The organism is Sodalis sp. RH22 (genome assembly GCF_047324165.1).
Lineage (GTDB): Bacteria > Pseudomonadota > Gammaproteobacteria > Enterobacterales > Enterobacteriaceae > Acerihabitans.
In genome coordinates this window covers 57672-173014 of sequence record NZ_CP178731.1, presented here as the reverse complement: position 1 = coordinate 173014, position 115343 = coordinate 57672, and the positions used below count along the sequence as shown (strand labels likewise).

General features: G+C 60.7%; 98 protein-coding genes and 1 pseudogene (1 of these 99 only partly in view). 51 read left to right on the top strand and 48 right to left on the bottom strand.

Features of this window, described 5'->3' with window-relative positions; all coding sequences use genetic code 11:
* From ACL2XN_RS00735 to hutH, 7 genes are all read left to right on the top strand, one after another.
* Positions 1 to 498 carry the 3' end of an ABC transporter substrate-binding protein gene (locus ACL2XN_RS00735; RefSeq protein ID WP_413729865.1) on the top strand. 1047 nt of this gene lie to the left of the window's left edge, so the window shows 498 of its 1545 coding nt (coding positions 1048–1545); the start codon falls outside the window, past its left edge; the stop codon is at positions 496 to 498.
* Positions 499 to 512: 14 nt separating this feature from the next.
* Entirely contained in the window at positions 513 to 1433 is a 921-nt protein-coding gene (locus tag ACL2XN_RS00730) for an ABC transporter permease (protein ID WP_413723174.1), read from the top strand.
* Positions 1430 to 2305 carry an ABC transporter permease gene (locus ACL2XN_RS00725; protein WP_410014491.1) on the top strand — a complete coding sequence of 292 codons (876 nt, stop codon included), beginning with the start codon at positions 1430 to 1432 and terminating at the stop codon, positions 2303 to 2305. Before ACL2XN_RS00730 ends, ACL2XN_RS00725 begins: the two co-directional genes overlap by 4 nt.
* Before the next feature lie 4 nt (positions 2306 to 2309).
* Positions 2310 to 3332, top strand: coding sequence for an ABC transporter ATP-binding protein (locus tag ACL2XN_RS00720; RefSeq protein ID WP_410014490.1), 1023 nt, complete (start codon positions 2310 to 2312; stop codon positions 3330 to 3332).
* The gene (locus tag ACL2XN_RS00715; RefSeq protein WP_413728079.1) at positions 3329 to 4261 is read left to right on the top strand and encodes an ABC transporter ATP-binding protein; all 933 of its coding nucleotides are present in this window, start codon (positions 3329 to 3331) and stop codon (positions 4259 to 4261) included. The genes ACL2XN_RS00720 and ACL2XN_RS00715 overlap by 4 nt, the downstream gene beginning before the upstream one ends.
* 132 nt (positions 4262 to 4393) lie before the next feature.
* Positions 4394 to 5347, top strand: coding sequence for a hypothetical protein (locus ACL2XN_RS00710; RefSeq protein WP_413728078.1), 954 nt, complete (start codon positions 4394 to 4396; stop codon positions 5345 to 5347).
* Between the two features lie 101 nt (positions 5348 to 5448).
* Positions 5449 to 6981, top strand: a complete 1533-nt coding sequence (gene hutH / locus ACL2XN_RS00705) for a histidine ammonia-lyase (protein ID WP_413728077.1) — start codon at positions 5449 to 5451, stop codon at positions 6979 to 6981.
* Positions 6982 to 7073: 92 nt separating this feature from the next.
* On the opposite strand, the gene ACL2XN_RS00700 is transcribed toward hutH, so the two are convergent.
* Genes ACL2XN_RS00700 through ACL2XN_RS00680 form a run of 5 tightly spaced genes read right to left on the bottom strand, consistent with a single transcriptional unit; the run spans position 7074 to position 12325 of the window.
* Positions 7074 to 7904 (bottom strand): ABC transporter ATP-binding protein, encoded by an 831-nt coding sequence (locus ACL2XN_RS00700; protein ID WP_413728076.1) that lies wholly within the window; start codon positions 7902 to 7904, stop codon positions 7074 to 7076.
* Between the two features lie 6 nt (positions 7905 to 7910).
* Positions 7911 to 8942, bottom strand: a complete 1032-nt coding sequence (locus ACL2XN_RS00695; RefSeq protein WP_413728075.1) for an ABC transporter ATP-binding protein — start codon at positions 8940 to 8942, stop codon at positions 7911 to 7913.
* On the bottom strand, positions 8939 to 9826 hold the full coding sequence (locus tag ACL2XN_RS00690; RefSeq protein WP_413728074.1) for an ABC transporter permease: 888 nt from the start codon (positions 9824 to 9826) through the stop codon (positions 8939 to 8941). The genes ACL2XN_RS00695 and ACL2XN_RS00690 overlap by 4 nt, the downstream gene beginning before the upstream one ends.
* Entirely contained in the window at positions 9826 to 10782 is a 957-nt protein-coding gene (locus tag ACL2XN_RS00685) for an ABC transporter permease (RefSeq protein WP_410014483.1), read from the bottom strand. Before ACL2XN_RS00685 ends, ACL2XN_RS00690 begins: the two co-directional genes overlap by 1 nt.
* A gap of 22 nt (positions 10783 to 10804) precedes the next feature.
* A complete protein-coding gene (locus tag ACL2XN_RS00680; protein ID WP_413723182.1) occupies positions 10805 to 12325 on the bottom strand; it encodes an ABC transporter substrate-binding protein in 1521 nt (506 codons plus the stop codon).
* 153 nt (positions 12326 to 12478) lie between these two features.
* Here ACL2XN_RS00680 and ACL2XN_RS00675 point away from each other — a divergent pair, with 153 nt between their 5' ends.
* Together ACL2XN_RS00675 and ACL2XN_RS00670 are read left to right on the top strand one after the other, a co-directional pair.
* Positions 12479 to 13198, top strand: coding sequence for a GntR family transcriptional regulator (locus ACL2XN_RS00675; protein ID WP_413723183.1), 720 nt, complete (start codon positions 12479 to 12481; stop codon positions 13196 to 13198).
* A complete protein-coding gene (locus ACL2XN_RS00670) occupies positions 13191 to 14285 on the top strand; it encodes an enolase C-terminal domain-like protein (protein ID WP_413729864.1) in 1095 nt (364 codons plus the stop codon). Before ACL2XN_RS00675 ends, ACL2XN_RS00670 begins: the two co-directional genes overlap by 8 nt.
* A 40-nt stretch (positions 14286 to 14325) precedes the next feature.
* Here the strand turns inward: ACL2XN_RS00670 and rhaT are convergent, their stop codons facing one another.
* Positions 14326 to 15360, bottom strand: coding sequence for an L-rhamnose/proton symporter RhaT (gene rhaT / locus ACL2XN_RS00665; protein WP_413729862.1), 1035 nt, complete (start codon positions 15358 to 15360; stop codon positions 14326 to 14328).
* A gap of 638 nt (positions 15361 to 15998) precedes the next feature.
* Between rhaT and fucO the strand changes: the two genes are divergently transcribed.
* From fucO to ACL2XN_RS00615, 10 genes are all read left to right on the top strand, one after another.
* A complete protein-coding gene (fucO, locus tag ACL2XN_RS00660) occupies positions 15999 to 17150 on the top strand; it encodes a lactaldehyde reductase (RefSeq protein ID WP_413723185.1) in 1152 nt (383 codons plus the stop codon).
* A 267-nt stretch (positions 17151 to 17417) separates the two neighbouring features.
* Positions 17418 to 18398, top strand: coding sequence for a sugar phosphate isomerase/epimerase family protein (locus tag ACL2XN_RS00655; protein ID WP_410014478.1), 981 nt, complete (start codon positions 17418 to 17420; stop codon positions 18396 to 18398).
* Positions 18399 to 18421: 23 nt separating this feature from the next.
* Entirely contained in the window at positions 18422 to 19465 is a 1044-nt protein-coding gene (locus tag ACL2XN_RS00650; RefSeq protein WP_413729860.1) for a substrate-binding domain-containing protein, read from the top strand.
* A 30-nt stretch (positions 19466 to 19495) separates the two neighbouring features.
* Positions 19496 to 20992: a sugar ABC transporter ATP-binding protein gene (locus ACL2XN_RS00645; protein ID WP_413729859.1), complete on the top strand. Its 1497-nt coding sequence runs from the start codon at positions 19496 to 19498 to the stop codon at positions 20990 to 20992.
* Between the two features lie 44 nt (positions 20993 to 21036).
* Positions 21037 to 22008, top strand: a complete 972-nt coding sequence (locus ACL2XN_RS00640) for an ABC transporter permease (RefSeq protein ID WP_410014475.1) — start codon at positions 21037 to 21039, stop codon at positions 22006 to 22008.
* A gap of 2 nt (positions 22009 to 22010) precedes the next feature.
* Entirely contained in the window at positions 22011 to 22868 is an 858-nt protein-coding gene (locus ACL2XN_RS00635; protein ID WP_410014474.1) for a MurR/RpiR family transcriptional regulator, read from the top strand.
* A complete protein-coding gene (locus ACL2XN_RS00630) occupies positions 22868 to 23761 on the top strand; it encodes a PfkB family carbohydrate kinase (protein WP_413729858.1) in 894 nt (297 codons plus the stop codon). The genes ACL2XN_RS00635 and ACL2XN_RS00630 overlap by 1 nt, the downstream gene beginning before the upstream one ends.
* A gap of 172 nt (positions 23762 to 23933) precedes the next feature.
* Entirely contained in the window at positions 23934 to 24956 is a 1023-nt protein-coding gene (locus ACL2XN_RS00625) for a LacI family DNA-binding transcriptional regulator (RefSeq protein ID WP_413729857.1), read from the top strand.
* Positions 24957 to 25003: 47 nt separating this feature from the next.
* The gene (locus tag ACL2XN_RS00620; RefSeq protein ID WP_413729856.1) at positions 25004 to 26122 is read left to right on the top strand and encodes a mandelate racemase/muconate lactonizing enzyme family protein; all 1119 of its coding nucleotides are present in this window, start codon (positions 25004 to 25006) and stop codon (positions 26120 to 26122) included.
* Between the two features lie 74 nt (positions 26123 to 26196).
* Entirely contained in the window at positions 26197 to 27411 is a 1215-nt protein-coding gene (locus ACL2XN_RS00615) for an MFS transporter (RefSeq protein ID WP_410014470.1), read from the top strand.
* A 29-nt stretch (positions 27412 to 27440) separates the two neighbouring features.
* Here ACL2XN_RS00615 and ACL2XN_RS00610 read toward each other — a convergent pair whose 3' ends face one another.
* From ACL2XN_RS00610 to ACL2XN_RS00600, 3 genes are read right to left on the bottom strand one after another with little or no spacing between them, the layout of a single operon-like run.
* Positions 27441 to 28982 carry a DHA2 family efflux MFS transporter permease subunit gene (locus tag ACL2XN_RS00610; protein WP_413731033.1) on the bottom strand — a complete coding sequence of 514 codons (1542 nt, stop codon included), beginning with the start codon at positions 28980 to 28982 and terminating at the stop codon, positions 27441 to 27443.
* Between the two features lie 53 nt (positions 28983 to 29035).
* Complete coding sequence (locus ACL2XN_RS00605) at positions 29036 to 30118, bottom strand: HlyD family secretion protein (RefSeq protein ID WP_410014469.1); 1083 nt, start codon at positions 30116 to 30118, stop codon at positions 29036 to 29038.
* Between the two features lie 12 nt (positions 30119 to 30130).
* A complete protein-coding gene (locus ACL2XN_RS00600) occupies positions 30131 to 30673 on the bottom strand; it encodes a winged helix-turn-helix transcriptional regulator (protein WP_413729854.1) in 543 nt (180 codons plus the stop codon).
* Between the two features lie 188 nt (positions 30674 to 30861).
* Here ACL2XN_RS00600 and ACL2XN_RS00595 point away from each other — a divergent pair, with 188 nt between their 5' ends.
* Entirely contained in the window at positions 30862 to 31788 is a 927-nt protein-coding gene (locus ACL2XN_RS00595; protein WP_413729852.1) for an MBL fold metallo-hydrolase, read from the top strand.
* Between the two features lie 110 nt (positions 31789 to 31898).
* Here the strand turns inward: ACL2XN_RS00595 and ACL2XN_RS00590 are convergent, their stop codons facing one another.
* Complete coding sequence (locus ACL2XN_RS00590; protein WP_413723191.1) at positions 31899 to 32714, bottom strand: aldo/keto reductase; 816 nt, start codon at positions 32712 to 32714, stop codon at positions 31899 to 31901.
* 431 nt (positions 32715 to 33145) lie between these two features.
* Here ACL2XN_RS00590 and ACL2XN_RS00585 point away from each other — a divergent pair, with 431 nt between their 5' ends.
* Positions 33146 to 33832 (top strand): GntR family transcriptional regulator, encoded by a 687-nt coding sequence (locus tag ACL2XN_RS00585; RefSeq protein ID WP_410014465.1) that lies wholly within the window; start codon positions 33146 to 33148, stop codon positions 33830 to 33832.
* A gap of 116 nt (positions 33833 to 33948) precedes the next feature.
* Here the strand turns inward: ACL2XN_RS00585 and ACL2XN_RS00580 are convergent, their stop codons facing one another.
* On the bottom strand, positions 33949 to 35484 hold the full coding sequence (locus ACL2XN_RS00580) for an MFS transporter (protein ID WP_413729851.1): 1536 nt from the start codon (positions 35482 to 35484) through the stop codon (positions 33949 to 33951).
* Positions 35485 to 35620: 136 nt separating this feature from the next.
* Positions 35621 to 37024, bottom strand: a complete 1404-nt coding sequence (uxaC, locus tag ACL2XN_RS00575; protein ID WP_413729850.1) for a glucuronate isomerase — start codon at positions 37022 to 37024, stop codon at positions 35621 to 35623.
* A gap of 333 nt (positions 37025 to 37357) precedes the next feature.
* Between uxaC and ACL2XN_RS00570 the strand changes: the two genes are divergently transcribed.
* Positions 37358 to 37927 (top strand): DJ-1/PfpI family protein, encoded by a 570-nt coding sequence (locus ACL2XN_RS00570; RefSeq protein WP_413729848.1) that lies wholly within the window; start codon positions 37358 to 37360, stop codon positions 37925 to 37927.
* Positions 37928 to 37969: 42 nt separating this feature from the next.
* Here the strand turns inward: ACL2XN_RS00570 and ACL2XN_RS00565 are convergent, their stop codons facing one another.
* The 6 genes from ACL2XN_RS00565 to ACL2XN_RS00540 form a co-directional block, all read right to left on the bottom strand.
* Positions 37970 to 39100 carry a M20 family metallopeptidase gene (locus ACL2XN_RS00565; RefSeq protein ID WP_413729847.1) on the bottom strand — a complete coding sequence of 377 codons (1131 nt, stop codon included), beginning with the start codon at positions 39098 to 39100 and terminating at the stop codon, positions 37970 to 37972.
* A gap of 192 nt (positions 39101 to 39292) precedes the next feature.
* Positions 39293 to 40603, bottom strand: a complete 1311-nt coding sequence (locus ACL2XN_RS00560) for an MFS transporter (RefSeq protein ID WP_410014460.1) — start codon at positions 40601 to 40603, stop codon at positions 39293 to 39295.
* Positions 40604 to 40629: 26 nt separating this feature from the next.
* Complete coding sequence (locus ACL2XN_RS00555) at positions 40630 to 41382, bottom strand: SDR family NAD(P)-dependent oxidoreductase (protein ID WP_410014459.1); 753 nt, start codon at positions 41380 to 41382, stop codon at positions 40630 to 40632.
* Positions 41383 to 41396: 14 nt separating this feature from the next.
* Positions 41397 to 42161, bottom strand: a complete 765-nt coding sequence (locus tag ACL2XN_RS00550) for an acetoacetate decarboxylase family protein (protein WP_410014458.1) — start codon at positions 42159 to 42161, stop codon at positions 41397 to 41399.
* 33 nt (positions 42162 to 42194) lie between these two features.
* A complete protein-coding gene (locus ACL2XN_RS00545) occupies positions 42195 to 43406 on the bottom strand; it encodes an alpha-hydroxy acid oxidase (protein ID WP_413729846.1) in 1212 nt (403 codons plus the stop codon).
* Positions 43403 to 44257 (bottom strand): fumarylacetoacetate hydrolase family protein, encoded by an 855-nt coding sequence (locus tag ACL2XN_RS00540; RefSeq protein ID WP_413729844.1) that lies wholly within the window; start codon positions 44255 to 44257, stop codon positions 43403 to 43405. Before ACL2XN_RS00540 ends, ACL2XN_RS00545 begins: the two co-directional genes overlap by 4 nt.
* A 280-nt stretch (positions 44258 to 44537) precedes the next feature.
* Between ACL2XN_RS00540 and ACL2XN_RS00535 the strand changes: the two genes are divergently transcribed.
* Positions 44538 to 45509: a GntR family transcriptional regulator gene (locus tag ACL2XN_RS00535; protein WP_410014455.1), complete on the top strand. Its 972-nt coding sequence runs from the start codon at positions 44538 to 44540 to the stop codon at positions 45507 to 45509.
* A gap of 75 nt (positions 45510 to 45584) precedes the next feature.
* On the opposite strand, the gene ACL2XN_RS00530 is transcribed toward ACL2XN_RS00535, so the two are convergent.
* The 11 genes from ACL2XN_RS00530 to ACL2XN_RS00480 form a co-directional block, all read right to left on the bottom strand.
* A complete protein-coding gene (locus ACL2XN_RS00530; protein WP_410014454.1) occupies positions 45585 to 46634 on the bottom strand; it encodes a cyclase family protein in 1050 nt (349 codons plus the stop codon).
* Between the two features lie 10 nt (positions 46635 to 46644).
* A complete protein-coding gene (locus ACL2XN_RS00525; RefSeq protein WP_410014453.1) occupies positions 46645 to 47961 on the bottom strand; it encodes an MFS transporter in 1317 nt (438 codons plus the stop codon).
* 86 nt (positions 47962 to 48047) lie between these two features.
* The gene (locus ACL2XN_RS00520) at positions 48048 to 49370 is read right to left on the bottom strand and encodes an MFS transporter (RefSeq protein ID WP_413729843.1); all 1323 of its coding nucleotides are present in this window, start codon (positions 49368 to 49370) and stop codon (positions 48048 to 48050) included.
* Between the two features lie 98 nt (positions 49371 to 49468).
* Positions 49469 to 50419: a phosphoglycerate dehydrogenase gene (locus tag ACL2XN_RS00515; protein ID WP_413729842.1), complete on the bottom strand. Its 951-nt coding sequence runs from the start codon at positions 50417 to 50419 to the stop codon at positions 49469 to 49471.
* Positions 50420 to 50468: 49 nt separating this feature from the next.
* A complete protein-coding gene (locus ACL2XN_RS00510) occupies positions 50469 to 51353 on the bottom strand; it encodes a dihydrodipicolinate synthase family protein (protein ID WP_413723199.1) in 885 nt (294 codons plus the stop codon).
* Positions 51354 to 51370: 17 nt separating this feature from the next.
* On the bottom strand, positions 51371 to 52519 hold the full coding sequence (locus ACL2XN_RS00505; protein WP_410014449.1) for an iron-containing alcohol dehydrogenase: 1149 nt from the start codon (positions 52517 to 52519) through the stop codon (positions 51371 to 51373).
* Between the two features lie 318 nt (positions 52520 to 52837).
* Entirely contained in the window at positions 52838 to 53914 is a 1077-nt protein-coding gene (locus ACL2XN_RS00500; protein WP_410014448.1) for an ABC transporter ATP-binding protein, read from the bottom strand.
* Positions 53907 to 55676: an ABC transporter permease gene (locus ACL2XN_RS00495; RefSeq protein WP_410014447.1), complete on the bottom strand. Its 1770-nt coding sequence runs from the start codon at positions 55674 to 55676 to the stop codon at positions 53907 to 53909. Before ACL2XN_RS00495 ends, ACL2XN_RS00500 begins: the two co-directional genes overlap by 8 nt.
* Before the next feature lie 19 nt (positions 55677 to 55695).
* Positions 55696 to 56763 (bottom strand): ABC transporter substrate-binding protein, encoded by a 1068-nt coding sequence (locus ACL2XN_RS00490; protein ID WP_410016781.1) that lies wholly within the window; start codon positions 56761 to 56763, stop codon positions 55696 to 55698.
* A 248-nt stretch (positions 56764 to 57011) separates the two neighbouring features.
* Positions 57012 to 57797, bottom strand: coding sequence for an SDR family oxidoreductase (locus ACL2XN_RS00485; RefSeq protein ID WP_410014446.1), 786 nt, complete (start codon positions 57795 to 57797; stop codon positions 57012 to 57014).
* A gap of 603 nt (positions 57798 to 58400) precedes the next feature.
* On the bottom strand, positions 58401 to 59309 hold the full coding sequence (locus tag ACL2XN_RS00480; protein WP_410014445.1) for a GntR family transcriptional regulator: 909 nt from the start codon (positions 59307 to 59309) through the stop codon (positions 58401 to 58403).
* Between the two features lie 191 nt (positions 59310 to 59500).
* On the opposite strand from ACL2XN_RS00480, the gene ACL2XN_RS00475 reads away from it, so the two are divergent.
* From ACL2XN_RS00475 to ACL2XN_RS00445, 7 genes are all read left to right on the top strand, one after another.
* Positions 59501 to 60316: an ABC transporter substrate-binding protein gene (locus ACL2XN_RS00475; protein WP_413729841.1), complete on the top strand. Its 816-nt coding sequence runs from the start codon at positions 59501 to 59503 to the stop codon at positions 60314 to 60316.
* Between the two features lie 45 nt (positions 60317 to 60361).
* Positions 60362 to 61081: an amino acid ABC transporter permease gene (locus ACL2XN_RS00470; protein WP_410014443.1), complete on the top strand. Its 720-nt coding sequence runs from the start codon at positions 60362 to 60364 to the stop codon at positions 61079 to 61081.
* A 10-nt stretch (positions 61082 to 61091) separates the two neighbouring features.
* Positions 61092 to 61835, top strand: coding sequence for an amino acid ABC transporter ATP-binding protein (locus ACL2XN_RS00465; RefSeq protein ID WP_410016780.1), 744 nt, complete (start codon positions 61092 to 61094; stop codon positions 61833 to 61835).
* A 55-nt stretch (positions 61836 to 61890) separates the two neighbouring features.
* On the top strand, positions 61891 to 63054 hold the full coding sequence (locus ACL2XN_RS00460; protein ID WP_410014442.1) for a M20 family metallopeptidase: 1164 nt from the start codon (positions 61891 to 61893) through the stop codon (positions 63052 to 63054).
* 9 nt (positions 63055 to 63063) lie between these two features.
* Complete coding sequence (locus ACL2XN_RS00455; RefSeq protein ID WP_413729840.1) at positions 63064 to 64260, top strand: mandelate racemase/muconate lactonizing enzyme family protein; 1197 nt, start codon at positions 63064 to 63066, stop codon at positions 64258 to 64260.
* Entirely contained in the window at positions 64257 to 65459 is a 1203-nt protein-coding gene (locus ACL2XN_RS00450) for a M24 family metallopeptidase (RefSeq protein WP_410014440.1), read from the top strand. The genes ACL2XN_RS00455 and ACL2XN_RS00450 overlap by 4 nt, the downstream gene beginning before the upstream one ends.
* Positions 65460 to 65619: 160 nt before the next feature.
* Positions 65620 to 66543 carry a dihydrodipicolinate synthase family protein gene (locus ACL2XN_RS00445; protein ID WP_410014439.1) on the top strand — a complete coding sequence of 308 codons (924 nt, stop codon included), beginning with the start codon at positions 65620 to 65622 and terminating at the stop codon, positions 66541 to 66543.
* Here ACL2XN_RS00445 and ACL2XN_RS00440 read toward each other — a convergent pair.
* Positions 66538 to 67851, bottom strand: a complete 1314-nt coding sequence (locus tag ACL2XN_RS00440; RefSeq protein WP_413729839.1) for a glutamine amidotransferase-related protein — start codon at positions 67849 to 67851, stop codon at positions 66538 to 66540. The genes ACL2XN_RS00445 and ACL2XN_RS00440 overlap by 6 nt on opposite strands.
* A gap of 129 nt (positions 67852 to 67980) precedes the next feature.
* Here ACL2XN_RS00440 and ACL2XN_RS00435 point away from each other — a divergent pair, with 129 nt between their 5' ends.
* Entirely contained in the window at positions 67981 to 69189 is a 1209-nt protein-coding gene (locus ACL2XN_RS00435) for an aminotransferase class I/II-fold pyridoxal phosphate-dependent enzyme (protein ID WP_413731032.1), read from the top strand.
* 86 nt (positions 69190 to 69275) lie between these two features.
* Here ACL2XN_RS00435 and ACL2XN_RS00430 read toward each other — a convergent pair whose 3' ends face one another.
* On the bottom strand, positions 69276 to 70208 hold the full coding sequence (locus ACL2XN_RS00430) for a sugar-binding transcriptional regulator (protein WP_413729838.1): 933 nt from the start codon (positions 70206 to 70208) through the stop codon (positions 69276 to 69278).
* Positions 70209 to 70442: 234 nt separating this feature from the next.
* Here ACL2XN_RS00430 and ACL2XN_RS00425 point away from each other — a divergent pair, with 234 nt between their 5' ends.
* The 10 genes and pseudogenes from ACL2XN_RS00425 (at position 70443) to frdD (ending at position 78524) form a co-directional block, all read left to right on the top strand.
* Positions 70443 to 71387, top strand: coding sequence for a tagatose-bisphosphate aldolase (locus ACL2XN_RS00425; protein WP_413723204.1), 945 nt, complete (start codon positions 70443 to 70445; stop codon positions 71385 to 71387).
* Between the two features lie 100 nt (positions 71388 to 71487).
* The gene (locus ACL2XN_RS00420; protein WP_413723467.1) at positions 71488 to 72018 is read left to right on the top strand and encodes an AAA family ATPase; all 531 of its coding nucleotides are present in this window, start codon (positions 71488 to 71490) and stop codon (positions 72016 to 72018) included.
* A 233-nt stretch (positions 72019 to 72251) separates the two neighbouring features.
* On the top strand, positions 72252 to 72695 hold the full coding sequence (locus tag ACL2XN_RS00415; RefSeq protein ID WP_410014435.1) for a PTS sugar transporter subunit IIA: 444 nt from the start codon (positions 72252 to 72254) through the stop codon (positions 72693 to 72695).
* A gap of 202 nt (positions 72696 to 72897) precedes the next feature.
* A complete protein-coding gene (locus ACL2XN_RS00410) occupies positions 72898 to 73197 on the top strand; it encodes a PTS sugar transporter subunit IIB (RefSeq protein WP_410014434.1) in 300 nt (99 codons plus the stop codon).
* A 47-nt stretch (positions 73198 to 73244) separates the two neighbouring features.
* Positions 73245 to 74492: pseudogene (locus ACL2XN_RS00405) on the top strand (PTS sugar transporter subunit IIC); the annotation flags it as partial.
* 38 nt (positions 74493 to 74530) lie between these two features.
* Positions 74531 to 74836 (top strand): hypothetical protein, encoded by a 306-nt coding sequence (locus ACL2XN_RS00400; RefSeq protein ID WP_413729837.1) that lies wholly within the window; start codon positions 74531 to 74533, stop codon positions 74834 to 74836.
* 379 nt (positions 74837 to 75215) lie between these two features.
* Entirely contained in the window at positions 75216 to 77021 is a 1806-nt protein-coding gene (gene frdA, locus ACL2XN_RS00395; protein WP_410014431.1) for a fumarate reductase (quinol) flavoprotein subunit, read from the top strand.
* Positions 77014 to 77748: a succinate dehydrogenase/fumarate reductase iron-sulfur subunit gene (locus ACL2XN_RS00390; RefSeq protein ID WP_410014430.1), complete on the top strand. Its 735-nt coding sequence runs from the start codon at positions 77014 to 77016 to the stop codon at positions 77746 to 77748. The genes frdA and ACL2XN_RS00390 overlap by 8 nt, the downstream gene beginning before the upstream one ends.
* A 16-nt stretch (positions 77749 to 77764) precedes the next feature.
* Positions 77765 to 78160 carry a fumarate reductase subunit FrdC gene (gene frdC, locus ACL2XN_RS00385; RefSeq protein ID WP_410016777.1) on the top strand — a complete coding sequence of 132 codons (396 nt, stop codon included), beginning with the start codon at positions 77765 to 77767 and terminating at the stop codon, positions 78158 to 78160.
* Between the two features lie 13 nt (positions 78161 to 78173).
* Complete coding sequence (gene frdD / locus ACL2XN_RS00380) at positions 78174 to 78524, top strand: fumarate reductase subunit FrdD (RefSeq protein ID WP_410014429.1); 351 nt, start codon at positions 78174 to 78176, stop codon at positions 78522 to 78524.
* A gap of 99 nt (positions 78525 to 78623) precedes the next feature.
* On the opposite strand, the gene hybG is transcribed toward frdD, so the two are convergent.
* Genes hybG through hybO form a run of 8 tightly spaced genes read right to left on the bottom strand, consistent with a single transcriptional unit; the run spans position 78624 to position 85456 of the window.
* Positions 78624 to 78911: a hydrogenase maturation factor HybG gene (gene hybG / locus ACL2XN_RS00375; RefSeq protein ID WP_410014428.1), complete on the bottom strand. Its 288-nt coding sequence runs from the start codon at positions 78909 to 78911 to the stop codon at positions 78624 to 78626.
* Between the two features lie 17 nt (positions 78912 to 78928).
* Entirely contained in the window at positions 78929 to 79270 is a 342-nt protein-coding gene (gene hypA, locus ACL2XN_RS00370; protein WP_413728050.1) for a hydrogenase maturation nickel metallochaperone HypA, read from the bottom strand.
* Positions 79263 to 79793, bottom strand: coding sequence for a hydrogenase-2 assembly chaperone (gene hybE / locus ACL2XN_RS00365; RefSeq protein ID WP_413728049.1), 531 nt, complete (start codon positions 79791 to 79793; stop codon positions 79263 to 79265). Before hybE ends, hypA begins: the two co-directional genes overlap by 8 nt.
* Entirely contained in the window at positions 79780 to 80352 is a 573-nt protein-coding gene (locus ACL2XN_RS00360; protein ID WP_413728048.1) for a HyaD/HybD family hydrogenase maturation endopeptidase, read from the bottom strand. The genes hybE and ACL2XN_RS00360 overlap by 14 nt, the downstream gene beginning before the upstream one ends.
* Positions 80352 to 82055 carry a hydrogenase 2 large subunit gene (hybC, locus tag ACL2XN_RS00355; RefSeq protein WP_410014424.1) on the bottom strand — a complete coding sequence of 568 codons (1704 nt, stop codon included), beginning with the start codon at positions 82053 to 82055 and terminating at the stop codon, positions 80352 to 80354. Before hybC ends, ACL2XN_RS00360 begins: the two co-directional genes overlap by 1 nt.
* Positions 82033 to 83232 carry a Ni/Fe-hydrogenase cytochrome b subunit gene (gene hybB, locus ACL2XN_RS00350; RefSeq protein ID WP_413723207.1) on the bottom strand — a complete coding sequence of 400 codons (1200 nt, stop codon included), beginning with the start codon at positions 83230 to 83232 and terminating at the stop codon, positions 82033 to 82035. The genes hybC and hybB overlap by 23 nt, the downstream gene beginning before the upstream one ends.
* A complete protein-coding gene (gene hybA / locus ACL2XN_RS00345; RefSeq protein ID WP_413723208.1) occupies positions 83219 to 84325 on the bottom strand; it encodes a hydrogenase 2 operon protein HybA in 1107 nt (368 codons plus the stop codon). The genes hybB and hybA overlap by 14 nt, the downstream gene beginning before the upstream one ends.
* Before the next feature lie 3 nt (positions 84326 to 84328).
* Positions 84329 to 85456 (bottom strand): hydrogenase 2 small subunit, encoded by a 1128-nt coding sequence (hybO, locus tag ACL2XN_RS00340; protein ID WP_413729836.1) that lies wholly within the window; start codon positions 85454 to 85456, stop codon positions 84329 to 84331.
* Between the two features lie 514 nt (positions 85457 to 85970).
* Between hybO and ACL2XN_RS00335 the strand changes: the two genes are divergently transcribed.
* The 8 genes from ACL2XN_RS00335 (at position 85971) to ompF (ACL2XN_RS00300) (ending at position 99598) form a co-directional block, all read left to right on the top strand.
* Positions 85971 to 87584 carry a sensor histidine kinase gene (locus ACL2XN_RS00335; protein ID WP_410014420.1) on the top strand — a complete coding sequence of 538 codons (1614 nt, stop codon included), beginning with the start codon at positions 85971 to 85973 and terminating at the stop codon, positions 87582 to 87584.
* A 4-nt stretch (positions 87585 to 87588) separates the two neighbouring features.
* Positions 87589 to 88311: a two-component system response regulator DcuR gene (dcuR, locus tag ACL2XN_RS00330; RefSeq protein WP_410014419.1), complete on the top strand. Its 723-nt coding sequence runs from the start codon at positions 87589 to 87591 to the stop codon at positions 88309 to 88311.
* A 286-nt stretch (positions 88312 to 88597) separates the two neighbouring features.
* Positions 88598 to 89938, top strand: coding sequence for an anaerobic C4-dicarboxylate transporter (locus tag ACL2XN_RS00325; RefSeq protein ID WP_410014418.1), 1341 nt, complete (start codon positions 88598 to 88600; stop codon positions 89936 to 89938).
* A gap of 80 nt (positions 89939 to 90018) precedes the next feature.
* On the top strand, positions 90019 to 91416 hold the full coding sequence (gene fumC, locus ACL2XN_RS00320) for a class II fumarate hydratase (RefSeq protein WP_413723209.1): 1398 nt from the start codon (positions 90019 to 90021) through the stop codon (positions 91414 to 91416).
* A gap of 2255 nt (positions 91417 to 93671) precedes the next feature.
* Positions 93672 to 95345, top strand: a complete 1674-nt coding sequence (gene glpA / locus ACL2XN_RS00315; protein ID WP_413729835.1) for an anaerobic glycerol-3-phosphate dehydrogenase subunit A — start codon at positions 93672 to 93674, stop codon at positions 95343 to 95345.
* Positions 95335 to 96621 carry a glycerol-3-phosphate dehydrogenase subunit GlpB gene (gene glpB, locus ACL2XN_RS00310; protein WP_410016776.1) on the top strand — a complete coding sequence of 429 codons (1287 nt, stop codon included), beginning with the start codon at positions 95335 to 95337 and terminating at the stop codon, positions 96619 to 96621. The genes glpA and glpB overlap by 11 nt, the downstream gene beginning before the upstream one ends.
* Positions 96605 to 97804, top strand: a complete 1200-nt coding sequence (glpC, locus tag ACL2XN_RS00305; RefSeq protein WP_410014415.1) for an anaerobic glycerol-3-phosphate dehydrogenase subunit GlpC — start codon at positions 96605 to 96607, stop codon at positions 97802 to 97804. Before glpB ends, glpC begins: the two co-directional genes overlap by 17 nt.
* 702 nt (positions 97805 to 98506) lie before the next feature.
* Positions 98507 to 99598, top strand: coding sequence for a porin OmpF (gene ompF / locus ACL2XN_RS00300; protein ID WP_410014414.1), 1092 nt, complete (start codon positions 98507 to 98509; stop codon positions 99596 to 99598).
* Between the two features lie 26 nt (positions 99599 to 99624).
* Here the strand turns inward: ompF (ACL2XN_RS00300) and robA are convergent, their stop codons facing one another.
* Positions 99625 to 100536, bottom strand: coding sequence for an MDR efflux pump AcrAB transcriptional activator RobA (gene robA / locus ACL2XN_RS00295; protein ID WP_413729833.1), 912 nt, complete (start codon positions 100534 to 100536; stop codon positions 99625 to 99627).
* A gap of 711 nt (positions 100537 to 101247) precedes the next feature.
* On the opposite strand from robA, the gene ompF (ACL2XN_RS00290) reads away from it, so the two are divergent.
* On the top strand, positions 101248 to 102339 hold the full coding sequence (gene ompF, locus ACL2XN_RS00290) for a porin OmpF (protein WP_410014412.1): 1092 nt from the start codon (positions 101248 to 101250) through the stop codon (positions 102337 to 102339).
* Positions 102340 to 102601: 262 nt separating this feature from the next.
* Here ompF (ACL2XN_RS00290) and ACL2XN_RS00285 read toward each other — a convergent pair whose 3' ends face one another.
* From ACL2XN_RS00285 to ACL2XN_RS00250, 8 genes are all read right to left on the bottom strand, one after another.
* Positions 102602 to 104302, bottom strand: a complete 1701-nt coding sequence (locus tag ACL2XN_RS00285; protein WP_413729832.1) for an EAL domain-containing protein — start codon at positions 104300 to 104302, stop codon at positions 102602 to 102604.
* A 200-nt stretch (positions 104303 to 104502) separates the two neighbouring features.
* Complete coding sequence (locus ACL2XN_RS00280) at positions 104503 to 106038, bottom strand: FGGY-family carbohydrate kinase (RefSeq protein WP_410014410.1); 1536 nt, start codon at positions 106036 to 106038, stop codon at positions 104503 to 104505.
* A 38-nt stretch (positions 106039 to 106076) separates the two neighbouring features.
* The gene (locus ACL2XN_RS00275; RefSeq protein ID WP_410014409.1) at positions 106077 to 106937 is read right to left on the bottom strand and encodes a class I fructose-bisphosphate aldolase; all 861 of its coding nucleotides are present in this window, start codon (positions 106935 to 106937) and stop codon (positions 106077 to 106079) included.
* A complete protein-coding gene (locus tag ACL2XN_RS00270; protein ID WP_413729831.1) occupies positions 106921 to 108732 on the bottom strand; it encodes a glycerol-3-phosphate dehydrogenase/oxidase in 1812 nt (603 codons plus the stop codon). The genes ACL2XN_RS00275 and ACL2XN_RS00270 overlap by 17 nt, the downstream gene beginning before the upstream one ends.
* Positions 108726 to 109721 (bottom strand): sugar-binding transcriptional regulator, encoded by a 996-nt coding sequence (locus tag ACL2XN_RS00265; RefSeq protein ID WP_413723218.1) that lies wholly within the window; start codon positions 109719 to 109721, stop codon positions 108726 to 108728. The genes ACL2XN_RS00270 and ACL2XN_RS00265 overlap by 7 nt, the downstream gene beginning before the upstream one ends.
* A gap of 36 nt (positions 109722 to 109757) precedes the next feature.
* The gene (locus ACL2XN_RS00260) at positions 109758 to 110759 is read right to left on the bottom strand and encodes an ABC transporter permease (RefSeq protein WP_413723219.1); all 1002 of its coding nucleotides are present in this window, start codon (positions 110757 to 110759) and stop codon (positions 109758 to 109760) included.
* A gap of 35 nt (positions 110760 to 110794) precedes the next feature.
* On the bottom strand, positions 110795 to 112297 hold the full coding sequence (locus ACL2XN_RS00255; protein ID WP_410014405.1) for a sugar ABC transporter ATP-binding protein: 1503 nt from the start codon (positions 112295 to 112297) through the stop codon (positions 110795 to 110797).
* A gap of 99 nt (positions 112298 to 112396) precedes the next feature.
* The gene (locus ACL2XN_RS00250; protein WP_410014404.1) at positions 112397 to 113422 is read right to left on the bottom strand and encodes a substrate-binding domain-containing protein; all 1026 of its coding nucleotides are present in this window, start codon (positions 113420 to 113422) and stop codon (positions 112397 to 112399) included.
* A 486-nt stretch (positions 113423 to 113908) separates the two neighbouring features.
* Between ACL2XN_RS00250 and ACL2XN_RS00245 the strand changes: the two genes are divergently transcribed.
* Positions 113909 to 115204, top strand: a complete 1296-nt coding sequence (locus tag ACL2XN_RS00245) for an NCS2 family permease (RefSeq protein ID WP_410014403.1) — start codon at positions 113909 to 113911, stop codon at positions 115202 to 115204.
* Positions 115205 to 115343 lie beyond the last annotated feature (139 nt).

Below are 115343 nucleotides of genomic sequence, written 5' to 3'. Positions count from 1 at the left end.
CTTATCGCCGAGTCGGGATTGCCGCAGCCCATTTCCTTTGAACTGCAGGTGCCGCTGGGACGTTATCTGTTAAGCCAGGAAATCGGCCAGGTGATCGCCGCCCAGCTGCAGGAAGTGGGTCTGAACGTCAGCATCAAGGAAATGGAATACGCCAACTGGTCCAACGCCTATACCCGCGGCGATATGGGGCAGGCAGCGTTTTTAGGCCAGGCCTGGCCGACCCTGGACGCCGACGGCCTGCTGGGTCTGTACCTGCCCACCGACCCCGGCGCTTACTGGAAGGATGACGTTTTTGCCGGCCTGGTGATGAAAGGCCGCTCAACGGTTGATAAGCAAAAACGCGCCGCCTGGTACCAGCAGGCAACCGAACGGATGCGTGAACAGGCGCCGCTGGTGTTTTTATTTAACCAGCCGCTGACCTATGCCACGTCGAAGCGATTCACCTGGCAAACGCGCGGCGACGACTGGGTGCGGGTTTTCGATTTAGTGGCGAAATAAACAGGCGGTGGCGCGTGGCGAAATACATCCTGTCCCGACTGCTGGAAGCCCTGGCGGCGGTATTCGGCCTGGTGACCCTTATTTTCCTGGTGTCGCGGTTACTGGGGGATCCGGTTTCTTTATTGCTTCCCCAGGGCGCCAGCGCCGCCGACCTGCAGGCCCTGCGCGAGCAGCTCGGCCTGCAGCGTCCCTTGCTGGAGCAATATCTGCGTTTTCTCGGCCATGCGCTGGCCGGCGATTTCGGCCAATCCTTTTTTTACCAGCATTCGGCGCTGGGGATTGTGCTGGAACGGATGCCGGCCACGCTGCTGCTGGCGGCGCTTTCCGCGGTGACCGGCATCCTGGCGGGCTGCCTGGCCGGTTTGATTGCCGCGCTTTGCCGTAACTCGGTATGGGAGTTCCTGGTGCTGACCCTGGCGATGCTCGGACAGGCCACGCCGGCGTTCTGGCTGGCGATTATGCTAATCCTGGTGTTCTGCGTCGATCTTGGCTGGCTGCCCACCGGCGGCACCGGCAGCCCGCTGCATTTGATTTTACCCACCGCCGTGATGTCTATTTTCGTCGCCGCCAATATCACCCGCCTGTTCCGTTCCAGCCTGCTCGACGTCATGAGCGAGGATTATATCCGCACGGCGCACGCCAAGGGCCTGCCCCCGCGGGTGATCATGACCTGGCATATGGCGCGTAACGCCATGCTGCCGGTGGTCACCATGAGCGGGCTATTGGTGGGCGAAATGCTCGGCGGCTCGGTGGTGGTCGAAACCATTTTTTCCTGGCCGGGGGTCGGCAGGCTGATTGTCGAGGCGGTGGCGAACCGTGATTTTCCCGTGATCCAGGCGGGAGTCATGGTGGTGTCATGCCTGTTCCTGCTGGTCAGCCTGGGGGTGGATTTGCTCTATAGCCTGCTGGACCCGCGCGTGAGGCAAACGCGATGAACCGAATGAACGTGATGCGCGCCGTGGGACGGCGTATTGGGTCGAGCGCCATCGGCGCTGTCGGCTGGCTTATCATGGCGTTATTGCTGCTGGGCGTGTTGGCCACCTTCGTGATCCCCCTGCCCAGCCCGGTACACGGCAATCTGGCCCTGCGGCTGGCGCCGCCCACGTACCGCTTTTTTGCGCCGGACGCCCATCCGCTGGGCACCGATCAGTTGGGCCGGGATATGTTGAGCCGGCTGCTGTACGGCAGCAGGGTCTCGATAATGGTGGGGTTTAACGCGGTGTTGATTGGCGGCCTCGTCGGCGTGGCGGTGGGGATGATTTCGGGGTACGCCGGCGGCCTCATCGATCGCCTGCTGATGCGTATTGTCGATATGCAGCTCTCGATACCGCTGATTCTGCTGGCGCTGATTATTATCGCCGCCACCGGTCCCAGCCTGGGCAACCTGATTATCGTCCTGGCCCTGACCAGTTGGATCCGTTATGCCCGCATGGTGCGCGGGCAGGTGCTGGCCCTGCGGCAGAGGGAATTCGTCCTGTCGGCGGTGGCCGTCGGCGCCCGGCCCTGGCATATCCTGCGCTATTACATTTTGCCGAATATCCTGACGCCCATTCTGGTGATCGCCACTCTGGAGTTTTCGCGCGTGATTCTCCTGGAGGCCAGCCTGAGTTTCCTCGGGCTGGGCGTGCAGCCGCCCTGGCCGAGCTGGGGCCGGATGCTGGCGGAGGGGCGCGCGTATATCGCCACCGCCTGGTGGGTCACCACCTTTCCGGGACTGGCGATAGTCGTGACGGTGATGGGCGCCAACTTTACCGGCGACTGGCTGCGCGATTATTTCGATCCCAAACTGAAGTCCGCCGGGGAGTAGCGCCATGCAGCCTTTGCTCGACGTGCGTAATTTAACCGTGGCTGTTCCGGCCGGACGCGGCGCGCCGCCGGTCAGGATTATCGACGATATCAGCTATAGCCTGGAGGATAACCAGACGCTGGGCATCGTCGGCGAAAGCGGCAGCGGCAAGAGCATGCAGGCGCTGGCGATGCTGGGATTATTGCCGCCGCGCAGCCGCGCCCTGGTCCACGGCGAGGTCATGTTCCAGGGGCACAACCTGCTGAGCCTGTCGGATAAAGCGCTGCGCGCCATCCGCGGCGCGCAGATCGGCATGATTTTCCAGGAGCCGATGACCTCGCTTAATCCGGTGCTGACCATTGGCCGGCAACTGGCGGAACCCCTGGTGCATCACCTGGGGATGAGCCATGCCAAGGCGCGCCGGCGCGCCGTCGACCTGCTCGGCCTGGTGGGCATCGCCGACCCCGCGCGGCGCGTCAGGCAGTATCCCTTTCAGTTTTCCGGCGGCATGCGCCAGCGGGTCATGATCGCCATGGCGATTGCCTGCAAACCCAAACTGCTGATTGGCGATGAGCCGACCACCGCCCTGGACGTGACTATCCAGGCGCAGATTATTGCGCTTATCCGCGATCTGCGCGACGAAATGAAGATGTCCATCATTTGGATTACCCATGACATGGGCGTGGTGGCCGCGATGGCGGACAGCATGCAGGTGCTGTATGCCGGCAAGATCATGGAGACGGGACCGGTGGAACGGGTGTTCAGCCAACCCCACAGCGCCTATACCTGGTCGCTGTTGCAATCGATCCCCGGCCGGGGACAGCGACCCCGGCAACCGCTGTTCCAGATTGCCGGCCAGCCGGTGGATCCGGCGCGGCGACCGCCCGGCGACCCTTTTGCGCCGCGCAATCCGTTCGCCACCGCGCGGTGTTTTCTTGACGCGCCGCCGCTGCGTCCCGTCTCGCCCGATGAACCGCGCCATCGGGTGGCGGCCTGGTACGATTTGCCCCGCTGCCTGGCGGATCTTGATAAGGATAACGCGACATGAACGGCATGCCCCCGAGCGCCCCGCCGCTGCTGCAGGTGGAAGGATTATGCAAAGACTATCCCGCCGGCGCGTCTTTACTGGGCGCGCGCGCCGTGCTCAGGGCGGTTGACGGCGTCAGCTTTACCCTGGCGCGGGGGGAAACCCTCGGGCTGGTGGGCGAGTCCGGCTCGGGCAAAAGCACGGTGGCGCGCTGCGTGATGCAGCTGGAACGGCCGACCGGCGGCCAGGTATTGCTTAACGGCCGCGACCTGGTCGGTATGAGCCAGTCCGCGCTGCGGCCATTGCGCAAGGTGATGCAGATTATTTTCCAGGATCCCTATTCTTCCCTCAATCCACGGATGACGGTCGGCCGTTTTGTCGCGGATCCCATAGTGATCCATGAGGGCAAAATACCCCGTGAGGCGCTTATGCAGCGCGTGCGGGCCCTGTTTGCCAAAGTCGGCCTGGACGCCCGTCATCTCGGCCGCTATCCCCATGAATTTTCCGGCGGCCAGCGCCAGCGCGTCTGCATTGCACGGGCGCTGGCCATGTCGCCGCAGTTGATCGTGGCCGATGAGCCGATAACCGCCCTGGACGTCTCCATCCAGGCCCAAATCATAAACCTGCTGCAACAGCTGCAGGATGAACAGGGGCTGGCGTATCTGTTTATTTCGCACGACCTGGGCATGGTGCGCCATATCTGCCATCGGGTGGCCGTCATGCTGCGCGGTCTGATCGTGGAAACCGGCCCCGCCGAGGCCATTTTTCACGATGCCCGCCACCCTTATACCCAGGCGCTGCTGAGCGCCACCCTGGAAGCCGACCCCGCGCGGGAACGGAGTAAAGCGCGTCTGTTTTTCGACGCCGGCCAGCTTGACGGCAGGGCTCCCGGTTTTATGAAAGAGGTGACCCCGGGCCACTTTGTCAGGGAGTATGGCCACGCCCGCTGAAGAAAAGCCTCGTGCTTATTATTAATTGTATATACATAAATATTAATTGTATATACAATAAACCTGTCCGCGCCGCCGCGCCATAAGGGCCGCCAGCGCACGTTTTAGCGAAAACCATGACAGGAGAACGTAATGAGCTATACCAGCCTGGGGGATGTGATCGATCACGTTCGCAGCCAAACCGCGGCCATGGCCCGCGAGGAGCCCGCGGAGATTTACGCCTTTCGCACCGGAACCCTGGAGAACCAGGCGGGCAGCTACGGCCAGTATTTCGGTACCTGGGATATCGCGGCCGGTATGATGCGCGATTATTCCATGTATACCTATTATCCCTTGCTGCAAATCATTGAAAACCCGGATATCACGCTGCCGCAGTTCTGCTTTATCCTCGACAGTTTCGATCACCCGTACAGCAACTACCTGCGCTACAGCGGATTCCCGCAGCTGGGCAAACTGGCGCTGTCCCTGCGCGAATGGCTGCCGCGGGCGACATCGCGCCAGCAGGCGATAGAGGCGATCCGGGCGTTTTGCATCTATACCGATACGTTTGCCGCCTGGTCGTTCCATTATTTCCCGTGGGGACTGGGCAAGCAGTTTACCTACGCCAACCCCGAGGTGGCCGCGCCCGCCATTGCCGATGCATCCCGGCGAGTGCATATCAAGCCGGGCCGCAAGATCCGCCTGACCTGGCAACCGCTGGATATTACCGTGGATGCCTATCTGGCGGTCCATGAAAATCCGGAGTTATGCCAGGACCTGATGGCGGCCCTGCCTTTTACCGTCCTGCAAGATCACGCCGTGGTCACCGGCGAATCCATGTACGCCTGGTGCCCGCTGGTATCCACCGCGCCGATACAGGTGCGCGAGCGGATCTGCGACGCGCCCAAGGGGCGGCTGCGTTTTTCCCAATCCACCGGCCAGAAATTTATCGTGCAGTACGGACCGACCACCGAGGACCTGGCCCAACCGGTATTGGGAGAGGTCATTCCCGAGCATGCCGATCGCCTGGATAAGGTCGGCGCCGAGGTATGGAAAAGCACCTTTGACACCAAAACCCCCATCTGGCTGACCGTCGAGCTGGTCTGAGCAAGGGGCAACAGGGCGGCTTGCGCCGGCGTTTGCCGGCTGACCAGGCCGCCGCGCTTTGGCCGCGGCGCGGTTGATGTTTTTATTGGCAGGAAAAAACCATGACGATTATGTTAAAACCCGGCGCCGTCACGCTGGCTGAACTTGAGTGTATTTACCGGACCGACGAGCCCGTACGGCTGGATCCCGCGATGGAGCCGGCCATTCGCAAGAGCGCGGCGCGCGTAGCGGAAATCGTGCAGGGCGAAGCGGCGGTCTACGGCATCAATACCGGCTTTGGCAAATTGGCCTCGGTGCGTATCCACGCTGACGATGTGGTAAAACTGCAGCGCAACCTGATTTTGTCGCACTGCTGCGGCGTGGGCGACGCGCTGGCCAAACCGGTGGTGCGTCTGATCATGGCGCTGAAACTGATTTCGCTGGGCCGGGGCGCCTCGGGCGTGCGTTATGAGGTTATCGGCCTGATTGAAGCCCTGCTGGCCCACGATATCATGCCCGTGATCCCAAGCCAGGGATCGGTTGGCGCGTCCGGGGATCTGGCGCCGCTGGCGCATATGGTGGCCGCCATGATGGGCGAAGGCGACGCGGAGCTGCGCGGTCAGCGCATGCCGGCGGCGCAGGCGCTGGAGCAGGCGGGCCTGCGGCCTATCATCCTGGCGGCCAAAGAAGGACTGGCCTTGATCAACGGCACCCAAGCGTCCACCGCGCTGGCGTTGAAAGGGCTGTTCGGGGCGCACCGGGCGCTACAGTCGGCGCTGATTTCCGGCGCGCTGGTCACCGATGCGGTCATGGGCTCCACCGCGCCGTTCCATGACGAGATTCACCAGCTGCGCGGCCATCCCGGTCAGATTGATACGGCGCGGGCCCTCAATTGGCTGCTGCGCGGGTCGGAAATCCGCTTAAGCCATCTGGCAAACGACGAGCGGGTGCAGGATCCTTATTGTATCCGCTGCCAGCCGCAGGTGGCCGGCGCGGCCCTGGACCTGATCCGCCAGGTCGCCGTCACGCTCGCGCGCGAAGCGAACGCCGTTACCGACAACCCGCTGCTGTTATCCGATAACAGCGTGGTGTCCGGCGGTAATTTCCACGCGGAGCCGGTGGCTTTCGCCGCCGATATCCTGGCGCTGGCCATTTCCGAGATAGGCGCTATCGCCCAGCGGCGCATCGCCCTGCTGGTCGACCCGGCCATGAGCTTTGGGTTGCCCGCCTTTCTGGTGGCCGCGCCCGGACTGAACTCCGGCATGATGATAGCCGAGGTCACCTCCGCCGCCCTGATGAGCGAAAACAAGCAGATGACGCATCCGGCATCGGTAGACTCCACCCCGACGTCAGCCAATCAGGAAGATCATGTTTCCATGGCCTGCCACGGCGCCATGCGGCTGGGCAGGATGCTGGATAATCTGTACGCCATCCTCGGCATTGAGGTGATGGCCGCCGTACAGGGCCTTGAATTCAGGCTGCCGCTGCGGACCAGCGCGCCATTGGCGATGGCGGCGCGCCGCGTCAGGGAGCAGATTGCGCCGTTGACGGTGGATCGGTATATGGCCGGCGATATCGCCGCCGCGGCGCAGCTGGTGGCCTCCGGCGCGTTGATTGACAGCGTGGGGGACCAGGGGATACTGCCGCCGCTGTGATCCTGCGGCCGTACCGTCATCCCGGCGCTGGGGAAGCCCCGCGCCGGGCGCAGGTTTCACTGCAACCCGCCGGTGTTGCGGCGCTACCCGCATCACTGCGGTTCGGCCGGCGGCACCGCCGCCAGCAGCGCCCGGGTATAGGGATGGGCCGGGGCGGAGAAAATCTGCTCCCGCCCGCCGGTTTCGACTATGCGCCCCTGGTACATCACGGCGATACGCGGCGCCATATAGCGCACCACGCGCAAATCATGGGAGATAAACAGGTAGGCCAGCCCATGCTCCCGCTGCAACTGCTTCAGTAAATTAAGGATCTGCGCCTGTATCGACACGTCCAGGGCCGAGACCGGCTCGTCCAGAATCAGCAGCCGCGGTCTCAGCGCCAGCGCGCGGGCGATGCCGATGCGCTGGCGCTGGCCGCCGGAAAACTCCGCCGGATAACGCTGCGCCAGCGCCGGATCCAGCCCCACCTGGCGCATCAGCGCATAAATCCGTTTTTGCCGCTCGGCGGCGTTGCCGATGCGATGCACGGTAAGCGGCTCGCCGATAATATCAAAAGCGGTCATGCGCCGGTTGAGGGATGCGTAAGGGTCCTGGAAGACGATTTGAAATTCCCGGCACAGCCTGGCGTTGCGCCGCCTGGGCAGGGCGGTAATATCCTCGCCGTCGAACCAGACGCGCCCGGCGGTCGGACGCGTCAGCCCCACCAGCACCGCGCTCAGGGTGGATTTGCCGCAGCCAGACTCGCCCACCAGGCCCAGGGTTTCACCGGCGTTCAGCGTCAAATCCACCCCACTCACCGCCATGACGGCGGCGGCGCGGCGCAAACCGCCGCCTGACGGCGGGTAATGTTTTTCGATGCCCTCCACCCGCAGCAGCGGCGGTGGCGCGGTGGGGCTTGCGAGCGGTATACCTGCGCTTGACATAGGCGATTAGTTCCTCTCCATGAGGACCGGCGCGGCCAGTTCATGGGCAAAATGACAGGCGCTGGCATGCGCGGGATCGGCCCCGTCCGCGCGCAGCGGCGGTATCTGGCCGGCGCAGATCGGGCGCTGCCGGCACAGCTGGCAGCGCGGGCGGAAGGCGCAGCCCGCGGGCAGGCGGGATATCAGCGGCGGCTCGCCCTTGATGGCCGCAAGTATCCGGTCCACGTCGTCGTCCAGGCGCGGAATGCTCTCCAGCAGCGCCCGGGTATAGGGATGGCGCGGCGCGCGGAATATCCGCCCCACCCGCCCTTGTTCGACGATACGGCCGGCATACATCACCAGCACCCGATCGGCGTACTGCGCCACCAGGCCCATATCGTGGGTGATAAGCAACAGCGCCGCGCCGGTCAGCCGGCAGGCGGCGCGCATGCTCGCCATGACCTGGGCCTGCACGGTAACATCCAGGGCGGTGGTCGGCTCGTCGGCGATAATCAGCCGCGGATGGTTTACCAGCGCGATGGCGATCAGGATGCGCTGGCACAGCCCGCCCGACATTTCGTGGGGATAACGTTTCATTTTGTCGGCGGCGTCGCGGATACCCACCAGCGCCAGCACCTCTTCCGCCCGGGCGGCGCGCTGCCGGCGGGTAAGCGAGGGCTGGTGGCGGCGGATGCTTTCGGTAATCTGCCGCCCGATGGTCAGCACCGGGTTAAGCGAGGACATCGGATCCTGGAATATCATGGCGATCTCATCGCCGTACGGCCCGGCGCCCCGCCCCGCCTCCGGCGCCGGTAAATCCCGGCCGTCAAAGCGCATCCTGCCGGCGGCCACCTCGATGCCCGCCGGCAACAGCGACATCAGCGCCAGCGCCGTCAGCGTCTTGCCCGAGCCGGATTCACCGACGATGCACAGGGTTTCGCCGCGTTCGACGCTAAAGGAGATATTATCGATCGCCCGGCAACGTTCCCGGCCGGTGGCGAGATCAACGCTTAGCCCCGTCACCTCCAGCAGCGGCGCCGGGAGTTCATGGCTTGTCATAAGGACCTTCCCAGCGGGTCGAGCGCCTTATGCAGCGCGTCGCCCAGTTGATTCAGCGCCAGTACCAGCACCAGTAACAGCAGGCCGGGTACCACGGCATACAGCGGCGCCGTCGCCAGGTAATCGCGGCTGCTGCTGAGCATCGTTCCCCACGAGGCGGCCGGGGGCTTGATGCCCAGGCCGATAAAAGATAAGGACGCCTCCAGCAAAATGGCGTGGCCTGCCGCCGACGCCAGCTGCGTTATCACCACGCCGATGCTGTTGGGCAGCACATGACGCAGCATGATGCGCCACGGGCCGCTGCCCTGCACCACCGCCGCCTTCACATAGTCAAGCTCGCGCTCGCGCAGCACCGACGCGCGCATCAGGCGCGCAAAAATAGGGATGTTCACCAGCGCCACCGCGATACAGATTTGCGCCAGCCCGGCGCCCAGGATGGCCACCGTCATGACCGCCAGCAAAATGCCGGGATAGGCCAGCAGGATATCGCAGCCCCGCATCAGCAGCGCGTCCAGCCAGCGCGGCCCCATGCCGGCAACCAGTCCCGCCACGATGCCCAGTCCCGCGCCCGCGCTCACGCTGATAAACCCCACCAGCAGGGAGATGCGCGATCCGAACAGCGCCCGGCTGAGCAGATCCCGCGACAGCTCGTCGGTGCCCAGCCAATGGCCGCCGGTACCGGCCGGCACCAGCCGCAGCCCGGCAAACTGGACATCCGGATCGCAAGGCGCCAGCCAGGGGGCCAGCAATGCCGCAAGCGTAATCATCGCCACGCCGCACAGGCCGAACAGGCCGGAGGGCGTGGCGAGCAGCGCCCTTAGCAACCGCAGCCGGCCGGGTCCGGCCGCCGCCGCGCCGCTCGTTTCCACAGCGTCTGCGCTCATCACGCCGCCCCCTTGACCAGGCGGATGCGCGGGTCAACGGCGCCATACAATACATCGACCGCCAGGTTCAGCAGCAGGAAAAACAGCACCAGCACGATCAGGATCCCTTGCACCATGCCGTAATCGCGATTGATAATGGACTGTACCAGCAGGCGCCCGATGCCCGGCCAGGCGAACACCGACTCGATAACCACCGCCCCGCCCAGCATGCGGCCCAGCAGAATGCCGGTCATGGTGACAATCGGCAGCAGTGAATTACGCAGCACATGCCAATAAATGATATGCCCGCGGCTCAGTCCCTTGGCCCGCGCGGTACGGATGTATCCCTCTCCCAGCGTGTCAACCACCGCGCCGCGGGTCGAGCGCACCAGCACCGCCGCGCCGTGCAGCCCAAGCGTCAGGGTAGGCAGCACCAGCGCCTGGGCGAAACCGGCGAACGATTCATCAAGGCTGACAAATCCCCCCGGCGGCAGCCAGCCCAGGGTGACGGCGAACAGCAGGATGGCGAGCATGCCGAACCAGAAATTAGGCGTGGCCACCGCCACGGAGGAAAAGACCGACGCCAGCCAGTCGACGGCTTTGCCCTGCCACAGGCCGGCGGCCAGGCCCAACGGCACCCCCACCGCCAGCGCGCTGAACAGGGCCGTGGCGGCCAGCAGCAGGGAATACGGCAGGCGGCTGAAAATCAGCTCGCTGTTATCGCGATGATAGATATAGGAGACGCCGAAATCGCCGCGCGCCATATGCCCCAGCCAGGCGGCATACTGTACCGGCAACGGCCGGTCGAGGCCATATTCCACCCGGATGCGCTGCACATCCTCCCGGCTTGCGTCCGGCCCGGCAATCAGTTCGGCCGGATCGCCCGGCATGGCGCGCACCACCGCGAACACGATAATGCTTGAGACCAGCAGCACCGGGATCCACTGCATCAGCCGGCGTAGCAGATAGGCGGTCATCGTCTGTTTCTCCTGGTCCGGCTCATGGCTGGAAGGAAGCCGCGCTCAGGATCGGCATGCCGTCCAGATTAAAACGCACGCCCGTCAGCCCCTTGGCGGAGGCCCACAGCACCGGCAGCGTCGCCACCGGCAATACCCAGTTTTGCTCCAGCATAAAGCTGTCGATGCGCTGCCAGGCGCGATCGGTTTGTTCATCCGGCGGCCGCGAGGTCACCAGGGCCACATCGTCCTGGTACTGCTGGGATTTGACGCCCGCCAGGTTATCGGTGGCGCGGAAAATCACCGCCGACATCAGGATGGTGGACGGACCGCGGCCGGCGCGGGCGTAGACATGGGCCGCCATTTGGAAATCCCCTTTGCGCAGGCGCGATATATAGGCGGCCTCGGACATTTCGACGATATTCACCTTCAGGCCGATGTCGCGCAGCGCGCTTTGCAGCATCTGCGCCATGGCGCCAATCTGCGGCTCGGACTGGCTGCGCGACATCAGCGATATTTCCGCCCCGGCGGCGCCCGCCTGCTGGATCAGCTGTTTAGCCTGGGCCAGGTCGAAGGTACAGGCGTTTTCATGCCCCGCCGCCTCGCGCTGGCTAAAATGCGGCCAGGGCAGGCATTTCACCCGGGCGTCCGGGCCGGCGATATCATGGGCGATACGCGCGCGATCCAGCGCCAGGCCGATGGCGCGCCGCACTTCGGGCTTATCCAGCGGCGGGGTTCGGGTATTCAGCGTAATATCCAGCACCCGTCCCTCCACGGTGGCGGCGCCGGTGGCGAAACCGGCCGCGGCCAGCTGTTCGGCGGCTTCCCGGTCCAGAGACGGCAAAAAATCCACCGTGCCGGCGCGCAGCTGCATCACCCCGGACTGCTGATCGGGAATCACTTTCAGGGTGATTTTCTTTAGCGCCGGACGCGGCCCCCAGTAGGCCTCGTTACGCACAAACACCGCGTCCTCGCCCGGCAGGTAGCGGCTCAGTTTAAACGGACCGGTGCCGTTGCCGCCGGTTTTGATTTTTTTAGGCGCGCTGCCGTCGATAATAAACGCCAGATCCAGTAAATCGAAGATTGCGTCCGAGGCGCCGGCAAAATGCAGTATCACGGTGCGATCGTCGGGCGTATCGATACTGCCGATCATTTTGGCCAGCGGCAGGATATTGGCGCCGTTAACCGGATCGCGGGCATAGTTCAGGCTGAACGCCACATCCCTGGCGGTAAACGGCCGGCCGTCATGGAACGTCACGCCGTCCGCCAGTTTAAGCGTCAGCGTTTTGCCGTCGTCGGAGCGGGTCCAGGACCGCGCCAGCTCCGGCTGCGGACGGCCGTCGGCATCCAGGCGGATCAGCGTGTTATACAGCAGGTGCGTCAGCACAAAGGTGCCCATGCGCAGTTCCGTCGGATCAAAGGAGGTGATATCGGCGCTTTGTCCAATCACCAGGGTATCGCGCGCCGCCGCCAGGGCCTTGCCGCCCGCCAATGCCAAGCTTAACAGCAGCGCCAGCAGCAGGCCGCCGGCGCGGGCACGGCCGCTGAACATCTTTAACGTCATACTATCCCTCATACTCGCTTCAACGATGGACCAACCAACGGCAATGCGTTATTTGATCAAATTATTGTCTGTTGTTGTCCGAATACTATTGAATAAAGCCGATTTATAACAGAAAATAACTCCACATCTCATATGATTTGATCAAATATCGTTATGCGAAAAATAGATAAGCCCATCCACGACGGCGAACCGGACATTACCGACCGGCTTCGGGACGCCATCATCAACCGGCAGGAGTTCGACGCCGGGGCGCCGCTGCGCATCGACGCGCTGGCCACGCGTTTCGGCGTGTCCCATATGCCGATACGGGCGGCGCTGCAGCGGCTGGAAAGCGAAGGGCTGATCGTCGCCCAGCCCAATAAGGGCGCGCGGGTGGCGGCGGTGGATGAGACCTTCGTGGCCGAATTGCTGGATGTGCGCATGTTGATTGAAAGCTACCTGGCGCGCCGCGCCGCCGGGCGCATGACGCCGCAGTGGCTGGAACAATTGGAAACGCTGCGGGCGCGGCACGAAGAGGCGGTTGCCCGCGGCGACGCCGCCGAGGCGCTTACCGCCAACCGCGATTTTCACGCCGCCATTCACCACATTGCCGCCAACCGCGACGCCAGCCTGATTCTCGAGCGGCATTGGCGGCTGATCCGCGCCCTGTGGAAACGCTACGGTTATCAAGCCGACCGTTTTGCCGGCGTGGTGGCCGATCACCGGCTCTTGCTGGCGGCCTTCGCCGCCGGCGACGGTGAAGCGGCGGCGGCCGTAACCGCCGCCCATACCGCGCGCGCAAAGCTGGTGCTGCTCAACCGGATGCGTGAGCATGCCCCGCATGCGGACGGGTCGCAAACCTTTGACGCCGCCACGAAGGAACCCCATGAATAATTCGCGCATCGCCGCGCTGGAACTGGTGCATTGTCCGGTCACGACCAAAACCACCTGGTCATTTATCCGCCTGGCGCGGGCGGACGGCGCATGCGGCTGGGGCGAGGCCAGCTGGGTGCGCGAGCCGGGGGCGCTCGACGCCTGCCATGACGCCGCCCGGCGATATCTGCTGGGACAGCCCTGGGAGGCGCTTGCCGCCTATATTGCCCGGGAAACCCGCGGCGTACCCCAGGCGGCGATGGCCAGCGCCCTGGAACAGGCGATGTGGGATATCCGGGGCAAAGATAGGGGCGACTACGCGGCATCGCTGGCGGGCGGCGGCTACCGCACCCGCATCCCGTTGTATGCCAATATCAATCGCAGCATCGTCCAGCGCGACGGGGCGGGTTTCGCCCGGGCGGCGCAACGTGCGCGCGCGGCGGGATTTAACCGTATCAAGATAGCGCCTTTCGACGGCCTGACCCCCGATATCCGCCTGACGCCGCTGGGCCGGCGGCGGCTGGAGGATGGGCTGGCGCGCGTGGCGGCCACCCGCGCGGCCATCGGACCCGCCGCCGAGCTGTATGTGGATTGCCACTGGCGCTTCGACCCGCCGGGCGCGTCGGCGGTATTACCGGAACTGGCGGCGCTTGGCGTCAGCTGGTTCGAGTGCCCGCTGGCGGAAACGCCGGAAAATATCCCCGCCCTGAAACAGCTGCGCGGCGCGGCCAATACCCTGGGCATGCGCCTGGCCGGCCTGGAGGAGCTGACGCATCCCGCCGCGTTTCTTCCCTGGCTCGCCGCCGGCGCTTACGATGTGGTGATGCCGGATGTCAAATATGCGCGCGGCATCACCGGCGTGCTGGAGGTGGCAACGCTTGCGGCCGCCCACGGCGCCGGCTGCGCGCCGCATAACCCCAGCGGACCGATTGCGCATGCCGCCAGCCTGGTGGCCTGCGCCATCAGCGAGGACATTGAGCAGTTGGAGCATCAATTTGATGAAACGCCGGCCTTCTGGCGCCTGGCGGCCCCCGATTTCCCGCGCCCGGCGAACGGGGCCAGCGTGACGCCCACGCTTGCGGGGCTGGGCACGGCGCTCAGGCGGTAAATGGCGGGCCGGGTGCCGTATCACCGGCGGCCCGCCCCGTTCAGGAGGCGATGCCCAGGCCGACGATATTGGCCGCCAGGATAATCACCATCGCGCCAAGGCTCAGCACCCGCACCGGTTTTTTGCCCACGGCCAGCCACTCTTTGAGCAGCAGGCCGACGATGCCGCCGCACAGCACATAAAAGCTCATATGCAGCATCCAGCTGACATAACGGTATTGTTCCGGAATATTGGCGTGTCCCCAGGCATAGAAGAAAAATTGCAGATACCACATGACGCCACCGAGGATGGCGAACAGCGCATTGGCTATCAGCAGGGATTTCCCCACGGATAAATCCGCTTTTATCGACAGTTCGGGCCTGGTGGCCAGCCGGAAAAAACAGTAGGCCAGATTGACGATAGCTCCGCCGCCCATGATGATCACATAGCTGGGCAGCGCCACGTACAGCGGGCTGATGCCGATATTTTTGGCGGCGATATGCATCGGCACCGCGGCATCCATGGCAAAGGACATGCCGGCGGAGAAGATCCCGCACAGCACGGCCAGGATCAGGCCCTTCTTAAGACTGAACTCCTGGGCGCTGACGCCGAGCGCTTTTTCCTTCATTACCCCGGCATAGCTGACGATGCCGACGCCTATCAGAGCGACGAACACGCCCAGCAAGGTGATCTGGCCGCCGGTCGAGCTGGCCATGGCGCCGAACTTCCCTTGCAGGATAGGGGTCATCAGCGTACCGACAATCAGGGTGATACCGATGGCAATGCCGATCCCCATGGACATGCCGAGATAACGCATCGTCAGGCCGTAATTAACATTTCCCACGCCCCACATGGCGCCAAACAGAAATACCGGCAGCAATGTCGACCAGGAAAACGCGCCGAAATAGCCCCAGAAATCGGGGAGCAGGATGGCGCTGACGGTCCAGGGCAACACCACCCAGGAAAAGAACCCGCCCAGCGACCACATGGTCTCCCAGCTCCAGCGCCGGACCTGCTTGAACGGCGCGTAAAAACAGGCGGCGGAAGCGGCGCCGACGAAATGCCATAATATACCGAGGAAAATTGAGCTGCCCATTTACAATTCCTTAGAAAATAATTTGCATAAAGTGATAGGGACACATGCCGGAAAATGAATGCCAATGTAATTTTGTATTCTAAGCATCGGAATAAGCCTTACCTTCATATCTACGCCATTCAGATCGTTACCCTGGCACGCATATAAAGAGGGATGTGATGAGTATCACAAAAACATAATTGATTTATTTGCGGCAGGTTCTCATAAGCTTATTTTTTATCGCTCAAAAAACAATGTATTATTAATAAAAAAATCGGCACGACGTTTCATTTTTTTTATTATTCGCGCTCATTTATCGACAACAATCTTAATTATCGTAAAATAAAGTACATAATTTATGCCATGCTCATTTAAATTAATGTGTTGTTTTTAAATCTAAAAATAATAAAAGCGTTCTTTTTTAAGGCTAAATTTTTCACACCTATAACCGATTTTTACCACTCCCGCGGCATCTTTACATGATTGCCATCTTTTGTCCGGTACTGGCAATGGGCGGAAGGTCCTGGGGCGGCGCTTGCGTTACGATACCGGCAAAGATCAATCCACAGGCGATATTTCGCCTGTTATTACGCCATGCGCATAAAACAAGACGTGTTACTTCTTACTAACAATTCTGAAATCAACCGAAGGTTATCATTATGACTAATCGTATGATCTTAAATCAAACCGCCTATTTTGGCCGGGGCGCTATTTCGCATATTATCGATGAAGCAAAGGCCCACGGTTATAAAAAGGCGCTGATTGTTACCGACCAGGAGTTAATCCGCGTTAAGGTGGCCACCCGGGTATTCGCGTTACTTGATCAGGCGGGTTTTGCCTTCGACGTTTTTGATGAAGTGATGCCAAACCCCACGGTCTCCGTCGTCAAACGCGGCGTAAGCGCCTTTAAAGAGGCCCAGGCGGATTTTCTTATCGCCATCGGCGGCGGTTCGCCGCAGGATACCAGCAAGGCCATCGGCATTATCATCACTAATCCCGGCTTCGCCGATGTGCTTAGCCTGGAAGGCGTGGCCGCCACCACCGCGGCCAGCGTACCGGTGATCGCCATACCCACCACGGCCGGCACCGCGGCCGAAGTGACGATTAACTACGTGATTACCGATGAGGACAAACGGCGTAAATTCGTCTGTGTCGATCCCCACGATATTCCGCTGGTGGCGATTATCGACCCGGACATGATGTCCAGCATGCCCGCGTCCCTGAAAGCCGCCACGGGCGTAGACGCCTTGACGCACGCCATTGAGGGCTACACCACCCGGGCGGCCTGGGAACTCACCGATATGTTTCACCTGAAGGCCATTGAAATCATCGCCCGCTCGCTGCGCGCGTCGGTTCAGGGCGATGCCAGGGGCGTGGACGACATGGCGTTGGGGCAATATATCGCCGGCATGGGATTTTCCAACGTCGGCCTGGGGCTGGTGCACGGCATGGCGCATCCGCTGGGGGCGTATTACAACACTCCGCACGGCGTCGCCAATGCCATTCTTCTGCCGCATATTATGGTATACAACGCGGCGCAAACCGGTGAAAAATTCCGGGCGATCGCCGTGGCGATGGGCGTTGAAAACGCGGCCGCCATGCCGCTTGAGCAGGCGAGGACGGCGGCCATCGACGCGGTGAAGGCGCTTTGCCGCGAGGTGGGCATTCCCGCGCGGCTGCGCGAAGTCGGCCTGAGGGAACAGGACATCCCGGCGCTGGCGCAGGCGGCGCTTGACGACGTCTGTACCGGCGGCAACCCCCGGCAAACCAGCCTGGAGGATATCAAGGCGTTATATCAGGCCATCTTCTAATCCCTCCCCGCCGTCCCGGTAAAGACCTTGCCGGCGCGGCGGGAAGACATCCCCGCCGCCCGGTTTAATGGCAAGCCGAACCCACGATCCCCCCTATGGCCGCCTCACGGTTGCGCCGGTTGATTTTGTGAATTACCTCTGATTTGTGAACAATTCCCTTCCATACCCTTGCCGGGTGATAATTCCGATGTTAGCTTACTTATCAACTTCACTAATTATTGTGAAATAGATAAGTACAACACGAATTATAATTGATGAGGGTTCACCATGACGGGACTGAAGTTTGCGACACGATTAAACTCCTTCGCTTCGGGGGCGCACGCGTACTGGCCGGACTTGCAGGGTAAGCCATCCGTAATGCAAATGATCGAAAGAGCATCTAGAGTCAAGGGATTGACGCATCTGGATTTAAATTATCCACAGCATGTCGGCGCTGATCTGAAAACGCTTGGACAGCATATTGCGGATCACGGATTAACCGTCAACGGCATGGCCATGCGGTATGACAAACCCGCGTTTAGGATTGGCGCCTTCACGAATCCTGACGCGCAAGTGAGGCGCGATGCCATCGAACTCACCAAACGCGGCATTGATGCCGGCCGTGAATTAGGCACGAAATTAATGACCATCTGGCTGGGACAGGACGGTTTTGATTACAGCTTCCAGGCTGACTATAAAAAAATGTGGAGCGATGCGGTAAAGGCGGTGCAGGAAGTTGCCGAATATGCTCCCGATTGCGATATCAGCATTGAATATAAACCCAATGAACCCCGTTCATTCAGCATCTTTCCCAACGTCGCCACCTGCTTGCTGGCGGTAGAAGAGGCCGGCAACAGTAATCTGGGCATTACCCTAGACTTCGCGCATGTGCTGTATGCCGATGAAATACCGGCCTTTGCCGCCAGTATGGTGACGCGTCGTTCCCGCATTCTGGGCCTGCATCTGAATGACGGTTATGGCAAACGCGACGACGGGCTGATGGTGGCCTCGGTGAATCCACGCGCCACGCTGGAATTATTATGGCAGTTGCAACGAGACGGTTTTAGCGGGGCGTATTATTTCGATACTTTTCCGGATGCCAGCGGTCTCGATCCGGTGCGTGAATGCGAAGTCAATATTTCGACGGTACAACGGCTGTTGGCAATGTCAGGCAAGCTGCTCGGACACCCGGGTTTGCAGACCGGCATCGACAGTCAAGATGCAGTGTCAACACAGCAAATCGTGAATGATATCCTGCTTGCAAAATAATTAAATAAAGAAGGAATCAGATTATGAATAAACTCCTCTCTACCCTTATTGCCGCATCCGTATTCGGTTCCGCGGTGCTTCACGCGGCCGATTTACCGCCGCTGCAATCCGACACCGAGCCCGATCGCATAAACTGGACCCAGCTGGAACAAAAATTTGGCCCGCTGCCGGCGGTAAAACCCGGATTGAAAATCGGCGGCGTATCCAAAACCTTAACCAACGAGTACTGGCGAACCCTGGGAAAGGGGTATGAAAATTTCGCCAAACAGCATGGCATTACCTTTGTTTACCAAGCCGCGGCCAACGAGGACGATCAGATGGGGCAGTTATCCATCGCTGAGACGCTGATAGCCCAGGGTTTTAACGGTCTGCTGGTTTCGCCGCAGACCGACGCTAATCTTGAGCCCGCGGTGGAAACCGCCAAGACGCGCGGCGTCGCGGTGATAAACGTTAACGACGCGGTTATGCCCGGCGCCGCCCACTATGTCGGCAATGTGCAAAAGGACAATGGCGTACGTGTTGCCGAATGGTTCATCAAACATCATCCGCAGGGTGGGAAAGTGGCGATAATTGAAGGGCAGCCGGGCGTTTACGCGGCACGCCAGCGCACCCAGGGTTTGCGTGAAACACTCACCGCCAACGGTAAATTCCAGGTGGTCGCCAGCGTCCCGGCAAACTGGAGCCGTGAAACCGCCTACAACGCCTCCGCCACTATTTTACAGCAGCATCCCGACCTGATCGGCTTCTATGCCAACAATGACGGCATGGCGCTGGGCGTGGTGGAGGCGGTTCATGCCGCGGGCATGTCTAAACAGGTAGCGGTATTCGGCACCGACGGCATCTCGGATGCATACAATTCCATTATGCGTGGCGAATTGACCGGCACGGTGGACAGTTTTCCTGAACTCACAGGTGAGGTGGGGATGGAAGTGGCTGTTCGATTGATTGCGGGCCAGCCCCTGCCGCGTGTGGTGTCAACACCCCAGGCGCTGATTACCAAAGACAACGCCAATCAATTCCGCACCGCCACCAAAGAGCAACTCAAAACCCTACTGCAGCAACAATAAGCGCTTAAGCCATGCGCGCATGGAGAGGTTATGGACAATTATCGTTTGGAAATGCGTAACATGACCAAGATATATGGCGCCGTTACGGTACTTGATGAGGTGAATTTCGCCGTAAAAGCCGGCGAGGTTCATGCCCTGATCGGTGAGAACGGCGCGGGTAAATCCACGCTGCTGAATCTATTGTCCGGAGTAAAAGAAGCCAATTCCGGCGATATTATGCTTGAAGGCGCTGCGGTCAAGATTAAAAACCCCCTCGCCGCCCGCAACGCGGGGATCGCCATGATTCATCAGGAATTACAGCATGTTCCCGAACTCTCCGTCGCGCAAAATATGTTTCTCGGACGCCCGCTAACGAAGCACAACGGCCTGTTCGTGGATAAAAAAGCCCAGTATGCCAAAGCCAAGCTTATCCTCCGGCAACTGGATCCCGCCATCGACCCCGATGCGCAGATCAAGACGCTGAAAGTGGCGCAACAGCAAATTGTCGAAATTGGCCGGGCCTTGCTAGAGGAGGCCAGGATCATCGCCATGGACGAACCGACGTCCAGCCTGACGCCGACGGAGTTCGAGCGGCTGGCGCAATTGATCCATGACCTGAAAATGATGGGCGTGTCCATTATCTATGTATCACACAAAATGGATGAAATTTTCAAGGTCTGCGATCGGGCCACTATTTTGCGCGACGGCAAACAGGTCGGCGTGGTTAATCTTGCTGAGGAAACCGAAGAGACCCTGGTCACCCGCATGGTCGGCCGTAAGATTGATAAGATAAAACACAATACCTTCGCCACCGATCGGGAAATATTAAAGGTGGAAAACCTGGGCCGGAACAATGCCGTCAAGCCCGCCAGTTTTTCGGTATATGCGGGCGAGGTGCTGGGCATTGCCGGTCTGGTCGGCTCAGGACGCACGGAACTGCTGCGCCTTATCGCCGGCCTGGACAAAAAAACCAGCGGCCGGATTTTTATCAATGGCCGGGAAATCACATCCCACAACGTCAGGTCTGCTATCCAGGCCGGCATCGGACTGGTGCCGGAAGACCGGAAAAAAGAGGGAATAATCAAGGAAAGGTCCGTAGCGGTCAATATGGCGCTGCCTTCCATGAAGCAGTTTACCCGCCAGGGGCTGGTTAACAGTAAAAAACTTAAAAGCGTGGCCGTTGAGGTGATGTCCAGTTTAAGGCTCAGACCCTTGGATATTCAGCGACACATCGGCACATTAAGCGGCGGCAACCAGCAGAAAGTCATTATCGGCAGATGGGTCGCAGCCAAAAATGAAGTCTTTTTATTCGATGAGCCGACCCGGGGTATTGACGTCGGCGCCAAATCAGAAATCTATAACCTTATTGAAAAACTGGCGCATGACGGTAAAGCCATAATTGTGGTGTCATCGGAAATGCCGGAAATAATGCGAATTTCAGATCGCGTGCTGGTGATAAAGGACGGCAAAGTTGCCGCCCAATTGACCGGCGGCGATATCAGCGAAGAAAAAATTGCTCAATACGCTCTCAGCAGCACTGTAAATTGATTTTTATTCTACTTTTTCACAGATTAATATCATGAGGTTAAACCATGAATGCCCAAGAGAGTACTTTGCGGAGTAAATACTACTCTTCCCTGCTTAAATTTAATTTGCGTGACGCGGGAACATTAATAGGCCTTATCATCATCGTAGGCGTATTTTCGGTGTTGTCGCCCGTATTCCTTACCGTACCCAACCTGCTGAATATCCTCCAGCAGTCTTCCCTCAACGCCGCCATTGCCCTCGGCATGACGCTGGTCATAATCTCCGGCAGCATCGACCTGTCGGTCGGTCCCGTGGCCGCGCTTTCCGCCGTGGTCGCGGCGTCTCTGATGGTGGCCGGCGTGCCTATTTCACTCTCCATCATCGGCGCGCTGGCGGTCGGCGTGTTATGCGGCACCTTCAGCGGCGTGCTGGTGGCCTACGCCGGGCTGCAGCCGTTTATCGTCACGCTGGGCGGTCTGTCGCTGTTTCGCGCCGTGGCATTAATCTATACCGGCGGCAATCCCATCTTTGGTATTCCGCAAGAATTCAGGAGCTTTATCAACGGCTATTTCTTCGGCATCCCCTGCCCGATAGTGATCGTAGCAATTATAGCGATAATATTATGGGTTATTATGAACAAAACGCCGTTGGGCGAATATATTCTCGCCGTGGGCGGCAACCAGGAAGCGGCCAGGGTAGCCGGGGTGCCGGTGGAAAAAACCAAAGTCATTGTCTTTATTATTTCCGGGCTGCTTGCTGCTATTTCTTCCCTGATTTTAATTGGCCGGCTGGGCGCGGCCGAACCCACCCTGGGCAACCTGTGGGAGCTGGATGCCATCGCCGCCGCGGCCATTGGCGGCGCCTCCCTGATGGGCGGCAAGGGCAGTATCATCGGCACCATTATCGGTACCATAATCCTTGGCGCCTTGCGAAATGGCCTGACGTTGATGAACATCCAGGCCTTCTATCAATTGCTTGCCACCGGCCTAATCATTATAATCGCCATGCTGATTGACAGGGCCACCAGAGGTAAGTAGCGATGAAATATGATCCAAGAGCCATTGGCGCGCAAATTCGTATGCGATTACCACAATTAACGCCGCTGGAAATAAAGGTAGTGGAGTCAATTACCTCTAAAGAAAGCCTTTCTGAAAGCACGTCACTCAAGGAAATTGCCACAGAAAATAGCGTTTCAGAAGCCATGATTGTTAAATTAGCCAAAAAACTGGATTTTACCGGTTTCCGGGATTTCAGGACCAGTTTAATACATTATAATCATTCCGACGTGGCTAATCTTCATAAAGAAATATCGCCGGACGACTCATCCGCGCAATTATTGGAAAAGGTTTTCAAAACCTCGATACAAGCGATTGAGGAAACCATGGCCATTATTGATATTGCAGCATTTGAGCGAGCAGCGGAAATAATATACCGCGCGAGAAATATTGATTTATACGGCGTGGGGGGATCGGCGCAGGTAGCTCGGGATATGTCGCACAAACTGTTAAAAATCGGCATACGGGGCATGGTGCATGATGATTCCCACATGATGATGATGTCGGCATCGGTATTGAATGATGATGATGCGGTGATCGCGATAAGCCACTCCGGCACCACCAAAGCGGTGATTGAACCCATAAAGCTCGCCGCTAAAAATGGCGCGAAAGTTATCGCTATCTCAAACTATGTTAACTCGCCCATAGTGAAGTACGCCGATGTGGAACTGCATTCAACGTCGCAGGGCTCACCCTTGTTGGGTGAAAATGCGGCATCGCGAATAGCGCAGCTCAATATACTGGACGCGTTATTCGTCGCCATAGCGAAGAAAAATCTCAAGATTGCACAGGCTAATCTGAATAAAACTCAAATGGCGGTGCGCAGCATGAGGGTAGATTGATGCGTGTAAATAAAATTTTAGTGGTCGGCAGCCTGCATTACGACATGATGGTCGATGCCCCTCACCTTCCCGAAAAAGGCGAAACGGTGATCGGCGACTCCGCCTCATTTAAGTTCGGCGGCAAGGGAGGCAACCAGGCCGTAGCGGCGGCCAAAGCGGGGGCTAACGTTGTGTTCCTCGGTGCCGTGGGCGCGGACGATAAAGGCCGCTTTCTTCTCTCGACGCTGCAAGCGTACGGAATAGATACCACCCCGGTTGAAACCGTCGCCACGCTTGCCTCGGGAATGAGTTTGGCCATCACGGATGCCGACGGTGATTATGGGGCCATTGTGATATCCGGCGCTAATAATGCCATTGATATCGCCAGACTTAGCCATGATGATGTCTGGTCAGGCGTCGGCCTGCTGGTATTGCAAAATGAAGTGCCGGAAAGCGTGAATTTATCCGCCGCGCGGGAAGCCCGCAGGCGCAATATTACCGTCTGTTTAAATGCCGCGCCGGCAAAAACGTTGTCCGCCGATTTCCAGCGGTACATCGACATGTTGGTGGTCAATGCCATCGAGGCGCGCGATATGTCGGGCGTGGCCGTAAACGATGCCGACTCCGCGGGCGCCGCGGTAGTAGCCTTAAAACAACGGTTTTCCGTGGTATTGGTCACCGCGGGTGAACATGGGGTAGCGTTTTCCGCCACCGATGATGCCTACGACTACCTGCCGGCGGAAAAAGTCACACTGGTGAGCACCCATGGCGCTGGCGACTGTTTTTTGGGCAACTTCTGTCATGCATTTAACCGCGGCGCGTCGCTAAGAGACGCTGTGGAGGCGGCAAACCATGCGGCGGCGCTACATGTTTCCCAACCGAAGACTTCCCAGCTGACTACCCTAATTTCTTAACACCGGCCTTCGGGCCGTTCCCAGCCTCTTGCCGGGCGTAGCTGCCACGCCCGCCTCGCCGGTGCCTGCTCATTCCTTTCCCGACTGAAAATCATTTTTGCGCCTTGGATCACAGTATGGTTTCGCAGTGAGAATCTAACATTAGGTAATCGATTACCTAATGCGAATAAACATGCAAAAACCCATAGCTATCCGTGATGTCGCCCAGGCGGCGGGCGTCTCCACCGCCACGGTATCACGTTATATGAACGGCAAGTTTCATGCGATGAGCGCGGACACCCGATTGCGCATTGAAAGCGTGATTGACGCTATGGGCTATAAACCGAACGATGTGGCGCGCACGCTTCGCAGCACCAAAAGCAACACCATCGCGGTGATCGTGTCCGATATCCTCAATCCCTATTCCATCGCCATCCTGCAAGGGATCGAGGAAGCCTGCGCGGCGTTCGGCTATACCATATTCGTCTGCAATTCCAGGGAACTGCCGGTAAAGGAGAAAGAATTTATCGAGATGATGCTGGCGAAACGGGTCGATGGTTTTGTGATAAATACCACCGGCGGCAACGATGGTCTTATCGCCAGCCTGGCCGAGCGGACCCCCGTGGTGCTGGTTGGACGTAAAATCAGCCAGGGGGCGGTGCAGGCCATTACCGTGAATAACGCGCAGGGCATGGCCCTGGCGGTGGACCATTTGCGGGCGCAGGGCTGCCGTTCCCTGGCATTGCTCAGCCCGCCCACCACCGGGATCAGCCCGCGCATGGAACGCGTTGAGGCTTTCCGCACGCACGCCGCCCGCGCCGGGGCCGACGGCATCATCAGCGCTATCCAGATTATCGGCCGTGTCCAGGTCGAGCCGGTCGCCGACGCCCTGCAACATATCATGGCGCGGCGCGACCCGCGGCAACGGCTGGGCATTATCGCCACCAACGGCATGCTGGCGCTGGCGGTGCTCAAGGCCGCCAAGGTCCTGGGATATGCCATTCCCGCCGATTTCCTGTTTATCGGTTTTGACGATACCGAATGGGCCTCGGTCAGTTATCCCAGCCTGACGGTGGTCGCGCAACCGACCTACGAGGTCGGCGCCGCCGCGGCGAAAAGACTGATCGCCCATTTGATTAAAAAAGAACCGCAAAATGGACCGGACGCCATTGAATTACCGGTGAAACTGATCCCTCGAGACTCAACCCTGACTTAATTTTTACCGCCAGGGTAATCGATTACCCTGCTGGACCGGAGGCAGCAATGCACATTCAAGATATCAAGACTTACGTGGTGGTACAAAAACTGGATACGCAGTTCGGCATGTCCCAGTGGTTATGGGATAGCCGGGCCAGCTGCCTGTTGGAAATCATCACCGACGAGGGCGTGATCGGCTGGGGCGAGTGTTTTGGCCCGGCCAGGGCCAACGCCGCGCTGATCAATGAATTATTCGCCCCGCTGCTGATCGGGCAGGATCCGCTGCAGCGCGCGCCGTTGTGGGAAACCCTCTACAACCGCACCCGAGAATTCGGCCGCAAAGGCATCGCGGTTTCCGCGCTGTCCGGTATCGATATCGCCCTATGGGATATCGCCGGCAAAATCATGGGGCAGCCTATCGCGGCATTGCTGGGCGCCGCCGCCGCGGTGCCGGTCACCGCCTATGCGTCGTCTTTTTATTATTCCAGCGACGCGCGCTATACGCTGGAGAAAGACGCCGACGAGGCGCTGAACCAGGGATACCGGGCCTTTAAAATGAAAGTGGGCGGCCTGGGGCTTCGCCAGGATGCGCAACGGGTGGCGCGGGTGCGGCAGTTGATCGGCCCCGATGCCGGCCTGGCGGTGGATGCCAATCGCGCCTATACCGCGCGCGAGGCCATCCAGTTGGGCAGGATGATTGAGGAACAGGACATCTCCTGGTTTGAGGAGCCGGTGCTGCCGGATGATTTCACCGGCTATCGCGAGGTGAGAAGCGCGTTGCATATGCGCATCGCCGGCGGCGAATCGGAATTTACCCGTTTTGGTTTCCGGCCGTTCCTGGAACAACGCTGCGTGGACATCGCCCAGCCGGATGTCGCCGCCTGCGGCGGCCTGGGCGAAGCGTGGCATATCGCCGTGATGGCCACCGCCTTCGGCGTTGATTGTTATCCCCATCTATGGGGTTCCGCCATCTCCTTGGCCGCCACGCTGCATTTAATCTCCGCCATTCCGGTGGCGGTGCCATCGATGGTAAAGGCGGGGCCGCTGCTGGAGCTGGATCGGGCGCCCAACGTCTTTCGCGAACAGCTTTCCGACTTAGTCATCGGGCCGTCGATGCCGGTGCCGGATAAACCGGGACTGGGCATTGAAATCGACCGGGGCCTTATCCGGCGCTACGCGCAATAACACGGCCGGCACGTTCGCCAGGCCACGTCACCCTACGATGGAATCATTAAAATAAACACAGAATGGGACAGGATATGAGTCATGCAAAATGGTACCGGATCGGCGGCACATTGATGATTGGGCTATTTGTCGCTTATCTCGATCGTTCAAACCTCTCCATTGCGCTGCCCGGCATGGAACGCGACCTGGGTTTTTCCGGCGCGGCGACCAAAAGCCTGGCATTAACCGGCTTTCTTATCGGCTATGCGGTGGCGAATTTTTTCGGCGGCTTCCTTACCTACAAACTGAACCCCAAAACCACCATCGTCAGCATGGTGCTGATCTGGTCGCTGGCCCAGGTGATGACCGCCTGGGTCACCTCGCCCACGCTGTTGATTATCTACCGCATTATTCTCGGCATCGCGGAAGGCATTTACTGGCCGCAGCAATTCCGTTTCGCCCGCGCCTGGTTTACCAAAGATGAAATCACGCGCGGCACCAATCTTATCCAGTTTTACGGCCAGTTCCTGGCGCTGGCGCTGGGGTTCCTGATCCTGACGCCCATTTACGACGCCCTGGGCTGGGAATGGATTTTTTATATCACCGGCGGGCTGGGCCTGGCGATCGTGGTGCCGTTATTTTTGCTTTTCCTGAAAAACGCACCGGAGGGCGGCAGCGGGGCGGCGGCCGAAGAGGCGCGTCCCGCCGGGAAACTGACTTTCCAGGCGCTCGGCGGTTATCCCTTCCTGTTATTGATATTCAGTTATTTCGCCAACGGCATGCTGTTTTGGGGCATTACGCTGTTTATTCCGATGCTGGTTCATTCGCTGGGCTTTACCGGCCTGTGGCAGGGGTTTGCCAGTTCCCTGCCCTATATGCTGGCGATTGTGTTCGCCATTCCGATGGCCTATATCAGCGATCGTACCCAGAAACGCGGGCTGATCGCCGCCTCGGGACTGGCCGTCGCCGGCATACTGCTGGTCATGTTGCCCGTTATTGATAATCCGGTGGCGAAAATGGCGTTGATTACCCTGGCCATCGCTTATTTCACCAGCAGCTACACCACCAATATCTGGTCGATTATCACCTCAAGCGTCCAGCCCGAAGCGGTAGGCCCGGCGGCCGGGGTGATTAACGGCATCGGCGCGGGCGGCGGCGGCACCACCGCCGGTTTTGTCGTCGGCGTACTGTACAGCAACACCGGCTCCTATCTGGCGGGATTCAGCGTTATCGGCGCGGTAGCCATCCTGGGCGGGCTGGCCGTCTATCTTTATACCAAAATCCAGCGCACGGACGTGAGCGCGCAATAACGTGGCCGCGCCCCCAGCCTTTGCCGCGGTCAATGCGCCGGGGGCGCCGCCGCCGGCTTGGTTATTTTCTTCATCAGCGGCACCATGGCGGTGGCGATGATAAAGCACCACATGATCGCCATAAACGTATCGCTGAAGGTTAACGTGCGCGCCTCGCGGTAAGCCAGCGACCACAGCTGGCGCAACGCGGCGGCGGCGGCGGAGGACGGATCGTAGCCGAGCCGGGTAAATTGCCCGGCCAGCGTATCCAGCATGGCGTTCATCGCCTCGTTGGACGCCGTCAGGGATTCCGCCAGGCGGGAATAATGCAGGTTGGTGCGATCGTTGAGCAACGTCGCGCACCAGGCAATGCCGATGGCGCCGCCCAGGTTGCGCATCAGGTTGAAGAGCCCCGAGGCCATTTTCAGTCGTTCCGGCGCCAGGCTGCCCAGGGTCAGCGTGACGACCGGGGCGACGGAAAACTGCTGCGCCATGCCGCGGAACGCCTGGGGTATCAGCAGTTCCCGCGCCCCCCAGTCATGGGTAATCGGCATAAAATTCCACATGGAGAAAGCAAAGCAGGCAAGGCCGAACATCAGCAGCCAGCGCAGATCGATACGGTTGGCTAAAAAGGAATAAACCGGAATGGACAGGACCTGGAAGATGCCGGTGGAAAATACCGCCATACCGATCTGCAGCGCGCTGAATCCCCGGACCTGGCCGAGGAACAGCGGCGTCAGGTAGATAGTGGCGAAGAGGCCGACGCCGGTGATAAAGGAGAAAAAACAGCCAAGGGCGAAGTTGCGCTCTTTTAACGCGCGCAGATCGACAATCGGCCGGGCAAAGGTTAGCGAGCGCCAGAGAAACAATACGCCCGCCACGGCGGAAATCCAGGCGGTGGCCAGGATAACGCCATCACTAAACCAATCCCAGCGCGGCCCCTCCTCCAAGGTGTACTCAAGGCAGCCCAGGCAGAGCGCCAGCAGCACAATGCCAAGGTAATCGGCGCCGCGCAGCAGCGCCAGGTTGGCGCGGTCAATCCTGACCATAAGCGGCACGGCGACGGCAACAAAAATCCCCGGCACTAAATTGATAAAAAAGAGCCAGTGCCAGGAATAGTTTTCGGTAATCCAGCCGCCCACCGTCGGCCCAAGCGTCGGCGCCAGCGACGCGATGCCGCCGACGGTGGCGGCGGCGAACACCCGCTGCGGCCCGGCAAAAAAGATAAAGGCGGTGGTAAACACCAGCGGGATCATCGAACCGCCGAGAAATCCCTGCATCGCCCGGAACAGGATCATGCTCTGGATATTCCACGCCCAGCCGCACAGCAGGCTCGATAAGGTAAAGCCAATGGCGGAAACGCAGAACAGCCAGCGGGTCGACATCACATGCGCCAGCCAGCCAGAAAGCGGTATGACGATGATCTCGGCGATCAGATAGGCGGTCTGGACCCAGACGGTTTCATCGGTGCCCGCCGACAGGCCGCCGCCGATATCCTTTAACGACGCCGAGACAATTTGTATATCCAGCAAGGCGATGAACATGCCGACGCACATGGTGGCAAAGGCGAAGATACGGGTGGGCAGCGTCATGCCGGCCGGCAGGGCCGCCACCGATGAATGCGCGGCCGGCGCGGCGGCGGCGCTCACGGGCGTTCCGCTTCGCGGCTGTCGATGGCGGCGGTTACCGACAGCCCCGGGCGCAGCAGGCCCAGCGTGCCGTCGTCGCGGTCAAGATTGATGCGCACCGGGACGCGCTGGACGATTTTGGTGAAATTGCCGGTGGCGTTTTCCGTCGGCAGCACGCTGAACTGCGCGCCGGTCGCCGGCGCCAGGCTGCTGACCGTACCGTGGAACACCCGCCCGGGCTGGATATCGGCCCGCACCGTGGCGCGCTGTCCCGGCCGCATATCCGCCAGCTGATCTTCTTTAAAATTGGCGTCCACCCACAAGCCCGTGGCCGGGATAATGACCAACAGCTGGCTGCCGGCGCCGGCCCAGGCGCCCAACCTGGCCCGCCGGTTGCCCACCACGCCGTTTATCGGCGCGCGGATCTGGCTGTACTCCACATTAAGCCGCGCGAGATCGCGCCCGGCAACGGCCTGATCCAGCGCGGCCTTGATCTGGCCTTTTTCGCTATCGGTGACCGCCAGCTGACGCTGTGCCGCCAGGAGCGCCGCGCGGGCCTGCTGGCCATCGGCCACCGCCTGCCGGTAGTCGGCCTCGGCTTTTTGCAGGCTTTGCACGGAGACGGCGGCGGACATCTGCAGTTTTTGGTAGCGATCCAGGTCATGGCGGGTGCGTTCCGTTTGCGCGTCATAACCGGCGATGGCGGCCTTGGCCTGCTCGATCAGCGCTTCCTTTAAACTGCGCGTCGAGGCCAGATTGACCAGCGCGGCCTGCTGCGCGGCGATTTCGCTTTCCGTTTTCGCCAGTTCGGCCCGGTAATCCCGATCGTCAAGCCGCACCAGCACATCGCCGGCATGCACCGCCTGGTTATCGGTGACCTCGACGCTTGCGACATATCCCGCCACTTTGGCGCTGATGGTGGTGATGTCGCCGCCGATATACGCATCGTCGGTAGTCTGCATAAAGCGGCTTTGGGTCCACCAAAAATAGCCGTAACCGGTAAGTATCGCCGCGCCGGCCGTCAAGGCCATAAGCATCAGGACGCGGCTTTTTTTCATGCCGCGCGGCGGCGCGTCGCTTGCGCTGAGAGGCGTATTCATCGGACTATCCTGTTAAGCAAATTTTTTAGCGGGCGGGTTAAAACGCAGGTTGTCATCCCCGGTCGTTTCTTTTAGCTGCGAAAATTCCATGCGGTAGCGCATTTGCTCGCTGGCCACCGGTCCCGGGCCTACCCGATAGGCCGCCTCGGTCATTTTTTCACCGGTCACGGCATCCACCAGTATCGGCTGCGCCGGCACGTTGGTTTCCCGGTTGATCAGCTGTGTCGCGATGCCCTCGGGGGCGAAATGGGCGTTGCCCCAGGCCAGCAACGCCCATAATACCGGCCGGAAATCGCGTCCGGCCTCAGTCAGGTGATATTCGTGGCGGGGAGGCTTATCGCTGTACTGCCTGCGCTCCAGCAGGCCGTTTTCCACCAGTTCGGTTAACCGGCGCGTCAGCATATTGGGGGCGATCTTCAGACTGGCCTCGAATTCATAAAACCGCGTCAGGCCGTAGAAGGCGTCGCGCAGGATCAGCATGCTCCACCATTCCCCTACCCGTCCCAGGCTGCGGGCGATGGGACAGGGCATGGCGCTGAAATCGGTCTTGGTCATGGGCGGGCGCTCCGGCTGGTAACTATCAAGTTGAAAGTAGCATACCGCCAGTGACTATCATTATGCAAGTGTATGCCTAAAAAAAGGCGCATAGGGTATAGTCAAAGCGGGCACTCTCGCGCCGCATGCCGCGCGTAGGGCTTTTGACCGGCCGCCGGCGCGGCATTCTCAATCAAGGCAGGTGTTGCATGTCAGATCATCAGCATAGCGTTTCCCAAGCCGCCACCCTGCGCGTCTGCCGCCCCTGGCCCGGGATCATGGCTTTTTACGACGGGCGCATCCCCCATAAGAGACTTTACGGCGCGCAAGATAACTGGCTCGATGACGGCGCCTTCTCTCTCGGCACCGCCACCTACGCCATCATCGCGGGCCACGAGGCGGTGGTGTACGATACCCACATGACGCTCGATCACGCCGCGGCGATCCGCGCCATCCTGGAAGAAGAGGGCGTCACCGCCATCAGGGTGATCATGAGCCATTGGCATACCGATCATGTCGCGGGCAACGCGGCGTTCGCCGATTGCGAAATCATCGCCTGCGACCTGACCCGGCAATTGCTGATCGAACACCGCGAAGAGCTGGAAAACGGCGCCCCGCCCATTACGCCGCTGGTCCTGCCCACCACCACCTTTACCGATAGCCTGGACCTGACCGTCGGCGCCCTCTCCCTGGAGCTGCGCCAGTACGATATCCACAGCGCGGACGGCCTGGTGGTGCGCATCCCTTCGCTGGGGCTGCTGTTGGCCGGCGACACGCTGGAGGACACCCTGACCTATGTCGCCGAACCCGGACGGCTCGCGATACACCTGCGCGAGCTGGCCCGCCTCGGCCAGTGGGATTTCCAGCGGATCCTGCCGAACCACGGCCGCTTAGAGATGATTGCCGCCGGCGGCTACCCGCGCGACCTGATCGCCGCCACGCAGCGGTATGTGGAACAGCTACTCCGGCTGCCGGCACACCCGGAATTAGCCGCTTTGCCGCTGGTGGAGTTTGCCGCCGCCTCGCTGGCGACCGGCGCGGTGGCCTGGTTCGAACCCTATGAGGCGGTACACCGGCATAATATCGCCAGCGTGCTGAAGGCGGCCGGCGCCGATTGCCGGCCACAGCCTGGCTGAGTGAGGATCAACCGCGCGCGCGGGAGTTCGCCGCGATTTTCGCGGCAAGGGGGCTGCGGCGCGCGGCTGGACTGCCGCGGGTGGACGTCACGCCGGTTTGCCCGCCGCCATCAGACCAGGGCGATCAGTTCGCGCCGCTGCCGCGGCGTCAGCGCCGGTCCGGTCGCCGCCGCCGCGTTTTCCGCCATGTACCTGGGATTGCCCGTGCCCGGTATGGCGCAGGTGACGGCGGAATTGGCGAGCACGAACTTCAGCGCCAGCTGCGCCCAGGACGCGGCGCCGGCGTCTGCGGCCCAGCCGGGCAGCGGCGTCGCCCCCAGGCGCCTGAGCAGCCCCCCGCCGCCAAACGGCGTGTTGCAGATAACGGCCACCCCTTTGTCACGCGCCAGGGGGAGCAGCCGTTGTTCGGCCGCGCGATCGTCCAGGGCATAGTTAATCTGCAGAAAATCCAGCGGCGTGGCGTTGATGAGGCTCTCCAGCGCATCGTACGCCGCAGGGGTATAGTGCGTGACGCCGATATAGCGGATGCGTCCCGCCGCTTTCATCGCGCGCAGGGTGGGCAGGTGCGTTTGCCAGTCCAGCAGATTATGGATTTGCATCAGATCGATGCGATCGGTTTGCAGTAAACGGAACGACGCCTCCATTTGCCGGATGCCGGCCTCGCGTCCGGAGGTCCATACCTTGGTGGCGAGAAAGGCCCGGGGCCGCAGCCGCCGCGCCCCCAGCAGTTCGCCGGTGGTGCGCTCCGCCCGGCCGTACATGGGCGAACTGTCGATAACCGTGCCGCCGGCGGCAAACAACGCATCCAGCACCGCGGGAAGCCGCGCATACTGACTGTCGCCGGGCGCGACATCAAAGCCGCGATAGGTGCCAAGGCCGATAACCGGCAGCGCTTCGCGCGAGGAAGGGATAGGACGGGTCGGCATAGGCGATGCTCCTGGCGAAGGCGGCCGCGGGGATACCGGCGGCGCGCCGAATGAAACCCTTGCGCCCAGGGTGCTCCAGGCCGCCCATCCGGCGCCGAGGCGCAAGAGCCGGCGGCGGGATAACGGCGCCATCGTCAGCCCGCCTGGCCGGGATACCGCCCGGGCGCGATAGACGGCGCACGCCGCAAGGCGCGGCAGGCCCCGGCGTAGCCTGGTGATAGAGATTGACCGCCGATACCCAGGTCGAGCCGTTTTTGCATCCCACGATCCCCCCTACTGTTTGCCCGCCGTTATTACCGCATATAGCTTATCGTATTACTATAAGCCGGCGCCAGCCGACATAACGGCAATAGCGGGTGCATCATCCCTTTAGACTTACCGGCAATTGTAATATATTCAGCTAAGCTATTTGATAAAACGGTCAATATCCTATGTCGCTCACCCATATCCTCCATGCCGGTCAGCCGGTAAATCAGCAGATTTACCGTTTCCTGCGCCAGGAGATTGTCACCTGCATAATCCCGCCGGGTTCGCTGCTTTCCGAAAAAGAAATCTCCGCGCGGTTTAATGTCTCGCGCCAACCCGTGCGCGAAGCTTTTATTAAACTGGCGGAAACCGGGCTGGTCCAGGTATTGCCCCAGCGCGGCACCTTTGTGCGTAAAATCTCCGCCAGGCTGGTTGAGGACGGGCGTTTTATCCGTGAATCGCTGGAAAGCGCCGTGGTACGCCGCGCCGCCAGGCAGGCCCGCCCGGAGTATCTTGAGCGGCTGGAATATAATCTGGAGCTGCAATCGCGCTCGGCGCAAAAAAACGATAGCTTTGAGTTCCTGCGGCTTGATGATGATTTTCACCGGCTTATCGCCGGCAGCATTGATTGCGCCCTGGCCTGGGAAACGGTGGAAAATATCAAGGCGGCGATGGACCGGGTGCGTTTTCTGACCTTAAGCGAAGTCTCGCCGCCGGACCGGCTTATCGAACAGCATCATCATATTCTCCGCGCCATTAAAGCCAAAGACGCCGACGCCGCCGAACAGGCGATGCGCCTCCATTTGCAGGAAATGATTTTCTCCATTACGCCTATTAGCGAGCGCAACGGCGAATGGTTTGAGGATGACTGAATAGCGCGTCATGGGCGTACGGAACGCGGCCGGCGCTACCGGCCGCGGGGATGGCGGGATGAGAAACAGCGGCGCGCGGCGCCGGGAATCAGCCCGGCCGCCGCGGCGCAATACCTTTACGCCGTCTCCGGCGCGGCCGCCGGCGCCACTTCCGGCACGGTATCAGGCCAGACCCTATCATAACTATAGCCGGTCAGGTCTTCGACGACAGCCCGGGTGCGCGGGTCGACCTGGCGTTTATCGCCGTTGTTCTTAAGCCGCTCGATGTCCTGCACCAGAATGGTATGGGTGCGTTTATTCAGTCTGAACGTCAGCGCGACGCACAGCGCCAGCACCAGCAGGCCGCCGGTACCGATAAACAGCAGCATGGCGATGGTCGTTACCGCCTGCGGGGACTGCACGGCGCTGCCGGTAATAAACCCCCCTTCCTGCAAAATCACGCCGACAAAAAAGGTGGCGATGGCAACACTTGTCTTGCGGGAAAAGGTCATCACCGCGGCAAACAGCCCTTCGCGGCGTTTTTTGGTCACCATCTCGTCGATATCGGGAATAAACGGAAAGACGTTCCAGGGGGTAAATTCCAACAGGCAGCGTCCTATCTGGTAGGTGATGGCGATAGCGTAAAGCATCAGGACCTTGGCCGGCGGATTATTCAGGTACACCGCAAGCAGCGCCCCCAGGCAAACCAGCATAATGGTATAGCCGCAAATATACAGGCGGGAGGGACCGTATTTAATAATCGCCATGCCCGCCAATAACGTCACCGGCAGGCCGATAATACTGAGGGAAAGCAGGCCCGCGGCAAATGACGCGGAGACGCTCAGGCAATACACGCAGAAAAAGACAAAGACGGTATTAAAGATATCCTTGGCGGTAAAAGACAGCAGGTAAATGGCGATATGTTTACGAAAAGCGCGTATTTTCAGCGTCGAGCCATACTCTATCCATAGCCGGCCAAAGCGCTTTAATTGCTCGCCAACGCTGTGTTTATCGGTGGATTTGGCGCGATCCAGATCCGCCAGCATGGCCGGCGTCAACGCCCGCTCCCAGGTCACGCTATACGAGACCATGATGCATACCGCGAACAGCACGGCAAAAAACAGGCCGTTAACCAAATAGGCCGTAGGGTTGTTTTCCCCGAAATGGCCAATCAGCAATCCCGGAATGAAGGTTGCCAGGAACGTGCCCATCGCCGAGAGGAAAATGCGGCAGGTCGATAATTTGGTCCGCTGGTTAAAGTCCTTGGTCATTTCCGACGGCAGGGTTTCCCAGGGGATCAGCACCATCGCGGCAATGATTTCAAATAATAAATATACCGACAGATAAAACCAATAATTCATGCCGTTAAGCCACAATAAGGCATAGACCAGCATGAGCGGCGAACCGATTAATAAAAAGAAGCGCCGGCGGCCAAATTTTTTACCAAAATAGTTTTTGTAAAAATGGTCGGTAAAACTTCCCATAAACAGGCTGACGATAGCATCGACAATACGCGCGATACCCACAATCGACGCCGCCTGTATCGGCGACAGGCCGACAAAGGTCGTATAGTAGAACAATAGCCAGGCGCCGATAACGGTAAACGCCCCCCCGCCCATGATATCGGTAAGGCCATAGCCGATACCGATAGGTATTGTGACTTTCCTCGACATAACGTTAAGCCTCTATTTTAAATTTTATGCGGCGAGACAATAGATAATTATTCGCTGCATTTAAAAAATGACGATAAAGTCAAAAATAATATTATGTCTCAAATATTAAATCTGACTCATGCAATAACAGCGATCGCTAAAAATCAAAATAAACCTTGGCATTCTGATAACAAATATTACCGATAAGTTTTTCCAGCAAGGCCTGGTCGGCGGGAATATGTCCCGCCGTGACCCACTCGCCAATCAGATCACATAAAATGCGGCGAAAATAATCATGCCGGGTGTAGGAAATAAAGCTGCGCGAGTCGGTAAGCATACCGACAAAATTCATTAACAGTCCGTGGTCGGCCAGCGTGGTCAGTTGGCGGATCATGCCGCGCCGGGTATCGTTAAACCACCAGCCGGCGCCGAACTGCATGTTCGATTTAACCCCGCCCCCGGTTTGGAAATTGGCCAGCGTGGAGGCCACCACGTCATTGAGCGACGGATCCAGGTTATAAACGATGATTTTCGGCAGGGCGTCCCGTAGCGCCATGGCGTCGAACAGCCGGTTAAGATGCGGCGCGATGTCGGACTGATCGCAAATGGAATCGTAACCGACATTCGCGCCGAGCTGCTGAAACATCCGGGTATTGGCGTTACGCAGCGCGCCAAAATGGATCTGCATGGTCCAGCCGCGTTTGGCGTAAAAGCCGGCCAGCGCCAGCAGCACCGCGGATTGGTAACGGACCTGGTCGTCGCCCGCGAGCGCGTCGCCCGCCCTTTTCCGCTGGAACAGCGCTTCCTGTTCCATTGGCGTGGACGGTAAATAGGCAATACGCGTCAGGCCGTGATCGGAAAGCCTGCTGCCATGCTGGTGGAAATAGCCGACGCGGGCATCCAGCGCCGCCAGGTAGTCGTCAAAACGGTGAATGGCGGCGCCGTTGAGTTGCTCAAGACGGGCGATAAAGCGCCGGAAGACGTCGCCGTCGGCCTCCAGCGCCTCGTCGGGCCTGAACGTCGGCAGCACCCGGGTGGCAAAATCCGCGTCATCGCGCAACGCCTGATGGTATTCCAGGGAATCGGTCGGGGCATCGGTGGTACAAATGACCTCGACATTGGATTGACGTATCAATCCGCGCGGTGAAAACGATGGCTGTTGCAATAGCGGATTGACCCGATCCCAAACGCCCCGCCAGTTTTGACCGTTCAGGGGCTCGGTGATACCGAAATAGAATTTAAGCTCCAGATGGGTCCAGTGGTAGAGCGGATTGCCGACACAAGCCTCGACGGTCTGCGCCCAGGCCTGGAATTTTTCCATCGCACAGGCGTTGCCGGTAATGAATTCCTCGGGTATGCCGTTGGCGCGCATGGCGCGCCATTTATAATGATCCCCGGCCAGCCAGAGTTCGGTCAGGTTGGCAAAAGGACGATCCTCGGCGATAACCCGGGGATCAAGATGGCAGTGGTAGTCGATAATAGGCGCAAGCGCGGCGACCTGATGATAAAGCTCGCGCGCGCAATCGCTCTTTAACAAAAAATCCCGGTCGATAAATGCCATTTCACACCTGCTGATGATAAACAATGCGCACTACCATACTAGATGGTTCAACACGGTGTTTTGAACGCAGTCACACTTCTTGGGCAGGCGGCAAAATATCCCTATCGCGGCGCCGGTTATGACGAAACCTCTCTTAGCGCGCGCATTACGATAAGCCCCCACCGGCGCAGCGGCGCAGGCCGTCCCGGGGCTGTTTTGTTAGCCAAATGCCATTATTCAGGCGCTTTTTAAGCTAAAATAGCGTCATCAGGGCAGTGAATGCCCGGCTGGCCCTGCGCTGACATGGGCTGAATCTTGTGCCTTTCTCCTCCACCTCTCCAGGGAGTTTTCATCATGACCACAAAAAAGATTTTGCTGCTGGTCGGCGATTACGTCGAAGATTATGAAGCCATGGTGCCGTTCCAGGCATTGCAGATGCTGGGCCATCGCGTGGACGCCGTCTGCCCCGATAAAGGCAAGGACGAATACGTGCTGACCGCGATCCATGATTTTGACGGCGCGCAGACCTATAGCGAGAAACCGGGCCATCGCTTTGTGCTTAACGCCGATTTTGCCGCCGCGCGGGCGCAGGACTATGACGCCCTGGTGATCCCGGGCGGCCGGGCGCCGGAATATCTGCGGCTCAATCCCGCGGTGATCGCCTTGGTGCAGGAATTTGACGCCGCCGATAAACCCATTGCCGCCGTATGCCACGGACCGCAGATCCTGGCGGCGGCCGGCGTGCTGAAGGGCCGCACCTGCAGCGCCTACCCGGCCTGCGCGCCCGAGATTCGCCTGGGGGGCGGCCAGTATGCCGATATCGGCGTCGATCAGGCCTGGGTGGACGATAACCTGGTCACCGCGCCGGCCTGGCCCGCCCACCCGCAATGGCTGGCAAAATTCGTCGAGCTGCTCGGCCGCTAGCCCTAGCCCCTGAGGCGCTACCGGCGCCATGCCGGCCGCGCCTCAGTCGATTTCTCCGCGGATAATTTCGGCCAGCAGCGCGGCCCGCAGCGGGATATCGGCGATAATGATATGTTCATGGCGGGCATGGATGCCGGCCCCGGTGGCGCCCAGGCCGTCAAGGGTGGCGATGCCCAGCGCGGAGGTGAAATTGCCGTCGCTGCCGCCGCCCACCGCCTTGCCCGCCAGCGCGACGCCCAGCCGTTGCGCGGCGCGTTGCGCCTGGCTAAACAAGGCCATGTTTTGCGGCGTTTGTTCCATCGGCGGCCGGGACATGCCGCCGGTTATCTCGATGCTGATCCCCGGCAGTGTCGCGCAGATGCCGTGAATCGCCGCCAGCAGGCGTTCCGCCTCCGCCATATGCGTGACGCGCAAATCCACGCCAAGGTAAGCCTGGTCGGCCACCACATTGATTTTGCCGCCGCCCTGCGCCGCCCCGACGTTAACCGTGGTGCCCATCTGCGGCGCGTTCAGGCTGTGCAGATACAGGATTTGATGCGCCATTTCCTGGATGGCGCTGACGCCCTCCTCCGGATTATTGCCGGCATGGGCGGCGCGTCCGGTAATTCTGATATCAAAGCGGCCCACGCCCTTGCGGGCGATTTTCGCCTCATGGGTATGGGCGACGGCTGGTTCCGCCACCAGCACGCGATCGGCGCCGGCCGCCTGCCGCTCTATCCATTGACGCGAGCTGGGGCTGCCCAGCTCCTCATCCGACGGGCATATAAAGACGACCCGTTGGCCGTGCAGCAACCCGCATTGTTGCAAGGCGCGCACCGCCCAGATCGCCTGGACCAGTCCCGCTTTCATATCCAGCACGCCGGGACCGAAAAGCTTGCCGTCCCGTTCAGCCATCTCCAGTTCGTCGAGTTCCCACACGGTATCGAAGTGGCCGAGAATGCAGGTCAGCCCGGGCCCCTCGCCGACGGAAAAGGACAGGTGATCGCCCAGCGTCTCCTGCCGGTATACCTGCGCGTCCGCGCCCAGGCGCTCGACCGCCATGCTTTGCAGCACCGCGCCGCACCGGTCCACCGCGATTTTATTTAACGACGGCGACTGCGCCTGTACCAGGCGCTTGATATCGCCAAGGAGTTCGCAAGCGTGTCGTTGCAGGTAGTCATAGGGAGTTGGCATGGGTCGGTTTCCTGTCCGGGAGAGCGGGTGGGTGATGACGGATATCTATAACGTACTCTGCATCACATTTCCATACCGGTGTGAGTGAGAACGGCGCAAGCGCCCGCGCGATGGCGGCGACGGCATGGCCAAGACCGCCGCCGCTGACCCGTACGGCTTTGCCGCTGGGTTTTATCGTCCTCTTCTCCAGGGCTAATGATGGCGCAGGCCGCTGCGCAGGGTTTCGCCATAGGCCAGCGCGGCGATGAGCGACGCGCCGGCGGCGGCGATGACAAACCAGGCGGGCGACTGCAAATCCCCGGTGGCGCTCACCAGCCAGGTGGCGATAAAAGGCGCGGTACCCCCCAGCAGAGTGACGGGAATATTCAGGCTGACGGACAGCCCGGTATAGCGGATGCGGGTAGGCATGATTTCCGCCATGGCGCAGAGCGCGGTGGCCGAATGCGGGGCAAACGCCAGGCTCATCAGGCACAGCCCCAGCACCGTCTGGTTAAAATTGCCGGCGTTAAGCAGATGAAACGCCGGATAAGTGACCAGCGCAATGGCCAGCGAACTGGCGATCATCAGCGGGCGCCGGCCGATGATATCGCTCAGCCAGGCGAACCCGGGCAGCAGGCAGCAATAGAACGCCAGACTGTACAGATTGGCGCGCTGCGCCTGCGCCAGGGAGAACCCCAGCACCACCGACAGATAGGTGGGCGAATAAATATAATAGATATAAATACAGGCGGAAGGCGCCGCGATCAGCCCCATGCCGATCAGGATGGCGCGCCATTCCTGGCGTAATCCCGTCAGCAGCGGGGCTTTTTCCACCCCGGCGGATTTTTTCACCTTGGCGAAATGCGGCGTTTCCTCCAGCTTCAGGCGCAGATAAAGCCCGACGAACCCCAGGGGCAGCCCCGCCAGGAACGGCAGGCGCCAGCCCCAGGCATGCAGGTCTTCGGCGGACAGCAGGGCGGTCAGCGCCGTCGCCACCCCGCCGCCGGCCAGCAGCGCCAGGCCGATGGTGAAGGTTTGCCAGCCGGTATATAACCCCCGCCGGTGCGGCGGCGCGTATTCGGAAATAAACGACGTGGCGCCGCCGTATTCGCCGCCCACCGAGATTCCCTGGATCAAGCGGGCCAGCGTCAGGATCACCGGCGCGGCCAGGCCGATGGTGTCGTAGGTCGGCATTAAACCGATGACCGTGGTGGAGCCGGCTATCAGCATAATCGCAATCGACAGCGGTATTTTGCGGCCGTAGCGATCGCCCAGATGGCCGAAGATAATACCGCCCAGGGGACGGGAGGCGTAGCTGATGGCAAACACCGCAAAGGTGAGCAGCAGGCTGGCGGCCTGGTTTTCCGCCGGGAAAAACAGCCGGGCGATCACCGAGGCGAAATAGCCGTAAATCACAAAGTCAAAATACTCGATGAAATTACCGATGCAGGCGGCGACCAGCGCCCGTTTATGCTGCGCGGTCACCCGCGGCGCATACTGCGCCGTGATAATTTTTGAACTCATGGTGCATCTCCTCCAGGGGGATGGGATCAGGCCACGGTGCCGCCGCCGTCTACGACCAGCGACGCGCCGTTAATATGACTGGACGCCGGTGACAGTAAAAACGACACCATCTGCGCCACATCGTCGGGGGTGCCGTACGGCGCCGTCGTCGCCCGTTTGATGCCGCCGCCCGGCGCCTGTTCGGCCGCCATGCGATCGATGGCCTCGATCATGGCGGTTTGCGTGGGACCGGGCAGTACGGCGTTGACCCGCACTTGGCTGCCGACGCATTCCAGCGCGCTGCTCCTGACCAGGCCCAGCACCGCGTGTTTACTGGCGACATAACCGGCCATATTGGCACGGCCGCGTATCGCCGACGTGGAGGCGATGGCCACGAAACTGCCGCCCTGCCGGCGCAGCAGCGGCAACGCGTACTTCAGGCAATAAAAGGTGCCGCAGGTATTTACCGCCAGCACCTGGCGAAACATGTCGCCGGGGTAGTCGCTTATCTCCCGCACGGCGCCCGCCATGCCCGCGCAGCTGACAAACCCCTGGCATCCGCCGTAGAGACGGGCGGCGGCGCCGGCCAGCGCCGCCACATCGCGCTCGCTGCCGATATCGCCGGCCACAGCCGTCGTTTCGGCGCCGAGCGACGCGCACGCGCGCCGGCACGCCTCAAGCGCCTGCGCCTCCTGTTCCGCCAGCACCAGGCGCCATCCCTGCCGCGCCAGGGTTAACGCCACCGCGCGGCCGATGCCGCCGCCCGCGCCGGTAATAATCGCCACCGGATCTGTCATCATGGTGCTCTCCGCGATCAGGGATAAAGACGCGCCAGCAGGCGGCGATCTTCCACGGCGAACCCGCCGCCATACACATCCGAGGTCATGAAATGCGCGCTCAGCACCTCAGGCTCCAGCGCCGCGATGGGATCAAACGGGCTGGCGTGCAATGTCCAGTCGATATGGCCGCGTACCGGCGCCGAATAGCGCAGCGGCGTGCGGCGATAGACCACATCGGCATAGGCGGTGGCCGGTTTTTCCGGATCGGGCAGGCGGCGCACATGGATTTCGCCCGCCGGCTGTTCCGCCTCGTCGGTGAGCAGCACCAGCGGCGCCGCGGCGTCGGGAGTAAAATGGAAATCCGCCAGCGGCACGTTGCGCCGCCGCACCCAGCCGCTGATTCGGCCGTCGTCGGTTTCACGGAAGGCGTAGTGGGTATCCTTTTTGGTGTAGCCGAACAGCTCGCGGCCGGCGCAGATGCCCATCGGGTCGCTGCAATACATGAAGATATGGGTTTGGGTAAACAACGACTGGTAACGCACCGGCACCGTGACCATCAAATCAAACATTTCCCCGCTGTGTAGTGCCAGGGTATGGCCGGGCGAAAGCATAAAACGGAACGCCACCCGGTCGTTGACCAGTTCGAAAGGGGTATCGCGCAGCAACGCCTCTACCTTGCGCCGTTCGACCCGGGTCACCACTTCCAGCGTGCGCAGCGGACATTCCCATTCCACGGGGTAAGCCGGCGCGTAGGGAGGATTGACGCCGCTGTCGGGATGCATTTTGTAATCGCCAAACATATAACACTCCTTTCCAGGATCCAGGGTTGATGTTCAGGGCGCCTCGGCGATGGACCGAAGCGCGGGGGTACGCGGCGCCGGCGCCGAGGCGACGGCAGGCCAGGGATAATCGACAATGGCGTCCGGACCAAGCTGCCCGAGGGCGGTGACGCCGCACAGCGCCATGGTCGCTTCCAGCTCCTTGCGCAGTATGTCAAGGCACAGGGCCACGCCCTGCTCGCCCAGGGCGCCGAGACCGTACAGAAAAGCGCGTCCGATCATCACGCTGTCCGCCCCCAATGCCAGGGCGCGCAGCATGTCCTGGCCGCTGCGGATGCCGCCGTCCATGATGATTTCGCCGGCATCCCCGACGCTGTCGGCAATCGCCCGCAGCGCGCTGATGCTGGACGGCGCGCCGTCCAGTTGCCTGCCGCCGTGGTTGGAAACGACAATGGCGTCGGCGCCGGCGCCGAACGCCCGGCGGGCGTCGCCGGCGTCCATGATGCCTTTAACAATCAGCCTGCCGCCCCAGCGCTGCTTCACCCAGTCGATATCGTCCCAGGTAACGGTACGGTCGAACTGACGGCTGACCCACTCGGCAAAACCCAGGGTATCGGTGACTCCCCGCGCATGGCCGACGATATTGCCGAACGTCCGGCGCGGCGTTCTGAGCATGGCGGCGCACCAGCGCGGGCGCGACAGCATGGACAGGATGCCGGACGCGGTCAGCGCCGGCGGCACCGACAGGCCGTTGCGGATATCCTTATGGCGCTGCCCCTGGATCGGCAAATCCAGCGTCAGCACCAGGGCGGAACAGCTTGCCGCGCGGGCGCGGGCGATCAGATCGGCGATAAACCCCCGATCCTTCATCATATACAGCTGTAGCCAGAACGGCTGCGCGAGCCGGGCGGCCAGGTCCTCGATGCTGCAGATGCTGACGGTGGACAGGGTGTAGGGCACGCCGGCCGCCGCCGCCGCGCGGGCGGCCAGAATTTCGCCATCCGGCCAGATCATGCCGGTCAGGCCGGCGGGCGCCAGCGCCAGCGGCAGCGCGGCCGGCTGACCCAAAATAGTGGCGCGGGTACTGATATCGGCGACATTGCGCCCGACCTGCTGGCGGAAATGCAGCCGCGCCAGATCGAGGCTATTGGCGCGGTAGGTGGACTCGGTCCAGGATCCGCTGTCGACATAATCGTAAAATAATCCCGGCACGCGCCGCCGTGCCAGGCGGCGGAGATCGTCCACGCAGGTGATGACCGGCTTCATAAGCCCGCCCCGGCCGCGACGACGGGATTATCCTGCTCGCCCAGCCCGCCGATGCCCGCCCTTACCCGCTGGCCGGGCGCCAGATAGACCGGCGGCCGTAATCCCATGCCCACGCCCGCCGGGGTGCCGGTGGCGATAATATCCCCCGCCTGCAGGCTCATAAACCGGCTGACATAGGCCAGCAGTTCCGCCACGCCGAAAATCATATCGCGGGTGGAGCCGTCTTGGCGGCGCACGCCGTCCACCTCCATCCACAGCGGGAGATCCTGCACGTCGGTAATCTCATCCGGCGTCACCAGATACGGCCCGAGGGGCGCAAAAGTATCGGCGCATTTGCCTTTATCCCACTGGCCGCCGCGCTCCAGCTGATAGGCGCGCTCCGACACATCGTTGAACAGGCAGTAGCCCGCCACGTGTTCCATCACCCGCCCCGGCTCCAAGTAACGTCCGTCCTGGCCGATAACAATCCCCAGCTCCACTTCCCAGTCGACCTTGGCCGCCCCGGGAGGAATTTCGATCGCGTCAAAAGGACCGGTGATGGCGCTGGCCGCTTTTAAAAACAGGATAGGCTCGGTGGGCAACGCCATCCCGGCCTCCCGGGCGTGGTCGCGATAATTCAGTCCGACGCAAATGATTTTACCCACCCCGGCGATACAGGGCCCCAAACGCGCCTGCGCCGGAACCCGCGGCAATGTGCGCGCATCCAGGCCGTGCAGCCGCCGCAGCTGGCCGGAGGAAAGCGCGGCCCCGCGCCAGTCGTCGATTACGCCGCCCAGATCGCGCCGCTCTCCCTGACAGTCAATCATGCCGGGCCGTTCCCGCCCGGCGTCTCCCCACCGAAATATCTTCATCCGTCTTCCCCTTGCCCGGCCATCACCGGCTGGCGACGGCGCAGGCATTAATATGTACTTTGCATACAAAACACATTTACTTAAGGCGAAATGCATCAACATGTCAAAAAAAAGTAAACGAAATGATAAATCCATCACTTTTTATGCCCTGGATGTGAGAGCGATCACGTAAGGAGTTTGATGCGTTGGGACGGCATAATGAAAAACGATGCCGCTAGCCGATGGCGGCGATTTGATTGTGATATGCTGATAAACAGGTACTCATTGAAATGATTAAGATATGTCGGAATCTACGGATAAACACTCTATTCAGCATCGCGCCTATCAGCTGTTGAAATCCATGATCGACGACGGCCGGCTCTCTCCGGGCGAAAGACTGCTGGAGGTGCATGTGGCCAAGGCGTTCGGCATCAGCCGTTCCCCGGCGCGCCATGCGCTGAAAAGACTCTGCGAGCAACAGCTTATCCAGGAAGTCGAGGGACGCGGTTATGAAGTGGCCGGCGCGCGCGCGACGGACGGCGTGGCGCACCATGCCAATCTGGATATGATCAAAATCCCGGCCGTAGCGCGCTGGGAAAGCATGTACGGCCAGCTGGAACAGGCGCTGTGCGCCAGTATTATTTTCACGTCCGTGCGTATTATCGAAGAACGCGTGGCGGAACATTTTAACGTTAGCCGCACGGTGGTAAGGGATGTGCTGGCCCGGATGCACAGCGTCGGGCTGGTCAGCAAAGACGCGCCCGGCCGCTGGATTGCGCCCCAGGTGACGCCGGAACGAACGCATCATCTCTACGAAATCCGCTGGCTGCTCGAGCCGCCGGCCCTGCTGCAGGCCGCGCCCCGGGCGCCAAGGCTTCATATGGAGCAGGCGCGCAACCGGGTAAAACAATCGCTGGGCGGCTTTCCGCGCGACGGGTTTAACATGGATGTGGTCGAAAACGATTTGCACGACATTTTATTGTCGTATTGCCCCAATAAAGAAATCCTGCAGACGCTGGCGCGCACACGGATTTTATTTGTTCCCACCCGCTATTTATTTGATCCGGTGCTGCAAATCCCGCTATCGTTAATCGAGGATGCCCTGCACGAGCACCTGCACATCTACGATCTGCTGCTGGCCCATGACCATCAGGGGGCGGCGGATACCCTGTGCCGCCATCTCCAGCGTGCGGATGAACGCTGGCTGCAGCGGTTCAGCAGCGCTTTCGGGCTGCCCAAGGTGCAAATTCCCGCCTATCTGGTGCCGCTGTGACGTCCGGGCCCCTTTTCGCTGACCTCCCGGCTGCGGCGCCGGGACGTCGGTACGGGGATCTCTTTTTATCACGGCTTACACCGTGGCAACCGGCGTGACGGGCGAGCCTACCGCGCCCGGCAGCCGCAATGGCGGCGCGGTCAGCAAGAACGCGTGGCGTTGATGGGCGCAAAGCCAATCGGCGAGTTCGCTTAAATGCCACAGCTCGCCCAGGTAAACGCCCAGCCGGAACAGGCACAGATCGTGCAGGGGATGCGAGGGATAAAAATCCTGGTGCAACGGGCGCGCCGGCAATATTTCCACGGCCGGATTGTCGGCGATTAACGCTACCACGCCGCATTCTGCAACCCATTGGCGCAGCGCCGGATCACCGCCGTCCAGGCCGGCAAAATGATGTGCGAGATAATCCGCGTCCGGGGCGCCGCCCATGGCAAATATAGCCTCATCCATACCGGTACGGAAACACACCATATCCCCGGGCCGGATGACGATATTGTCCGCCGCCAGGATCTGTTGCAGCTGCGCATAGCCAAAGGCAAAGCGCCGGATGCCGAAATGCTTTTTGATGTCGATCATCACCGCCCGGCCCTGGACGCCATGCCGCGCCATATTTTCAATACCCAGCCGCTTTGCGCCCTGGTGGCCGCCCTGGCCGCAGCCGCAGCCGGGCCGGAAATCACGCTCGCCGATGATATCCACACCGGCGCGGTAGCCGTTATAGAACACCATTTCGGGCGTGCCGTCGCCGCGCACGTCGAACCATTGGCCCATATGCGCCAGGCTGTCCCACTGCGTGGAATATTGCAGCGCCAGCGTCACGCTGTCGTCGCAGATGATATCGGTCAGGCGGGCGTCATCGCGCGACAGTGGATAGGTCATGTTGGGATGCTCGCCGCGCCGCGTGGCGTTAAGCCTGGGCGGCGGCCGCCTGGGATTCATCGCCGTGCCGCCGGGCAGATCCAGCGGCAGGCTAAGGCAAAAGGTGCGACCGGTTTTTACCTCGGCCACGCCCTCGCGCACTTTCTCAGGCGTCAGCAAATTAAGCCGGCCCAATTGATCGTCGGGGCCAAAATCGCCCCAGGTGGCGTATTCCGGACGCCGGGTCCAACGCGTTTGTTCGCTCATCGTCCTCTCCTTACGCCTGCGGGGTTAAGCGCATCGGCTCGACCCTGGGCAGCCACACGGCATAAATCAACGCGCCGAACAGCCCCACGATCCCCGCCAGCACCAGGGGAATCACAAAAGAATGGGTAAACTGCATCAGCACGCCTATCAGTATCGGTGAAATAATGCCGGCGAGATTGGCCGCCATATTCTGGATGCCGCCGATGGTGGCGACATTGGCGCGGTTGGGGGCCACGTCCGAGGGCAGCGCCCATAGCGCCGCCGAGGCGAAGGTCGCGGCAAAGTTGGCGAAGCAGAGCGCGGACAGCGCCAGAGTGACGGTAGGTGAAAAAGCGGCCAGGCCAATCACCGAGCTGCCCAGCATACCGCCCACCAGCGGAATTTTACGCGCCACCGACAGCGAAACGCCGCGCCTTACCAGGCTGTCCGATAGCAGCCCCCCGCACCAGCCGCCGACAATGGCGGCGATACCGGGCAACATGCCCAGCAGGCCAAACTTCATCAGCGAAAGATGGAAGGTTTCCACCAGATAGGTGGGAAACCAGGTAAAAAAGAAATAGGAAACAAAGTTGATACAGAAAAAGCCGGCCATCATGGCCTGCACGGTACGCTGCGCCATGAGCTGGCGCACGCTCATCGGCGCGCCGGTGGCCTGCTCCTGGTTGGCCTCGATAAACGCCACCTCCTCCCGCGACACCGTGCCGTGCTGGCGGGGGTCGCGATACCACAGGTACCAGCCTGCCGCCCAGATGACGGCCACCAGGCCGGAAATGACAAAGGTCATGCGCCAGCCCACCCCGGCTATCAGGAACGAGATCAACGGGATAGCCAGGGTGCCGCCGATTTTGCTGCCGTTATTAAAGGTGGCGGCGGCAAAACTGCGCTCCTGGCGCGGAAACCAGCGGGTGACGGTCGCCGCGCTGGCGGGATAGCTGGGGGCCTCGACGGCGCCGAGCACAAAACGGAACCCCACCAGGGCGCCGATGCCGTGCGCCAGGCCGCAGGCGGCGGTAGCCAGGCCCCAGCCCAGGCTGCTGATGGCGAAGGTTACCCGCGGTCCCCACTTATCCACCAGCCAGCCGCCGGGCAGTTGAAATAACACATAGCTCCAGAAAAAGGCGGACAACAGCAGGCCGCTGTCGGTGCTGGATAAATGCAATTCCTCCGACATAAACGGCATCGCCACGCTCATGGCGGCGCGATCGATATAATTGATCGCGATGCCGACGGACAGTACGGTGAGAATAAGAAAGCGCATTTTTCCCATAGCCCTCGCGTTAACGACGGTCTCGGGCATAGCCGCGCTGTTATTGGAATCAAGCGACATAAAGCCTCCATAACATGATGGTTAACGGCAGGTATCCGAACACACATCATCGCGCCGGCGGCGGCCGGGCGATGATGTGCGGCAGGCTAGGCACGGCTGCGCAGGGACACCGGCCGTTTGCCCGCCGGGGCGTCCTCGACGATGGGCTCCACCTTCCCCATCAGGAACAGGTAGTTGATAATGCCGAGCACCACCAGCCCGGCGGAGAACACCAGCGCAAAGGTAAACGAGCCGGTGGCCGCCACGATGGCGCCGGTCACGATGGGACCGATGGCGCCCCCGAGGTTGGAGACGGTATTTTGCAGGCCGGCGACGATGGAGACGCTGTTTTTCGGCGCCACATCGCCGGGCAGCGCCCAGACCTGCGAAGCCGCGACGGTGGTGCCGGATTTCGCCACGCACAGCAGCAGCACGGTCATGAAAATGGAATCCGTAAACGGGGCGAAACCGATGCACAGCGCCATCAGCAGGCCGACTGTCAGGAACAGCTTGCGCGTGGCGGTCAATGACAGGCGCCCGCTCTCCACCACGCGATCCGAGGCCCAGCCGGCGACCACTTCAATCACCATGCCGCAGATCAGCGGCAGCGCGGCCACCATGCCCATCTTGATAAAATCCATGCCCTTTTCCTGCACCAGATAGGTCGGCAGCCAGGTGATAAAGAAATAGGAGGTATAGTTTATGGTGAAAAAGCCCAGGCACATGGCCCAGATATTGCGATAGCGCAGCAGCTTGTACCACCGCATCGGCAGCACGGATCTGTCGCCGTGTTTCTGCACCTGTCCGTCCAGGATATAGCTGACTTCCTGCGCGCTGATGCGTTTATGATCCGCCGGGTTTTCGGTATAGATGAAATACCAGGCGATCACCCACAGTATGCCGATGCCGCCGATGATCATAAACGTCAGCCGCCAGTCCACCATATAAATCATCCATACGATAAGCGGCATGGCCACGGCGCCGCCGAACTTCGAGGCGCTGTCGAACAGGCCGGAGACGGTGGCGCGTTCCGTGTCGGGGAACCAGCGCGCGGTAATGCCGGCGTTGCTGGGATACGCCGCGGCCTCGCCGACGCCCAATGCCAGGCGCAGCGCCAGCAGGGATTTAAACCCGGTGGCCAGCCCCATGACCGAGGTGGCGATGGACCACCAGGCCACCGCCAGGCCGAGCCCCTTTTTCTGGCCGAAACGGTCGGCAAACCAGCCGGCCGGAATTTGCAGCAGCGAATAGGACCAGAAAAACGCGGCCATGATAAAGCCCATCATTTCCGCGTTCAGGCTGAGTTCTTTGATCAGGTGCGGTGCGGCGGCGGAGAGTACGGTGCGATCAATATAGTTAATGGCAATGGCCAGCCACATCAGTCCGGCGACCCACCAGCGAATGCGCGATTTAGCAGCTATTGTATTCATCGTCAACGAGCCTGTAGAGGAGAGGTTTAAGTCGCCGGATAACGTATTATCCGGCATTGCATACCAGGCGGCGGCCGCGCCCGTTATTTTCGACGCCGTTATAGCGCGTTCATGATATTCACCGGCCGCTCATGCTGGCAGACGCACTGGATAATCTGCTGTACGCAGCGTTCGCCGATGGCGCTGATGGCGCCGTCGGTATAGCCGGCGATATGGGATGTCGGCAGGAAATTAGCCAGCGTAAACAGCGGATGGGCGGCCAGCGGCTCCTGGGTAAACACATCGGCGGCCGCGCCGGCGATGACCCCGTCGCTGAGCGCCGCATACAAGTCCTGTTCGTTAACCACGCCGCCGCGCGCCACGTTGATCAGGAACGCCGAGGACTTCATGCGCTTGATGCGCGCCGCGTCGAATAAATTGCGCGTCTCATCGGTCAGCGGCGTATGCAGGGTAATAAAATCGCTTTCGGCGGTCAGCCTGTCCAGCGTGACGAATTCGACGCCGTGTTCGGCGGCAAAACGTTCGTCCGGGTAAAAATCAAACGCCAGCACGCGCATAGCGAATCCCCGCGCCCGCAGGGCCACCTGCTTGCCGATATTGCCCAGGCCGACAATGCCTAAGGTCTTGCCGTAGACGTCGGTGGCAAAAATACGCGGCCAATCGCCCGCGCGCGTGCCGGCCACCGCCTGCGTCACCTGGCGCGCGCCGCTCAGCATCAGGGAAAAGGCAAAGTCGGCGACGGCATGCTTATTGGCGTCGGGTACATTGGTGACGTAAATGCCGCGCGCGCGCGTGGCGTCCAGATCGATATTATCGACGCCGACGCCATGTTTGCAGACGATCTTCAGGCCGGGCGCCGCGTCGAGCAACGTGGCGTTGACCTCGGTAAAGGCGACGATCATCGCCACCGTGTCCACCAGATGCGGCTCAAGGGCGGCAAGGGGCGCGTCCGCGGGTAACATTATCAGTTCAAAACCCTGTGCTTGCAGCCGGTCGATGGGGGAAGCATCGTATTTGGCAAACGAGGGCGAGGTGCAGATCACTTTCATCGTAGCGTCCTGGTAGGTCACAAGGCGGCACCCGGGTGCCGCGCCGCCATCACTGCAGATATTGATTCACGATCTGGCGAATCTTCTGCTCCTGTTCCGCGCTGAACCGGACGGCGTAACGGCTTTCGCCCACGTCATGGCCCATCAGCGCCACCGCTTTTTTCACCGCCGCCGGAGAAAAGGCCACGCTGTAAAGATCGGTGCGCAACCCTGTCACGTTTTCCTGCGCCCGGCGCGAACCCGCGATATCGCCGGTATGGAACAATGACCAGATGGCGTTGATTTCACGGGGCGCGACGTTGGCCAGCCCGGAAATGCAGGCGGTGCAGCCGTCGACAAAACCTTGATGAATCAGGGAGTCAGGGCCGTTCAGCACGTTAAAACCGTCGATGTCCGCGGCGACTGCCAGGAAACCGCTCAGGCTTTCGTAGCTGCCCGCGCTGTCCTTGATACCGATAATATTGGGGTGCTGCGCCAGGGCGCGCACGGTATCCGGCTGTAACGTATTGCCGGTGCGCGCCGGAATATTGTAGAGGAATACCGGCACCTCGAGGGCGTCCGCCACCGCCCGGTAGTGAGACATTAATTCATCCTGTTTCAGCGGCACAAAATACGGCGTGATCACCGAAACCGCGTCGACCCCCAGTTTGGCCACCTGCCGGCCAAGGCGAATGGTATCGCGCGTGGATATTTCACCGATATGGGCCACCACCGCCGCCTGGCCCGCCGTTTCATCGACGCAGGTTTCGGTAACCGCCAGCTTTTCACGCTCGTTAAGCACGAAGAACTCGCCGTTGGTGCCGCCGCAGAAAATCCCGTTGCCGGCGTCCAGCTGGCGCCGGATCTGCGCGCGCATCGCCTTGGGATGGTATTCGCCCTGAGGGTCGAATGTGGTGACGATGGCGGTCAGTACGCCTTGAATAGTATGGCTCATAATATCCTCTTGATTAATCAATAATTCTTTTGCGGAAATAACGCCAGGTAGATGCCGCGGACATCCGCCGCGCTCACGGGCGCGGGGACATTTTTCATCAGCCGCTGTACATCCAGCGCCGCCGTCACCAGATAAGAGAGATTATCGGCGGCGATCCCCAGCTCATCCAGGCTGGCGGGAAGCCGCAGACGTTTTACCAGCGCGGCGAAATAGTCCACCAGCGCGTGTGATTTCTCTTCCTCGTCAAGCGACGTATCGGCCGTGGGCAGCAGATCGTAGGCCCGGGCGAATTTCTTTACCGCCGCCGGCCGTACGAAGCGCATGCAGGGAGCGAGCAGGATAGCGTTGGCCACGCCGTGCGGAATATGGTACTTGCCGCCCAACGGGTAGGACATGGCGTGGACCAAATGGGTGCCGGCGTGGGCAATCGCCGCGCCGCCGTAATAGGATGCCCACAGCATATCCAGACGCGCTCCCAGGTTGGCGGGCTCGGCCACCGCGGTTTCCAGGCTGGCGAACAGTTTTTTCAGGCCGATCAGGGCATAGTTATCGCTGACCGGGTTGGCGACGGTGGCGGTAAAACATTCGATTAAGTGGCATAACGCATCGATGCCGGTGGAGGCGGCGATATGCGCGGGCATGCTGGTGGTGAGTTCCGGCGCCAGCGCCACGATATCGGGCAGCATGATCGGCGAAATGATGCCGACTTTGGTCTCTTGTTCCGGAATGGCCAGTATGGCGTTGGGCGTGGCTTCCGAGCCGGTGCCGGCGGTGGTGGGGATCAGCATCGAGGCGACGCGGGCGCGCGGTTTTTCGCCGGCCAGCAGCGCGTCAAGCGTCGGCGCGCCGGGCACGCACAGCACCGACAACAGTTTCGCCACATCCAGCACGCTGCCGCCGCCGATGCCGATAACCATATCGACGTCCCGCACCTCCAGCGACGCCAGGATGCGCGCGACGTCATGCTGGCTCGGCTCCGGCGGCACGCTGTCGATAATATCCACCCGGCGGTCCGGGCTGCGCGCCTGTGCCATCACCGCGCGCACCGCGGGTATGGCGGCGATATTTTTATCCGTCACCAGCAGCACGCGCCGCTTATCCTTAATAATGTAGCCGATGTCGCTAAGCGCCTGGTAACCGCTGATAACGGTGCTATTGATATTCATTAATCCCGCCTCGCCTCCGACGCCCTGTTCTGATGTCGTTATATTGATTATATTTTGTCATTTTGACCGCATTACTCTTGCCTGTCTTGGCTATTTTATAGGTTATATGCGCCATGATTACCTTGATCATGCTCACATTTAATCAATTATGATTTTATATAATCACAAACAATCATTTTGTCGCCGGCGGGGTAAGCGCCGGGTCAATGGCCTGCGAAGGGTGGTAACGAGAAAGGCCAGCGGGAACGCTGGCGGGCGATATTGACGTGACAGGGTGTCACTTTTTAATCCGGTCCGGGGCCGACCGGCGTTCAACGTCTATAAAGGAAAGATCCAGACCTGCCCGGCGGGCAATGACAGCCGGCACAGCCCGTCGCGCGCGGCGGTATCGCCATAGGCGCGCACCGGTATGCCCTCGGCGGCGGTGCGGAACAGGTATTCCCAGCGGTTGCCAAGGTACATGCGGGTCAGCAGCGGCAGTGAAAGCGTATTATCCCCGGCATCGGCGGCCCCGTCGGCAAAGCGTACCTGTTCCACCCGGATAACGGCCGCCGCCTCCTGCCCGACCGCCAGCCCCGCGCCGGCGCCGCCCCACAGCGACCAGTCCTGGCCGTCGATGCGCGCCCGCCCCTCGCGCAGTTCCATCACGCGGCCGTTCAGGCGGTTGTTGCTGCCCATAAACTCGGCGGTAAACAGAGTCGCCGGCGCGCCGTACATTTCCTGCGGGGTGCCCTGCTGCTCTATCCTGCCGTTATTGAGCAATAAAATCCGGTCTGAAATGGCCATCGCCTCGTGCTGGTCATGGGTGACCATCAGCGCCGACAGGCCGAGCCGGATAATCAGCTCGCGCAGGAACACCCGCGCCTCCTCGCGCAGTTTGGCGTCCAGGTTGGAGAGCGGTTCGTCGAGCAGGATAATGGGCGGGTTATAGACCAGCGCCCGGCCGATGGCCACCCGCTGTTGCTGTCCACCCGAGAGCTGGTGGGGGTGGCGTTGGCCCAGATGCCCCAGGCCCAGCTGATCGAGTACCGCCTGCACGCGGCGGGTCAGCTCCGCGGACGGCACCTTACGCAGTTTAAGGGGGTAAGCGACGTTGTCGAATACCGTTTTGTGCGGCCAGAGCGCGTAGGACTGGAATACCAGCCCCAGGTTGCGTTCCTCCGCCGGCAGCTCGACGCCGGCGGCGCCGTCGTACAGTAAGGTATCGCCGATGGCGATGCGGCCCTCGGTGGGTTTTTCCAGCCCGGCCACCGCCCGCAGCAGGGTGGTCTTGCCGCTGCCTGAAGGCCCCAGCAGCGACACCACCTCCCCCTGCGCCAGCTGCATCGATACCCCGCGCAAAACCGAATTATCGCCGTACTTCAGGTGCAGGTTCTCCACCGACAGCTCAATCATACATTTTCACTCCAAAACGTAAGGCGACGCCCAGTCCGAGCACGACAATCAAAATATTGATAAACGACAGCGCCGCCACGATGTCGATGGCCCCCGCCGCCCACAACGACACCAGCATCGAACCGATGGTTTCGGTGCCGGGGGAGAGCAGGTATACGCCGGTGGAATATTCACGCTCGAAGATCAGGAACATCAGCAGCCAGGAGCCGATCAGGCCGTAGCGGGATAACGGAATGGTGACATGGCGGGTGACCTGGCCCTGGCTCGCGCCGGTGCTGCGCGCGGCTTCTTCCAGCTCCGGCCCCACCTGCAGCAGCGTCGAGGATATCAGCCGCAGCCCGTACGCCATCCAAACCACCGTGTATGCCAGCCATACGCTGAAAATGGTGTTGCGCAAGGATCGCAGCCAGACGATAAAATGCTCGCGCAGCCCGTCGGCAAACGGCAGCGCCGACAATAATCCGTCTTTCAGGGAGCGATCCAGCCACATGGGAATAAACAGGAACACCCATAAAAACGCCAGCCCCGCGAGCAGGCCGGGCACGGCCCTGGGCACCAGCACGCTGTAATCCATAAAACGGGTGACACCGTCCGGTTTGCGATGCAGCGCCAGGCCGATAAACAGATAACACATTACCGCGATGGCGCCGCCAATCACGCCGATGCTGATGGAATTGACAATGGCGCGCATCAGATTGGTCTGCCCGAGGATGAGGCGGAATGTCTTGAGCGACAGCTGCGCCCAAATATCCACCCCCACCCCCCAGTTGGTGATAAACGCGCGCAGCATGACGCCCGCCAGCGGTACGCCGATGGTGACCGTCAGCCACGCCACCACCACCACGCCCGCCACCCAGCGCCATTTACCCAACGGCAGCAGCCTGGCCTGCGCGGCTTTGCCTTTGACGGTGACAAAGCGGTTCGCGGTGCGCATCAGCCGCCGCTGCAGCATGACCAGGGGCACGGTGAGGCAAATCAGCACTACCGCCACCGCCGCCATCAGATGATAGGACGGCGTGCCGAGCTTATTGGTCAGTTGGAACAGATAGGTGGCCAGCACCAGGTTGCCTTCGGGATCGCCGAGCACCAGCATCAGGCCGAACACTTCCAGCCCGAGGAAAAACAGCAGCACGCAGGCGTAGAGGATCGCCGGGCGCACCATCGGCAGGCTGACCGAGAGCATCACCTGCAGCGGGGTGGCGCCCACCGTGCGCGCCGCCTCCTCCACATCCGATCCCACGCTCCTGAGCGCCGAGGAAATGTACAGATAGGCGTGCGGCACGTGGGTCAGACCGGCAATGACCACGATGCTGCTCATGGCGTAGATATCCCACGGAATAAAGCCCACCAGGCTTTGCGCCCAGAGCGAGAAAAAGCCTACCGGCCCCGCCGCCACCACGTATCCGAACGCCAGCACCATCGGCGAGACAAACACCGGCACCAGGATCAGCGGCTCGATAAACCGGCGGCCCGGCAGGTCGGTCCTGATCATCAGGAACGCTAGGATGCCGCCGAGCGGGATGGCGATGGCCACCAGGCCGAAGGCCAAGATAAAGCCGTTGCGCAGGGCTTTATAGAAGTCGGGATCGGTGAAGATAAAGCGGAACGCCCCCAGGCTGAACACCTTTGAGGGTGAAAAGAACGGGGCGGACAAGAAGCTTTGGATAATGATAAATGACAGCGGTACATAGATAACCAGCGCGGTTAACAGCACGACCACGCCTCTCGGCAAACGCCGCCAGGTAGTGCGCAATGTCTTCATAATGATCCCTGACGGCCGGTTATTTGTTCACCGCGGCGCGGAATTGTTTGATGAACTCCAGCCGTTTATTTTGTTCCAGGTATTCCAGCAGGGTTTCATCTACCGGGATCGGCTTGAGCGCGCCGCCCAATTTTTTGGTCATGCCGTCAAGATCGTTGTCGCCGGCGATATCATTGCGCAGCGAGGTGATATCGGCCTTATTGGCCAGTACGTCCTGCCCTTGCGGCGACAGGACATAATCCAGCCAGAGTTTGGCGGCATTTTTATTTTGCGCCTCGCTGCTGATGAACATGACCCGCGAGAGCACCAGGATATAGTCGTTGGGATAAGAAACGCCCATGGAGGGGTCGGTCTTGATGCGGGCGTCGGCATAGGATCCGAGGATGTTATAGCCGATCAGGTTTTCCCCGGAGGAGACCCGTTCCAGCATGGTGCCGGTGGACGACTGTACCGACAATCCTCCTTTGGCCGTCTGGGCCAGGGTGTCGAAGTAATGCGGGTCGGCCTTCATATCCTGTACCGACAGCATGAATCCGAGGGCGGATTTTTCGATGTCGTAGGTGGTGACCTTGTTTTTGAATCGATCCGGCTGGCTTTGGATTAATTTGGCCAGCGCGGCATGGGACGCGGGAACTTCATTGGCCGCAATCAGCCGTTTGTTGTAGATAAATACCAGCGGTTCGAAGGTGGTGCCATAGGCCTTTTCCTTCCATACCGACCATTTGGGCAGGTTTTTCACTTCCGGCGAGGCGTATTGCAGCGCATAGTCGGTGGCCAGTTTGAGCGCGGTATCCATGGACGAGCTCCAGATAACGTCGCCGCTGTTGCCGCCCGCCGCCTGCTCGCTGATATACCGGTTATACAGTTCGGTGCTGTTCATATCGTTATATTCCACTTTTATTCCGGGATACGCCGCCTCGAATCCCTGGATCAGGGGCCCCGCGGCCTGGGTATCGGTTGTGGAATAGATAACAACCTTGCCTTCCTTTTTCGCGCCGTCCACCACTTGCTGGTAGCCGGCCGGGTAGCCCGCCGGCAGCGCCAGTGCCGGGGCGGCTGCGCCCAGTAAAACAGCCATACCGACCATAGGAATACTGAATTTCGTCGACATGCGTTATGTCCCATAACAATTATTGTAAGAAAAATTAACATATAGTTAAAGAATCCACCGGCGCAATAGCGCCTTTTCGTTATCTTCTTAATTTGTGAGTAGGCGCATATAAAAAAATTGCGCGGCGGTGAGGGGGGACTGCACCATTTTGAGGCGCGCCGGCGGGGCGTAGATCGCGGACGGAGGAGACCGCCGGCCAGGTGCGGGCCGGCGGGAAGCGTGGCTTAGAGGGCGGGGATCATGCCGCCGTCGACGCGGATTACGCCGCCGGTCATATAAGAGGCCTGGCGGCTGGCGAGGAATGCCGCCACCGCGCCGTATTCTTCGGGTTTGCCGTAGCGACCGGCCGGGATCGTCGCCGCGCTTTTAGCCGCTATCTGTTCGACGCTGAGGTCTTCCCGTGCGGCGCGGGCGGCGTCCAGCTGCCCTACCCGTCGGGTGGCGATGCGGCCCGGCACCATGACGTTTACCGTGATGCCGTCGCGGGCCACTTCAGCGGCGAGGGTTTTCGACCAGCCGGCCAGCGCGAGGCGTAGGGTGTTGGAGATGCCGAGATTGGCAATGGGCGCCACGATGCCGGACGAGGTGCTGGTGATAATGCGGCCCCAGCCCGCCGCGCGCATGTCCGGCAACACTTTGTCGGTCAGCAGGATGAGCGATCCGACCATGGCGGAAAACTGGGCGTTCCAGAGTTCCGGCGCCACGCCCGCGGCCCCGCTGGGCTGTGGGCCGCCGGAGTTATTGACCAGGATGGCTACCGGCCCGAGGGCGGCGCGGATATCGGCCAGGATGGCGTCAAAGGCGTCCTGGCGGGTGAGATCCAGTGTCCAGGCGCGGGCGCTGCCGCCCTGCGCGTTAATCAGCGCCACGGTTTCATCAAGCGTGTTTTGCGTGCGTCCGCAGACCGCCACCTTGGCGCCTTCCGCCGCCAATGCCAGCGCGATGGCGCGCCCGAGGCCGCCGCCCGCGCCGCTGACCAGCGCTACGCGCCCCTGAATGCCAAAATCCATTACCGACTCCTGTTTGATTGAAATAATGATTTAACAGCGGTGTATTCCGCCTGGTGTTAGCGCAATGTTGGCGTGCCATGGGGCGCTTGGTCGGGCGGGAATACCACGCCCGATTCGACCCCATTGGCACGGTCTCCCTTGAACACGCCTGCTTTGAGCCCGGTGTTGGCGGGCCTACCGCGCCATGGGGCCTCGGTCGGGCGGGAAAAGCACGCCCGATTCGACCCCATTGGCACGCTCTCCCTTGAACACGTCTGCTTTGAGCCCGGTGTTGGCGGGCCTACCGTGCCATGGGGTGCTCGGTCGGGCGGGAACACCACGCCCGATTCGACCCCATTGGCACGGTCTCCCTTGAACACGTCTGCTTTGAGCCCGGTGTTGGCGGGCCTACCATGCCATGGGGTGCTCGGTCGGGCGGGAACACCACGCCCGATTCGACCCCATTGGCACGCTCTCCCTTGAACACGTCTGCTTTGAACCCGGTGTTGGCGGGCCTACCGTGCCATGGGGCTCGGTTTGGCGGGAACACCACGCCCGATTCGACCCCATTGGCACGCTCTCCCTTGAACACGTCTGCTTTGAGCCCGGTGTTGGCGGGCCGCCTTAATCCGGCTTACTGCTTTTACTGACCTTAGTGCGTCCGTTTTCGTAGGCGGATTGCAGATGACGGCGCATGATTTCCGCGGCTTCGGCCATGTGTCCTTCCAGGACGGCGTCGATGATCGCCACATGTTCGCCACACCATTCGCGCACCCGCTGCTTATTGGTATAGCTGCCGAATTCCAGCAGACGACGCAGGCGGTTCTGCTGTACGATGGCCTGCAGGATAAAAATATTGCCGCTTAATTCCGCCAGCGTTTCATGGAAGCTGGCGTCGGTGTCGAAAATCTGCCGCCCGTCGACGCTTAAGATATCCGGGTGTGAAATCAGGAACATATGCTGCTGGCGCAGGCGCCTGAGCGTGTTTTTATCCGCCTGGAAGCCGGGGGACAGCAGCGCGCCCGGCTCAATCATCAGCCGGAACCGGTAACCGTTGCTGAACGCCACGTCGGTATTGAGCGTCGGCAGGAACGACCAGCCGTGGCCTTTATTGCGCGCAATCAGTCCGTCCTCGGACAAGCGCAGCAGCGTGCGCGCCAGGACATTGCGATCGACGTCATAGCGCTGCGAGATCTCGGTTTGGGTCAGGGATTCCGGCAGTTTGCCGGCGATACGGTCCCGGACCAGCTGTTCATACAGGTCTTGATCGCTGCTGGCGGGTACATCAATGCTGATGCGCTGGATTTCATCATAGGGCTTAACCAGGAAAAATCCCTGGTTGCGCCGCGTTTCGATGATGCCCAGTTCGCACAGCAGTTTCATGGCCGCGCGCACCGGGGTGCGGGAGACGCCCGCCATATCCGCCAGTTGCTGTTCGCGCAGGTGATGCCCCGGCTCGAATTTCGCCTCGCGTATCAGATCCAGGATTTGATTTGCCAGTCGCCGTCCGCTGGCCGTCGCCGTTTGAGTCATGGAGTGCCGCATCCAAAAAGTATTTGTTGCATACTATTATACAATAACCCATTAAACAATAACACCTTCAAATAGCGTGCAAGCCCTTATATAGTGCAGAATGTGCACCAAAAAAGAGCCTTGACAACCCCTTTCAATTGTATTTAATGATACACAAAGAGCAATTACGCTCATCACCCCCGGAGCCTGACATGTCTAAAAACCTGTTTTTGCGTCGCTATGCCGTCGTTACCCTGGCCGCGTTATGTCTGGGCGCCCCCCTGATGAGCCAGGCGGCGCCTGAGCTGGTCAGTAAGGGCGAGCTGACCTATGGCACCGCCGCCACCTTTATGCCGTTTGAATACATGAAGGACGGCAAGCTGACCGGCTTTGATATCGACCTGATCAACGCCCTGTCGGCCAAGCTGGCGCTGAAACCGCAGCCGATGTCCATGGAGTTCAAGGGATTGATCCCGGCATTGCAGGGTAAGCGTCTGGATATCATCAACTCGGCGATGTATATCAACCCGGTGCGTTCCGAGCAGGTGGAATTTGTGCCTTACCTGAAAATCGGCAGCCGGGTGGTGGTCGCCAAGGGCAATCCGGAGAAGATTACCGGCCGCGACCTGTCGCTGTGCGGCAAGAGCATCGCCGTGACCCTCGGCGGCATTGAGGAAAGCCAGGCGCGCGTGAGCAGCAAAGCGTGCCAGGACGGCGGCAAGGCGGCCATTAACGTCATGACCTTCCCGGCGGCCACCGACTCGGCGGTGGCGGTGGCGCAAAAGCGGGCCGATGCTGAATTTCTTTCCACCCCGGGCGCCGTGGCGCTGCTGAGCGAAAAAGGCGATACCTTCGAAACCACCGGCGATGAATTCGAGGCCGATACCCATATCGGCATTGCGCTGCGCAAAGGCGACGCGCAGATGAAAACCCTGATTGAAACCGGCCTGAAAGAACTTGTTGCCGACGACACCTACCAGAAATTGATCGCGAAATGGCAGTTCCCCGCGTCGGTGGCTATTTTTTGATCATCACCACGTTTTCCGACCGGTCCCGGCGTTTAAGGAAAGTCCATGTCCCTTGATCTTGTTTGGCAGTACCTGCTCTCCCCGGCGTTCTTCCAGGGCGCGTTAATGACCCTGCTGTTGACGGTGTGCTCGTTGTTTTTCGGCATCATCATGGGATTGGTGCTGGCCCTGTTACAGGAATCCCGGTTACGTATCTGCACGGGGCTGGCCTTCTTTTATCTCTGGCTGTTTCGCGGCACGCCGGTGCTGTTCCAAATCATTTTTGTCTATAACGTCCTGCCCGGTTTCGGCGTGCGGTTCTCGGCGTTTACCTGCGCGATCCTGGCGCTGTCGCTGAACGAGGGCGCCTATATGGCCGAAATCCTGCGCTCCGGATTGCAGGCGGTGCGCAGCGGACAGCGCACCGCGGGCATGGCGCTGGGCATGACCGGCGGGCAGATCATGCGCAAGATCGTGCTGCCGCAGGCGGCGCGGATTGTGCTGCCGCCGATGGGCAACCAGATGATCAGCATGCTCAAGTCCAGCGCCCTGGTCTCGGTGATTGCGGTGCAGGAACTGCTTCTTATCGCCAACCAGACCGCCAGCGCCAGCTTCCGCTATTTCGAGGCCCTGTGCGCCGCCGGTATCTATTATCTGGTGCTGACCACCCTCTTTATGTTGGGCCAGGCCTGGCTGGAGCGTTACCTCGACCCGAAAAAACGCAGAAAGCCGGCGTTGTCATTCACCGAACGCCTGTTGCGCGGCAGCACCGGCACGACACACTGAGGGAAAAATGATGAAAAGCACAAAACCGGTTCTGGAGATTATCGGCGTCGATAAACATTTCGGCGCGCAGCATGTGCTGAAAAACTGTTCGCTCAACGTGGCCGAGGGCGACACCGTGGTGCTGATAGGCCCCTCCGGCTCGGGCAAATCCACCCTGCTGCGCTGCGTCAATCTGCTGGAACCCATCGAAGGCGGCGCCATTTTTTTCCGCAACCAGGATATTACCCATGCCGATATCAAGCCGCACCGGCTGCGCCAGGACATCGGCATGGTGTTTCAAAGCTATGAGCTGTTTTCCCATCTCACCGCCGCGGAAAACATTATGCTCGCGCCGATGACGGTGCGCGGCGTCAGCCGCGCCGAGGCCCAGGCCCAGGCGCTGGAACTGCTGGGCAAGGTGCGCATACCGGACAAGGCCGACGCGTTTCCCGACGAGCTGTCCGGCGGCCAGCAGCAGCGGGTGGCCATTGCCCGCGCCCTGGCGATGAAACCCAAGCTGATGCTGTTCGACGAGCCGACCTCGGCGCTGGATCCGGAAATGATCCGCGAGGTGCTCGACGTCATGGCCGATCTGAGCGCCGAGGGCATGACCAGTATCGTGGTCACCCACGAGATGGGGTTTGCCCGGCGCGCCGCCAACCATATCGTTTTTATGGAAAACGGCGAAATCATTGAAAACGCCCCGAGCGAGAAGTTTTTCGGCGGCGATGTGAGCGAGCGGGCGCAGCGCTTCCTCGACCAGATATTGCACTGATAGTGCTAATCATGCATGCCCTCGTCAGGGCGTTTATTCACCTCAGGAGATGTCGATGAGTCTTTCATCGCCCGATATCGGCAGGATGAAACGCGATCTTGCCGCGCTGGTCGCAATCAATACCGAAAACCCGCCGGGGCGCGAGCGCGAAGCGGCGGAACATATCAGCCGGCTGCTGGCCGATGCCGGTTTTGACCTGACGCTTAGCGAATACCTCCCTGGCCGCACCAATGTCATTGCGCGCCTGGAAAATGGCGCCGGTCCCTGCTTCGCCTTTAACACCCATATCGATGTGGTGCCGGCGGGCGACGGCTGGAGCCAGGATCCGTTTACGCTTACCGAGCGCGACGGCAAATTGTATGGCCGCGGCTCCTGCGACGCCAAAGGGCCGCTGGTGGCGATGCTTGAGGCGATGCGCATGCTGGCGGCGCATCGCGACGGCTGGCGCGGCACCCTGATGGGGATTTTCGTCGCCGACGAGGAGGTGGCCAGCGAAGGCGCCAAATTCTACGTGCGCGAGGCGCCGGCGAAAATCGACTACGCGGTGATTGGCGAACCGACCTCTAACAGCACTTATTCCGCCCATAAAGGCAGCCTGCGTCCGCTGGTGCGGGTGCACGGCGTTACCGCGCACTCCGGCACGCCGGAGCTGGGCGAAAACGCCATCTTCCGCGCGGCGCAGCTGCTGGGTCTGGTGGAACATGCCCACGAACACAGCGTGCGCTGCCATTGCCACCCGCTGGTGGGATCCGCCAGCCTGACGGTGACGCGCATCAACGGCGGCCATGCGGATAACGTGCTGCCGGACAGCTGCGAGCTGCTGCTGGACCGGCGCATGGTGCCGGGGGAAGACGAAGAACAGGTTAAACAAGAGATCCGCGATCTGCTTACGCTGGCGCGGGAAAAGTTCGGCGTGCGCAGCGACATCGTCACCTTTAAACCGACCACCGGCGGCGCGACGGAAACCGACTCCGGCGATCCCATCGTACTGGCGGGCTTGGATGCTTGTCGCGCCCACGGTAATGCGGAGCCGGGGCCGTTCGGCTTCCAGGGCGGCTGCGATCTGGTGCATTTTCGCAGTCTCGGCACCAAGGGCATCGTTATCGGCCCGGGATCCCTTGCCGACGCGCACAAACCCGATGAGTTCGTGCCCATCGATGAATTTATTGCCGCCAGCGAGATCTATCGCGACGTGGCGCTGGCGATGATGAGCCGCTAAGGAGCCCGGGTGAAAGCCACTTTGTATCGCGCCGCGCTGCGCTACCCGCATCTGCGGCTGTATACCGCCTCCTCGGGCAGCGTGGCGGCGCTGGACGAGCTTTACCTGCTGCTGGAGGATCAGGCCTTCCAGGGCCTGGGCGAGGTGCGGGTGAATATCGCCTACCTGAACGGCTACAGCCCGCAGCAGGTGCTGGACGACGTCCTCCGCTGCCTGCGCCGGCTGGATCTTGCCCTGGACCCCGCGCAACTGCTGGCCGGGCTGGATACCTGGGCGGCAGGAATTCTGGCGCCGACGCGCATGCTGCTTGATGTGGCGCTGCATGACCTGCTTGCCCGGCGCCAAGGCATCAGCGTCGCCGGGTTGCTGGCGCGTCCCCGGGACGCGGGCGGCGCCGTGCCGCCAGGCGGGGAAACGGCGCGGGAGCGGCACCCCGTGGCCATTGCGCCGGCGCAGGACGGCGCGTCTTCGCCGGTGGTGAGCTATCGCACTAACCAGACGCTGTTCTGGTCCTCGCGCGAGCAAATGCTGCAACAGGCCGAGGCGTATGTGGACCGGGGTTTCACCGAGTTGAAACTGCGGGTCGGCGTGGCCGGATTTGACCAGGACCTGGACCGCGTCGCCGCCCTGCGCCGCCGTTTTGGCGCCGGCATCAGCCTGGCGGCGGACGCCAACGGCCAGTGGCCGGCGCGCGAGGCCCTGGCGCGCCTGCGGGCCCTGGCCGCCTACGATTTACGTTATATGGAGCAGCCGATTGCCGATGGCGCGGCCGACGACCCGGAACACGGCTACGCGGCGCTGGCCGCCGCCAGCCCGATCCCGCTGATGCTCGACGAAAGCATGAGCAGCGAGGCGGATCTGGCCCGCGTCATCGGCCTGGGCGGCAAGGTTTGGGCGCACCTGAAGCTGGTGAAAATGGGCGGCATCGGCCCGGCCCTTGCCGCCGCGCGGCGGCTTAACGCCGCCGGCGTGCCTTTTATGATAGGCCAAATGAATGAAGGCGCGGCGGCCACCGCCGCCGCGCTGCATGTCGCCTGCGCCTCCCGCCCGGCCTATGCCGAACTGTATGGCGCCGACGGGCTGGGCAACGATCCGGTCGCCGGACTTATCTATCAGCAAGGGCTGGTCTGCAGCCCAAGCGCGTCCGGGTTGGGGGTCGGTTTTGACCCCGCCCGGGCGGAATTCATCCAGGAGTTCTGTAAATGACAAACCCAAGCGCAGTAAACAAGACCCCGTTGCCCGATCTGGGCCGCGTGACGCCGGGCGGCGAATCCGCCTTTGGCGAAGAGGAATACCGCGGACGCGTCGAGCGCGCGCGCGCCCTGCTCACCCAGGCCGGGCTGGACGTCATGGTCATCACCGGTCCGGAAAATATTTTCTATCTCACCGGCCAGCAGACGCCGGGATATTACACCTTTCAGGCCCTGGTGCTGCCGGTGGAGGGCGATCCGGTATTCGTTATCCGCCAGTTGGAATATTTTAACTTTATTTCCAACACCTTTATCCGCGACGCCGCCATTTATACCGACGGCGATAATCCGGTGAATTTTCTGCTGGGCGTGCTGAAGGACCGCGGCTGGACCCGGCGCCGCATCGGCATTGATAAACGCGGCTGGTTTCTGCCGATTGCCGTTTACGAAGCGTTGCAAGCCGAGCTGGGCGTTATCCACGACGCGGCGGGCGTGATTGAACAGCTGCGCGCGGTGAAATCCGCCGCCGAGCTGGAAAAAATGGCCCACGCCGCCCGCTATGTCGACGCGGGCATGCTGGCCGGGCGCGCGGCCATCCGGGCCGGCGCCACCGAGAACGACCTGGTCGCCGCCATGATGGGCGCGGCCATCGCCGCCGGATCCGAATATATGGGCATGGAACCGCTGGTCTCCTCCGGCCCGCGTACCGGCGTGCCGCACGGCACCTGGCGCCGGCGCAAAATCCAGGACGGCGATCCTATCTTCCTGGAAATGGCCGCCACCCACGATCGCTATCACGCGGCGCTGATGCGCTCGGCGTGGCTGGGCAAACCGCCCGCCGTGGCGCTGGAAATGGAAAAAACCTGTCAGGAAGCCCTGCAGGCGGCCCTTGACGCCATCCGCCCCGGCGCCACCTGCGAGGCCCCGCATCTCGCCTGCCAGAAAGTGATCGACCGCGCCGGGTATACCGATAACTTTAAAAAACGCACCGGCTATTCCATCGGCGTGTCGTTCGCGCCGGACTGGGGCGAAGGCGCAATCCTCAGTCTTTACAGCGGCATCACCACCGAACTGCAACCGGGCATGACCTTCCATATTCCGCCCGCGCTGAGAATCTATGGTGAATTCACCGTCGGCGTCAGCGAAACCATCGTGGTGACGGAAACCGGCTGCCGGGCCCTCGGGGCGGTGGACCGGCCGTTATACCGGCTTTAGCCGGGCGCTGTATGCGCCTGCCTGGCCGGCGCCCGCCAAGGCGGCCAGGCAGCGCCGGCAATGCTCCGCCCCGGCGGCGCAACCTCTCCCACGCGCCCGGCCCCATGGCCGGGCTGCGGTATCGGTTCTTCGTTATCAGGTCAGACAGGAAAGCATAGTTATGAAAGACATCAGTGAAAGCCAGGCACGCCTGCGCGGTATTTTTAATATCACCGTTACCCCGTTTACCGCCGACGGCGCATTTGATTTCGCGGGACTGGCGCGCAATATCGAGCGGGTCATCGGGCTGGGCTACGACGGCGTGCTGATCGGCGGCACCTACGGTGAATTCCCGGCGATGAGCGCCGATGAGCGCGCCCGGTTATTTCGCCACGTCATGGACGTGGTGGGCGACCGGGTGCCGGTGATGCTGTGCAGCGCCGGTTCCGACGCGCGCACGGTGCGCGATTTAACGGCGCTTGCCGGCGAACTGGGCGGCCTGCCGATGGTGACGCCGCCGTTTGTCTCCGAAGTGACCGACGCGCAGATCGTGAGTTTTTTTAAACAAATGGCCCCGCTTTCACGCACCGGCATCCTGGTGTATAACGCGCCGGGCATTGGCATCACGCTGCCGCCGGCGGTACTGGAACAGCTGGCGGATATCGGGGGCGTGGTGGGCATTAAGCAAGGCGATCTGAATCCGACCGCCATCGACCAGATCGCCAACCGCCTCTCCGGCCGCCTGCGGCTGTTCTGCGCCTCCGATCTGGCGTTCCTCGGGCCGATGATGTGCGGCTTCGACGGCATCAGCAGCACCAACAGCTGCGCGCTGCCGGAAATCATTCTGGCCGCCTATCGCGCGCTTGAGCGCGGCGACGCCGCCACCGCCCGCGATCTGCATAGCCTGTGGTATCCCTACCGCGCCCTGGCCCGCCGCCACGGCCAGCCGCAACTGGTCAAGGCCGCCATGAACCTGCGCGGCTTCGACGGCGGCCATGTGCGCGCGCCGCTTCTCGATCTGGAAGCGGACGTCATCGCCCAGGTGGCGGCTGAACTGGCGCGCCTGGCCGCCGACCCGCGCGCCGGCGTATCGCCGGCGTTATAGCCCCGCCTCCCGCCGCCGCGCCGCCGCGGTTAAAAACGCCATCAGCAGCGGATGCGGCCGGCGGCGGGAAGACGAGAGCTCGGGGTGGCCCTGTACCCCCAGATAAAATACATGGCGGGTAAATTCTATACCGTCGGTAATGGCGCCGCTGGCATCGGTGGCGCTGAGGCGCAGGCCGGCGATGTCCAGATCCCGCTTCAGCGCCGGGTTAAGGTGGAAACGGTGGTTATAGCGCAGGGTTGACCGGTCGCCGAGCAACTGGTGCATACGGCTGCCGGGCTCGCTCAGCATCATATGGTCGCCCAGGCGGTGCCGGGGAAGACCGGCCGTTTCCGCCAGCGGAACAAAGGATTTTACCGGCGCCAGGGGATCGGCCTCGGCCAGATTCACCCCGGTGGAGCCCAGCATGCGCTGGGCCACCGCCGTCGCCATGGTTTGCATGCCCAGGCATAAGCCCAGGGTGGGAACAGCGTTATCCAGGGTATAACGCGCCGCGGTTATCTGCCCGGCCACGTTGGCCATGGCGGCGCCGCCGGGCAACAGGACGCCGTGCGCGCGTTTGAGGATATCGCCGCAAGGCTCCTGCGGCGAGGCAAACAGGATATTAAGCCGCAGCGCCAGGGCGTCGGCGGCATCGCCGAGCGCGGCGACGGCGGCGGGATAGGCCTCCAGCTGATCCCGCCGCGTGCCGAGCAAAACGATGGCCAGCGGCGAAGCGGCGGCCCCGGCCAGGCTGTGGGGCGCGGCGGCGGGAGCATCCCGCCCGTTGCCCAGGCCGGGGTCGACGGCGGGTAACGCCCCGGTCGGGGCCACGCCAGGCACGATCTCGATAGCGTCGTCAGGGGAAGTTTCCCGCCAGCGGCCAAAGCCGTCGCGGCGCCATTGCCCCCAGGCGCTTTCGATGGCGCCGTTGCGGCGAAAAACCAGGCCCTGGGGCGACATATCCACCCGGATCAGCTGATAGTCCACGGCAAGACGGCTTAGCGCCCGCAGCCGGCCGGGCAACCCGGCCAGCTGCGCCGGACCGAGCGGGATCACCCAGTCCCGTCCGGCCGGCAGGGCGGCCAGTTCAGACCAGCGCTTCGGCGTATCTATGGTGTCGCCGCTCAGGCGTTCGTGCCATATCAGTCCGCTGGTGACCAGCGCGCCGGCGGCTATCGCGTGCTGGCAGGCGTCGGGATAGAGGGCGGTATCCCATGCAATGGCCAGGTGCGCCAGCGGCAGGCGCAGCCGACGCGCCAGGATGGCGGCCATGGCCCCATAGAGCGCCGGTTCCGGCGTGTCGTGCGCAACAAAGAGCAATGTCATGGCGATAAGTCCTTAATGGTCGGAACACGGCAAAAAAAGTCTGGGCAATCCGCCTGGAGACGTGATAGCTTAAATTGATTTTATTGTATCACATAATACAATTTTATTATTTCATAGATAGGGGAAATGATGTCAGCTGAATTACTTGCGCCTCGCTTACGCCGGGTGAGACCATCGCCGACCGCGGCGATTTCCGATCAGGTCCGCGCGCTAACCGCCGCCGGCGTGGATGTGATTAACCTCGGTGAAGGCGAGCTCGACTTCGATACACCGGCGCACATCAAACAGGCAGGCATAGATGCGATTGTACAAGGTGAAACAAAATACACAGCCGTTCCCGGCACGGCGGCCCTGAAAAAAGCCATCATCGCCAAATTCAGCCGCGAAAACGGCGTCGACTACGCGCCCCAGGAGGTCATCGCGGGCAGCGGCGCCAAGCAGCTGATCTTCAATGCCCTGCTGGCGACGGTCTCGGCCGGCGACGAAGTGATCATCCCCGCCCCTTATTGGGTATCCTATCCGGATATGGTGGCGCTGGCCGAAGGCGAAGCCCGCATCGTACCCTGCGCCGAGGCCCACGGCTGGAAACTGCGCCCGGCCGATCTCGCCGCCACCATTACGGCCAGGACCCGCTGGCTGATACTGAACTCCCCCAACAACCCCACCGGCGCGGTCTACTCGCGCGCCGAGCTGAAGGCGCTGGCCGCGGTGCTGCTCGACAATCCGCAGGTGCTGATCATGGCCGATGATATCTACGAGCATATCTGCCATGCGGCGGGCGAATTCGTTACCCTGGCGCAGGTAGAGCCCCGGCTGAAAGATCGGGTGCTGACGGTAAACGGCGTATCGAAAGGCTATTCGATGACCGGCTGGCGGCTGGGCTATGCCGGCGGCCCGGACTGGCTGGTGGCGGCCATGCAGATATTGCAATCGCAAAGCACCTCCAATCCCAGCTCCATTTCACAGGCCGCGACGGTGGCGGCGCTGGAGCAGGGCCTGGGATTTATGGACGCCTGGATGGCGACCCTGGCCAGGCGCCGCGCCGTCATCATGGCCTGCGTCAATGCCATCGACGGCCTGGCGGCGGCGGTACCGCCGGGGGCATTCTATGTGTTCGCCAACTGCGCCGGCATGATCGGCAAAAAAACACCGGCGGGCGCCACCCTCGCCAGCGACAGCGATTTTGCCGCCTATCTCCTGGACGCCGGCCATGTCGCTACCCTGCAAGGCTCGGCCTTCGGCGCGTCGCCTTACCTGCGCATCGCCTACGCCATCGACGATAGCCGCCTGAGCGAGGCCTGCGAACGCATTACCCGCGCGTGCCGCGCCTTACGCTGAAGACTCGGCGCGTCGTCCTCCTTGCCAGCGCCCCGTTGCGCCGGGCGCTGGCTTTTATCCCCCGTCCCCGTCCCGGCAAAGGCCGGTTAACCCGCCGGCAGCCGGTCCAGTATCGCCTGGGCGGTGTTCACATCGGTCACCAGGGAATTGATCATGCCCGATCGCACCGCGCCGATAATGCCGGCGGCCTTTTCCGGCGTGGCGGCCACGCCGATGGTCAGCGGCGTGCGCCTGAGCTGTTCCGGCGAAGCGGCGATCATGCGCGCCTCCCCTTCCCAGTGCAGCACCTCGCCGGTCTCGGTCACGTAATGGCGCAGCACGTCGCCGGCGGCCCGGCTCAGCGTCTTTTCATCGGCGATGGCGGTGGTGGATTCGCCGGGTTTGGGCGCATGGGTCAGACCGATGCCGACAATCGCCACATCCAGCCGATCCCATAACGAGATAATATCCTGCACGCTGCGATCGGCGAGAAACGCGTCGCGCAGCTCGGCGGACGATATATAGGGCGCATGCAGGAAATAGGGCTTGCCCTCCATCTGCTCGGCGGCGCGCCGGACGAACTCGGTGATCTGGAAATGGGGGGCGGCCTGTTGCATACCGCCGTTCAGCGCCACGGTCAGGATGCCCGGCAACCGCGGCATGCCCGTCAGGGTCACCTCCCGCACCGCCCTGCCCCAGCCGATGCCCAGCACCGATCCGGCGCCCAGCCCCGCCTGTTCCAGCAGCGACGCCAGCGGCGCGGCCAGCGAGCCCAGGACATTGGCCGGCGGCGCGTCGACGACAAAGGCCTTTTTTAATCCCAGGCGCTTAATCAGGTCCGCCGTCATATTCTCGGGCGAAGAGAGCGCCACCACCTCGATGCGCACGATGCCGGCGGCGCGCGCCTTGTTCAGCAGCCGTGAAATGGTGGCGGTGGAGACATTGAACTTGCGCGCAATTTCCACCTGGGGCATGTCGGACTCGTAATGCAGCTTCGCCACCATATGCATCATGGCGCGAGTAGCTGCAAGATCTTGCAAAATTGGCTCTTTCAGCTTGAAATTCCTTTCTGTAATGTATTACACTCATCTCTGTCGATGGGGAATTATTGCGCAATATGCGGGAAATTGCAATCGTTCCCCAGGGAGAAACCCCTTATAAACCGCAGCATTGGGACCATTTTCTCCCATTTAATCAAGGACGATGATGACAAAGGGTAACAACGTATCACCGCGTTTTTTGTCTGTAATAAATTTCAGGTAAAGGAGAAATTCATGTCAAAAATGTCCACCTCAGAATTACGCAGCTATCAACAAATCTGTGGCAGCAACGGCGCCATGTTGGTTATCGCCTGCGATCAGCGAGGTGCCATGCGCAGCCTGCTATCCAACGATCCCGCCCGGCAGGCGCAGATTTCCGAACACGAACTGGGACTGATCAAGGCCGATATCACCCGTTACCTGGCAAGCAAGGCGTCATGCGTGCTGGTCGATCCGGTCTGCGCCGTGCCGCAACTGGTGGACGACGGCATCATTGCGCGCGACACGGCGCTGCTGATAGGCCTCGACGCCTCCGGGTTCGACACCACGCCCGAAGGCTACCGGCTGTCGCGGCTGGTTGACCATATCAACGCCCGGCGGGTGCGCGAGCTCGGCGCCACCGGCGGCAAAATCATGGTGTATCTGCGCTCGGATCGCGCCGGGGCGAACCAGCACAATATCGCTATACTGCGCCGATGCATCGAGGATTTCACCCGCGAGGATTTATTGTTGGTGGTTGAGTTCCTGACGTATAAACTCGATGATGAAACGGACGAGGAATATAAGCAGAAAATCCCGGAGCTTATCTATGGCGGCACGAAAATCTGCCTGGAATGCGGGGCCAAGGTGCTGAAATTACCCTATCCCGGTTCGCCGCAGGCCTGTGCGGACATCACCCGGCTTGCCGGCGACGTGCCCTGGGCCGTGCTCTCGGCGGGCGTCGATCACGCCACCTTCCTGACCCAGGTGGCGGACGCCATGAGCGAGGGCGCCTCCGGCGTCATTGCGGGCCGTTCGTTATGGAAAGATTGTATTTCCCTGGACCGTGAGGCCACCCGGCAAAAACTGGAAACGCTGGCTATTCCCCGGCTGAACGAAATTCAGGCCGTGATTAAACAATATTTTCACGCGACCCGGCCGACGAGAGACGCGTTAACGGAGCAGGTAAAACATGTCTGACAAGGGCGCGGCGACCGACAGCATCCGGTTTTCTCCTGCTAATGGCGCCCAGGCGTCGCATCAGGACCGGCCGGAAAGTGACAACGGCAAGCGGATTATCATGATCAACGGTATCCCCGCCTCCGGTAAAAGCACCCTCGCCGCAGGCCTCTCCCGGCAGTCCGGCTGGCTTTCGTTATCCCTGGACGGGATCAAAAACCCGTTTCTGCAGCATCTGGGCGGTGTCGACCGCACGATGAACCGTACCCTTGGCAAAGCCAGTTACCAGGTCATCTGGTCCATCGTGGCGCAGGCCCCGGCGGGAAGCACCTTTATCATAGACGCCTGGTTTGGCTTCCAGCCCCGGGAGCTATTAGCGCATTATCTGGCGCACGCCGGCGTGACGCGCCTGGTCGAAGTGTGGTGCCGGATTTCCGCGCAACTGGCGGCCGCCCGGTATGCCGCGCGCCTGGCGGACAGATTGCCCGGCCATCCCGGCGCGGAATATCTACCCGAACTGCGGGCGCTGGCGGAACGCGCCGGACCGATGGCATTAGGGCCGGTCTTTAGCGTCGACCAGGACCAACCGCAGGATACGCGCGTTATTTACGACTGGATAATGCAAACATTGCCGCGCGCCGCGGTGATATAACCACAAACTGTAAGGAGATAACTCACACCTGACCGAATATAATAGAACATTGCTGCTTAAAAAGGCCTTCTTCATATATAAAGAAAGCCCGTAATAGTATTTGGCATTATTTTTCAAAACAACTCTTTATTATTATTTACAATATTGTAGAAATAGATAAAGATGGATCACAGTTTTTATAAGGAAACAGAAACATACTAGTATATATCTATACCTAGCTAAAAAGGGTCTTTATGTTAACGGACTGGATTAACGAAAGTAACGTTCGCTTAATTAATCAGGCGAAAGACTGGCAAAGCGCAGTGGCGTTATCGGTGCAGCCGCTTATCGATCAGCATGCGGTTGAGAGCCGTTATCTCCAGGCTATTTACGCCATGCATGAACAAATAGGCCCTTACTATGTCTTGGGCGAAGGCATTGCCATGCCCCATGCCCGGCCGGAGGAAGGGGTAATTAAAACCGCCTTGTCCTTGGTTATCGTTTCGCAAGGCGTGACCTTCGGCAGCGAAGATAACGATCCGGTGTACGTTATTTTTGCCCTGGCGGCCGTCGACAGCCATTCACATATTGAAATGATTGCGAGCCTGTCAAAATTATTTTGCGATGAGGAGGCGGTAAATACCTTAAAACATGCGCGGGATGAACAAGAGATTTTGGCCATACTGCGCCATTTTTAACGTATCACCCTAAGGGGCGATAACCATCAACCCAGGCGGCCATCAACGCCGGTGGGCCAGGCGCATGGCCGGTTAATGGCTATTCAGGATGGGCAGGCCGCAGGCTGTCCGCCGGAAGCGGTATTGAGCTATCGTCATCGGCGTCATGCCGGCCCGATGGCGGCGGTTACCCTACAGATGAATCACTTAAGGAACCTGTATTATGAAAAAATTATCAATTCTGGCGGTATGCGGGGCGGGACTGGGCAGCAGTTTTGCGTGCGAAATGAGTATTGAGGCCGCGTTGAAAGATCTGGGCGTGGATGCCGATTTGTCTCATTGTGATATTTCCAGCGCCACGTCAAGCAGGGCGGATATAATAATGACCGGCGAAAACTTCCGATCACAGTTCCAGCATTATACGATAAATGCCACTATTATTTACCTTAAAAGATTGGTTGATAAAAACGAAATAAAAGAAAAACTAACGCCAGTATTACAGGAAAAAGGCTACCTGGCTTGATATTGATTGATTGATAATCCGATTGTTGCAAACCCTACAGGGGACTTATTATGTCTTTCCTCCATTTTATTGTCAACGATGTGCTCGGCCAGGCGTCGATACTGATATCATTGATCGCCATGATTGGGCTTATCGCGCAAAAAAAGAGCCCCGGACAGGTTATTACCGGCACGCTTAAAACGCTATTAGGATTTTTAGTCCTGCTGTCCGGCGCCAATATTATCGTCACTGCGTTAAACTTCCTCGGCGATGTTTTCCAGAAAGGATTCCATATGCGCGGGGTGGTCACCGACGTGGGTTCCATTGCCGGCATCGCCCAACAAACCCTGGGACGGGAAACCGCCCTGATCATGGTTCTGGCGTTTGTAATTAATATTCTTATCGCCCGTTTCACTCGCTATAAATATATTTTCCTCACCGGCCAGGCCTCGCTCTGGATGGCCACGGTATGCTCGGTTATCGGTTACATGGGCGGGCTGCGGGGGACGGAATTAATCCTTATCGGCGGCGTTATCGCCGGCGTCATGGCGGTCGGCATGCCGGTGCTGGCGCAGCCCATTGTGCGCAAGATAACGGGGTCGGACGATATTGCGCTGGGCCATTTCTGCACTATTGGTTATATCGTGCAGGCGGGCGTGGCGAAGCTTACCGGCGATGTCGGCAAAAGTACCGAGGATCTGGAGCTGCCCCAGTCGTTTTCCTTTCTCCAGGACACGTATCTCTCCATGATGGTGGTGATGATCCCGATCTACCTGATTCCGTCCATCGCCGCGGGCCCCTTGGTGATCGCCCCTTATGCCCACGGCGTTAACTACCTGGTCTATGCCTTCCTGCAATCGGTACAGTTCGTGGTCGGGGTTTATGTCCTGCTGGCGGGCGTCAGGCTGCTGCTGGCGGAAATCGTACCGGCGTTTCGCGGCATCGCGCTGCGCATCGTGCCCAACGCCATTCCGGCGCTGGACTGCCCGGTGCTGTTCCCCTATGCCCCCAACGCGGTGATTATCGGTTTTATTTCCACCACCATCGGCTCGGTTATCGGCATGTTCCTGTTCCCAAGCATGGGACTGGCGATGATCCTGCCGGGCATGCTGACCAATTTTTTTGCCGGCGGCACCGCGGGTATTTTCGGCAATGCCGTCGGCGGACGGCGCGGCGCCATCATCGGCGGCGTGTTCCATGGGTTGTTTATTACCCTGCTGCCCGCGTTGCTATTGCCCCTGCTCGGCCAGTATGGGTTTTCCAACGTCACGTTCAGTGATTCGGATGTCATCAGCGTCGGACTGGTGTTCGGTCATATTCTTAACTTTTTCCATTAACCGTACGCGGAGGATCCATGGTCTCGTCTATTGATACTATCCTGGCGCAGGGGCTGGCGCCGAAAGAATGCGCCAAAGCGCTTAACGAACTGGGCAAGACGCTGTTTGAGCGGCAGGACACGGACGCCGCCATCGCCTGCTGGGAAAAGAGCGTCGCGTGCTACGGCAAGCCCGGCCCCGCCCAGGCGCATCTGATGAAAGCCTACAACCTGAAACGGCGCCAGTGCTCGGAGCGCGGCGACAGCGCGGGCATCGAGGCGTTTTCCCAGAAAATCGATGCGCTGATGCAGCAAAGCAAGGACGCCATCCGTTATGGTTTTTAACCGCCGGCGGCCCTGACGTCAAAATAACCCTGCCGGGACGGCGGCGCGTCCCGGCGGGCAGTTGCCGTTCCCTGTCCGCGCGCGACATCAATAGCTGAATGCCAATTATTCCGCTTTGCCGTCAATTTAACAAAATGATTTCACTTCTCTTTTTTTTGTTGATCTACATCATACCTGTATTCATCCACACTCGCATTATTGCCCATACGGAATATATTATTATTATCTGAATGTATGGCATCATTAGAAGAATCAAATTAATTAGTGTGCTTAATTTAGTTAATTAAAAATTTTCAGTTATTTTAATTATTAAAGTCAATTAAATATCCCGCTGCGTTTTGTTGATTTTAATGCAATGTCCGATGAGCAGGAGAATAAAGTGCAAACCTTTAATGCCGATATCGTCATCGTAGGGGCGGGGGGCGCGGGTTTACGCGCCGCCATTGCCGCCGCGCAGGCCCATCCCAACCTGACTATCGCCCTGGTATCGAAAGTATACCCCATGCGCAGCCATACCGTGGCCGCCGAGGGCGGGTCCGCCGCCGTCACCCAGGATCATGACTCTTTTGACTCCCATTTCCACGATACCGTCTCCGGCGGCGACTGGCTGTGCGAGCAGGACGTGGTCGATCATTTTGTCCGCCACTGCCCGGAGGAGATGACCCAGCTTGAACTGTGGGGCTGCCCCTGGAGCCGCAAGCCCGACGGCCGGGTGAACGTCAGGCGTTTCGGCGGGATGAAAATCGAACGTACCTGGTTCGCCGCCGATAAAACCGGTTTCCATATTCTGCATACGCTGTTCCAGACCTCGCTGAAATATCCGCAGATCAAGCGCTTCGACGAGCACTTCGTGCTGGATATCCTGGTGGACGACGGCCAGGCGCGCGGACTGGTGGCCATCAATATGATGGAAGGCACGCGCATCTGCATCCGCGCCAACGCCGTGGTCATGGCCACCGGCGGCGCCGGCCGCGTTTATCGCTATAACACCAACGGCGGCATCGTCACCGGCGACGGTATGGGCATCGCCCTGCGTCACGGCGTGCCGCTGCGCGATATGGAGTTTGTTCAGTACCACCCCACCGGCCTGCCCGGCTCCGGCATCCTGATAACCGAAGGCTGCCGCGGCGAAGGCGGCATCATGGTCAATAAAGACGGCTATCGCTATTTGCAGGACTACGGCATGGGGCCTGAAACGCCGCTGGGCCATCCGGAAAACAAATATATGGAACTGGGTCCGCGCGATAAGCTGTCCCAGGCGTTCTGGCACGAATGGCGCGCCGGGCGCACCATCGCCACGCCGCGCGGCGACGTGGTCTATCTCGACCTGCGCCATTTGGGCGAGAAAAAGCTGTTGGAACGGCTGCCGTTTATCTGTGAACTGTCGAAAGCCTATGTCGGCGTCGATCCGGTGAAGGATCCCATCCCGGTACGCCCCACCGCCCATTACACCATGGGCGGCATTGAAACCGATCAGCAATGCGAAACGCGCATCCGCGGTCTGTTTGCCGTCGGCGAATGCTCCTCGGTGGGCCTGCACGGCGCCAACCGTCTCGGCTCCAATTCCCTGGCCGAGCTGGTGGTGTTCGGCCGCCTGGCGGGCGAACAGGCCGCGGCCAGCGCGGCGGCCGCGCCGGCCGCCAATAACGCCGTCCTCGACGCCCAGGCGCGGGACGTGGAAACCACCCTGCAACGCCTGATGGACCAGCGGGGCAATGAAAAATGGTCGGCCATCCGCGACGAGATGGGCCTGTCGATGGAAGAAGGCTGCGGCATCTACCGTACGCCGGAGCTGATGCAAAAAACCATGGATAAGCTGGCCGAGCTGAAAGAGCGGTTTAAACGGGTTACCATTACCGATACCTCCAGCGTGTTTAATACCGATCTGCTCTACACCATTGAGTTGGGCAACGGACTGGAGGTGGCCGACTGCATGGCGCATTCGGCGTTCCACCGCCGGGAATCGCGCGGCGCCCACCAGCGGCTCGATGAGGGCTGTACCGAGCGCGACGACGTGAATTTCCTCAAGCATACCCTGGCGTTTTATAATCCCGACGGCGCGCCGCGTCTGGAATACAGCGACGTGAAGATCACCACCCTGCCGCCGGCCAAACGGATGTACGGCGGCGAGGGCGCCGCGGCCGCGGTACAGGATAAAAAGGATAAGGAGCAGGCCAATGGCTGAGATGAACACGCTGAAGCTTGAGGTAATGCGTTATAACCCCGAGCAGGATCAGGCCCCCCATCCCGTGGTGTACGACGTGCCTTATGACGCGCAAACCTCGCTGCTGGACGCGCTGGGTTATATCAAGGATAACCTGGAGCCGGACCTGTCCTTCCGCTGGTCGTGCCGGATGGCCATTTGCGGGTCCTGCGGCATGATGGTGGACGATGTGCCGAAGCTGGCCTGTAAAACCTTTTTGCGCGAATATCCCCACGGCATGAAGGTTAAGGCCCTGGGCCACTTCCCCATCGAGCGCGATCTAGTGGTGGACATGACCCATTTTATCGAGAGCCTGGAGGCGATTAAGCCCTATATCATCGGCAATAACCGCCAGCCGTCGGAAGGCACCAACCTGCAGACCCCGGCGCAGATGGCCAAATACCATCAGTTCAGCGGCTGCATCAACTGCGGCTTATGTTATGCCGCCTGTCCGCAGTTCGGGCTGAATCCGGAGTTTATCGGCCCGGCGGCCATTACGCTTGCGCACCGGTACAATCTGGATAACCGCGACCACGGCAAAAAGGAGCGGATGGCGCAGCTGAACGGCGAAAACGGCGTCTGGAGCTGCACGTTCGTCGGCTACTGCTCGGAGGTGTGTCCCAAACATGTGGATCCCGCCGCCGCCATTCAGCAGGGCAAAGTGGCGAGCACCCAGGACTTTATGATCGCCATGCTGAAACCTCGCTAAGGGAGTGATTAACATGATAACAACCAAACGCAAGCCCTACGTTCGCAGCATGCCGGCCAACTGGTGGCAGAAGCTGGGGTTCTACCGTTTTTATATGCTGCGCGAAGGCACCGCCGTACCGGCGGTATGGTTCAGCCTGGAACTGATCTACGGACTGTATGCGCTGAAGGCCGGCGAGGCGAACTGGGACGGGTTTGTGCATTTCCTGCAAAACCCGGTGGTGCTGGCGCTTAACCTGCTGACGCTGCTGGCGGCGCTGCTGCATACCAAAACCTGGTTTGAGCTGGCGCCCAAGGCCACTGTGCTGGTCGTCAAGGATGAAAAGGTCGGTCCGGCGCCGTTTATCGCCACGCTTTGGGGCGTTACGCTGGTGGTGACGGTGGTGATACTGGCCGTGGCCCTTGTCGTTTAATCAGGAGAACGCTATGAATCAAAATCCGAAACGCGCCGATGAACCGGTTTTCTGGAGCCTGTTCGGCGCCGGCGGCATGTGGAGCGCCATCGTCGCGCCGGTGATAATCCTGCTGGTGGCCTTTTTGCTGCCGCTGGGCTGGTATCCGGGCGAGGCGCTCAGCTATCCGCGGGTGCTCGCGTTCAGCCATACCCTGATAGGCCGCCTGTTCTGGCTGCTGATGATTGTCCTGCCGCTGTGGTGCGGGCTGCATCGCATTTATCACTGCACGCATGACCTGAAAATTCATGTGCCGGCCGGCAAATGGGTGTTTTACGGACTGGCCGCCATCCTGACCGTGGTGACTCTGGTGGGCATTTTTTAACCAGGGCAAGTTAACCTACCCCCTATCCGCACGTTAATCAGCAACGCCCCGCCACCCGTATCCCGGGTGGCGGGGCGTTGCCGTTATCGGGCGTTGTTTTTAGCCCACTACCCGCCGCTTCCCATCCTGTCTCATTTCGTCGAGCTCCAGGCCGACCATTTGCATGGACTGCAATGCCGCCAGCGTCTCGCGCGCCTCCTGCTCATCGAGCAGGCTCATGGCGAATCCCACATGGACCAATACCCACTGGCCGACCAGCGCGGCGGGTTCGCCTTCGCATACCAGGGCGATATTTACCGCGCGCTGCACGCCGCAGACCTCGATACAGGCCGGCTGGTGAATATCGGCCCCGACGGCCACGATCTTACCGGGAATGCCTATGCACATACTCTCTCCAAGGGATATTACTCCAGCTCCAGCTGCCTGACGCGCAGGCTGTCGCCGCCGTTAACCTGCAACGCGTGACCGCCGCAGCGCGGGCAGCCCGCGCCATGGTGCGTTATCTCGACGGCGGCGCCGCATGACCAGCACCAGGCCGGCGCCGGCCGCACGTCAAGGTGCAGCGCGCTGCCTTCGGCCAGCGTGCCGCGGCACGCCGTGCCGAACGAAAAACGCAGGGCGCTTTCCTCGATGCACGACAGCGCGCCCAGTTCCAGCCAGACCCCGGTCACCCGCCGCGCCCCGTGCGAGCGGGCCTGCTGGTCAATCAGCGCCAGCGCCTCGTAGCACAGGGAAAGCTCATGCATCCGGGGCGCCGCCCCGGCCGCGGGTGAGCCAGGCGCGGCGATCGGCGTCCGGCGGGCTGTCGCCGTCACGCACCGGCAACGACAACGCCATTTTCACGCAGTGTTCCGCCAGGGCGACCGCCCCGGCGCCGGTCAGCCCGGCATCCAGCGGCGACATCAGGGAACAGGAGAGATAGGGCCTCCGGCCCGCCAGCTCGCCGCTGATAAAGGTGACATTGCCGCACGGCAACGCCAGCGCCCGCCGCGCGCCGTTTTCCATCGGCGGCCATTCCTGGCCCGGCCCCGGCAATACCCACAGGCTCAGCATCCAGGGGGTCAGCAGGCATCCCAGCCACTGCTGTTCAAACAGGGTGAAACCGCAGGCGCGCACCGGCACCGCCGGACGGAAAAACGGCAAATCGCGCATGCGCTCATCGGCGATGCGCCGGAACAGCGGCTCCAGCCACGACGCGGGCGCGTCGCCGACGGCAGCCGCGGCCTCATTAGCCCTTGTCCGGGCGGGAGGATCTTCATACCGCGGCATGGGTATCTCCCTTATCAAAAGGGTCATTGTCGTCGGGCCGGGAAAAGGGGCCGGCGTCAGGGTCGGGGGGCGCGTCGCTGGCATCCCGCGCCGACACGGTCACGCCGCTTTGCTCCAGCGCGGCAATCACCTGCCCCAGCGCCGGTTCCACCGCCCGCGCCACGCAATCGGTCAGGCCGATGCGCATGGTCAGCGCTTGCGGCTCCACGCCCACCAGGGTCAGGCGGCGCGGAAACGCGTCCAGCAGGCGCAGCGCCATCAGCGCATCGGCCAGTCCCAGCTGATGCGGCGACAGCTTTTGCGTCAGGAACGCGGGCACCTCATCGTCGCGCAGCACCACCACCGCGCCGGGGGCATGGCCGGCGAGCACCGCGTCGGCCACGATCAGATGATCGCGGCCGGACAGGGTTTCCAGCAGCTCCATGCCCGAGGTGCCGCCGTCCAGGATGTCGATGGCGGGCGTGAACCGGTAACGGCGCGCCAACGCTTCAACGATGCGCACCCCCACCGCTTCATCGCTCAGCAGCAGGTTGCCGATACCCAGCACCAGAATACGCATCACAGCACCTTTACCCGGTTCACTTCCCGGCCGGTCGCGTCCACCAGGTGCACGGCGCATGACATGCAGGGGTCGAAGGAATGGATGGTGCGCACCACTTCCAGCGGCCGGGCGGCGTCGGCCACCGGCGTGCCCACCAGCGACTGCTCGTAAGGCCCCGGCACGTCCTGCCCGTTGCGCGGGCCGGCGTTCCAGGTGGAGGGGACCACCGCCTGGTAATTGGCAATCTTGCCGTCCCTGATAACCACCCAGTGCGACAGCATGCCGCGCGGCATTTCGCCGAAGCCTACGCCGCGCAGTTCCTTATCCAGCGGAATGTCCGGCTTGATAAAGGTCTGGTGATCGCCCCGGCCGATATTGTCCACCAGCAGTTGCCACATCACGCTCAGCGAGTCTTTCAGCACGCAGCAGTGCACGGTGCGGCCGATGACCCGCCCCAGGGTGGAATGCAGATCGGCCTCGCGCAACGTGTTGCCGGTAAGATGGCGATAGGCGGCGCCAAGCTGCGAAAAGTGGGTTTGCGCGCCCTCGTGGCCCGCCGCCAGCCCGCACAGCAGCCAGGCCAGCGGACCGACCTCCACCGTCTGGCCGTAGAATATCGGTGATTTTACCCAGGAATATTTACCGTCCTCCTGCCAGCCGGTGTACTGCGGCCGGGTACGGCCCTCCCAGGGGGCCAGCGGCTCGTCATCCTGGTACCAGGCATGTTTGGCGCTTTCCTGGATGCCGTCCATCAGGAACGGGTCGGTATGGCTGGCGATGGGGCGGAAACGGGCGGCGTCGCCGTCCTCCAGATAACCGCCCGTCAGCCAAAAGGTCTCGCCCTTGCCATCCAGCGGCAGCTCCGGCACGCTCAGGTAATGCCGCGCCCCGCGCCCCAGCGTCAGCCACTGTGGATAGTGGGCGGCGATCACCACGCAGTCGACTTTATACACCTGCTCGATAAAGTCGCCCAGCCGGTCGATAAAGGTTTTGACATACATCAGCCGTTCCAGGTTCAGCACGCTGGGCATATCCGGGTTGATGGCGTTGGCGACGCCGCCGACGGCCAGGTTCTGGATATGCGGCGTTTTGCCGCCCAGCATGGCGACGATGCGGTTGGCGTCGCGCTGGCATTCCAGCGCCTGCAGGTAATGGGCCACCGCAATCAGGTTGACTTCCGGCGGCAGCGCCATGGCCGGATGCCCCCAATAACCGTTGGCGAAAATGCCCAGTTGACCGCTGGCCACCAGATCCTTGATCTTTTGCTGTACCCTGGCGAACTCCGCCGCGCTGTTCAGCGACCAGGTGGACAGGCCTTTGAGCAGCGTTTCGGCTTTCACCGGATCCGCCTTGAGCGCCGAGGTAATATCCACCCAGTCCAGGGCCGACAGCTGGTAAAAATGCACGATATGATCGTGGATGCTGTGGGCCGCCAGGATCAGGTTGCGGATATACTGGGCGTTCACCGGCACGCTCATGCCCAGGGCGTGTTCCACCGCGCGAACCGAGGCGATGGCGTGCACCGTGGTGCACACCCCGCAGATACGCTGGACAATCATCCAGGCGTCGCGCGGATCGCGGCCCTGGAGAATTTCTTCCATGCCGCGCCACATGGTGCCCGACGACCAGGCCTTGACCACTTTTCCCTGTTCAATTTCGCAATCAATACGCAGGTGGCCCTCGATACGGGTAACAGGATCAATGGTGATGCGTTGGCTCATGCTCTACCTCAATCGGACGATCGTGATGGCGGTCCGCCGTCCCGGACAGGACCGGCAACAGGCGAATCAACATTATGTAAGCACAGACTTCGATAGCGACGAAGCCCACTGAAATCAGGATTTCACCCACGGCGGGGAAATAGCGGTAACCGCCGCCGGGATTGAAGGCGATCAGGGAATAATCCAGGCGCCACAGCGCCGCGCCCGACAGCATGCACAGCCCGCCGATAAACAGCGCGCGGGCGTCCCGGCGGCAGCGTCGCAGGCAGAGCATCAGCAACGGCGCCAGCATCAGGCCGATTTCCGCCCAGAACAGCGCGGCATAGCGATCGCCCGCCCATAAATAGCCGGTCTTGCCGCGCCAGATCACTTCCGCAAAGCGCAGCAGGATGAAGATCGTCAGGAAAACGGCGATAATGCGCGTCAGGCGCGTGAACAGCGGCGTTTCGTCCGCTCCGCGGCCCGCAAGCCCCGCCCGCACCAGCGAACCTTCAAACACCACCATCGAAAACCCCATGATAAAGGCGGTCAGCAGCGAAAACAGCGGCAGCATTTCGTAGCTTTGCCACAGGGGATGCACCTTGATGCCGGCGGCAATCATCAGCGACCCCATGGAGGATTGATGCATGGTGGGCAGCAGAACGCCCAGCGACAGGATCAGGAACATCCCTTTATCGAGCCATTTGCGCGGGGCGTGCCATCCCCACTTTTCACACAGTACCGGCGCGAACTCGAGCGCCATGATGCCGATGTAGATGGTCATGCATACCGCGGTTTCAAACAATACCGACGAGGTATTGAAATAGCCGGGAAGATAAAAGTACGGCAGGTTCCAGTAGCGGCCGACGTCGATGGTGATGGACAACCCGCCCAGCGAATAGCCGAACAGGCTGGCCAGCAGCGCCGGACGCATCAGCGGGTGGAATTCGCCGCGGTTGAAGACGTAGACCGCCCAGGCCAGCGCCCACCCGCCGCAGGCCAGGCCGGTGCCCACCAGCAGGTCGAAGGCAATCCACAGGCCCCAGGGATAACCGCCGTTCAGGTTGGCCACCGAGCCGATGCCGAACAGCAGTCGCCTGAGGATAAGCCCCGCGCACAGTATCACCAGCGGCGCCAGGTACATAATGGGCCTGGCGAACAGACGTCCGCCCAGCGGGCTGGCCTTATGCATCGTCATGATTATTCTCTCCTGGTGGCGCTACGCGCGTCGTTTTGGCGCCTGACGCCTCCCGCCCGCCCGGCGCATCGTCGCCGGCCGCGCCGGATAGATCAGGCCCGGCGGCCTTATCGTCGCCGTCGTGTCCGTCGCGGGTATTGCGCCGTACCAGCAGCGCCAGCCCGGCAAATACCGCCAGCGGCAATACCATGCCTTTATACAGCGAATGCTGGATATGCTCCGAGCGCGCGCCGGTGGACAACTCCGCCAGCGCCGGCAGGTCGAGGTTTTGGTATGGCACCCCGGCCAGCACCAGCACCTGGGTGCCGCCGCCTTCTTTCTCGCCGTAGATATGCGGTTCATACCGCGGCAGGGCGCGCGCATAGCGATCCCCATCCCCAAGGGTCTGGCGGGGATACAGATATTCAACGCCCGGGGTCAGCGCCAGACGCTGGCGGGCTTCGGCCAGCAGCGCTTCCCTGGTGCCGAAAATCACCGCGCCGGTGGGACAGACCTCGACGCATCCGGGCAAGCCGCCGTTATCCAGCCGGGCGACGCCGGGCTGGTTGCACAGCTCGCATTTATGGATTTGGCCCAGCGGATTGTCATAATCGTATTTCGGCACGTTAAACGGACAGGCCACCATGCAATAACGGCAGCCGGTGCAAATATCGGCGTTGTAGTGCACCACGCCGGTCGTGGGGTGTTTTTTCAGCGCGGACACCGGACAGACCGATACGCAGTTCGGATCTACGCAGTGCATGCATTGCTTTTTGATATAGGCGTAGCCGTCCTGGGCCTGATCCTTATTTTTGCCGGTGCCGGAGGTCCACACCTGGATAATATTGTTGGTATACGGGCTGAGCTTGTCATTATCCGACCAGGTGGCCGCGCCGCCGGCATAGGTTTTCCCCGCGGCTGGCCTGGGAGAATGATTGACCTGCTGGCATTTTGTCACGCAGGCCTGGCAGCCCACGCAGAGCGTGGAATCGTACAGCATGCCCAGCGCGCCCGGAATGGGCGGTTTATTCTGCGCCTGCGCCAGCGCGGCGGCGGGTACGCCCGCCAGCAAGGCCCCGGCGCAGGTCAGTTTAAAAAAATGACGTCGGTTCACGGCTCACTCCTCCCGGGACGAAGCGTCGGTCCGATCCCGGCGCTGTTTATTCTGCGCCCGGCCCAGTTCACGCACCGTCATCAGGCCGACGCCCGCCACCACCCCCAGCACGCCGCCGATAAGGCCGGTGGCGGTGGCGGAGCGCGGCGCCCCTTCCGGCTGATGGACGGAAGGTTTTTCCGCCCTGGGGGTGGGGTTTTCCACATTCGCCAATTGGAAAATCCCCTTGGTAAAGCCGATGCCCTGCTCATTGCAGCCATAACAGGGATGGCCGATGCCCACCGGCCAGATACCGCCGCCCACATCGCAAAACTCCAGGGTCGGGCAGTTGCCGTAGGTCTCCGGTCCTTTACAGCCCAGATGGTACAGACACCACCCCTGGCGATGCCCCTCGTCGCCGAATTCCCGGGCAAAACGCCCCGCGTCGAAATGCGGCCGCCGCTCACAGTTTTCATGAATCAGACGGCCATAGGCAAAGGTGGGCCGCCCGGCGGCGTCAAGCGCCGGCGCGCGCCCCCAGGTAATGATATGGGCCACCGTCGCCAGGAAATTATGTGGATTGGGCGGGCAGCCCGGGATATTGATAATGGTTTTGCCCGGCAGGGCCTGCTGCAGGCTGACCGCCCCGGTGGGATTGCTGCCCGAGGCCGGCACGCCGCCCCAGGCGGAACAGGACCCGATGGCGATAATGGCGGCGGCGCCCTCGGCGCATTCACGGATATGCTCGACAATAGGTTTGCCGGCCACCATGCAGTACACGCCGCCGTCCTTGAGCGGGATGGAACCGTCCACCACCAGCACATATTTGCCGCGGTACCGCTCCACCGCGCGCTGCTTATTGTCCTCGGCCTGGGCGCCGAAGGCGGCGGAGAGCACCTCATGGTATTCCAGGGAAATATCGTTAAGCAGCAGGTGTTCCAGCGTCGGATGCGTCGCGCGCAGCAGGGACTCGGTGCAGCCGGTGCATTCCTGGGCGCCGATCCAGATAACCGGCGGCCGCGTCGGCTGCGCCAGGGAGCGGGCCATTTCGCCGGCCGCGCGGCTGCTCAGGCCCATGGTGGCGGCCAGGGCGGCGCACAGTTTTAAAAAGGTACGGCGATCAACCCCCGGGGGAGTAATGCGGGTATTCATAGTGGTTTTGGGCCTCTTACATGGCAACGCTGCTCAAGCACGGCTGCGTCATTGAGACCCTGAAATTATTATGAGAGGGTTAAATTGATCTCTATCAATTTAGGGCCAAATGACAATTTATATTTTTATTATTTGTGACCAAGAACATTTTTAACCAATATTATTTCAAAATGTTTACTCTGAAATTTTACTTTATTTGTTTTTTGTTAGGCTGGACCTCTATGCATTATATTTCCACGACGCACGCCATTAAATAACTATTCTGTTATTTTATTAAGTAAAATAATCCTCTACCGGAGATTATTTTCAGCCACGGCATAATCAGGCGCTGGTTTTATGCGCGCCCGCCACTATTTTTGCCGGGAGTGTGAAGCAGACCCGCGTCAGAAGCAAGCAGAGTCTTTACCATCTTATTCATGGCGCGGCGTAATGATAGCGGCAGCAAAATACCCCTCCTTCAGCCTTATTTTGTCGTATCATCCCGGGCAAGACGATTGGCGAACACGGAGAACACATGGCCAGAGACACCCGCAAAGCGCCGCTGACATTGAGCACCTCCGTCATTCTCATGGTATCGGGTGTCATCGTTTCCGTGCTGGTGGTGGTCCATATGCTGTTTTTCAGCCAGATAAGCGAACTGGCCGAGAACAACGTGCGGGATAAAGCCTTCGCCATCGCCCGCACCCTGGCGCAGGATCCCGAGGTGGTGCAGGGCCTGGGCGGCCAGGGCAATCCGGGCGCCATTCAGCAGGTGGCCGAAGCCGCGCGGATACGCAACGACCTGTTTTTTGTCGTGGTCACCGATATGAACCGGATACGTTATTCGCATCCGAATGCCGAACTGCTGGGTAAACTCTATGTCGGCGACGATATACTGCCGGCGCTCCAGGCGCGGGAACACCAGGCGATTAACCAGGGCACGCTGGGGCGGGCGCTGCGTATCTATACCCCGGTCTATAACGCCGCGCAGCGGCAAATCGGCGTGGTGGCGATTGGCATTTCACTGGATACGGTACAGACCATCGTCAACGGCAACCGCTGGAACCTGCTGTGGACCGCGCTTATCGGCGCCGCCGTGGGCGGTATCGGCACCTGGCTGCTGGTCAAGGCGCTCAAGCGTATCATGCTGGGATTCGAACCCCATGAAATCGCGCAACTGTTCGAGGAGCGCAACGCCATGCTGCAATCGGTCAAGGAAGGGGTGATTGCCGTCAACGCCGACGGCCAGATTACGCTTATCAACGACGAGGCCAAACGGCTGTTCAAACAGCACGGCCCCTGGGAAAACCTGCTGCTGGACGCGGCAAGCAAGAATTGGCCGGCGCAGCTCTATTTACGCAACGTGCTGCAAACCGGCAAGCCCCAGCGCGACCGGGAAAGCCATATCAACGGCAGCGTGCTGCTGACCAATACCGTGCCGGTGATCGTGGGCGAGGACATCGTCGGCGCTATTGCCACGTTTCGCGATAAAACCGAGGTGGCGCGCCTGCTCGAGCGTCTGGACGGCATGTCGGCCTATGCCGATACCCTGCGGGTGCAATCCCACGAATTTATGAACAAGCTGCATGTGATTCTCGGCATGCTGCATTTAAAAAGCTACCAGGCGCTGGAATCCTATATCCTGAAAACGGCCAATAATTATCAAAATGAAATCGGCACCCTGATTCGTATCGTCAAATCGCCGGTGATCGCCGGTTTCCTGCTCGGTAAGATTAACCGCGCCCGCGACCTTGACATCGGCCTGGTGATTACCGAGGACAGCTGGCTGCCCGATACCGATGATAACGACACCACCGCCTGCCTTATCACCGTATTGGGCAATGTGATTGAAAATGCCATGGATGCCCTGTCCGAGAGCGAAAAAGGCACGATCACCGTCAGTTTCCTCTATCGGGATGATATGCTGCTGCAGTGCACGGTGAGCGACGACGGCCCCGGTATCGACCCGGCCGTGGGGAACACGGTCTACCAGCGCGGTTTTTCCACCAAAGGCACCGGCCGCGGCATCGGCCTTTATCTTGCCCGGGAAGGCGTGGAACGGCTGGGCGGATGGATGGAATTTACGTCTGAACCGGGGGTGAGCACCCGCTTCGACATCACTTTGCCATATCGGATAAAAACGGGGTAACCCTATGATAAATACTCTGATTGTCGACGATGACGCCATGGTGGCCGAATTGAACAAATGCTACCTGAGCCAGGTCAGCGGGTTTCAATACCACGCCACCGCCTCCACCCTGCAGCAGGCGCGGTCGCTGCTGATGGCGGCCGGGGATAAAATTGATTTGGTGCTGCTGGATATTTATATGCAGCAGGATAACGGCTTGGATCTGCTGCCCATCATCCGTGAAATCAGCGAGCAAACCGATGTCTTGATTATTTCCTCGGCCACCGATGTCGGCACGGTGAAAAAAGCGTTCAAATACGGCGTGGTGGATTATCTTATCAAGCCCTTTCAGTTCGCCCGTTTTGAACAGGCGCTGGTCAGCTACCGCGAGGAGGTCAATTTACTCGACCTGCGCGAAAACTGCGCGCAGTCCGATATCGACCATTTAATTCACCATAAAACCGCCGACGCCGATCACGGCCATAAAAAATTGCCCAAAGGCCTGACCGTTATTACCCTGCGCACCATCGGCGAGTGGATTGAGCAAAGCAAGGATCGGGAATTTTCCACCGAGATGCTGGCCAACGCCATCAACATTTCCAAGGTCTCCTGCCGCAAATACCTGATATATTTGGCGGAGGCGGATATTCTTACCACCACCATTTTTTACGGCTCCATGGGGCGCCCGGTCTATTTTTATCGCTTATTGCCGGAAAAACTGGAGGCGCTGCGCCAGTGTTTCCAGTAAATGCCGCCCGCCGCATCATACCGGTGCGGCGGCGGCGGGTTTCGCCAGCAATAGTGTTTAATTCCCGCCCTTAAATCAAATTAATTATTTCACATCATAAGCATTAACATCTAAACAACAATATGATTTGCCTAAATAAGATTGGCTATAACATAAAAATATTAAATCATATTATTAACTAAAAAAAGCGTCGGTATGTGATTCAGCACAATCATTGTGGTTTTAAACGGAGTTATTTGTTAAGCAGTGAATTTAAATAAAGTTATTAAACAAAGGAAAAGTACAAATGGCATTTTTTATTCAACTGGCCGTTATTCTGGCCTGTCTGTTATACGGCGCCAGAAAGGGCGGTATCGCCCTCGGCCTCCTGGGCGGTATCGGGCTGGTTATCCTGGTCTTCGTCTTCCATCTCGAACCCGGTAAACCCCCGGTCGACGTCATGCTGGTGATTATCGCCGTGGTCGCCGCCTCCGCCACCCTGCAAGCCTCCGGCGGCCTGGACGTCATGCTGCAAATCGCCGAGCGACTCCTGCGGCGCAACCCCAAATACGTCTCCATCGTCGCCCCCTTCGTCACCTGCTGCCTGACCATCCTCTGCGGCACCGGCCATGTGGTCTACACCATTTTGCCCATCATCTACGACGTGGCGATTAAAAATAATATCCGCCCAGAACGTCCCATGGCCGCCAGCTCCGTCGGCGCCCAGATGGGCATTATCGCCAGCCCCGTGTCGGTCGCGGTGGTCTCCCTGGTGGCCATGCTCGGCAATGTGTCTTTTAACGGCCGCCACCTCGACTTCCTCGACCTGCTGGCCATCACCGTTCCCTCCACCCTGTGCGGCATCCTGGCCATCGGTATCTTCAGCTGGTTTCGCGGCAAGGACCTGGATAAGGACGAGGTGTTCCAGAAATTTATCGCCGACCCCGAAAACCGCCACTATGTCTACGGCGATACCGCCACCCTGCTCAACCAGAAGCTGCCGCGCAGCAACTGGGTGGCGATGTGGATTTTCCTCGCCACCATCGCCGTCGTCGCGCTGCTGGGCGCGATGCCGCAGCTGCTGCCGGTGTTCGGCGGCAAACGGCTGTCGATGGTATTGGTTATCCAGATGTGCATGCTATTTTCCGGCGCCCTGATTATCATCGCCACCAAGACCAACCCGGCGGCCATCTCGAAAAACGAAGTCTTCCGCTCCGGCATGATTGCCATCGTGGCGGTCTACGGCATCGCCTGGATGGCGGAAACCATCTTCGGCGCGCACCTGGCCGAAATCGAAGCCAGCCTCGGCGCCATTATCAAGGTCCATCCCTGGGCCTACGCGCTGGCGCTGCTGGTGGTCTCGAAGTTCGTCAACTCCCAGGCCGCGGCGCTGGCGGCGATTGTGCCCCTGGCCCTGGCCATCGGCGTCGACCCGGCCTATATCGTCGCCTCGGCGCCCGCCTGCTACGGCTATTATATCCTGCCGACCTATCCCAGCGACCTGGCGGCTATCCAGTTTGACCGTTCCGGCACCACCCATATCGGCAAGTATGTCATCAACCACAGCTTTATCCTGGTGGGCCTGCTTGGCGTGGGCGTCTCAAGCCTTGTCGGCTGGATCCTGGCCGCCGCCTACGGCTTTTTATAAACACGACTCGCATCGCGCGGCGCGGCGGATGGAACACCCGCCGCGCGATTTATTTTTGTTTATCGCATAAGGATCACATTATGGAAAATATCCGCACTGAAAAAGACTCCATGGGCGCCGTCGAAGTGCCCGCCGACCGGCTATGGGGGGCGCAGACCCAGCGCTCGCTGGAGCATTTCCGCATTTCGCAGGAAAAGATGCCGGCGGAGCTTATCGCTGCGCTGGCCATGACCAAACGCGCCGCCGCCCAGGTGAACCTGGACCTGGGCCTGCTGGCCCGCGACAAGGCGCAGGCCATTATCACCGCCGCCGACGAAGTGCTGGCGGGAAAGCATCCACAGGAGTTTCCGCTGTCCATCTGGCAAACCGGCTCGGGGACCCAGACCAATATGAATATGAACGAGGTGCTGGCCAACCGCGCCAGCGAACTGCTGGGCGGGGAGCGCGGCGATACGCGCCTGGTGCATCCCAATGACGATGTCAATAAAAGCCAGAGCTCGAACGACGTGTTCCCCACCGCGCAGCATGTGGCGGCGGTGATTGCCCTGCGCACTCAATTATTGCCGCAGCTGGCTACGCTGCGGGCGTGCCTGGAACAAAAGGCCGAGGCGTTCAGCGACGTGGTGAAAATCGGGCGCACCCATTTGCAGGACGCCACCCCGCTGACCCTGGGACAGGAAATTTCCGGATGGGCGGCAATGCTCGGCCACAGCGCGCGGCATATCGAGGCGACGGTACCGCATCTGAGCGAACTGGCGCTGGGCGGCACGGCGGTGGGCACCGGCCTTAACACCCATCCGGAATATGCCGTACGGGTGGCGAAGGCCCTGGCGGAGCTGACCGGGCAGCCGTTTGTCACCGCACCGAATAAGTTCGAGGCGCTCGGCTCTTGCGACGCCCTGGTACAAGGACACGGGGCGCTCAAAGGACTGGCCGCGTCGCTGTTCAAAATCGCCAACGACGTGCGCTGGCTCGCCTCCGGGCCGCGCTGCGGCATCGGCGAAATCGCCATCCCGGAAAACGAGCCCGGCAGCTCGATTATGCCCGGCAAGGTCAACCCCACCCAATGCGAGGCCATGACCATGCTGTGCGCCCAGGTTATGGCCAATGATGTGGCGGTGAACTTTGGCGGCGCGTCGGGCAATTTTGAACTGAACGTCTTCCGGCCGCTTATCTCGCATAATATGCTGCAATCCATCCGCCTGCTGGCCGACGGCATCAGCAGCTTTACCCGGCACTGCGCCGGCGGCATCGAACCCAATCGGGCACGCATCAGCCAACTGCTGAATGAATCGCTGATGCTGGTCACCGCGCTCAATACCCATATCGGGTATGACAAAGCGGCCGAGATTGCCAAAAAAGCCCATAAAGAGGGGCTGACGCTAAAAGCGTCGGCGCTGAAACTGGGCTATGTCTCAGAGACGGAGTTCGACCAATGGGTACGGCCCGAGGCGATGATCGGCAGCTCCGTTAAATAGGCCCGCGCGGCGCTTTCCCTGTAAAGCGTTTAAACTGATGTTCCCGCCGCCCGGCGTCCGGGTGGCGGATTTTTCCCCTGATAATGATTAAACCCGCGGAGGGTTGCGCTTGCGGCTTATGCTGTGGGGCGGGGTTTCGTTTGCCGTACGTTGGGGGCCATGCGTTAGGGTGCGCCAGGGCATATGTCGCCTCGGCGAAGGTTTCGCTTGCCGTGCTTGAGGGTGCCATGCGTTAGGGCGCGCCAGGGCATATGCCGCCTCGGCGAAGGTTTCGCTTGCCGTGCGTTCAGTTGTTTTATGGAATGCCGGGCGCCGGCAAGCGACAAAGAGGCCGTACCGCGACGGCCTCCTTGACCTCCGCGCGCCCGGCAGATCGCGCGTCGCTGCGCGATACCTTCCGACGCCCGTTCCCCCTTATGCACCGGCCCGTTATGCGCTCCCGGCGCAACGGGCCTTTCGCCGCTCCCAGCGGCTCATGCCGGGGGCTCAGGCGCCGTCAGCGCGCTTTATGCCGGTCCACATGTCGCTGTTCGCACGGCATATTATGTAGCAATAACGGCGCTGTTGTTTTGGATAGAATCTGGCGTCGGGATACGGTTAACCTGCTTGCGGGGAGATTTATGTCGCCTCGGTGAAGGTTTCGCTTGCCGTGCGTTCGGCGCTTATATGTATTGCCGGGCACCGGCAAGCGACAAAGAGGCCGTACCGCGACGGCCTCCTTGACCTCCGCGCGCCCGGCAGATCGCGCGTCGCTGCGCGATACCTTCCGACGCCCGTTCCCCCTTATGCACCGGCCCGTTATGCGCTCCCGGCGCAACGGGCCTTTCGCCGCTCCCAGCGGCTCATGCCGGGGGCACAGGCGCCGTCAGCGCGCTTTATGCCGGTCCACATGTCGCTGTTCGCACGGCATGTTATGGAAGCAATAGCGGCGCTGTTGTTTTGGATAGAATCTGGCGTCGGGATACGGTTAACCTGCTTGCGGGGAGATTTATGTCGCCTCGGCGAAGGTTTCGCTTGCCGTGCGTTCGGCGCTTATATGTATTGCCGGGCGCCGGCAAGCGACAAAGAGGCCGTACCGCGACGGCCTCCTTGACCTCCGCGCGCCCGGCAGATCGCGCGTCGCTGCGCGATACCTTCCGACGCCAGTTCCCCCGTTATGCACCGGCCCGTTATGTGCTCCCGGCGCAACGGGCCTTTCGCCGCTCCCAGCGGCTCATGCCGGGGGCACAGGCGCCGTCAGCGCGCTTTATGCCGGTCCACATGTCGCTGTTCGCACGGCATATTATGTAGCAATAGCGGCGCTGTTGTTTTGGATAAGGTCTGGCGTCGGAATGCGATTGACCGTTATGAAATACACCGGGTATGGAATGTATCTGACACAACGAAAAGTTGGACATATAGTCATACAGTCATGCAGTAAGGCAGTCATGCAGTCATGCAGTCATGCAGTCATGCAGTAAGGCCATCATCATTCATCATTCAACTTTAAGCTTAAGTTTTAACAGTAAGCATTACGCTTTCAACCATCAGCCATCAGCCATCAGGCTGTAAACGTTAGCGCAAAATGAATACTGATACCTTTCCCGGTAAGTGCATGCCGCAAGAAACCCAAAAACGCTATTTTACTCACAGGCGATGGTGTTGACCTGGTGCCGGCATAGAGTGCGCCGGCGGCGCACATCGCGGCTGGATGAGCCGCCGGGAGCGGCGAAAGCTAAGGGCCGCGCCGGGAGCGCGTCCCGTGCGGTCCAAAAGCCGGGATGGGTGATGCCGGGAACCGCGCAGCGGCGCACGATCTGCCGGACGCGCGGAGGTCAAGGAGGCCGTCGCGGTACGGCCTCCTTGTCGTTTGCCGGCGCCCGGCACTACATATGAACACCTCACGTACGGCAAGCGAAACCTTCGCCGAGGCGACATATGCCCTAGCGCACCCTAACGCACGGCACGCGAAACCCACGCCACGGCAGCATAAACCGCCCCATAAGCCACAAACGAACCCCACGCCGTAGCCACATAAACTGCCCCGCCAGCCACAAGCGAAACCCCCGCCGCATTGCCCCGCGTCCCTGCTTCCGGTCCGCGCTAAACGGCCGCCGACATTGCCGCGAGCCAACGAGCCAATAAAGTAAGTAATCGCGCTTTTTATTTTCGTTTATTGTTCGTTATTGTTCTTTATCACACAAATCCTGTCCATTTTATGCGTTAATCCTACTATAACCATCCGCTCACTAGGGGATTAATCTATGGGAGAGAATATGAGCAACCGTTATTCCCATGAGGAGACGGACGTCATTATCATCGGCGGCGGCGCCACCGGGGCGGGGATCGCACGCGACTGCGCCCTGCGCGGGCTGCGGTGCCTGTTGCTCGAGCGCGACGATATCGCCGCCGGCGCCACCGGCCACAACCACGGCCTGCTGCACAGCGGCGCGCGTTACGCCGTCACAGACAGCGAATCCGCCCGCGAATGCATCGAAGAAAACCGCATCCTCAAACGTATCGCCCATCACTGCGTCGAGGCCACCGACGGCCTGTTTATCACCCTACCGCAGGATTCGCTGGCGTATCAGCAACGATTTATCGCCGCCTGCCTGGATGCCGGCATCGAGGCGCAGGCCATCGATCCGCAGCTGGCCCTCAGGCAGGAACCGGCGGTCAATCCGGCGCTTATCGGCGCGGTGCGGGTGCCGGACGGCACCGTCGATCCGTTTCGCCTGACCACCGCCAATATGATCGACGCGCGCGAGCATGGCGCGCGTTTTTTAACCTACCACAGCGTCACGGGGCTTATCCGCCAGGGCGATCGGGTGCGCGGCGTGCGCGCGTTCGACCATGCCTGCGGCCAGACACATGATATTTACGCGCCGGTGGTCGTCAACGCCGCGGGGATCTGGGGACAGCATATCGCCGAATACGCCGACCTGCGCATCCGCATGTTCCCGGCCAAGGGCGCGCTGCTGATTCTCGGACACCGCATCAACAACCTGGTCATTAACCGCTGCCGCGCCCCGGCCGATGCCGATATCCTGGTGCCGGGCGATACCATTTCCCTCATCGGCACCACCTCCACCCGCGTCGATTACGGCGATATCGACCGGCTGACGGTCACCCCCGACGAGGTTGACCTGTTGCTGCGCGAAGGCGCGCTGCTGGCGCCGCGCCTGGCGCACACGCGCGTACTGCGCGCCTACGCCGGCGTGCGGCCGCTGGTGGCCAGCGACGACGATCCTTCCGGGCGCAACGTCAGCCGCGGCATTGTCCTGCTGGACCATGCCAAACGCGACGGCTTGGAGGGTTTTATCACCATTACCGGCGGCAAGCTGATGACCTATCGCCTGATGGCCGAATGGGCCACGGATACAGTCTGCGCCAAGCTGGGCATAACAGTGCCCTGCACCACGGCGCAGCACGCCCTGCCCGGATCCAGGAAACCGGCGCAAGAGGCCGGGCGCGCCGCCGGACCGCTGTCCGCCAGCATCTCCGGCTCCGCCGTTTATCGCCACGGCGATCGCGCCAACCAGGTACTGTGGGGCGACCGCCAGGCCAACAGCCTGGTCTGCGAATGCGAGGCGGTCACGGCGGGAGAAGTCCGCTACGCGGTGGAGGCCCTGAACGTCAATAACCTCACCGACCTGCGCCGCCGCACGCGCGTCGGCATGGGCACCTGCCAGGGCGAGCTGTGCGCCTGCCGCGCCGCCGGGCTGTTAACCCGTTTTAACGTCGCCACCCCGCGCCAGTCCATCGGCCAACTGTCGGCGTTCCTGAATGAGCGCTGGAAAGGCATCAGGCCGGTGGCCTGGGGAGACGCGCTGCGCGAAAGCGAATTTACCAGTTGGGTCTATCGTGGCCTGTGCGGTTTGGACGGCGATGCCCGTCACGCCGCCCGGGACGATGCCCAAAAGAACACGGAGGCCGATGATGGAATTTGATGCCGTGGTAATTGGCGGCGGCCTGGCCGGGCTTAGCTGCGCCGTCAGTCTGGCGGAACAAGGCCACCGTACGGCGGTGGTCAGCGCCGGGCAAAGCGCACTGTATTTCTCTTCCGGCTCGCTGGATCTGCTGTCGCGCCTGCCGGACGGCACGCCGGTGGCGTCCCCCCCCGACGCGCTGGCGGCGCTGGCGGAACAGGCGCCGCAGCATCCCTATAGCCTGCTGGGCGCGCGCGAGGTCATGGCCAGGGCCGCGGACGCGCAGGCGCTGCTGGCCCGTTGCGACATTGCGCTGACGGGCCGGGCGCAGCATAACCATCAGCGCATTACGCCGCTGGGCACCCGCAAGGCAAGCTGGCTCAGTCCCGAAGAGGTGCCGGTAACGCCCTGGGACGGCATCCTGCCCTGGCAAAGGGTGGCGGTGATAGACATCGAGGGTTTTCTGGATTTCGAGGCCAGCATCGCCGCCGCCTCCCTCGCGGCGGAGCAAGGCATCCATGCCGTTGTGGCCTGCCTGCGCCTGCCCGCGCTCGACCGGCTGCGCGCCAATCCCAGTGAATTTCGCGCGGTTAATATCGCCAGGGTACTGGATTTGCCTGAGAATATCCCGGCCCTGGCCGCCGAGCTTGAACGCCTGGCGGGGGACGCGCAATGCCTTATTCTGCCGGCCTGTATCGGACTGGACTCGCCGCAGCCGCTTGAACGGCTGCGCGGCCTCGTCAATCGGCCAATCTACCTGCTGCCGACCCTGCCGCCCTCGCTGTTGGGCATCCGGTTGTTCCAGGCGCTGCGCCGGCGCCTTAACCGGCTGGGCGGCGTCTTTATGCCGGGCGACAAGGTATTGAAGGCGCGGTTCGCGGGCCGGCGCATCATCAGCGTTTCCACCCGCAACCACGCCGATATCCCGGTGCGCGCGCGCCAGGTGGTGCTGGCCAGCGGCAGTTTTTTCAGCAATGGACTGGCGTCCACCCATGAGCGGGTCTATGAACCGGTGTTTGGTCTGGACATGTTTGGCGACGGGGAGCGGGATACCTGGAGCCGCGCCGATTTTTTCGCCCCCCAGCCCTATCTGCAGTTCGGGGTTAAAACCGATGACCGCCTGCGGGCGCTGCTTGGCGGTGAACCGCTGGAAAACCTGTATGCCGTCGGCGCGGTGCTTGGCGGCTATGATCCGTTAAGCCAGGGCTGCGGCGCGGGGGTTTCTTTGGTAAGCGCGCTGCACGCCGCGGGAAGGATCGCCGTTACGCTTGAGGAAAATCATGAGCCTGCCCTTTGATAACAGCTTTGAGAGCTGCCTGAAATGTACCGTTTGCACCACCTATTGCCCGGTATCACGGGTCAATCCGCTGTATCCCGGGCCGAAGCAGGCGGGGCCGGACGGCGAACGGCTGCGCCTGAAGGATCCGGCGCTGTACGACGACGCGCTGAAATATTGCTCCAACTGCAAGCGCTGCGAGGTGGCCTGTCCGTCCGAAGTACGCATCGGCGATATTATCCAGCGGGCCAAGGCCCGCTACAGCGCGCGCAAACCCAGCCTGCGCGACGCCATCCTCAGCCATACCGACATCATGGGGTCCCTTTCCACCCCCCTGGCGCCGGTGGTGAATATGGCCACCGGACTGAAACCGGTGCGGCGGCTGCTGGATAAAACGTTAAAAATCGACCATCGCCGCCAGTTGCCGACATACTCATTCGGCACCTTCCGCCGCTGGTACCGCCAGGAGGCCGATATCCAGCGGCAGTATGCCGAACGGGTGGCTTTTTTCCACGGCTGTTTCGTCAATTACAACCACCCGCAGCTGGGCAAGGATTTGATCAGGGTGCTGAACGCCATGGATATCGGGGTGCAGTTGTTAAAACGCGAGAAATGCTGCGGCGTGCCGCTTATCGCCAACGGCTTTATCGCCCAGGCGCAAAAACAGGCGCGGGTCAACGCCGCCTCGCTTGAACACGCGGTGCTGGAGCACGGCATGGCGGTGGTGGGCACCTCGTCCAGCTGCATCCATGCCCTGCGCGAGGAGTATCCCCATCTGCTGGACGTGGATACGTCGGCGGTGCGCGAGCGTGTCGAGCTGGCCACCCGCTATATCTACCGCCGGCTCGAGGCGGGCAAAACGCTGGACCTGAAGCCGCTGCGGCTGCGGGTGGCCTACCACACCCCCTGCCATATGGAAAAAATGGGCTGGGCGCTGTATACCCTGGAACTGCTCAGGCGCATCCCCGGCCTCGACCTGGTGGTGCTGGACTCGCAGTGCTGCGGCATCGCCGGCACCTACGGTTTCAAATCGGAGAATTATGCCACCGCGCAGGATATCGGCGCCCCGTTGTTCCAGCAGATCGAACGCAGCGGCGTCGACCTGGTGGTGACCGACTGCGAAACCTGCAAGTGGCAAATCGAGATGTCCACCGGCAAGCCCTGCGAGCATCCGATAACGCTGCTGGCCCGCGCTCTGGCCTGACCTCCCCGGCCGCGCCGGGGATCGGGGGGTTACCGATGGCCGCCCCAACCGATCGCCGCATGCCGGGCGGTTGCGGGCGGCGCCTTCCCGCCTCTGGGCCAGGCGCATATATTCCCGCACCCGGTTGCTGACAATGTCACCGCCGGCCGATTACCGCCGGCTTTGCATCCCATGATTTGATAACACAAGAATATATTCATTAAAAAAAATTGTTATTTAAAATTCATTGCTTGTTTCGGCTTAAGATACCCATGAATAAATGCGTTAAAATTATCCCCCCCGGACCAGGCAGCCTATATCGGCATGCCCGCCGTAAAGTTTTAATATCATTAATAGCGCAATTACAATTGATTACCCTATGGATACCAGTAACCACCTATTCAGTGAAAAAATCTGATTATTGCCGTAATATCCAATACCTTGCTGAATGCCGCTTAAGTTTTTTTTATTAATTTCCTTTAAAGCAGTGAATTATAATATTTATGACGAGATCACAAAACCTAATATTTAACGTTCCGTTTATTAAAAAAAAGGCGTTATTATTTTATCTCCCAATGGTGCTTCCTGTGTCTGCTTGATGCGCTTCCGCCCTGGCCGCGGGATGAAAAAGGCCAGGGCAACACACCCTTATCTCCGGTATGCAGGCAGTGGCGCGGGCTCACGTCCGTATTAAATAAAAATATTTTATAAGGTATCCCTCCGATGAAATATACCCTACTAGCAGTGATGATCCCGGCCCTGCTCGCGTCGGGGGCCGCAAGCGCGGCCGAAGTATTTAACAAAGACGGCAATAAACTGGATATGTACGGTAAAGTCGACGGCCTGCATTATTTCGCTGGTGATGACGGCTATGCATCCGATGGCGATCAGTCCTATGTGCGTTTCGGTTTTAAAGGCGAAACCCAAATCAATGATCAGGTCACCGGCTTTGGCCAATGGGAATATAATATACAAGCTAACAAAACCGAGGGCGGCAATGATGCCACCGACGGCACCAAAACCCGTTTGGGTTTTGCCGGCTTGAAATTTGCCGATTACGGTTCATTTGACTATGGCCGTAATTACGGCGTGGTGTACGATGCCCTGGGCTGGACGGATATGCTGCCGGAGTTCGGCGGCGAAACCGCTTACTCCGATAACTTCATGGTCGGCCGTACCACGGGTGTTGCCACCTACCGTAATACCAATTTCTTCGGCCTGGTCGACGGCCTGGGTTTTGCCCTGCAGTACCAGGGTAAAAACGATCGGTCGGATATCGCCCGCGCGAACGGCGACGGCTACGGCGGTTCAATTTCGTATATGTCGCCCATCGGTGTCGGCATTGTCGGCGCCTACTCCTCCTCGGATCGCACCAATAGCCAGAATCTTGCTCCCTACGGCCAGGGCAAGCGCGCGGAACAGTGGGCGACGTCGCTGAAATATGACGCCAATAATATCTATCTTGCCGCCACCTATGGCGAAACGCGCAGGGCCACCTATATCAACGGCACAACCCCGGCCGGCGTCGGGGTGACGGGTTTTGCCAACCAGACTCAGGATATCCTGCTGGTGGCGCAATATCAGTTCGACTTCGGTCTGCGTCCGTCCATCGGCTATACCAAGTCCAAAGCGAAGGACGTCGAAGGCATCGGCAATGTTGACTTGATTAAATACTATGAAGTCGGCGCCACCTATTACTTCAACAAGAACATGTCGACCTATGTCGATTATATCATTAACCGTATTTACGAGGACAACCAGCTAAGCCGTAACCGCGGCAACGTCGTGGCGCTGGGCCTGGTATATCAGTTCTAGCCGGCCCGTAAGACACGCACATCCGGTTACGCCGCCGGTCCCTGTACTGGCATGACGTCGGCGGCGGCAGTCTGCAGAATGGGGATCAGGTAATCACAGTGGATTTCGCCGCTGCCGTCATCGTTACTGGATGACGGCCAGCGGTGGAAACGTTCGATATCATAGCCGTCGCGCCGCACCATGCGCATCAGCGGCAGGCAGACACTGTAGAGATCCATAATAAATCCCTGCAGCCCCCCGGCCGGCCCCAGGTAGGTAAACAAGGCATAATCGCCGGCGTTCAATGAAAGTTCCTGCAGATTCTCACTTTTGACCGGCAAAAACGCCGGTTCGGCGGCGGTGGTATAAAACACTTCGTTTTCACCGTTCTTATCAACGGCGGGACGCGAGTAGCACAGGCCGTAAACCACCGGCGGGCTGCTTTGCGCCTCTTCCAGGAAAGTGCGCCAGAACTGCGCGCGCAGCTCGGCACGGTGACGGCTTAACTGCTCCAGCGTGCAGGTGTAGCTGCGGGTAATGCCTTCCAGCCTCAGCGCCGGCAGCATAACGATTTCAGCCGGGGCATAGGCGCAGGAGGCGCGGCCTATCGGCGGCTGGATGCCGAAAAAATCCCAGCGCAACGAACGCCGGTAAAAGGCCGGCGTTTGCTGGAACTGCTTTTTAAACGCGCGGGTAAAGGTTTGCTGTGATTCAAAATGATATTGCAGCGCAATGTCCGCCAGCGACCGGCTGGTGAGACGCAGCGCCATGGCGGCATGGGACAGGCGCCGGGCGCGGATATACGCGCCGAGCACCTGGCCCGTCGTCTCTTTGAATTTTCGCTGCAAATGCCATTTGGAATAACCCGACCTGGCGGCTACGTCGTCCAGCGATAGGGGTTTGTCCAACTGCTCTTCCAGCCAGGCCAGCAAATCGCCAATAATCCCGGATCGGTTCATAAAAAACCTTATGCCTCAAAATCTTTATATCGCGGTAGAATCCCCGATAAAAGAGAAATAACTAAAGCGATTATTCCCTGTTTAATCCCAAGATTCTATCTATTATTTTATTCATTAATCATGCTGTTATGACAGTTAATGCTTTTTTTGACGCGACATGCAGCGACTTTACATAAAATGACAATTCTCGCCTGAGATATAAGCAGTGTTAAATCTTCCGCGTGAACTATAAATGCTATTTTTGACCTTAAATGGCAATTGCCATACTATTAGGAATCTTTTTAACATATTGTGCCAAAATTATCCTCTGGTGCCTTTTTTAACGTTTGATGCTATTATCCACATAATAACAAATAGTTACTTTTAATAATATATTGAAAAACCATCCTGTATAAAAATGTCATTTTTAGCCGTAAGTGTTATTTTTGACATTTAGTGTCATATAACTTTTATATATTAATTGCAAACCAACGTCTTTGATTACAATAGTTAAACACCGATCACAAAATTTCATATTTTGCGTTTCGCTTTTTAAATAAATAGCGTTAATATTTCTTCTCCCATTGGTGCTTCCTGTGTCTACTCGATGCGCTTCCGCCTTGGCCACGGGATGAAAAAGGCCAAGGCAACAAATCCTTATCTCCAGTGTTCAGGCAGTGGCGCGGGCACAGGCCCGTATTAAATAAAAATACTTTATAAGGTATCATTTCGATGAAATATAGCATCCTTGCAGTGATGATCCCGGCTTTGTTAGCGTCGGGAGTAGCCAGCGCGGCTGAGGTGTATAATAAAGACGGCAATAAACTGGATTTGTACGGCAAAGTGGACGGTCTGCATTACTTTGCTGATGATGATGGCTACGCGTCCGACGGCGATCAGTCTTATGTGCGTTTCGGCTTCAAAGGCGAGACACAAATCAACGATCAGCTGACCGGCTATGGCCAATGGGAATATAACATCCAGGCTAACAAAACCGAAGGCGGCGACGATGCCACCGACGGCACCAAAACCCGTTTGGGTTTTGCCGGCTTGAAATTTGCCGATTACGGTTCATTTGACTACGGCCGTAATTACGGCGTGGTATACGATGCCCTGGGCTGGACGGATATGCTGCCGGAGTTCGGTGGTGAAACCGCCTACACCGATAACTTTATGGTCGGCCGTACCACGGGTGTTGCCACCTACCGTAATACCAATTTCTTCGGCCTGGTCGACGGCCTGGGTTTTGCCCTGCAGTACCAGGGTAAAAACGATCGGTCGGATATCGCCCGCTCGAACGGCGACGGCTACGGCGGTTCAATTTCGTATATTTCGCCCATCGGTGTCGGCGTTGTCGGCGCTTACTCTTCCTCGGATCGCACCGATAGCCAGAACCTGGCCACCGTTGGCCAGGGCGACCGTGCCGAACAGTGGGCGACCTCACTGAAATATGACGCCAACAACCTTTATCTGGCCGCCACTTATGGCGAAACCCGTAACGCCACCTATATCGACGGCACGACCCCGGCCGGCGTCGATGTGGTGGGCTTTGCCAACAAAACCCAGGATTTCCTGCTGGTGGCGCAATATCAGTTCGACTTCGGTCTGCGTCCGTCCATCGGCTATACCCAGTCCAAGGCTAAGGACGTTGAAGGCATCGGAGACGTTGACTTGATTAAATACTACGAAGTCGGCGCCACCTATTACTTCAACAAGAACATGTCGACCTATGTTGATTACATTATCAACCGCATCGACGATGATAACTCCCTTGGCGTCAACAGCGGCGACGTTGTGGCCCTGGGCCTGGTTTATCAGTTCTGATTCAGGTATCGCATTATCGACGGCCCGCATCGCTGCGGGCCGTTTTTTTTCCGCCCGCCCAATAATTATTCTCTCCCGGCGGAGGGTTTGCGTCCGCGCGGGCATGGCGGCGGATAACTGGCAAAAGCTGGCCATAAGCCTGGTTTTCGCCGGCCAATACCGCGCCTGGCGCGAATAAAATGCAGGTCGCCGTCATTACGCGGGTGAAGCGCGCCGTGCCCCAGGTACTCGCGTATTGTGGCAATTTCGGCGAGGGCGCATCCTAGCCTTTGATTTCCCGCTCGTTGTCCCCGTCCAATTGGCCGCTGCGGGAGATATCGCCAAGCAGTTGCTCCAGTTTTTCCTCCGACAGCGGTTTGGAAAATAAGAACCCCTGCAGCTGGGTACAGCCGGCGTCCACCAGAAATTGCTGCTGCTCGGGCGTCTCCACCCCTTCGGCAATCACCTCGAGGTTCAGTTTTACCCCCAGGTGGGAGACGGCGGTGACGATGGCGGCGGTGTCCTTTAACTGGGTGACGAACTGCACGAAGGAACGATCGATTTTTACGCTGTCGACGACGATATCTTTCAGCAGGCTGAGGCTGGAATAACCGGTGCCGAAATCATCCAGGGAAATCCGCACCCCCGCCTCGCGCAGCAGGACCAGTTGATGTTTGCTGTTGGCATCGGAATTCATGATGGCCGTTTCGGTAAGTTCCAGCTCCAGGCGTTCCGGCGGGAAACGCAGCTCGGCCAGCAGCGCCAGCACCATACGGGCGAATCCGCCGTCGCGCAGCTGAATAGGCGACACGTTGACCGACAGCGATAAATCGCCCCAGCGCAGCATCTCGCGGCACGCCTGGCGCAGAATAAACTTGCCCAGGGGAATAATCAGCCCGGTTTCCTCGGCCAGGGGCACGAACTGCACCGGGGAAATTTCGCCCAGCTCCTCGTCATGCCACCGCGCCAGCGCCTCTACGCCGATAATATGGTTGTCGGCGGCGCGAATCAGCGGTTGGTAGGCGCAGGTAATATCCCGGCCCGACGACAGGGCGTTGGCCAGCGCCTTTTCCATGCGCCGCTTGCTGCTCAGGCTGGCGTCGAGCGACTCGGAATAGAAACAGTGCACGTTTTTACCCTGCCGTTTCGCCTCATACAGGGCGGCGTCCGCCTTGCGCAGCAGTTCGCCGGCGGTGATAACCGCCTCGGTAATCACCGTCACGCCCACCGATACCGTGACAAAAGGCGACGCGCCGGTCAGCGTAAACGGCGTTTGCGTCAGGTTGACGATCCGGCGGCACAATTCTTCCGCCTGGGCGCTCGCGAGGGGGTTATCGGTGAGCAGGGAAAACTCGTCGCCACCCATCCTGGCGACCAGGCTTGCCTGCGGCGCCACGCCCTGCAGCCGGCGGGCAAATTCGCACAGCACAAAGTCCCCGGCCTGGTGGCCGTAGGTATCGTTAATATTTTTAAAACCGTCGAGATCCATCAGCAGCAGCAGGCCGCCGGCATGCTTGCCAACCCCGGGCACCACCACCTGGTTGAGCTGTTCATAAAGCGCGGTGCGGTTGTGCAGTCCGGTCAGGATATCATGGTAGGCCAGGTAACGGGTCTGGGCCTCGGATTCGCGCAGGATGGTAATATCATTGAGCGAGACCAGCACATAGGGCACGTCATGAAAGATAATGCGCGAGCAGCGCACCATCATCGACGTCTGCCCATTGTTCCGGTTCAGCATCTGATGCTCGTATTCCACATCTTCACCGGTTTCCAGAACGTAACGATCCCGCTCGGTAATGATGTCCACCAGCTTATCGTCAAGGCCGGCCAGCGGAGAATGCCCCAGCATCTCCCCCGGCGATTTACCGAATAATTCGCAGGCTTTGCGATTCAGGAACACCACCCGCTGCTGTTCATCTTTCAGGAATGTGGCGTCAGGCAGCGCGTTCAATACCGCCTGGCAGACTGCAAGATTATTAAACATGGCATGGGCATCCCGTATGAATCGGTACCCCAAGATTAGCAGATTTGTCCCTGCCTGCGCACAAGTTTACCGCCGGTGTCCCCGCGCTCACGAGACGATATGATCGGACGCGCGGTGTCGCCGCCAGGAAAGCGGGCGGCGCTCCCGGCCTGAGCGCGCCCCGGCGACAAACAGCTCCGCCCGATCCGGACGCGTCCGCGTCAGGATGGCGCGGCGGTGGCGGCCGCGGACGGCGTTTCCCGCCCGTCGGCTTCCTCGTCCCACAGATCGCCCATGGCCAGCTCCAGGCGTTTAAACAACCGGTAGCGGGTGGAATGGAAAGCGTGCAAAGCCTCGTCCGGCAGGTAGCCGGTCGGGGTAAGGGTGACCGCGTGGGCCACGCCCGCCGACATATCGGCATAGACTCCCACCCCGACCCCGGCGCAAATCGCTGCGCCCAGCGCGCCGGTTTCGCTACAGTCCGCCACCCGAATCGGGATGCCCAGCACATTGGCGAACATTTGCGGCCAGATGCAGCTGCGCGCCGCGCCGCCCGAGAGGGTCGCCCGCGTAAAGGGGATACCCGCGGCGCGCAGCCGGTCGATATGGGCGCGATGGGCGAAGGTGACGCCTTCAAACAGCGCAAACAGCATATCGGCGCGGGTATGCCAGCCGTTCAGGCCGTAAAAACCGGCTTTCGCCGGGCCGTCCTTGCGCCCGGAGTAGAGATAGGGATGGTATAACGGCAACTGGACGCTGGGCTTGACCGCCGCGACGCTGGCGCTGCAGCGCGCCGCGCCGCCGCCGTCGCGGCCGTCGTCGAACTCGCGGATAAACCAGTCCAGGTTGGCGGCGGAGGTGGCGCTGGCTTCGATGGCCATATAGCGGTCCCGCTCAATAATGGAATTCATAAATACCGGGCGCCGGTAATTTGGCGCGTCCACGACCACCTGGTTGATGCTCCAGGTGCCGGCGACTATGGACGCCTCGCCGGTATGCACCACCCCAGAGCCGATGGCGCTGGCCACCACGTCGAAAATGCCCGCCACCACCGGGATGCCGCGCGGCAGGCCGGTAAGCCGCGCCGCCCGCGCGGTGACATGTCCCCTGATATCGCAGGATTCACGCAGCGCCGGCAGCAGCGGCAGCGCATCGGCCAGATCATAAAGCGCCATCAGTTCGGCATCATATTGGCGGGTGCGGTAATTGAGCAGGCCCGATCCCGCCGCGTCCGAGACCTCGCCCGACGCGACGCCGCTTAAGAAATGGCCGATCACGTCTTTGGCAAACAGCACCGTGCCGATGCGCCGGTACAGATCCGGGGCATGGCGCTTCAGCCAGCTGAGCAGCACCGGCGTGGCCGCGGCCCAGGGCTTTTGCAGGCAGCATTGATAAATGGCCCCGGCAAGGCCCGCCTGTTCCAGTTCCCGCACCAGGCCGGCGGCCCGGCTGTCGATGGACTGAATGCCGATAAGCGGCTCCCCTGCCTGATCGAGCGCATACAGGCCGTTGCCGTGACCCGCCGCGCCCACGGCGATAACCTTACGCGGGTCAACGGCTGCGCGCGCCAGGCAATCGCGGATCGCCTGCGTTGCGCCCTGGTAGATATCCGCCAGCGGACGTTCGGCGTAGCCGGGGCGGGGTTGATGTGTGGCGCCGCCGCGCTCCGCCACCGCCAGCACCCGGCCGCGCAGGTCGAACAGCACGGCTTTGATCATGGTATTACCGGCATCTATACCTAACAGACATGCGTCCATATAACGTCTCCACAGAGAAGGGTACGATGGCGCACGGCTTAAGCGCCGGAACCGGCCTGGCCGCGCCGGTAGATCTCAAACGCGGTGGGACCGTCGGCGCCCTGGTGGATAATGGCCATCAGGGCCCTGACCACCTGGGCGGGATTACTGTGCTGGTACACGTTGCGGCCATAGACCATGCCGCTGGCGCCCTGGGCCATCAGGCCGGCGGTTTTTTCCAGCACCGTCTCCAGCCGGCCCTTGCCGCCGCCGCGAACCAGCGTCGGGCAGCGGGCGGCCTGCACCACGCGGTGGAAATCCTCCACCCGGTCGGTGGGATCGGCCTTGACGATATCGGCCCCCAGTTCCCGGGCCAGGCGCACCAGGGGCACGATTTTCTCCACATCGCCAATCGAGGCGTAGGCGGCGCCCTGCCCGGCCGGGGCCATCACCAGCGGCTCTATCATCAGCGGCATGGCGTATTTATCGCACGCATGGCGCAGGCGGCCGATATTTTCCACGCACTGGCGGAAGATGCCCGGCTCGTCGGGGATCATATACAGGTTAACCACCACCGCCGCCGCGTCCAGTCGCAGCGCGGCCAGGATCGGCTCCTCCGGGTTGTGCAGCACCGCCCACATCTCGCGATGGCGCGCGCTGTTATAGGCGTTGCCCACGTCGGCGCGCATCACCAGCGCCGGCTTGCCGGGCTGGTCGACCCCGGCCAGCAGATCGGCCTGGCCGTAATTAACCTGGATGGCGTCCGGCCCGGCGGCGACCAGGCTGGCCATCACGGCGGGCATATCCTCCAGGCCGACGAGGAAATCCGGCTCGTTGGCGATACCGTGATCGATGGCCACGTCCAGGCAACGCCCCTGGCGGAACAGACGGCTCATGCGGGCTTTAGGATTGAATGACATCGTGCGCTCCTTGGGCGGATGGATGGGGGATGGGTTGCGGCGCGGGCGCTGCCAGCCGCGCCAGGCCGTGACGCCCGGCAAGGCTCTCCAGGGCGGCGGCAAGGCTGGCGCGCCGTTCATCGTCGCTTAAGCCCAGCGCCTGCGCCACGATTTCCGTGACTTCGGCGACAAGCTCAGGAGTCAGTTCGCCGGCGATGGCCATGGCGGTGCGGCGCACCAGCACATCTTCCGGCCTCACCACCTGCTCGCGGGCGATCAGGAAGCGCAGCTCATTGACCGTATAGCCGGGATGATGGCGCAGCGGGCGATCGGGCGTTCGGGTGACGAAATCCAGCAGCGCGGTCACGCGGCCGCCGTAACGGGATACCCATTGGGCCACCCGCGCCGCATCGCTATGATAATGCGCCGCCAGTTCCCCGATCCAGGCCGGTCGCTCCGCCTGGCCGGGTAAATCCCGGCCGCCGCCGATGGCCAGGTCTTCCGTCGTCACCCGGCGCCGCTCGCCCAGGTGGCGCAGCGCCAGATCCGCCGCCTGGGCGCCGAAGGCGCGGAAAGTGGTCCACTTCCCGCCCACCAGGCACAGGGTGGTAAACGGCCGCCCGGGCGCAGGGGGAATGACCTTAAGCGAGTGATTGCGGGAAATGCGGCCGTTCACGGTGGTATCGCTCACCGGCAGGGGACGGATGCCGCAAAAGGTATACAGGATCTCCTCGTCGGCGATGGCGATACGCGGAAAGACAAAGCGCAGCGAGTCGAGGATATAGCGCTTTTCATCCTCCGCGCAAATCACGTCGTCCGGATCGTCGGTGCGGATATCCGTAGACCCGACCAGCACATTGCCGAAGTAGGGAAACAGAATGCATACCCGCCCCTCCTGGTTTTCGTAATACACCATGCCGCCGTTTAACGCCGCCAGCAGCCGGGCGTTGCGCACGATAAGATGCGACCCCTTGGTGCCGCCGATAAGCCGCGGCGCCGCGGCCGCGGGGCTCAGCACCCCGTTAAGCCGGTCAATCCAGGCGCCGGTGGCGTTGATCACCAGTTCCGGCGCCAGGGTAAAGGTTTCGCCGCTCTGGCCGTCGCGCAGGGTCACCACGCCGTCGTCCATGCCCGCCAGGCTAAGATAATTGATCGCCAGCGCCTGCGGATTGGCCCGTTCGCTGTCCTCGATAAGTTCGATCCCCAGCCGCTCCGGATAGTTGATCCAGGCGTCATAATAGGTGGCGCTGCATTTGACCCAATCGTTGAATTCCGGCCATTGGCGACGGGTTTCGCCGCCGCCCGTCAGCCGATGGCGTGGCATGGCGCCCTGCGCGCGCGTATACAGATCGTAGAGCGAAAGGCCGGCCTTGATCACCATGGCCCCCCGGCGCGACGGCCGCTCGGTCAGGCCGACAAAGCGCTTGCCGGCGTTCACCAATCCGGAACAGTAGGAATCAATGGGCACAGTGGTGCGCAGCGGCATTACATAGTGCGGGGCGTTTTTCAGCAGCCGGTCGCGCTCGACCACCGATTCCTTGACCAGGGCAAACTCACCGGTCTCAAGATAACGCAGCCCACCGTGGATCATGCGCGACAGCGCTCCGCTGGCCGCCTGGCACCAGTCCCCCTGCTCCACCAGAATGGCGGGAATGCCCTGCAGCGCCAGTTCGCGGAAGGTACTGATGCCGTTAATGCCGCCGCCGACGATCAGCACCGGCGTCGCGCGGCGGCGGCGCAGCTCGGCCAGGCGCCCGGCGCGGTCGGACAGGGTCGCCGCCTGCGGGTCTTCCGTGGAATTCGTGCTGTTTAACATGCTGCCTCCTGTTGAGGATCCGGCGACGACAGTTCGATAATGCCCGCGGCGGTGGATTCATCGGTGACGATGCCCTTGAGATAGCGTCCGCGCAGCACGCTGCTGGCCGGTTCGATTTTATCGCTGCCCGCCGCCACGGCAAACGAAAAGGGAATATGCCGCAGTTCTTCCAGGGTCAGGCTCACCAGCCGCTGGTTATCGGCAAAACAGGCGGGCTGTCCCTGCGCGTCCAGCAGATGCGCCAGCACCTCGCTGCGCGCCCCGCTGGTCTCGACGCTGGCTTGAGCATGCCGCACCGATGGGTTTAAATCATAATAACTGGAGCTGGAGGCATGGATCGATCCCAGGCCGACGATGGCGATATCGGCTTCGCGCGCCTGCTGCAACACCTGATGCACCTGGCTGACCTCCATCAGCATTTGCCGCTGCGCGGGCGTATCGGCAAAGAGCGGCGCGTGGATTTGATACGCCTTGCCGCCAAGTTTGGCCGCCAGTTCGGACGCCACATGGTTGACGTCGGTATAGTGTTTGCCCTGCACGCAGCCCAGGGCGGGCACCACGTCGACGCGAAACCGGCGCGGCGTGGACAGGGCGTCCACCATGGCGCTGACGCCCTTGCCGCCGGTGAGGGCAATGGTATCGCCGTCCTTGACGCGGCTGAGCAGGAAATCCGCCGCCGCCGCGCCCACCACGTGCAAATCGGCGTCGTCGCCGCCTGTCACGTTGGGCGCCACCACCACATCCTGCAACCCGCCGATGCGCGCCAGATCCCGCTCCAGCTGATGGGCGGAAAGAAACGGCGAGCGGATGGTAATCTCCACCATGCCTGTGTCCCTGCCCTGGCGGATCATCCGGTTAACGGTGGCCACCGATAAATGGGTGTGTTCCGCTATCTCCGACTGCTTTTTACCGTCCAGGTAATACATCACCAGTACCCGGTAGATCTGGCGCGTCAGGGTAAACGACGGCGGCTCGATAAAATTATCCATTAACATCACTCCCGGAATCGCGAAGTAGAGAAACGATCAGGCGCTGCGGTATTTATTCATAATATGATCCATTGACACCGCCGCCAGCAATATCAGGCCTTTAATCAAATCCTGCCAGTAAACCGAGACATTGATCAGGATTAACGAACTGGTGACGATGGACAGCAGGGCCACGCCCAACACCGCGCCGAGGATAGAGCCGGTGCCGCCCTTCAGGCTGGCGCCGCCGATCACCGCCGCTGCTATCACGTTCAGCTCCATGCCCACGCCAAAGGTCGGGGTCGCGGAACCCAGGCGCGCCATATAGATAATGCCGGCAAGACCCGCCAGGGTGGAGGTCAGCACCGTCACCAGCAGCTTGATTTTATTCACGCGGATACCGGAATACGCCGCGGCCCGCTCATTGCTGCCGGTATAAAACACCTTGCGGAACGCCGCGGCCTTGCGCAGCAGGAAATCGAACGCCACCACCAGGATAAAGAACAGGATAATCACAAACGGAACGCCCGATACCGTGCCCTGGCCGACAAACTTAAACGTGGCGGGCAGGGTAAACAGCGACAGCGGCGTGCCCTGGGTGATAATCATGCACAGCCCGCGCACGATAACCATGGCAGCCAGCGAGGCGATAAAATGGCTCAGCCCGATCCGCGTGACGGTCAGTCCCATCAGCAGGCCCACCAGCGCCGCCGCGGCGATGCCGGCCAGGCTTGCCGTCCAGGGGTCCAGCCCCGACAGGAACAACTGCCCCGCCACCACCATCGACAGGCAAACCACCGACCCCACGGACAAATCGATGCCGCCGACAATCAGCAGGATGGTCATGCCCACCACCACGATACCCTCGATGGAAAACGACAGCAGCATCGCCTTCATATTGGCCCAGGTCAGAAAATAGGGCGACGTGAAGCTCATAATCATGAAAATCAGCATGATGATTACCGTCAGGCCCACTTCCCGCTGCCGGAAAACCGCGCCGAACCAGCGCAGGGGCGCTTTGACGCCTTTTGCCGATAATAAAAACGTGTTAATGGTCATGGCGTTACCTCTTACGTTACTGCGCTACCCTGTCGTTAAGCCGCCGCGCCGGCGGCGAGACGCATGATATTCTCTTCCGTCAGCATATTGCCCGCGACCTCGCCGCCGATACGGCCCTCATGCACCACCAGCACCCGATCGCACAGCCCGATTAATTCCGGCAGTTCGGATGAAATCACCACCAGCGCCACCCCGCTTTCCGCCAGCAGATGCAAAATCTGGTAAATTTCCGCCTTGGCGCTGATATCCACCCCGCGCGTCGGTTCATCGAGAAACAGAATGGCGGGCTTGACCGACAGCACTTTGGCCAGCGCCACCTTTTGCTGGTTGCCGCCTGAAAGCGAGGACACCGGATCGCCGGGCCGGCCTTTTTTCAGCCACACCTCCCGCCCCAGCCTCTCTGCCTGCCGCCGTTCGGCGTCCCGGCTGAGCAGGCCATAGCGGCCGCAGACGGCGGCGATATCCAGCGATGAAATATTCCAATCGATAGGCATATCGACAAACAATCCCGCCGCCTTGCGGTCTTCCGACAGATAAGCCATGCCCAGGCGCACGGCATCGGCATAATGGCGCAGCCGAACCGCCCCGCCGTTTACCGACACCGTGCCGCGCTTGAGGGCATCGATGGCGCAAATAGCCTGGGCGATTTCGGTGCGCCCGGACCCCATCAGGCCGCCGATGCCCAGGATTTCCCCTGGCCGCAGCTGGAAGGAAATATCAAAGAACCGCCGATCGTCGGAGAGCCCCTCGACCGCCAGCACCGGCGCCAGATGCCGGCAGTCCGCGCGCTTGGGCGGGTACAGGCGGGTCAGTTCGCGCCCCACCAGCCGGGTAATCACCTGGTCCGGCGTCAGCGCGTCGAGGTTTTCACAGCCCACAGTCCGGCCGTCGCGCATAATGGTGACCCGCTGGCACAGCGAGAAGATTTCGGCCATGCGGTGGCTGATGTAAATCACCGCCATGCCCTGCGTGCGCAGTTGGCGAACGATGGCGAACAGCCGCTGCGCCTCGGGCTCGGTCAGCGCCGCGGTCGGTTCGTCCAGAATCAGAATGCGGCAGTCAAGCGTCAGCGCCTTGGCGATTTCCACCAGCTGCTGCTGCGATAAGGGCAGGCTACCGACACGGGCGGTTACCGGGATCGGCGCCAGCCTGTCCATCACCGCCTGGGCCTGGCGGCGCAATGCGCCATGATTGATCCAGGACTTTCCCGACCCGTTGATATGGGCCATATAAATATTTTCATAAATGGAAATATCAGGGCACAGGGCGATTTCCTGGTGAACCAGACCGATGCCCAGCCGCTGGGCGTCGGCGGGAGAGTGGATCGCAACCGGCCGCTCATTCACCCAGATGCGACCGGCATCGGGTTTGATGATGCCGTCGATGATATTCATCAGGGTGGATTTTCCCGCGCCGTTTTCTCCCGCCAGGGCGTGGATTTCCCCGGCCGCCAGGGCAAACTCGACGTTATCCAATGCCTTGACGGGGCCAAAGGATTTGCTGATGCCGCTAAGCCGTAAAGCTAGGGGTGCTGACATGGCCTCTCCCTCAGGGTTAAATGTAATGACATGGCGAACTTCCCGCGCGTGAACGCGTCGCAGACAACCGGCGCGCCACGCGCCGGCGTGGCGGGTACCCTACTCATTAATTCCTTTGGTGCCCCGGCGTTTCAAATAGCCGTCCCAGCGGAAATCATCGGCGTTATCTTTGGTGACCACGGCATAGCCGTTATCCAGCAAGGGGAAGGAAAAGGGGTTGGCGCCGGTGCGTTTGGCATCATTCATCGGATCGATCAGGTCAGGATGCGCCGCCAGGAACAGCGTCATAAATCCCATATAGCCCTGCACCCCCTGGTTGGGATCGATGGCGGCGAACACCTGGCCCGCCTTGATCATATCCAGCACCTTGGCGTTCACGTCCACCGTTATCACCTTAACCTTACCGCCGTTTTCCACCACCGCCTGGGCGGCGCCGATGGCGGAACTGGCTTCCGGCATAAACAGCACCGACAGGTTGGGATGCGCCTGCAGGATAGACAGTACGGCGTTGTAGGCTTTCGATGGATCCTGATTGGTCGCCGCGCGGCCCACCAGTTTGATATCCGGGTAATGGGTTTTCATTTCGTCGATAAAGGCGCTGACCCGCCGGTCGTGATTGTCCTGGCCGGGATTTTCCAGCACCGCGTACTCCCCTTTGCCGTTAATGGCTTTGCCCATCAGGTCGGCGGCGGCGCGGCCTTCGCGAAAGTTATCGGAGGTAATATACGCGACGCGTTTGCTGTTGGGCGAATCGGCGGCAAAGGTCACCACCGGGATGCCGGCCTCCGCCGCCCGGTTAATCGGCTCGATAAAGGGATCGGGGTTCATCGGATGCAAAAAAATGCCGGCCGGTTTTTGCGCCAGTACCTGTTCAAAGCTGGCCAACTGCTGGTTGACGTCATACGCCGGCGTGCCGCCATACACCGTTTTACAGCCCAGCTGGTGCGCCGCCTGTTTGAACATCTCATACACCGGAAACCAATACTCCACGCCGGTGACCATCACATTCATATAATAGGTTTCGCCCGGCTTGCAGCGAAACTGGGGGCCGTCGTCGGCCGCAGCCTGGGCGCCGCCGACCAGGGCGGCAAGAAAAAGGGTCAACGCAAGCAGGTGTTTTATCATGGTATTTCCCCGGAAAACGATGGGTTGGCCTGGCTCAGCCGCGACGGCGAAACAACAACGGAACCACGAGCCCGGGAATCGCTGTAATTTATTTCATAATAAAGAAATAAATTACACCGCTATGTATAGATAATGTGAAAAAAATGTTCAAGAAAGGGTTGATTTCTGATGCGTGAAGCGTGAGAGAGGTCAAAAAGACGTGCGGAAATGTGATGTCACGCAAGTCTGCCGAGGGTGGCCGCGACCCTGGCGCCACACCGGAGCGGCCGCGCCGCGCACCATAAAGGCGCCCACGCACCTTAATGGTGAGGCGACGGCACGCTTATGGTGCCGCCGTCCGCGCAACCGATTACGTTTTTGCTGCGGCAAATTTAGAATTACCTATATAATGCGCCTGCTTCACCCATTGCCGCCTTTGGCATGCGGTTGCAATAGTGGCATAGCGATTGCTTTGGCTGTGCAGACAACTTCAATGAGAAAACTCCCATGTTAGAAAAACTATTTCAATTAAAGGCCCATCGTACCAACGTACGAACCGAAATTCTGGCCGGGCTGACCACCTTTTTGGCAATGGCATATATTCTGTTTGTTAACCCGTCGATCCTGAGCGCCACCGGTATGGATAAAGGCTCGGTGTTTGTCGCCACCTGTCTGGCCGCCGCCATCGGTTCGGCGCTGATGGGCTTTATCGCCAACTACCCGATCGCGCTGGCGCCGGGCATGGGGCTAAACGCGTTCTTTACCTATACCGTGGTTTTACATATGGGTTATACCTGGCAGATTGCGCTGGGAGCGGTGTTTTTATCGGCGCTGATTTTCTTCGCGCTGTCGATTTTCAAGATCCGCGAGTGGATCATCACCAGCATTCCGTTGCCGCTGCGCTCGGGCATTGCCGCCGGGATTGGGTTATTCCTGGCCATTATCGCCCTTGAAGGCGCCGGCATCGTGGTCGCCAATCCGGCCACCCTGGTGGGCCTGGGCGATTTAGGCAAAGCGGGTCCGCTGTTCGCCATGTTGGGATTCGTGCTGATTGTGGTGCTGGAAGCCCGCCGGGTGCCCGGCGCGGTACTGATCGGCATCCTGGCGGTGACGTTCCTGTCCATCGCCATGGGTTACAGCCAATTTTTCGGCGTGATCTCCATGCCGCCGTCCATTGCGCCGACCTTTTTGCAGCTTGATATTCGCGGCGCGCTGAATATTTCCCTGGTAAGCGTGGTGTTCGCGTTCCTGTTCGTGGACGTGTTCGATAACTCCGGCACCCTGATAGGCGTAACCAAACGCGCCGGCCTGACCGACGAGGCGGGCAATATCCCGCGCATGGGCAAAGCGCTCATCGCCGACAGCGCCGCCGCGCTGTTCGGTTCGCTGCTCGGCACCTCCACCACCACCAGTTATATCGAGTCGGCAGCGGGCGTCAGCGCCGGCGGCCGTACCGGCCTGACCGCGATCGTGGTGGGCATCCTGTTTCTGCTCAGCCTGTTCTTCGCGCCGCTGGCCTCCAGCGTGCCGGCATTCGCCACCGCGCCCGCCCTGCTGTTTATCGCGGTGCTGATGACCTCGGGCCTGGCGGAAATCGACTGGAAGGACATCACCGTCGCGGCGCCCGTCACCGTCACCGCGCTGACCATGCCTCTGACCTACTCTATCGCCAACGGCATCGCCTTCGGCTTTATCACCTGGACGGTGGTAAAACTGCTGGCCGGACGCACCCGCGACCTGAACGCGGCGCTGATCGTGCTGTCGATTCTGTTTGTGATTAAGCTGGGCTGGCTCAGCGCCTGATTATCGTCTTCCCTCTCTGCCCCGCCGGCGCCCGCCCGCGGGGTATTTTTTTGCCGTGATTCGGCCCGCCAGGGCATTATTTCGCCGCCGTTGCCGGTTCGGCTCTGCGCGCATCGCCAGGGATAATTGGGGCGTGTAT

Coding starts and splice junctions, on each gene's coding strand:
- ACL2XN_RS00725 (WP_410014491.1), top strand. CDS start 1,430: ATGAACCGAATGAACGTGATGCGCGCCGTGGGACGGCGTATTGGGTCG.
- ACL2XN_RS00720 (WP_410014490.1), top strand. CDS start 2,310: ATGCAGCCTTTGCTCGACGTGCGTAATTTAACCGTGGCTGTTCCGGCC.
- ACL2XN_RS00715 (WP_413728079.1), top strand. CDS start 3,329: ATGAACGGCATGCCCCCGAGCGCCCCGCCGCTGCTGCAGGTGGAAGGA.
- ACL2XN_RS00710 (WP_413728078.1), top strand. CDS start 4,394: ATGAGCTATACCAGCCTGGGGGATGTGATCGATCACGTTCGCAGCCAA.
- hutH (WP_413728077.1), top strand. CDS start 5,449: ATGACGATTATGTTAAAACCCGGCGCCGTCACGCTGGCTGAACTTGAG.
- ACL2XN_RS00700 (WP_413728076.1), bottom strand. CDS start 7,904: ATGTCAAGCGCAGGTATACCGCTCGCAAGCCCCACCGCGCCACCGCCG.
- ACL2XN_RS00695 (WP_413728075.1), bottom strand. CDS start 8,942: ATGACAAGCCATGAACTCCCGGCGCCGCTGCTGGAGGTGACGGGGCTA.
- ACL2XN_RS00690 (WP_413728074.1), bottom strand. CDS start 9,826: ATGAGCGCAGACGCTGTGGAAACGAGCGGCGCGGCGGCGGCCGGACCC.
- ACL2XN_RS00685 (WP_410014483.1), bottom strand. CDS start 10,782: ATGACCGCCTATCTGCTACGCCGGCTGATGCAGTGGATCCCGGTGCTG.
- ACL2XN_RS00680 (WP_413723182.1), bottom strand. CDS start 12,325: ATGACGTTAAAGATGTTCAGCGGCCGTGCCCGCGCCGGCGGCCTGCTG.
- ACL2XN_RS00675 (WP_413723183.1), top strand. CDS start 12,479: ATGCGAAAAATAGATAAGCCCATCCACGACGGCGAACCGGACATTACC.
- ACL2XN_RS00670 (WP_413729864.1), top strand. CDS start 13,191: ATGAATAATTCGCGCATCGCCGCGCTGGAACTGGTGCATTGTCCGGTC.
- rhaT (WP_413729862.1), bottom strand. CDS start 15,360: ATGGGCAGCTCAATTTTCCTCGGTATATTATGGCATTTCGTCGGCGCC.
- fucO (WP_413723185.1), top strand. CDS start 15,999: ATGACTAATCGTATGATCTTAAATCAAACCGCCTATTTTGGCCGGGGC.
- ACL2XN_RS00655 (WP_410014478.1), top strand. CDS start 17,418: ATGACGGGACTGAAGTTTGCGACACGATTAAACTCCTTCGCTTCGGGG.
- ACL2XN_RS00650 (WP_413729860.1), top strand. CDS start 18,422: ATGAATAAACTCCTCTCTACCCTTATTGCCGCATCCGTATTCGGTTCC.
- ACL2XN_RS00645 (WP_413729859.1), top strand. CDS start 19,496: ATGGACAATTATCGTTTGGAAATGCGTAACATGACCAAGATATATGGC.
- ACL2XN_RS00640 (WP_410014475.1), top strand. CDS start 21,037: ATGAATGCCCAAGAGAGTACTTTGCGGAGTAAATACTACTCTTCCCTG.
- ACL2XN_RS00635 (WP_410014474.1), top strand. CDS start 22,011: ATGAAATATGATCCAAGAGCCATTGGCGCGCAAATTCGTATGCGATTA.
- ACL2XN_RS00630 (WP_413729858.1), top strand. CDS start 22,868: ATGCGTGTAAATAAAATTTTAGTGGTCGGCAGCCTGCATTACGACATG.
- ACL2XN_RS00625 (WP_413729857.1), top strand. CDS start 23,934: ATGCAAAAACCCATAGCTATCCGTGATGTCGCCCAGGCGGCGGGCGTC.
- ACL2XN_RS00620 (WP_413729856.1), top strand. CDS start 25,004: ATGCACATTCAAGATATCAAGACTTACGTGGTGGTACAAAAACTGGAT.
- ACL2XN_RS00615 (WP_410014470.1), top strand. CDS start 26,197: ATGAGTCATGCAAAATGGTACCGGATCGGCGGCACATTGATGATTGGG.
- ACL2XN_RS00610 (WP_413731033.1), bottom strand. CDS start 28,982: ATGACGCTGCCCACCCGTATCTTCGCCTTTGCCACCATGTGCGTCGGC.
- ACL2XN_RS00605 (WP_410014469.1), bottom strand. CDS start 30,118: ATGAATACGCCTCTCAGCGCAAGCGACGCGCCGCCGCGCGGCATGAAA.
- ACL2XN_RS00600 (WP_413729854.1), bottom strand. CDS start 30,673: ATGACCAAGACCGATTTCAGCGCCATGCCCTGTCCCATCGCCCGCAGC.
- ACL2XN_RS00595 (WP_413729852.1), top strand. CDS start 30,862: ATGTCAGATCATCAGCATAGCGTTTCCCAAGCCGCCACCCTGCGCGTC.
- ACL2XN_RS00590 (WP_413723191.1), bottom strand. CDS start 32,714: ATGCCGACCCGTCCTATCCCTTCCTCGCGCGAAGCGCTGCCGGTTATC.
- ACL2XN_RS00585 (WP_410014465.1), top strand. CDS start 33,146: ATGTCGCTCACCCATATCCTCCATGCCGGTCAGCCGGTAAATCAGCAG.
- ACL2XN_RS00580 (WP_413729851.1), bottom strand. CDS start 35,484: ATGTCGAGGAAAGTCACAATACCTATCGGTATCGGCTATGGCCTTACC.
- uxaC (WP_413729850.1), bottom strand. CDS start 37,024: ATGGCATTTATCGACCGGGATTTTTTGTTAAAGAGCGATTGCGCGCGC.
- ACL2XN_RS00570 (WP_413729848.1), top strand. CDS start 37,358: ATGACCACAAAAAAGATTTTGCTGCTGGTCGGCGATTACGTCGAAGAT.
- ACL2XN_RS00565 (WP_413729847.1), bottom strand. CDS start 39,100: ATGCCAACTCCCTATGACTACCTGCAACGACACGCTTGCGAACTCCTT.
- ACL2XN_RS00560 (WP_410014460.1), bottom strand. CDS start 40,603: ATGAGTTCAAAAATTATCACGGCGCAGTATGCGCCGCGGGTGACCGCG.
- ACL2XN_RS00555 (WP_410014459.1), bottom strand. CDS start 41,382: ATGATGACAGATCCGGTGGCGATTATTACCGGCGCGGGCGGCGGCATC.
- ACL2XN_RS00550 (WP_410014458.1), bottom strand. CDS start 42,161: ATGTTTGGCGATTACAAAATGCATCCCGACAGCGGCGTCAATCCTCCC.
- ACL2XN_RS00545 (WP_413729846.1), bottom strand. CDS start 43,406: ATGAAGCCGGTCATCACCTGCGTGGACGATCTCCGCCGCCTGGCACGG.
- ACL2XN_RS00540 (WP_413729844.1), bottom strand. CDS start 44,257: ATGAAGATATTTCGGTGGGGAGACGCCGGGCGGGAACGGCCCGGCATG.
- ACL2XN_RS00535 (WP_410014455.1), top strand. CDS start 44,538: ATGTCGGAATCTACGGATAAACACTCTATTCAGCATCGCGCCTATCAG.
- ACL2XN_RS00530 (WP_410014454.1), bottom strand. CDS start 46,634: ATGAGCGAACAAACGCGTTGGACCCGGCGTCCGGAATACGCCACCTGG.
- ACL2XN_RS00525 (WP_410014453.1), bottom strand. CDS start 47,961: ATGTCGCTTGATTCCAATAACAGCGCGGCTATGCCCGAGACCGTCGTT.
- ACL2XN_RS00520 (WP_413729843.1), bottom strand. CDS start 49,370: ATGAATACAATAGCTGCTAAATCGCGCATTCGCTGGTGGGTCGCCGGA.
- ACL2XN_RS00515 (WP_413729842.1), bottom strand. CDS start 50,419: ATGAAAGTGATCTGCACCTCGCCCTCGTTTGCCAAATACGATGCTTCC.
- ACL2XN_RS00510 (WP_413723199.1), bottom strand. CDS start 51,353: ATGAGCCATACTATTCAAGGCGTACTGACCGCCATCGTCACCACATTC.
- ACL2XN_RS00505 (WP_410014449.1), bottom strand. CDS start 52,519: ATGAATATCAATAGCACCGTTATCAGCGGTTACCAGGCGCTTAGCGAC.
- ACL2XN_RS00500 (WP_410014448.1), bottom strand. CDS start 53,914: ATGATTGAGCTGTCGGTGGAGAACCTGCACCTGAAGTACGGCGATAAT.
- ACL2XN_RS00495 (WP_410014447.1), bottom strand. CDS start 55,676: ATGAAGACATTGCGCACTACCTGGCGGCGTTTGCCGAGAGGCGTGGTC.
- ACL2XN_RS00490 (WP_410016781.1), bottom strand. CDS start 56,763: ATGGTCGGTATGGCTGTTTTACTGGGCGCAGCCGCCCCGGCACTGGCG.
- ACL2XN_RS00485 (WP_410014446.1), bottom strand. CDS start 57,797: ATGGATTTTGGCATTCAGGGGCGCGTAGCGCTGGTCAGCGGCGCGGGC.
- ACL2XN_RS00480 (WP_410014445.1), bottom strand. CDS start 59,309: ATGACTCAAACGGCGACGGCCAGCGGACGGCGACTGGCAAATCAAATC.
- ACL2XN_RS00475 (WP_413729841.1), top strand. CDS start 59,501: ATGTCTAAAAACCTGTTTTTGCGTCGCTATGCCGTCGTTACCCTGGCC.
- ACL2XN_RS00470 (WP_410014443.1), top strand. CDS start 60,362: ATGTCCCTTGATCTTGTTTGGCAGTACCTGCTCTCCCCGGCGTTCTTC.
- ACL2XN_RS00465 (WP_410016780.1), top strand. CDS start 61,092: ATGAAAAGCACAAAACCGGTTCTGGAGATTATCGGCGTCGATAAACAT.
- ACL2XN_RS00460 (WP_410014442.1), top strand. CDS start 61,891: ATGAGTCTTTCATCGCCCGATATCGGCAGGATGAAACGCGATCTTGCC.
- ACL2XN_RS00450 (WP_410014440.1), top strand. CDS start 64,257: ATGACAAACCCAAGCGCAGTAAACAAGACCCCGTTGCCCGATCTGGGC.
- ACL2XN_RS00445 (WP_410014439.1), top strand. CDS start 65,620: ATGAAAGACATCAGTGAAAGCCAGGCACGCCTGCGCGGTATTTTTAAT.
- ACL2XN_RS00440 (WP_413729839.1), bottom strand. CDS start 67,851: ATGACATTGCTCTTTGTTGCGCACGACACGCCGGAACCGGCGCTCTAT.
- ACL2XN_RS00435 (WP_413731032.1), top strand. CDS start 67,981: ATGTCAGCTGAATTACTTGCGCCTCGCTTACGCCGGGTGAGACCATCG.
- ACL2XN_RS00425 (WP_413723204.1), top strand. CDS start 70,443: ATGTCAAAAATGTCCACCTCAGAATTACGCAGCTATCAACAAATCTGT.
- ACL2XN_RS00420 (WP_413723467.1), top strand. CDS start 71,488: ATGATCAACGGTATCCCCGCCTCCGGTAAAAGCACCCTCGCCGCAGGC.
- ACL2XN_RS00415 (WP_410014435.1), top strand. CDS start 72,252: ATGTTAACGGACTGGATTAACGAAAGTAACGTTCGCTTAATTAATCAG.
- ACL2XN_RS00410 (WP_410014434.1), top strand. CDS start 72,898: ATGAAAAAATTATCAATTCTGGCGGTATGCGGGGCGGGACTGGGCAGC.
- ACL2XN_RS00400 (WP_413729837.1), top strand. CDS start 74,531: ATGGTCTCGTCTATTGATACTATCCTGGCGCAGGGGCTGGCGCCGAAA.
- ACL2XN_RS00390 (WP_410014430.1), top strand. CDS start 77,014: ATGGCTGAGATGAACACGCTGAAGCTTGAGGTAATGCGTTATAACCCC.
- frdD (WP_410014429.1), top strand. CDS start 78,174: ATGAATCAAAATCCGAAACGCGCCGATGAACCGGTTTTCTGGAGCCTG.
- hybG (WP_410014428.1), bottom strand. CDS start 78,911: ATGTGCATAGGCATTCCCGGTAAGATCGTGGCCGTCGGGGCCGATATT.
- hypA (WP_413728050.1), bottom strand. CDS start 79,270: ATGCATGAGCTTTCCCTGTGCTACGAGGCGCTGGCGCTGATTGACCAG.
- hybE (WP_413728049.1), bottom strand. CDS start 79,793: ATGCCGCGGTATGAAGATCCTCCCGCCCGGACAAGGGCTAATGAGGCC.
- ACL2XN_RS00360 (WP_413728048.1), bottom strand. CDS start 80,352: ATGCGTATTCTGGTGCTGGGTATCGGCAACCTGCTGCTGAGCGATGAA.
- hybC (WP_410014424.1), bottom strand. CDS start 82,055: ATGAGCCAACGCATCACCATTGATCCTGTTACCCGTATCGAGGGCCAC.
- hybB (WP_413723207.1), bottom strand. CDS start 83,232: ATGACGATGCATAAGGCCAGCCCGCTGGGCGGACGTCTGTTCGCCAGG.
- hybO (WP_413729836.1), bottom strand. CDS start 85,456: ATGAATACCCGCATTACTCCCCCGGGGGTTGATCGCCGTACCTTTTTA.
- ACL2XN_RS00335 (WP_410014420.1), top strand. CDS start 85,971: ATGGCCAGAGACACCCGCAAAGCGCCGCTGACATTGAGCACCTCCGTC.
- dcuR (WP_410014419.1), top strand. CDS start 87,589: ATGATAAATACTCTGATTGTCGACGATGACGCCATGGTGGCCGAATTG.
- ACL2XN_RS00325 (WP_410014418.1), top strand. CDS start 88,598: ATGGCATTTTTTATTCAACTGGCCGTTATTCTGGCCTGTCTGTTATAC.
- fumC (WP_413723209.1), top strand. CDS start 90,019: ATGGAAAATATCCGCACTGAAAAAGACTCCATGGGCGCCGTCGAAGTG.
- glpA (WP_413729835.1), top strand. CDS start 93,672: ATGAGCAACCGTTATTCCCATGAGGAGACGGACGTCATTATCATCGGC.
- glpB (WP_410016776.1), top strand. CDS start 95,335: ATGGAATTTGATGCCGTGGTAATTGGCGGCGGCCTGGCCGGGCTTAGC.
- glpC (WP_410014415.1), top strand. CDS start 96,605: ATGAGCCTGCCCTTTGATAACAGCTTTGAGAGCTGCCTGAAATGTACC.
- ompF (WP_410014414.1), top strand. CDS start 98,507: ATGAAATATACCCTACTAGCAGTGATGATCCCGGCCCTGCTCGCGTCG.
- robA (WP_413729833.1), bottom strand. CDS start 100,536: ATGAACCGATCCGGGATTATTGGCGATTTGCTGGCCTGGCTGGAAGAG.
- ompF (WP_410014412.1), top strand. CDS start 101,248: ATGAAATATAGCATCCTTGCAGTGATGATCCCGGCTTTGTTAGCGTCG.
- ACL2XN_RS00285 (WP_413729832.1), bottom strand. CDS start 104,302: ATGTTTAATAATCTTGCAGTCTGCCAGGCGGTATTGAACGCGCTGCCT.
- ACL2XN_RS00280 (WP_410014410.1), bottom strand. CDS start 106,038: ATGGACGCATGTCTGTTAGGTATAGATGCCGGTAATACCATGATCAAA.
- ACL2XN_RS00275 (WP_410014409.1), bottom strand. CDS start 106,937: ATGTCATTCAATCCTAAAGCCCGCATGAGCCGTCTGTTCCGCCAGGGG.
- ACL2XN_RS00270 (WP_413729831.1), bottom strand. CDS start 108,732: ATGTTAAACAGCACGAATTCCACGGAAGACCCGCAGGCGGCGACCCTG.
- ACL2XN_RS00265 (WP_413723218.1), bottom strand. CDS start 109,721: ATGGATAATTTTATCGAGCCGCCGTCGTTTACCCTGACGCGCCAGATC.
- ACL2XN_RS00260 (WP_413723219.1), bottom strand. CDS start 110,759: ATGACCATTAACACGTTTTTATTATCGGCAAAAGGCGTCAAAGCGCCC.
- ACL2XN_RS00255 (WP_410014405.1), bottom strand. CDS start 112,297: ATGTCAGCACCCCTAGCTTTACGGCTTAGCGGCATCAGCAAATCCTTT.
- ACL2XN_RS00250 (WP_410014404.1), bottom strand. CDS start 113,422: ATGATAAAACACCTGCTTGCGTTGACCCTTTTTCTTGCCGCCCTGGTC.
- ACL2XN_RS00245 (WP_410014403.1), top strand. CDS start 113,909: ATGTTAGAAAAACTATTTCAATTAAAGGCCCATCGTACCAACGTACGA.